112 protein-coding genes and 1 riboswitch (1 of these 113 running past the window's edge) are annotated in these 115,343 nt (G+C 37.2%); of the genes, 29 read left to right on the forward strand and 83 right to left on the reverse strand.

All coding sequences use genetic code 11. From position 1 onward, the window contains the following. Positions 1–842: 842 nt before the first annotated feature. From cysS to folE, 3 genes are all read right to left on the reverse strand, one after another. Entirely contained in the window at positions 843–2,309 is a 1,467-nt protein-coding gene (gene cysS / locus J2Y40_RS17620) for a cysteine--tRNA ligase (RefSeq protein ID WP_153397754.1), read from the reverse strand. A 121-nt stretch (positions 2,310–2,430) separates the two neighbouring features. Continuing rightward, positions 2,431–2,862, reverse strand: a complete 432-nt coding sequence (locus tag J2Y40_RS17625; protein WP_310000455.1) for a DinB family protein — start codon at positions 2,860–2,862, stop codon at positions 2,431–2,433. 2 nt (positions 2,863–2,864) lie between these two features. Then, entirely contained in the window at positions 2,865–3,533 is a 669-nt protein-coding gene (folE, locus tag J2Y40_RS17630) for a GTP cyclohydrolase I FolE (RefSeq protein ID WP_062700950.1), read from the reverse strand. A 99-nt stretch (positions 3,534–3,632) separates the two neighbouring features. Here folE and J2Y40_RS17635 point away from each other — a divergent pair, with 99 nt between their 5' ends. Then, positions 3,633–4,787, forward strand: coding sequence for a hypothetical protein (locus J2Y40_RS17635; protein ID WP_153397750.1), 1,155 nt, complete (start codon positions 3,633–3,635; stop codon positions 4,785–4,787). A gap of 51 nt (positions 4,788–4,838) precedes the next feature. On the opposite strand, the gene metF is transcribed toward J2Y40_RS17635, so the two are convergent. The 7 genes from metF to J2Y40_RS17670 form a co-directional block, all read right to left on the reverse strand. Further along, positions 4,839–5,798: a methylenetetrahydrofolate reductase [NAD(P)H] gene (metF, locus tag J2Y40_RS17640; RefSeq protein ID WP_310000459.1), complete on the reverse strand. Its 960-nt coding sequence runs from the start codon at positions 5,796–5,798 to the stop codon at positions 4,839–4,841. 63 nt (positions 5,799–5,861) lie between these two features. Then, a complete protein-coding gene (metH, locus tag J2Y40_RS17645; RefSeq protein WP_310000462.1) occupies positions 5,862–8,519 on the reverse strand; it encodes a methionine synthase in 2,658 nt (885 codons plus the stop codon). Between the two features lie 6 nt (positions 8,520–8,525). After that, positions 8,526–9,617, reverse strand: a complete 1,092-nt coding sequence (locus J2Y40_RS17650) for a fatty acid desaturase (protein WP_310000465.1) — start codon at positions 9,615–9,617, stop codon at positions 8,526–8,528. A gap of 84 nt (positions 9,618–9,701) precedes the next feature. Next, complete coding sequence (locus tag J2Y40_RS17655; RefSeq protein WP_310000468.1) at positions 9,702–10,712, reverse strand: homocysteine S-methyltransferase family protein; 1,011 nt, start codon at positions 10,710–10,712, stop codon at positions 9,702–9,704. A 78-nt stretch (positions 10,713–10,790) separates the two neighbouring features. Further along, positions 10,791–11,951, reverse strand: coding sequence for an O-succinylhomoserine sulfhydrylase (locus J2Y40_RS17660; protein WP_310000471.1), 1,161 nt, complete (start codon positions 11,949–11,951; stop codon positions 10,791–10,793). Positions 11,952–12,100: 149 nt separating this feature from the next. Then, a complete protein-coding gene (locus J2Y40_RS17665) occupies positions 12,101–13,639 on the reverse strand; it encodes an ACT domain-containing protein (protein ID WP_153397739.1) in 1,539 nt (512 codons plus the stop codon). A 4-nt stretch (positions 13,640–13,643) separates the two neighbouring features. Then, positions 13,644–14,582, reverse strand: coding sequence for an alpha/beta fold hydrolase (locus J2Y40_RS17670; protein WP_310000475.1), 939 nt, complete (start codon positions 14,580–14,582; stop codon positions 13,644–13,646). Positions 14,583–14,640: 58 nt separating this feature from the next. Next, a riboswitch (SAM riboswitch) is annotated at positions 14,641–14,748 on the reverse strand. A 190-nt stretch (positions 14,749–14,938) separates the two neighbouring features. Between J2Y40_RS17670 and J2Y40_RS17675 the strand changes: the two genes are divergently transcribed. After that, positions 14,939–17,554, forward strand: a complete 2,616-nt coding sequence (locus J2Y40_RS17675; protein ID WP_153397735.1) for an MGH1-like glycoside hydrolase domain-containing protein — start codon at positions 14,939–14,941, stop codon at positions 17,552–17,554. A gap of 79 nt (positions 17,555–17,633) precedes the next feature. Here the strand turns inward: J2Y40_RS17675 and J2Y40_RS17680 are convergent, their stop codons facing one another. The 7 genes from J2Y40_RS17680 to J2Y40_RS17710 form a co-directional block, all read right to left on the reverse strand. Then, entirely contained in the window at positions 17,634–18,053 is a 420-nt protein-coding gene (locus J2Y40_RS17680) for an OsmC family protein (RefSeq protein ID WP_153397733.1), read from the reverse strand. A gap of 31 nt (positions 18,054–18,084) precedes the next feature. Then, positions 18,085–19,407, reverse strand: a complete 1,323-nt coding sequence (locus J2Y40_RS17685; protein WP_153397731.1) for a DUF58 domain-containing protein — start codon at positions 19,405–19,407, stop codon at positions 18,085–18,087. Between the two features lie 42 nt (positions 19,408–19,449). After that, complete coding sequence (locus J2Y40_RS17690; protein ID WP_153397729.1) at positions 19,450–20,481, reverse strand: MoxR family ATPase; 1,032 nt, start codon at positions 20,479–20,481, stop codon at positions 19,450–19,452. Between the two features lie 120 nt (positions 20,482–20,601). Beyond that, positions 20,602–21,759 carry a DUF4350 domain-containing protein gene (locus J2Y40_RS17695; RefSeq protein ID WP_310000478.1) on the reverse strand — a complete coding sequence of 386 codons (1,158 nt, stop codon included), beginning with the start codon at positions 21,757–21,759 and terminating at the stop codon, positions 20,602–20,604. 15 nt (positions 21,760–21,774) lie between these two features. Continuing rightward, positions 21,775–22,575 (reverse strand): DUF4129 domain-containing protein, encoded by an 801-nt coding sequence (locus tag J2Y40_RS17700; protein ID WP_310000481.1) that lies wholly within the window; start codon positions 22,573–22,575, stop codon positions 21,775–21,777. Continuing rightward, the gene (locus tag J2Y40_RS17705; RefSeq protein WP_153397724.1) at positions 22,568–23,533 is read right to left on the reverse strand and encodes a DUF4013 domain-containing protein; all 966 of its coding nucleotides are present in this window, start codon (positions 23,531–23,533) and stop codon (positions 22,568–22,570) included. The genes J2Y40_RS17700 and J2Y40_RS17705 overlap by 8 nt, the downstream gene beginning before the upstream one ends. Then, the gene (locus J2Y40_RS17710) at positions 23,517–24,500 is read right to left on the reverse strand and encodes a stage II sporulation protein M (protein ID WP_310000485.1); all 984 of its coding nucleotides are present in this window, start codon (positions 24,498–24,500) and stop codon (positions 23,517–23,519) included. The genes J2Y40_RS17705 and J2Y40_RS17710 overlap by 17 nt, the downstream gene beginning before the upstream one ends. Positions 24,501–24,528: 28 nt before the next feature. On the opposite strand from J2Y40_RS17710, the gene J2Y40_RS17715 reads away from it, so the two are divergent. Both J2Y40_RS17715 and J2Y40_RS17720 read left to right on the forward strand, forming a co-directional pair. Further along, positions 24,529–25,278, forward strand: coding sequence for an RDD family protein (locus tag J2Y40_RS17715; protein WP_153397720.1), 750 nt, complete (start codon positions 24,529–24,531; stop codon positions 25,276–25,278). Positions 25,279–25,382: 104 nt separating this feature from the next. After that, positions 25,383–25,673 (forward strand): GNAT family N-acetyltransferase, encoded by a 291-nt coding sequence (locus J2Y40_RS17720; protein ID WP_310000487.1) that lies wholly within the window; start codon positions 25,383–25,385, stop codon positions 25,671–25,673. A gap of 37 nt (positions 25,674–25,710) precedes the next feature. Here J2Y40_RS17720 and J2Y40_RS17725 read toward each other — a convergent pair whose 3' ends face one another. The 6 genes from J2Y40_RS17725 to smpB all read right to left on the reverse strand — a co-directional run bounded on the left by J2Y40_RS17725 (position 25,711) and on the right by smpB (position 31,284). After that, a complete protein-coding gene (locus tag J2Y40_RS17725; RefSeq protein WP_310000489.1) occupies positions 25,711–26,316 on the reverse strand; it encodes a TetR/AcrR family transcriptional regulator in 606 nt (201 codons plus the stop codon). A 161-nt stretch (positions 26,317–26,477) separates the two neighbouring features. Continuing rightward, positions 26,478–27,455 carry a glycosyltransferase family protein gene (locus J2Y40_RS17730; protein WP_153397714.1) on the reverse strand — a complete coding sequence of 326 codons (978 nt, stop codon included), beginning with the start codon at positions 27,453–27,455 and terminating at the stop codon, positions 26,478–26,480. Then, positions 27,456–28,280 carry a UDP-2,3-diacylglucosamine diphosphatase gene (locus J2Y40_RS17735; protein ID WP_153397712.1) on the reverse strand — a complete coding sequence of 275 codons (825 nt, stop codon included), beginning with the start codon at positions 28,278–28,280 and terminating at the stop codon, positions 27,456–27,458. It abuts the gene before it with no gap. A gap of 139 nt (positions 28,281–28,419) precedes the next feature. Then, on the reverse strand, positions 28,420–29,160 hold the full coding sequence (locus tag J2Y40_RS17740; RefSeq protein ID WP_153397711.1) for a YebC/PmpR family DNA-binding transcriptional regulator: 741 nt from the start codon (positions 29,158–29,160) through the stop codon (positions 28,420–28,422). A 94-nt stretch (positions 29,161–29,254) separates the two neighbouring features. Continuing rightward, a complete protein-coding gene (locus J2Y40_RS17745) occupies positions 29,255–30,748 on the reverse strand; it encodes an OmpA family protein (protein WP_153397709.1) in 1,494 nt (497 codons plus the stop codon). Between the two features lie 77 nt (positions 30,749–30,825). Continuing rightward, on the reverse strand, positions 30,826–31,284 hold the full coding sequence (gene smpB / locus J2Y40_RS17750) for an SsrA-binding protein SmpB (RefSeq protein ID WP_153399965.1): 459 nt from the start codon (positions 31,282–31,284) through the stop codon (positions 30,826–30,828). Positions 31,285–31,405: 121 nt separating this feature from the next. Between smpB and J2Y40_RS17755 the strand changes: the two genes are divergently transcribed. Beyond that, the gene (locus J2Y40_RS17755) at positions 31,406–33,028 is read left to right on the forward strand and encodes an ATP-binding cassette domain-containing protein (RefSeq protein ID WP_310000496.1); all 1,623 of its coding nucleotides are present in this window, start codon (positions 31,406–31,408) and stop codon (positions 33,026–33,028) included. A 72-nt stretch (positions 33,029–33,100) separates the two neighbouring features. Here the strand turns inward: J2Y40_RS17755 and J2Y40_RS17760 are convergent, their stop codons facing one another. Further along, a complete protein-coding gene (locus J2Y40_RS17760; protein ID WP_310000498.1) occupies positions 33,101–34,816 on the reverse strand; it encodes a T9SS type A sorting domain-containing protein in 1,716 nt (571 codons plus the stop codon). Between the two features lie 192 nt (positions 34,817–35,008). Next, positions 35,009–35,821 (reverse strand): M48 family metallopeptidase, encoded by an 813-nt coding sequence (locus J2Y40_RS17765; RefSeq protein WP_153397703.1) that lies wholly within the window; start codon positions 35,819–35,821, stop codon positions 35,009–35,011. 107 nt (positions 35,822–35,928) lie between these two features. On the opposite strand from J2Y40_RS17765, the gene recJ reads away from it, so the two are divergent. The 6 genes from recJ to J2Y40_RS17795 all read left to right on the forward strand — a co-directional run bounded on the left by recJ (position 35,929) and on the right by J2Y40_RS17795 (position 44,839). Continuing rightward, a complete protein-coding gene (gene recJ, locus J2Y40_RS17770; RefSeq protein ID WP_153397701.1) occupies positions 35,929–37,641 on the forward strand; it encodes a single-stranded-DNA-specific exonuclease RecJ in 1,713 nt (570 codons plus the stop codon). A 79-nt stretch (positions 37,642–37,720) separates the two neighbouring features. Beyond that, positions 37,721–38,305, forward strand: coding sequence for a nicotinate (nicotinamide) nucleotide adenylyltransferase (gene nadD, locus J2Y40_RS17775; protein ID WP_310000502.1), 585 nt, complete (start codon positions 37,721–37,723; stop codon positions 38,303–38,305). A gap of 79 nt (positions 38,306–38,384) precedes the next feature. Further along, a complete protein-coding gene (locus tag J2Y40_RS17780) occupies positions 38,385–38,729 on the forward strand; it encodes a DUF3817 domain-containing protein (protein WP_153397697.1) in 345 nt (114 codons plus the stop codon). A gap of 459 nt (positions 38,730–39,188) precedes the next feature. Next, positions 39,189–41,444, forward strand: coding sequence for an outer membrane beta-barrel family protein (locus tag J2Y40_RS17785; RefSeq protein WP_153397695.1), 2,256 nt, complete (start codon positions 39,189–39,191; stop codon positions 41,442–41,444). A 46-nt stretch (positions 41,445–41,490) separates the two neighbouring features. Further along, positions 41,491–43,797 carry an outer membrane beta-barrel family protein gene (locus J2Y40_RS17790; protein WP_310000504.1) on the forward strand — a complete coding sequence of 769 codons (2,307 nt, stop codon included), beginning with the start codon at positions 41,491–41,493 and terminating at the stop codon, positions 43,795–43,797. Between the two features lie 181 nt (positions 43,798–43,978). Then, positions 43,979–44,839, forward strand: a complete 861-nt coding sequence (locus J2Y40_RS17795) for an alpha/beta hydrolase (RefSeq protein ID WP_310000506.1) — start codon at positions 43,979–43,981, stop codon at positions 44,837–44,839. 82 nt (positions 44,840–44,921) lie between these two features. On the opposite strand, the gene J2Y40_RS17800 is transcribed toward J2Y40_RS17795, so the two are convergent. From J2Y40_RS17800 to J2Y40_RS17815, 4 genes are all read right to left on the reverse strand, one after another. Next, positions 44,922–46,676 (reverse strand): discoidin domain-containing protein, encoded by a 1,755-nt coding sequence (locus tag J2Y40_RS17800; protein ID WP_310000507.1) that lies wholly within the window; start codon positions 46,674–46,676, stop codon positions 44,922–44,924. A gap of 139 nt (positions 46,677–46,815) precedes the next feature. After that, complete coding sequence (ctlX, locus tag J2Y40_RS17805; protein WP_153397687.1) at positions 46,816–47,739, reverse strand: citrulline utilization hydrolase CtlX; 924 nt, start codon at positions 47,737–47,739, stop codon at positions 46,816–46,818. Between the two features lie 3 nt (positions 47,740–47,742). Further along, positions 47,743–49,050 (reverse strand): hypothetical protein, encoded by a 1,308-nt coding sequence (locus J2Y40_RS17810; protein ID WP_153397686.1) that lies wholly within the window; start codon positions 49,048–49,050, stop codon positions 47,743–47,745. A gap of 30 nt (positions 49,051–49,080) precedes the next feature. Further along, complete coding sequence (locus tag J2Y40_RS17815) at positions 49,081–49,995, reverse strand: dimethylarginine dimethylaminohydrolase family protein (protein WP_153397684.1); 915 nt, start codon at positions 49,993–49,995, stop codon at positions 49,081–49,083. 288 nt (positions 49,996–50,283) lie between these two features. On the opposite strand from J2Y40_RS17815, the gene J2Y40_RS17820 reads away from it, so the two are divergent. The 3 genes from J2Y40_RS17820 to J2Y40_RS17830 all read left to right on the forward strand — a co-directional run bounded on the left by J2Y40_RS17820 (position 50,284) and on the right by J2Y40_RS17830 (position 51,859). Then, complete coding sequence (locus J2Y40_RS17820) at positions 50,284–50,781, forward strand: hypothetical protein (protein WP_153397682.1); 498 nt, start codon at positions 50,284–50,286, stop codon at positions 50,779–50,781. Between the two features lie 157 nt (positions 50,782–50,938). After that, a complete protein-coding gene (locus J2Y40_RS17825) occupies positions 50,939–51,430 on the forward strand; it encodes a hypothetical protein (protein ID WP_310000513.1) in 492 nt (163 codons plus the stop codon). A 261-nt stretch (positions 51,431–51,691) separates the two neighbouring features. After that, positions 51,692–51,859, forward strand: a complete 168-nt coding sequence (locus J2Y40_RS17830) for a hypothetical protein (RefSeq protein ID WP_153397679.1) — start codon at positions 51,692–51,694, stop codon at positions 51,857–51,859. Between the two features lie 38 nt (positions 51,860–51,897). Here J2Y40_RS17830 and J2Y40_RS17835 read toward each other — a convergent pair whose 3' ends face one another. The 9 genes from J2Y40_RS17835 to J2Y40_RS17875 all read right to left on the reverse strand — a co-directional run bounded on the left by J2Y40_RS17835 (position 51,898) and on the right by J2Y40_RS17875 (position 63,006). Then, positions 51,898–54,063, reverse strand: coding sequence for an outer membrane beta-barrel family protein (locus J2Y40_RS17835; RefSeq protein ID WP_310000518.1), 2,166 nt, complete (start codon positions 54,061–54,063; stop codon positions 51,898–51,900). Between the two features lie 80 nt (positions 54,064–54,143). Continuing rightward, entirely contained in the window at positions 54,144–55,202 is a 1,059-nt protein-coding gene (locus J2Y40_RS17840) for an AraC family transcriptional regulator (RefSeq protein WP_153397674.1), read from the reverse strand. 312 nt (positions 55,203–55,514) lie between these two features. Next, entirely contained in the window at positions 55,515–56,801 is a 1,287-nt protein-coding gene (locus J2Y40_RS17845; RefSeq protein WP_153397672.1) for a citrate synthase, read from the reverse strand. Between the two features lie 81 nt (positions 56,802–56,882). Next, a complete protein-coding gene (gene eno / locus J2Y40_RS17850) occupies positions 56,883–58,175 on the reverse strand; it encodes a phosphopyruvate hydratase (protein ID WP_310000522.1) in 1,293 nt (430 codons plus the stop codon). A 200-nt stretch (positions 58,176–58,375) separates the two neighbouring features. Beyond that, positions 58,376–59,410, reverse strand: coding sequence for a YEATS-associated helix-containing protein (locus J2Y40_RS17855; protein WP_310000524.1), 1,035 nt, complete (start codon positions 59,408–59,410; stop codon positions 58,376–58,378). 187 nt (positions 59,411–59,597) lie between these two features. Beyond that, positions 59,598–60,203, reverse strand: a complete 606-nt coding sequence (locus J2Y40_RS17860; protein ID WP_310000527.1) for a hypothetical protein — start codon at positions 60,201–60,203, stop codon at positions 59,598–59,600. Positions 60,204–60,227: 24 nt separating this feature from the next. Next, positions 60,228–61,022 carry a histidine kinase gene (locus J2Y40_RS17865; protein WP_310000530.1) on the reverse strand — a complete coding sequence of 265 codons (795 nt, stop codon included), beginning with the start codon at positions 61,020–61,022 and terminating at the stop codon, positions 60,228–60,230. 628 nt (positions 61,023–61,650) lie between these two features. Then, a complete protein-coding gene (locus J2Y40_RS17870; protein ID WP_310000532.1) occupies positions 61,651–62,367 on the reverse strand; it encodes a hypothetical protein in 717 nt (238 codons plus the stop codon). A 6-nt stretch (positions 62,368–62,373) separates the two neighbouring features. Then, the gene (locus tag J2Y40_RS17875; protein WP_153397660.1) at positions 62,374–63,006 is read right to left on the reverse strand and encodes a response regulator transcription factor; all 633 of its coding nucleotides are present in this window, start codon (positions 63,004–63,006) and stop codon (positions 62,374–62,376) included. A 181-nt stretch (positions 63,007–63,187) separates the two neighbouring features. On the opposite strand from J2Y40_RS17875, the gene J2Y40_RS17880 reads away from it, so the two are divergent. Next, positions 63,188–63,622, forward strand: coding sequence for a hypothetical protein (locus J2Y40_RS17880; protein ID WP_310000536.1), 435 nt, complete (start codon positions 63,188–63,190; stop codon positions 63,620–63,622). 56 nt (positions 63,623–63,678) lie between these two features. Here the strand turns inward: J2Y40_RS17880 and J2Y40_RS17885 are convergent, their stop codons facing one another. From J2Y40_RS17885 to J2Y40_RS18030, 30 genes are all read right to left on the reverse strand, one after another. Next, positions 63,679–64,503, reverse strand: a complete 825-nt coding sequence (locus J2Y40_RS17885; RefSeq protein WP_153397656.1) for an N-acetylmuramoyl-L-alanine amidase — start codon at positions 64,501–64,503, stop codon at positions 63,679–63,681. Positions 64,504–64,808: 305 nt separating this feature from the next. Beyond that, positions 64,809–65,330 carry a 50S ribosomal protein L17 gene (gene rplQ / locus J2Y40_RS17890; RefSeq protein ID WP_068940268.1) on the reverse strand — a complete coding sequence of 174 codons (522 nt, stop codon included), beginning with the start codon at positions 65,328–65,330 and terminating at the stop codon, positions 64,809–64,811. A gap of 6 nt (positions 65,331–65,336) precedes the next feature. Next, positions 65,337–66,332: a DNA-directed RNA polymerase subunit alpha gene (locus J2Y40_RS17895; RefSeq protein WP_045491108.1), complete on the reverse strand. Its 996-nt coding sequence runs from the start codon at positions 66,330–66,332 to the stop codon at positions 65,337–65,339. A 33-nt stretch (positions 66,333–66,365) separates the two neighbouring features. Beyond that, a complete protein-coding gene (rpsD, locus tag J2Y40_RS17900; protein ID WP_062700853.1) occupies positions 66,366–66,974 on the reverse strand; it encodes a 30S ribosomal protein S4 in 609 nt (202 codons plus the stop codon). A 19-nt stretch (positions 66,975–66,993) separates the two neighbouring features. Next, positions 66,994–67,383 (reverse strand): 30S ribosomal protein S11, encoded by a 390-nt coding sequence (gene rpsK / locus J2Y40_RS17905; protein ID WP_153397654.1) that lies wholly within the window; start codon positions 67,381–67,383, stop codon positions 66,994–66,996. A 12-nt stretch (positions 67,384–67,395) separates the two neighbouring features. Further along, entirely contained in the window at positions 67,396–67,773 is a 378-nt protein-coding gene (gene rpsM / locus J2Y40_RS17910) for a 30S ribosomal protein S13 (protein ID WP_002983260.1), read from the reverse strand. A gap of 9 nt (positions 67,774–67,782) precedes the next feature. Next, positions 67,783–67,899, reverse strand: a complete 117-nt coding sequence (gene rpmJ / locus J2Y40_RS17915) for a 50S ribosomal protein L36 (protein WP_007839480.1) — start codon at positions 67,897–67,899, stop codon at positions 67,783–67,785. A 114-nt stretch (positions 67,900–68,013) separates the two neighbouring features. After that, a complete protein-coding gene (infA, locus tag J2Y40_RS17920; RefSeq protein WP_034684855.1) occupies positions 68,014–68,229 on the reverse strand; it encodes a translation initiation factor IF-1 in 216 nt (71 codons plus the stop codon). Between the two features lie 3 nt (positions 68,230–68,232). Next, positions 68,233–69,612, reverse strand: coding sequence for a preprotein translocase subunit SecY (secY, locus tag J2Y40_RS17925; protein ID WP_153397652.1), 1,380 nt, complete (start codon positions 69,610–69,612; stop codon positions 68,233–68,235). 9 nt (positions 69,613–69,621) lie between these two features. Beyond that, entirely contained in the window at positions 69,622–70,071 is a 450-nt protein-coding gene (rplO, locus tag J2Y40_RS17930; protein WP_153397650.1) for a 50S ribosomal protein L15, read from the reverse strand. A 19-nt stretch (positions 70,072–70,090) separates the two neighbouring features. Continuing rightward, positions 70,091–70,267 (reverse strand): 50S ribosomal protein L30, encoded by a 177-nt coding sequence (gene rpmD, locus J2Y40_RS17935; protein ID WP_029297759.1) that lies wholly within the window; start codon positions 70,265–70,267, stop codon positions 70,091–70,093. Between the two features lie 11 nt (positions 70,268–70,278). Further along, positions 70,279–70,800: a 30S ribosomal protein S5 gene (gene rpsE, locus J2Y40_RS17940; RefSeq protein WP_034703137.1), complete on the reverse strand. Its 522-nt coding sequence runs from the start codon at positions 70,798–70,800 to the stop codon at positions 70,279–70,281. A 20-nt stretch (positions 70,801–70,820) separates the two neighbouring features. Continuing rightward, complete coding sequence (gene rplR / locus J2Y40_RS17945; protein WP_027371711.1) at positions 70,821–71,174, reverse strand: 50S ribosomal protein L18; 354 nt, start codon at positions 71,172–71,174, stop codon at positions 70,821–70,823. Between the two features lie 15 nt (positions 71,175–71,189). Next, on the reverse strand, positions 71,190–71,735 hold the full coding sequence (gene rplF, locus J2Y40_RS17950) for a 50S ribosomal protein L6 (RefSeq protein ID WP_153397648.1): 546 nt from the start codon (positions 71,733–71,735) through the stop codon (positions 71,190–71,192). A gap of 17 nt (positions 71,736–71,752) precedes the next feature. Next, entirely contained in the window at positions 71,753–72,151 is a 399-nt protein-coding gene (gene rpsH / locus J2Y40_RS17955; protein ID WP_153397646.1) for a 30S ribosomal protein S8, read from the reverse strand. 146 nt (positions 72,152–72,297) lie between these two features. Continuing rightward, positions 72,298–72,567: a 30S ribosomal protein S14 gene (gene rpsN / locus J2Y40_RS17960; protein WP_002983233.1), complete on the reverse strand. Its 270-nt coding sequence runs from the start codon at positions 72,565–72,567 to the stop codon at positions 72,298–72,300. Between the two features lie 3 nt (positions 72,568–72,570). Continuing rightward, on the reverse strand, positions 72,571–73,122 hold the full coding sequence (gene rplE, locus J2Y40_RS17965; protein ID WP_062700841.1) for a 50S ribosomal protein L5: 552 nt from the start codon (positions 73,120–73,122) through the stop codon (positions 72,571–72,573). A gap of 13 nt (positions 73,123–73,135) precedes the next feature. After that, the gene (gene rplX, locus J2Y40_RS17970) at positions 73,136–73,462 is read right to left on the reverse strand and encodes a 50S ribosomal protein L24 (RefSeq protein ID WP_047427597.1); all 327 of its coding nucleotides are present in this window, start codon (positions 73,460–73,462) and stop codon (positions 73,136–73,138) included. Positions 73,463–73,483: 21 nt separating this feature from the next. Next, positions 73,484–73,852 (reverse strand): 50S ribosomal protein L14, encoded by a 369-nt coding sequence (rplN, locus tag J2Y40_RS17975; protein ID WP_007839504.1) that lies wholly within the window; start codon positions 73,850–73,852, stop codon positions 73,484–73,486. A 2-nt stretch (positions 73,853–73,854) separates the two neighbouring features. Next, entirely contained in the window at positions 73,855–74,109 is a 255-nt protein-coding gene (gene rpsQ, locus J2Y40_RS17980; RefSeq protein ID WP_042720938.1) for a 30S ribosomal protein S17, read from the reverse strand. 12 nt (positions 74,110–74,121) lie between these two features. Beyond that, the gene (gene rpmC / locus J2Y40_RS17985; protein WP_062700837.1) at positions 74,122–74,307 is read right to left on the reverse strand and encodes a 50S ribosomal protein L29; all 186 of its coding nucleotides are present in this window, start codon (positions 74,305–74,307) and stop codon (positions 74,122–74,124) included. A gap of 12 nt (positions 74,308–74,319) precedes the next feature. After that, positions 74,320–74,745 carry a 50S ribosomal protein L16 gene (gene rplP, locus J2Y40_RS17990; RefSeq protein ID WP_062700835.1) on the reverse strand — a complete coding sequence of 142 codons (426 nt, stop codon included), beginning with the start codon at positions 74,743–74,745 and terminating at the stop codon, positions 74,320–74,322. Between the two features lie 98 nt (positions 74,746–74,843). Beyond that, on the reverse strand, positions 74,844–75,593 hold the full coding sequence (rpsC, locus tag J2Y40_RS17995; RefSeq protein ID WP_153397644.1) for a 30S ribosomal protein S3: 750 nt from the start codon (positions 75,591–75,593) through the stop codon (positions 74,844–74,846). A gap of 7 nt (positions 75,594–75,600) precedes the next feature. Then, positions 75,601–75,999 (reverse strand): 50S ribosomal protein L22, encoded by a 399-nt coding sequence (rplV, locus tag J2Y40_RS18000; RefSeq protein WP_002983214.1) that lies wholly within the window; start codon positions 75,997–75,999, stop codon positions 75,601–75,603. A 2-nt stretch (positions 76,000–76,001) separates the two neighbouring features. Continuing rightward, complete coding sequence (gene rpsS, locus J2Y40_RS18005; RefSeq protein ID WP_002983209.1) at positions 76,002–76,280, reverse strand: 30S ribosomal protein S19; 279 nt, start codon at positions 76,278–76,280, stop codon at positions 76,002–76,004. Between the two features lie 2 nt (positions 76,281–76,282). Further along, positions 76,283–77,104 carry a 50S ribosomal protein L2 gene (gene rplB / locus J2Y40_RS18010; protein ID WP_062700831.1) on the reverse strand — a complete coding sequence of 274 codons (822 nt, stop codon included), beginning with the start codon at positions 77,102–77,104 and terminating at the stop codon, positions 76,283–76,285. A 22-nt stretch (positions 77,105–77,126) separates the two neighbouring features. Beyond that, positions 77,127–77,417: a 50S ribosomal protein L23 gene (rplW, locus tag J2Y40_RS18015; RefSeq protein ID WP_153397642.1), complete on the reverse strand. Its 291-nt coding sequence runs from the start codon at positions 77,415–77,417 to the stop codon at positions 77,127–77,129. Between the two features lie 3 nt (positions 77,418–77,420). Further along, positions 77,421–78,050, reverse strand: coding sequence for a 50S ribosomal protein L4 (gene rplD / locus J2Y40_RS18020; protein ID WP_153397640.1), 630 nt, complete (start codon positions 78,048–78,050; stop codon positions 77,421–77,423). Then, positions 78,041–78,667, reverse strand: coding sequence for a 50S ribosomal protein L3 (rplC, locus tag J2Y40_RS18025; protein ID WP_034678007.1), 627 nt, complete (start codon positions 78,665–78,667; stop codon positions 78,041–78,043). Before rplC ends, rplD begins: the two co-directional genes overlap by 10 nt. A 471-nt stretch (positions 78,668–79,138) precedes the next feature. Next, positions 79,139–79,903, reverse strand: a complete 765-nt coding sequence (locus J2Y40_RS18030) for a DeoR/GlpR family DNA-binding transcription regulator (protein WP_310000556.1) — start codon at positions 79,901–79,903, stop codon at positions 79,139–79,141. A 117-nt stretch (positions 79,904–80,020) separates the two neighbouring features. On the opposite strand from J2Y40_RS18030, the gene J2Y40_RS18035 reads away from it, so the two are divergent. From J2Y40_RS18035 to J2Y40_RS18065, 7 genes are all read left to right on the forward strand, one after another. After that, on the forward strand, positions 80,021–81,619 hold the full coding sequence (locus J2Y40_RS18035) for a glycerol-3-phosphate dehydrogenase/oxidase (RefSeq protein ID WP_310000558.1): 1,599 nt from the start codon (positions 80,021–80,023) through the stop codon (positions 81,617–81,619). A gap of 10 nt (positions 81,620–81,629) precedes the next feature. After that, positions 81,630–83,126: a glycerol kinase GlpK gene (gene glpK / locus J2Y40_RS18040; protein WP_310000560.1), complete on the forward strand. Its 1,497-nt coding sequence runs from the start codon at positions 81,630–81,632 to the stop codon at positions 83,124–83,126. Positions 83,127–83,151: 25 nt separating this feature from the next. Beyond that, a complete protein-coding gene (locus J2Y40_RS18045; protein ID WP_310000563.1) occupies positions 83,152–83,883 on the forward strand; it encodes an MIP/aquaporin family protein in 732 nt (243 codons plus the stop codon). A gap of 18 nt (positions 83,884–83,901) precedes the next feature. After that, entirely contained in the window at positions 83,902–84,702 is an 801-nt protein-coding gene (locus J2Y40_RS18050) for a hypothetical protein (RefSeq protein WP_310000565.1), read from the forward strand. A 207-nt stretch (positions 84,703–84,909) separates the two neighbouring features. Beyond that, the gene (locus J2Y40_RS18055; RefSeq protein WP_153397628.1) at positions 84,910–86,076 is read left to right on the forward strand and encodes a T9SS type A sorting domain-containing protein; all 1,167 of its coding nucleotides are present in this window, start codon (positions 84,910–84,912) and stop codon (positions 86,074–86,076) included. An 82-nt stretch (positions 86,077–86,158) separates the two neighbouring features. Beyond that, positions 86,159–87,130 carry a hypothetical protein gene (locus J2Y40_RS18060; RefSeq protein ID WP_153397626.1) on the forward strand — a complete coding sequence of 324 codons (972 nt, stop codon included), beginning with the start codon at positions 86,159–86,161 and terminating at the stop codon, positions 87,128–87,130. A gap of 76 nt (positions 87,131–87,206) precedes the next feature. Then, positions 87,207–89,930: a hypothetical protein gene (locus tag J2Y40_RS18065; protein WP_153397624.1), complete on the forward strand. Its 2,724-nt coding sequence runs from the start codon at positions 87,207–87,209 to the stop codon at positions 89,928–89,930. A gap of 92 nt (positions 89,931–90,022) precedes the next feature. Here J2Y40_RS18065 and J2Y40_RS18070 read toward each other — a convergent pair whose 3' ends face one another. The 10 genes from J2Y40_RS18070 to J2Y40_RS18115 all read right to left on the reverse strand — a co-directional run bounded on the left by J2Y40_RS18070 (position 90,023) and on the right by J2Y40_RS18115 (position 101,250). Next, a complete protein-coding gene (locus J2Y40_RS18070; protein WP_153397622.1) occupies positions 90,023–90,523 on the reverse strand; it encodes a low affinity iron permease family protein in 501 nt (166 codons plus the stop codon). A 291-nt stretch (positions 90,524–90,814) separates the two neighbouring features. Beyond that, positions 90,815–92,008 carry a PepSY domain-containing protein gene (locus tag J2Y40_RS18075; protein WP_153397620.1) on the reverse strand — a complete coding sequence of 398 codons (1,194 nt, stop codon included), beginning with the start codon at positions 92,006–92,008 and terminating at the stop codon, positions 90,815–90,817. Between the two features lie 182 nt (positions 92,009–92,190). Next, positions 92,191–92,808 (reverse strand): hypothetical protein, encoded by a 618-nt coding sequence (locus tag J2Y40_RS18080; RefSeq protein ID WP_153397618.1) that lies wholly within the window; start codon positions 92,806–92,808, stop codon positions 92,191–92,193. Positions 92,809–92,825: 17 nt separating this feature from the next. After that, a complete protein-coding gene (locus J2Y40_RS18085; protein WP_310000568.1) occupies positions 92,826–95,045 on the reverse strand; it encodes a TonB-dependent siderophore receptor in 2,220 nt (739 codons plus the stop codon). 141 nt (positions 95,046–95,186) lie between these two features. Next, entirely contained in the window at positions 95,187–96,014 is an 828-nt protein-coding gene (locus J2Y40_RS18090) for a GLPGLI family protein (protein WP_310000570.1), read from the reverse strand. Positions 96,015–96,149: 135 nt separating this feature from the next. After that, positions 96,150–96,455, reverse strand: coding sequence for a 30S ribosomal protein S10 (rpsJ, locus tag J2Y40_RS18095; protein WP_002661363.1), 306 nt, complete (start codon positions 96,453–96,455; stop codon positions 96,150–96,152). A 16-nt stretch (positions 96,456–96,471) separates the two neighbouring features. Then, positions 96,472–98,589, reverse strand: a complete 2,118-nt coding sequence (gene fusA / locus J2Y40_RS18100; RefSeq protein ID WP_153397612.1) for an elongation factor G — start codon at positions 98,587–98,589, stop codon at positions 96,472–96,474. A gap of 6 nt (positions 98,590–98,595) precedes the next feature. After that, positions 98,596–99,072: a 30S ribosomal protein S7 gene (gene rpsG / locus J2Y40_RS18105; RefSeq protein WP_034677991.1), complete on the reverse strand. Its 477-nt coding sequence runs from the start codon at positions 99,070–99,072 to the stop codon at positions 98,596–98,598. Between the two features lie 23 nt (positions 99,073–99,095). After that, positions 99,096–99,509, reverse strand: coding sequence for a 30S ribosomal protein S12 (gene rpsL / locus J2Y40_RS18110; RefSeq protein ID WP_002983146.1), 414 nt, complete (start codon positions 99,507–99,509; stop codon positions 99,096–99,098). A gap of 109 nt (positions 99,510–99,618) precedes the next feature. Then, the gene (locus J2Y40_RS18115) at positions 99,619–101,250 is read right to left on the reverse strand and encodes a hypothetical protein (protein WP_310000573.1); all 1,632 of its coding nucleotides are present in this window, start codon (positions 101,248–101,250) and stop codon (positions 99,619–99,621) included. 172 nt (positions 101,251–101,422) lie between these two features. Between J2Y40_RS18115 and J2Y40_RS18120 the strand changes: the two genes are divergently transcribed. The 6 genes from J2Y40_RS18120 to J2Y40_RS18145 all read left to right on the forward strand — a co-directional run bounded on the left by J2Y40_RS18120 (position 101,423) and on the right by J2Y40_RS18145 (position 106,176). Beyond that, positions 101,423–101,899 carry a Dps family protein gene (locus J2Y40_RS18120; RefSeq protein WP_310000574.1) on the forward strand — a complete coding sequence of 159 codons (477 nt, stop codon included), beginning with the start codon at positions 101,423–101,425 and terminating at the stop codon, positions 101,897–101,899. 92 nt (positions 101,900–101,991) lie between these two features. Continuing rightward, a complete protein-coding gene (gene pncB / locus J2Y40_RS18125) occupies positions 101,992–103,170 on the forward strand; it encodes a nicotinate phosphoribosyltransferase (protein WP_153397606.1) in 1,179 nt (392 codons plus the stop codon). Positions 103,171–103,237: 67 nt separating this feature from the next. After that, positions 103,238–103,708 carry a YciI family protein gene (locus J2Y40_RS18130; protein ID WP_310000577.1) on the forward strand — a complete coding sequence of 157 codons (471 nt, stop codon included), beginning with the start codon at positions 103,238–103,240 and terminating at the stop codon, positions 103,706–103,708. A 52-nt stretch (positions 103,709–103,760) separates the two neighbouring features. Next, positions 103,761–104,912 carry an alpha/beta hydrolase-fold protein gene (locus tag J2Y40_RS18135; RefSeq protein WP_310000579.1) on the forward strand — a complete coding sequence of 384 codons (1,152 nt, stop codon included), beginning with the start codon at positions 103,761–103,763 and terminating at the stop codon, positions 104,910–104,912. A gap of 156 nt (positions 104,913–105,068) precedes the next feature. Next, positions 105,069–105,320: a hypothetical protein gene (locus J2Y40_RS18140; RefSeq protein WP_153397600.1), complete on the forward strand. Its 252-nt coding sequence runs from the start codon at positions 105,069–105,071 to the stop codon at positions 105,318–105,320. 100 nt (positions 105,321–105,420) lie between these two features. Continuing rightward, complete coding sequence (locus J2Y40_RS18145) at positions 105,421–106,176, forward strand: DUF5995 family protein (protein ID WP_310000581.1); 756 nt, start codon at positions 105,421–105,423, stop codon at positions 106,174–106,176. Positions 106,177–106,237: 61 nt separating this feature from the next. On the opposite strand, the gene J2Y40_RS18150 is transcribed toward J2Y40_RS18145, so the two are convergent. The 5 genes from J2Y40_RS18150 to J2Y40_RS18170 form a co-directional block, all read right to left on the reverse strand. After that, a complete protein-coding gene (locus J2Y40_RS18150) occupies positions 106,238–109,336 on the reverse strand; it encodes a CusA/CzcA family heavy metal efflux RND transporter (RefSeq protein WP_310000583.1) in 3,099 nt (1,032 codons plus the stop codon). After that, entirely contained in the window at positions 109,336–110,451 is a 1,116-nt protein-coding gene (locus J2Y40_RS18155) for an efflux RND transporter periplasmic adaptor subunit (protein ID WP_310000585.1), read from the reverse strand. The genes J2Y40_RS18150 and J2Y40_RS18155 overlap by 1 nt, the downstream gene beginning before the upstream one ends. Before the next feature lie 9 nt (positions 110,452–110,460). Then, a complete protein-coding gene (locus J2Y40_RS18160) occupies positions 110,461–111,735 on the reverse strand; it encodes a TolC family protein (protein WP_310000588.1) in 1,275 nt (424 codons plus the stop codon). A gap of 480 nt (positions 111,736–112,215) precedes the next feature. Continuing rightward, a complete protein-coding gene (locus J2Y40_RS18165; RefSeq protein ID WP_153397591.1) occupies positions 112,216–113,577 on the reverse strand; it encodes a sensor histidine kinase KdpD in 1,362 nt (453 codons plus the stop codon). 2 nt (positions 113,578–113,579) lie between these two features. Then, complete coding sequence (locus tag J2Y40_RS18170) at positions 113,580–114,254, reverse strand: response regulator transcription factor (protein WP_153397589.1); 675 nt, start codon at positions 114,252–114,254, stop codon at positions 113,580–113,582. 135 nt (positions 114,255–114,389) lie between these two features. Between J2Y40_RS18170 and rmuC the strand changes: the two genes are divergently transcribed. Then, positions 114,390–115,343: the 5' portion of a DNA recombination protein RmuC gene (gene rmuC, locus J2Y40_RS18175; protein WP_310000591.1), read on the forward strand. It continues 552 nt past the right edge of the window; only the first 954 of its 1,506 coding nucleotides appear in the window; it begins with the start codon at positions 114,390–114,392; its stop codon lies beyond the right edge, outside the window.

Consider the following 115,343-nt stretch of genomic DNA (forward strand, 5'->3'; position numbering starts at 1 on the left):
ATTCTTCTGCGCTTACTGATAATCTCTCGTTTTCAGTGCGGCAAAGATAACAACTTATACTGTCATAAAACAAACTTACTTAACATAAAATTCATATAATATTTATATTGTGGATAAGTATACCTTTTAAAATGCTTGTTTCATGCGTGTTAGGAGATATACAGAGTTATTAACAATGGCGGATTTGTTTTTACGATGCTTTGGAAAGAGGCTTTTGGGCATAGTTAGACGCCGGAAATGCTGCTTTATATATAATAGGCATTTTAATACTAGCGGGTTCAAAAATACGATTAGATAGGTTTGGGCTAAAGACGCATTGGAGGGATTGTTTTTAGGGGAAGAGGTTAAAACCCGTTCCTAGTGAATAGGGAAGACATGTACACACGATTTATTAAGAGGAGATTGGCAAGCCTCTTCCCCAGAGTCTATATATAATAGAGATATATTGGGGACAATGGGCGTTTTTTAATGGAAGAATCCGAAAGAGGGATTGGAATGAGTATCATTAAATAATTGGGAGAAAGAATTCTTTCATGAATAATCATCATAAAAGGTACACCTCACTAGCCCCGATAGCAGCGGTTACCCCGCAACATGCACTGGAAAGACGCTGGAAATGCCGCAGAAAGTAAAGCCTGAGGAGTAGAAGCGAATAGCGGGAAACAGCTTCTGATTAATTGGAGAATAAAAAGTTTCAGTATAATGGATAAGGCACCTCATCTGAAAATGGTATGGAGGATAAGTTATATATGATTGATCCTCAAAAAAACATTCCGTAAGAATCCTGATGATTAACTTATCTGGATTCCTACGGAATTATATTGATTGAAATTTTATTGTTTTTAATTCAGAACGTAAGTTGTTCCGTCTCTTCCGTCTTTTAATTCTATTCCTTCGGCAAGCAGCTTATCTCTGATCTGATCTGAGAGTTCGAAATTTTTTGATCTTCTGGCCTGATTTCTGAGCTCTATTAGAACTTTTAAAGTCTGATCCAGCTTTTCATAGTTATTTTCTTCTACTGCCTGAAGCCCTAATACGTCAAAAACAAAAGCATTCAGAGTGGATTTCAAATCTTCAAGATCTGCAGATGAAATGGTTTCTTTCTCGTCTTTCAGGGCGAAGATGTACTTCACTGCTTCGAATAGATGCGCAATGAGAACCGGAGAGTTGAAGTCATCGGTAAGTGCATCGTAAGCTTTATTTTTCCAATCCTGAAGGCTGAATCCTGACTGTTTCCCGTCATCCGGAGTAATGGAGTTTACTACTTTAAGGGCCTCCATCAATCTGATGAATCCTTTTTCACTGGCAATCATTGCGTCATTGGAAATATCCAGCACACTTCTGTAATGTGCCTGCAGGAAGCAGAAACGGACAATTGACGGGTGGAAAGGTTTTTCAAAGAAGTCATTTTCTCCTGTCACCAATTGCATCGGAAGGATGTAGTTTCCTGTGGATTTGCTCATACGCTGGGAATTCATCGTCAGCATATTGGCATGCATCCAATAATTTACCGGAGCAGCATCATTGCAGGCTTTTCCTTGAGCAATTTCACATTCATGGTGTGGGAATTTCAAATCCATTCCGCCTCCGTGGATGTCGAAAGTTTCGCCCAGATATTTTGTACTCATTGCGGTACATTCAAGGTGCCATCCCGGAAATCCTTCACCCCAGGGAGAGTTCCATCTCATGATGTGAGCAGGAGAAGCTTTTTTCCAAAGTGCAAAATCCTGTGGATTCTTCTTCTCCCCTTGTCCGTCAAGGTCACGGGTATTCGCAAAAAGTTCTTCTATATTACGCTTTGAAAGTTCGCCATAGTTTAATCCTCTTCTGTTGTATTCTAATACATCGAAGTAAACGGAGCCATTACTTTCGTAAGCGAAGCCTCTTTCTATTAATTTTTGTGTAAGCTCAATCTGTTCTACAATATGACCGGTAGCTGTAGGCTCAATATTTGGTGGAAGCAGGTTGAACATATCTAAAACTTTATGGAAATCTACTGTATATTTCTGTACGATCTCCATTGGTTCCAGCTTTTCAAGGCGGGTCTGCTTTACGAATCTGTCGTTTTCTACGTTTCCGTCATCGGTAAGGTGACCGGCATCGGTAATATTTCTTACATATCTTACTTTGTACCCTAAATGTGTCAGGGTACGGTAGATAAAATCAAAGGAAAGGAAAGTTCTTACATTTCCCAAATGTACATTGCTGTACACGGTAGGACCGCAGACATACATTCCTACGTTTCCTTCTAAAATTGGTTTGAATATTTCTTTTTCCGCTGTAAGCGAGTTGTATATTTTTAGTTGCATTTATTTTTTAATTAAAAGATTTAATGATTAAGATTCAAAAATTAGTCAAAATAATTCTATCCACAACAAATAATTGTTGTGATGAAAATTTTATCTGCGACTTTTTTAAATTTTATCATATTTAAATTGCTTTTAAATGATACTTCAGGTGATCAATATAATCCTGAATAATATATTCCAGCGTGAAAACCTGCGGAGTTGTTTTGGTTGTATCACAGGTTCTTTTCAAAGCTTCATCCGGAATGTTTTCTACGGTGTGAACAATCTGCCAGTTCAGAAACTTCCAAAGGCTGATGATCTCATCCGTCGGAATATTCTGATAGTTTTGTGCTTTTACCCAAAAATCCTGATCATAAACAATATTATCATTCTCTTTATATTGAGTTACCACAAATCTTCTGATATTCGTTAATGCACTATCACAAAGATGGCCTAAAATTTCTTTTTTCGACCATTTTTCAGGTGAAATTTTATGAGACCATTCTTCTTCGGAGATATTTTTGAATCTCAGAAGTTCTGATTCTACAATATTTTTAAGAATCTGATAGTCCATTATTAATAATCTAATTTGGCATGACTTCCCACATAGTGCAGGAATTCCTGCCTTGTAATAGGGTTCGTTCTGAAAATACCACTTAATTCTGCGGTAATGGTAGAGCTCGCCGTATCTTTTATTCCTCTACAGTTTACACACAGGTGTTTTGCATCGATGATACATGCTACATCTTTTGTGCCAAGTGCTTCTTTGAGCGCATCCACGATCTGCATGGTAAGTCTTTCCTGTACCTGAGGTCTTTTTGCATAATAATCCACAATTCTGTTGATCTTCGAAAGACCAATTACTTCACCATTTGAGATGTAAGCAACATGGGCTCTTCCGATGATCGGCAAAAAATGGTGTTCACAGAAAGAATATACGGTAATATCCTTTTCCACCAGCATCTGACGGTATTTATATTTATTGGAGAATGTAGAAATTCCCGGTTTATTTTCGGGAAGAAGTCCTCCAAAAATTTCGTTTACATACATCTTGGCCACACGTTTCGGGGAATCTTTTAATGAATCATCTGTCATATCCATTCCCAAAGTTTCCATGATCTCTCCAAAAAGCTGTGTTATTTTTTCTATTTTTTCCTCTGGCGATTTATCAAAAGCATCTTTCCTTATAGGCGTATGTTCTTTTCCAGTGAAAATATCATCGTCGTTATCAGTAAAATCAACCATTTTTATTTAATTTGCACAAAAATACGGATAATATTTATTCGTCTATTTTAAATTAAACGAAAAACATCATCTTTCATCTCCTACTTTCTATCCAGGCCTATGATTATTGTTGAAGAAGTACAGAACCCAACTCAGAAAAAGGAATTTTTAGAATTCCCATCCAGACTTTATCAGCATGATAAAAACTATATCAGACCTTTAGATAAAACCATCAATGAAATTTTTGATCCTGAAAAAAACAGGTTCTTCAACAACGGTGAATGTACTCGTTTTCTATTCAAAAACAAGCAGTCTGAAACGTTAGGAAAAGTTGCAGTTTTCATCCATCATGATTATGAGCAGAAACAGCCGACGGGCGGAATTGGTTTTTTTGACTGTATGAATGATCAACAGACCGCTGATTTTATTTTTGACCACTGTAAAAAATGGCTTCAGGAAAGAGGTATGGAAGCGATGGACGGACCGATTAATTTCGGTGAACGGGATAAGTTCTGGGGACTTTTAGTTGAGGGATTCCATGAACCGCTGTATGGGATGAATTATCATCTTCCTTATTATAAAGATTTGTTTGAAAACTATGGTTTTAAGGTTTATTTTGAACAGCTTTGTTTTTCACGGCCTATTTTCTCTGAGGTTCCGAGGGTTTTTACGGTTATGCATACCAAACACAGCCGAAATCCGGAAATTTCTTCCCAACCTTTGAAAAAGAACAATCTCCCAAAATTTGCAAAAGATTTTACAGAAATTTACAATCGTGCCTGGGCCTGCCACGGCGAAGGGAAACAGATAGAGGAAGCAAAAGTTCTGAAAATGTTCAAGACCATGAAGCCTGCCATTAATGAACATATTTCATGGTTTGTTTATGAAAATGAAAAGCCTATTGCCATGTGGATGAATATTCCGGATGTCAATCAATGGTTTAAACATCTTCACGGCAGATTTGGTATTATAGAAAAGCTTAAATTTTTATGGATGAAGAAATTCAGAAAAAACGAGAAGATGGTAGGCCTTGTTTTCGGAGTTGTTCCTGAGTGGCAAAAAAAAGGGATTGACGGCTATATGATCTGGGAAGGGACACAGCATCTGCGGAAGCATACGGATTTTAAAACCACAGAACTGCAATGGATCGGGGATTTTAATCCTAAAATGATCAAAATTGCAGAAAGCCTTAATACAACAGTGACCAGAAAACTGGCTACTTACCGGTATTTATTTGACCGTAATCAGGAGTTTGAGAGACATCCTTATCTTTAAAATAAAAACCCTGCCGTTGAACAGCAGGGTACCTTTCATTTTGATACTTTATTAGAATAGCTCACCGGCTACTTTTTTAATGTTATCACTTTTTCCCATTGAGTAAAAGTGTAGTACAGGAACTCCGAAATCCAGCAGTTCCCGGCATTGGGTAATCGCCCACTCTACCCCGATCTGTTTTACGGCTTCATTGTTTTTAGCATTTTCCACTTCACTGATCAATTCTTCAGGAAGATCGATCTTGAAAACCTGAGGGAGTATTTTTAAATGTTTTTTTGTGGCAATAGGCTTGATTCCCGGAATGATAGGAACCGTGATTCCCATTTCTCTTGCTTTCTGTACAAATTCAATGAATTTTTTATTATCAAAGAACATCTGGGTTACGATATAATCGGCTCCGGCATCTACTTTTTGCTTCAGCCATTTCAGATCATAATTCATGGAAGGAGCTTCCATATGTTTTTCAGGATACCCGGCTACTCCTATGCAGAATTTATTAAGTTCATCGCAAACTGTATCTTCGTTATGAAGATATTTCCCTCTTCCCAGGTCATTGATCTGGTGAACAAGATCCATTGCACTGGCATGTCCTCCCTGAGTAGGTTCGAAATATTGATGTCCTTTCATTGCATCTCCTCTTAATGCCATAACGTTATCAATACCCAAATACATACAATCTACCAGCAGATATTCTGTTTCTTCTTTGGTAAATCCTCCGCACAGCAGATGGGGAACGGTATCTACGTTATATTTATGCTGAATAGCGGCACAGATTCCCAAAGTTCCCGGACGCATTCTTGTGATACGGCGTTCCATAAGCCCATTTCCTTTATCAAGATAGATATACTCTTCTCTGGAAGTCGTTACATCAATGAATGGCGGCTTGAATTCCATTAAAGGATCTATATTGGTATAGAGATCTTCAATTCCTATTCCTTTTTGGGGCGGAACAACTTCCAGGGAGAATAAAGTTTTTCCATTTGCGTTTTTTATATGATCTGTTATCTTCATTTCTTGTCAGTTATTTTTTTGCTGTTACAGGCTGGCTTTTATCGTTTTTAACCAACCATAATTTTAAGCTAAATTGGGAGACAGCCATTTTCCTGCTTCTTCAATGCTACATCCTCTTCTCCTGGCATAGTCTTTCAGCTGATCTTCTGTAATTTTTCCAAGACCGAAATATTTGGCATGCGGGCTTCCGAAATAATACCCTGATACGGACGCCGTAGGAAACATTGCTAAACTTTCGGTAAGGAAAACACCTGTATTTTCTTCCACTTTTAAAAGATCCCAGATGGTTTTCTTTTCCAGATGGTCAGGACAGGCTGGATATCCCGGAGCAGGGCGGATTCCTTTATATTTTTCGGCAATCAGATCTTCATTGCTCAGATCTTCCTGATTGGCGTATCCCCAATATTCTGTTCTTACTTTTTTGTGTAAAAATTCAGCATAGGCTTCTGCAAATCTGTCAGCAAGGGCTTTTACCATGATGGCATTATAATCATCATTAGCTTTTTCATATTCAGAGGCAAGTTCATCCGTTCCGAAGCCTGTTGTTACGCAGAAAGCTCCTACATAATCTGTTTTACCGGAATTCTGTGGTGCAATAAAATCACTTAATGCTAAATATTCTTTTCCTTTTGATCTCTGAGCCTGCTGTCTAAGGCTTAAGAATCTTGCCTGTTCTTTATTATGTTCATCGAAAACAATAATGTCATCCGTTTCATTGGAATTGGCTTTAAAAACTCCAAAAACGGCTTTTGCCTGCAGAAGTTTCTCATCAAGAATCCTCTTGAGAATGACCTGTGCATCTTTAAATAATTCTTTGGCCTGAACTCCTACTACCTCATCTTCTAAAATATTGGGGTATTTACCATGTAGATCCCAGCTTCTGAAGAACGGCGACCAGTCGACAAACGGAAGAAGCTCATTAAGGTCCTGATTTTCTATAACGGTTACTCCTAAATTATTCGGTGTAAAGATGTCTTCGTTTTTCCAGTCTATGGTAAAATTGTTTTCGCGGGCTTCTTCAATTGAAACGTAGTCTTTATCTACCTGTCTGTTCAGGAATTTTTCTCTGAAATCTGAATAGTCATTTTTTAAATCTGAAACGTATTCTTTATTTCTGTCTCCTAAAAGAGAACTTACCACGTTCACTGCTCTGGAAGCATCATTTACGTGAACGACTGCATTTTTATATTTTAAATCAATTTTCACTGCGGTATGTGCTTTTGAAGTGGTAGCACCACCAATCAATAAAGGAAAATCAAGATTTTGTCTTTCCAATTCTGAGGCGATGTATACCATTTCATCAAGGCTTGGCGTAATTAATCCGCTTAATCCGATTACATCTACTTTTTCTGCAATCGCTGTCTGGATGATCTTTTCGGCAGGTACCATTACTCCGAGATCTACAATTTCATAGTTATTACATCCCAATACCACACTCACAATATTTTTTCCGATATCGTGAACGTCTCCTTTTACTGTAGCCATCAGAATTTTACCGTTAGCAGGTCTTGAACCGTCTTTTTCAGCTTCAATAAAAGGCTGCAGATAAGCAACGGCTTTTTTCATTACCCTTGCTGATTTTACGACTTGGGGAAGAAACATTTTTCCGCTTCCGAAGAGATCACCCACAACTCCCATTCCCGTCATCAGATTGATTTCGATAACATGGAGTGGTTTTGCAGCCTGCTGTCTGGCTTCTTCTACATCTTCTTCAATGAAGCGGTCGATTCCTTTAACCAAAGCATGGGTAATTCTGTCCTGCAATGGGTTATTCCTCCATTCAAGATCTTCTGTTTTTTCTTTTTTTACTGATTTATGTTTTTCAGAATAATCCAGAAGTCTTTCTGTGGCATCATCTCTTCTGTCGAGGATCACATCTTCTACAAGCTCCAGCAGCTCTTTATTGATCTCATCATATACTTCCAGCATGGCAGGATTTACGATACCGATATTCATTCCCGCCTGAATTGCATGATAAAGGAACACGGAATGCATCGCCTCTCTTACGGTATCATTTCCACGAAAGGAGAAGGAAACATTACTCACCCCCCCGCTTACCGAAGCATAAGGAAGGTTCTGTCTTACCCATCTTGTGGCTTCAATAAAATCGAGTGCATTCTTTCGGTGTTCATCCATTCCGGTGGCTACCGGGAAAATATTCAAGTCGAAAATAATATCTTCTGCGGGAAAATTTACCTGATTGACAAGAATATCATAAGACCTTTTTGAAATTTCAATTCTACGTTCGAAATTATCTGCCTGCCCTACCTCATCAAATGCCATTACAATAACTGCTGCACCGTATCTTTTAACTGCCTTCGCCTGTTTGATGAATTCTTCTTCTCCTCCTTTGAGACTGATGGAGTTCACCACACATTTTCCCTGAGCTACCTGAAGTCCGGCTTCAAGGATTTCCCATTTGGAAGAATCTACCATGATTGGTATTCTTGCAATATCAGGTTCTGAAGCAATCAGATTAAGGAATTTGATCATGGAGGCTTTTCCATCAAGTAATCCGTCATCGAAATTCACATCCAGAATCTGTGCCCCTCCTTCTACCTGATGGCGGGCAATATCGAGTGCTTCAGAGAATTTCTCCTCTTTGATCAGTCTTAAAAATTTTTTGGATCCGGCAACATTAGTCCTTTCACCTACATTGATGAAGTTGCTTTCCGGTGTTATGATAAGAGGCTCAAGGCCTGATAATCTTAAATATTTCATTAATTTTTATTCTTCTAAAATATAGTAGGCATTGTTTGCATTCTGTTTCAGCAGATCTACATGTTTGCCTAAAGCTTTAAAAATCGGAAACCTTTTATAGGCCAGATCATGTTCTTTTGCAAATACCTCGATCTCTTCCGTAATTTCATTATAGTACATATAACTGTAATTCGGAAAGAGGTGGTGGGCAACATGGAAGTTAAAGTTTCCCAGTACATTTCTTACCAGCCAGTTATTTTCCCGCAAGTCATTCGTTACTTCCATCTGATGACGAAGCCAGCTGAACGGAAGTCCATTTTTCTGATCCAGTTTCGGAAAGGCATTATCCGGAAGTGGGTGCAGAGGCAGGAGAACAAACAGTGCAAAAATACTTGCCGCAATCACTTGCAGAAACCATGCTCCCAAGGCCAAACCGATTGGTACTTTAAAGAACACAACCGGAACCACAATCTGATAAAAGAAGTAAAACAGTTTATAGCTCACCATTTTTACCTTCTCTATCACCGGAATGGTTCCCTGTGTTTTCAGAATGACTCTTTCTTTATCAAAAAAGTCTCTGAAATCCCGGATAAACATCCAGTTGAACAGATAAAGCGGATATACCAGAAAGAAAAATCTGTGTTGGTATTTCTGAACACCTTTAGCTTTGATCCATGGAACAATCAGCAACAAACCGCTCTGTTCTATATCTGTATCCCATCCGTCCACATTCGGATAGGCATGATGGCTTGCGATATGTCTTTTTTTCCAGATGTAGGAATTGGCTCCTACAAAATCAAAAATCTGCAATACCAAAGCATTCAACCTTTTGCTTTTATAAATATTATTATGGGCAGCTTCATGAATTAAATTCAAATAAATCAGAACCAGGGAAAATCCCATTAAAACAAAACTGGAAATATAAACCCAACGTGAATCTGTATGAAACATGGCAAAAAAATACAACCCAAAGTAGATCAAAGGCAGGATCACTGCTTTGATCTTAATATAAATATCCCGGTTTTCAGGAATGGCTTCTACTCTTTGGTTCACTTTCTTTCTCAGCTCATTAAACAATTTGACATCGTCTGAATCTTTTAAGTAACTCGGCTTTTCCATTATTTTTAAATTTTGTGGTTTATTTAAAGATAATATTTATAACCTAGTCTTCATTCGCTGTTTTAATTAAAAAAATCTATTAAATCAGACAAATTTCTTCAATTTTCTTGGCGGATATTCTGCCACTAAATCTGCAATTGCTTTGATGTGATCGGGAGTTGTTCCGCAGCATCCTCCTATAATATTAATCAATCCTTTTTCTGTATATTCTTTGATCTGTCTGGCCATATCTTCCGGAGTTTCATCATATTTTCCGAAAGCATTAGGAAGCCCGGCATTCGGATAAGCAGAGATATAGAACTCTGAATTATGGGCCAGTGTTTCCAGATAAGGCGTCAGCTGATCTGCTCCTAATGCACAATTGAATCCTACGCTTAACAAGTTCAGGTGTGATACTGAGATCAGGAAAGCTTCAGCAGTCTGGCCGCTTAGCGTTCTTCCTGAAGCATCTGTAATTGTTCCTGAAATCATGATCGGAATTTTGATGTTTCTTTCGTCCTGAATTTCATCAATTGCAAACAGAGCAGCTTTTGCATTCAGGGTATCAAAAATAGTTTCTACCAGCAGAATATCTGAGCCTCCATCCAGCAAAGCTTCACATTGCTGTTTGTATGCTACTCTGAGTTCTTCAAAGGTAATAGCTCTGTATCCGGGATCATTAACATCGGGACTTAAACTTGCCGTTCTGTTCGTAGGTCCTATTGAACCTGCAACAAATCTTGTTTTATCAGGGTTCTGAGCTGTAAATTCATCACATACTTTTCTGGCAATTTTTGCAGATTCATAATTCAGATCATATACCAGATCTTCCATATGATAATCTGCCATCGCAATTGTTGTTCCGGAGAATGTATTGGTTTCGATAATATCGGCTCCTGCTTCCAGATATTTTCTGTGCACCTCTTCAATGGCTTGCGGCTGTGTAAGGGAAAGGAGGTCATTATTTCCCTTTACAGGATGCTCCCAGTCTTTGAAGCGTTCACCGCGGTAGTCTTCTTCTTCGAACTTATATCGTTGAAGCATGGTTCCCATGGCTCCGTCGAGAATTAATATTCTTTCGGATAAGGCTTTATATAATTGTTCTGAATTTTTCATATTTCTTTGATAGAAAATAGGACTGCGTCCTATTCTTTGTTAAATCGCCCCTTTGGGGCTCTTCTTATTGATTAATCATTAGTCTAATGCCTGTTTCAGATCTGCAATGATGTCATCTACATATTCCAAGCCTACTGAACAGCGTACAAGACCTGCGGTGATTCCTACTTCATTTCGTTCTTCATCCGTCAATTTGGAGTGGGTTGTTGATGCAGGGTGTGTTACGATCGTTCTTGTATCACCAAGGTTAGCGGAAAGTGAACACATTTTTATCTTATCCAGGAAGTTTCTTCCCCCCTCAATTCCTCCTTTGATCTCAAAGGCTACGATATTTCCTCCCAACTTCATTTGCTTTTTTGCCACTTCATAACTTGGATGAGACTGCAGGAACGGATATTTTACCAATTCTACATTAGGATGACTTTCTAAGAATTCTGCCACTTTCAAAGCATTTTCACAATGTTTTTCTACACGGATGGCCAATGTTTCCAAGCTTTTTGACAATACCCAAGCGTTGAAAGGGGACATTGCCGGTCCTGTGTTTCTTGCAAAAAGATAGATTTCTCTGATAAGGTCTTCCTTTCCTACTGCCACACCTCCTAATACTCTACCCTGTCCGTCGATCAGCTTTGTTGCAGAATGTACAACAATATCGGCACCATATTTCACAGGCTGCTGAAGGTAAGGTGTTGCAAAACAGTTGTCTACAATAAATATCAGGTTATGCTTTTTCGCGATCTTTCCAAAAAATTCAAGATCCAGAATTTCAATAGCCGGATTGGTAGGTGTTTCCAGATATAAAATCTTTGTATTAGGCTGAATGTACTGTTCTACATTTCCGGCATCTTCTGCTTTAAAATAGGTGGTTTCAATATTCCATTTCGGGAAATACTTTGTAAAAAGTGTATGAGTAGATCCGAAAACAGACTGACAGCTTACGATATGATCTCCTGCATTCAGCAAAGCCGCAAATGTAGAATAGATTGCAGCCATTCCTGTTGCAAATGCATATCCTGCTTCTGCTCCTTCCATTTTAGCAATTTTTTCTGTGAATTCGCTTACGTTAGGGTTTGAAAAACGACTGTACAGATTTTTAGGTTTTTCTTCAGCAAAACTCGCTCTCATATCCTCCGCATCCTGAAAAATAAAGCTGGAGGTAAGATATAACGGTGTGGAATGTTCATCAAACTGAGACCTTTCTGTTTGGGTTCTTATTGCTGATGTTTCGAAATTTTCCATATAGTTTTAATTTTGATAATACGGCACAGGGGGCTATATTATTTGATTTTGTTTAATACGTTTGTTGATTGATGCGTTTTGTTTGATAGTTTGATAGGACTGCGTTCTATCCTGGGTTAAATCGTCCCTTTGGGACTTTGACAATCAATCTATTTTGTTTCGCTTACTCTTAAAATATCTCCGAAGACGCCTCTTGCAGTTACCTGTGCTCCGGCTCCGGCTCCCATGATCACGATAGGGTTTTCACCGTAGCTTTCTGTATAGATCTCAAAGATGGAATCTGAGCCTTTCAACTGTCCTAAGGCTGAAGTTGCAGGAACGGAAATTAATTTTACATCCAATTCACCTTTTTCTTTCTGTAAATCACCGTGTAAGTCACCAACATATCTCAACACATGGCCAGGTTCCTGATTTTCTTTGATTTTCTGATATTCTTCATCCAGCTCTTCCAGTCTTGAAAGGAATTCTGTTTTTGAAACTGAAAGTAAATTTTCAGGAACCAGATTTTGAATGTTGATATCTCCAAACTCGTTAATTAAATCTAATTCTCTTGACAGTATTAATAATTTTCTTGCCACATCATTTCCAGATAGATCTTCTCTTGGGTCCGGTTCTGTATATCCTTTTTCCAGAGCTTCGTTGATGATTGTGGAAAATTTATCATCTCTCAAAGAAAAGTTATTGAAAACATAGCTCAATGTTCCGGAGAATACGCCTTTTATTCTGGTGATATTCTCTCCTGAAAGGTGAAGAAGTTTAATGGTATCAATCAATGGGAGGCCAGCTCCTACATTGGTTTCATACAGATAACGTCTGTTATTTTTACTTAATGTATATCTTAGTTTACGGTATTCTTCGATTGGAAGAGTGTTAAATATTTTATTGGAAGAAACCAGATCAAATCCGTTTTCAGCCAAAGCATGATAATTTTTTACGAAGTCTTTGCTGGCAGTATTATCTACTACGATCAGGTTTTCCAGTTGATTTTCATTGGAGAAATTGATGAGTTCCTGAACGTTTGACGGATGCTCTGCTGTCAAAACCTCATCTGTCCAGTTGGCATCAAAACCCTTTTTATTGAAAGCTATTTTCTTTGAATTGGCTACTGCTACAACTTTAAGGTCTATTTTTTTACGTCTTTTAATTTCTTCTGCAGATTCCAGGACCTGTTCTATCAGGGTTTTTCCAACGTTGCCATGACCAATAATTGCCAGATGAACGGTCTTTGGTTTTTTGAAGATTTCAGATTCTATGATGTTTTTGGTTTTTTCATCCTGTGAAGAAGTTACTACAATGTTTACCCTGTTCTCACCGGCAACCTGATTTAACAGCAATGGGAAGACATTATTTCTTGCCAGTTCTGCAAAAACCTTATTGAAGTCTTCTGCTACAAAACCAATGACAGAGACATTATTGATACTATAGATCTGTGAAACTTTTCCTGATTTTCTTTCTGCTTCAAATTCATCAATGAGACATGACACTGCTTTTTCTGCATCATTTTCATGAACCAAAATAGAGATTCCGTTTTCTATTGCTTGCTGAGAAATCACCCCTACACTGATTCGCGCTAAAGTCAGCGCTTTAAAAATTCGTCCATCAATTCCTATTTCTCCCAAGAAATCTTCTCCTTCAAATTTGATAATTGATCTGTTCTTTAAAAATTTTATTTCGTTAGCATTTTTCATTTCTCTATAAAATGTTTTTTATGATATTGTTTAATTGTTGATATTCCATTAGGAAGGCATCATGCCCGTGTATAGATTGGATCTCGTGATAAGAAATATTCTCTTTTTTTTCTTTTAAGTTTTCAAAACACGTCCGAATTTCGGAAGCAGGAAAGAATAAGTCTGTATCTACGGAGATCATGTGCATTCGTGCCTGTATCTTATCCAGTGCTGTATCATCAGCATTAATATTCATCAGTAAATGATTCATCAGCCTGTACGCTTTTAAACTAAATCTTTCGTTTAGAGCATTGCCGTGATATATTAACCAGTCTTCTGATTGTAAACATTGTTTCTCCTGATTATACTGGTTTTGAAATCTATTGTTTAATGACTGCGGAGTTCTGTAGCACAACATGGCATGAATTCTTGCTTTCTGTAAAGGCTCATCCTGACTATTCAGTAAGAATTTTTGAACCAGACATTGTGCATGCAGCCAATCATGAGTTCTGTAATCACAGGCTATAGGAATGAATATTTCCGCCAGTTCAGGCTGCTTGGTAAGCATTTCCCAGGCAATTCCTCCTCCAAGGGAGCCTCCGATAATGGCGTATAGGTTTTTAATATGTAAAGCCTCCAGCCCTTTCAGGAATATATTGGCTATATCTGATGGGGTGAAGTCTTCATAGTCTTCAATTAAAAAATCATCATATCCGTTTCCGGGAATATTGAAGCACAGAACAGTGTATTTATTGGTATCAACAACCTGATTTTCTCCTACCAGCTGCTTCCACCAGCCTTTTTCACCGGACGCATTTGAATTTCCGGTAAGGGCATGATTGATGAGAATAATTGGGGCTGTAAACAGGTCTTTCCCGAAGATCTGGTAGGTCAACGGGATATGATATTCCTTTTGGGAATGTGTATGATACGAAAGATTAATATAGTTTAGTTCTGTTTTCAATTCTATTATTTTAATACAATTGAAAATGCCACAGGAAATGGCTGAAAAGAACTTCAGTAAGTTATCTGTCCAAAATAATTCTGGTAGAACGTAGCACCTTCTTTGCTTGCACAAAGGGTTGCTAAGGTTTCATAGGGTCTAATCCCTCAACCTTTCTTGATAACATTTTCAATATTTGAATGAACGAATGGTGCAAAGGTAGTTCTTTTCTTTTAAATATTTCAAAAAATTTTATTTAATATTAAAAAAGCCTGTAAAGAGAAGAGTTTCAAGGATATGTTAAGGATTGTTCAGACGAAAAAAATTGGAATTACTTTTCAAAAAAACTACCTTCGTATTGAAAAAAATGATGAGATATGACTGTTGAAAAGGAAAGATTACAAAATATACAATGGAAAAACTGGGGGCCTTATGTGAGTAACCGGCAATGGGGAAATGTACGTGAAGACTACAGTCCGAACGGAAATGCCTGGAACTTTACCAACCACGACAATGCCGAAAGCTATGCGTACCGATGGGGAGAGGAAGGGATTGCAGGAATCTCTGATGTAAAGCAGCTTTTCTGTTTTGCTTTTTCATTCTGGAATAAGAAAGATAAGATTGTTAAGGAACGTTTTTTCGGACTGAGCAATCCTCAGGGGAATCACGGAGAGGATATTAAAGAAATTTTTTATTATCTGGACAATACACCTACTCACAGTTATATGAAGATGGTGTATAAGTATCCTATCAATGCGTTTCCATATGATGAACTTGTTGCTGAAAACGGAAGACGCAGCAAAAAGGAACCGGAATATGAAATTTTTGATACGGGAATCTTCAATAATGATGAGTATTTTGATATTTTCATTGAATACTGTAAAGCCGATCACAACAATATTCTTGCGAGGGTAACGGTTTGTAACAGAAGCCAGCATGATGCCCCGATTGTTGTAATGCCTACAGTCTGGTTCAGAAATAACTGGAAATGGGGTTATAATACCTATAAAGGGCAGGTGCATGCTTCTCATGATGGAAGTATTGATATTGCCCATGATAGCATTTCGATCAAAAAGCTTTATTCAAGAAATGCGGATGTACAGAGTGTTTTCTGTAATAATGAAACCAACAATTCCAAACTGTATGGTACTCCTCATGCTGAAAACTCCTATTTCAAAGATGGCATCAATGATTTTGTTATCTATGGAAGTGCTACTGTAAATCCGGAAAAAAGAGGAACTAAAGCTTCTTTTTTGATTGATGAGATCATCGGAGCGGGACAATCTAAAATTTTTGATTTCAGATTATGTCCTGAGGAAACGGATGAGCCTTTTGAACAGTTTGATGAAATCTTCAATACCAGAATCGGCGAAACGAATGATTTTTATAACGAAGTTCAGAGTGACACAACCGATGAAGATGAAAGAAATGTTCAGAGACAGGCTTTTGCAGGGCTTTTATGGAATAAACAGTTTTATCATTACAATATCGGCAAATGGCTGAAAGGTGATCCCAATTTTGATGCACCCAGAAACTTCAATGATTATGTGAGGAACACGGAGTGGAACCACCTTCACAATAAGGATATTATTTCAATGCCTGATAAATGGGAATATCCGTGGTATGCAACCTGGGACCTGGCTTTTCACTGTGTTCCGTTTTCTATTATTGACGCTGAATTTGCAAAAGGACAGCTTCTTCTGCTTACGAAAGAATGGTATATGCATCCGAACGGACAGCTTCCTGCCTATGAATGGAATATGAGTGATGTAAATCCTCCGGTACATGCATGGTCTTGTTTCAGGGTTTTTAAAATTGATGAAAAACAGAATGGCAAACCCGATCTTTTATTTCTTGAAAAGGTATTCCAAAAGCTGCTTCTTAATTTTACCTGGTGGGTAAACCGGAAGGATAAAAGCGGTAATAATATTTTTGGCGGCGGCTTCTTAGGATTGGATAACATTGGAGCATTCGACAGAAATATGGAACTGAAAGACGGGCAGCATCTTGAACAGGCTGACGGAACAAGCTGGATGGCCATGTACGCCCTGAATATGATGCGGATTGCTATGGAACTTGCCCAATATTATCAAGTTTATGAGGATATGGCGATCAAGTTTTTTGAACATTACTTGTATATCGCAGAAGCTATGGAGAACCTTGGTGATGGCAAGGAAGGCCTGTGGAATGAGGAAGACGGCTTTTTCTATGATGTGCTTCAGCTTGGTAACGGGGAAAGTGTTTCATTACGATTAAGAAGTATTGTAGGATTGATTCCTTTGTTTGCGGTGGAGATTGTTGATCACAGACTGTTAGAAAAGATGCCTAATTTCCGAAGCAGAATGGAATGGATCTTAAAAAACAAACCGGAACTCACCAAACTGGTTTCGCACTGGGATGAGGAAGGACACGGCAGAAAGCATCTGATGAGTATTCTGCGCAAGAACAGACTGACAAAAGTTTTAACCAGAATGCTTGATGAGAAAGAGTTTCTAAGTACCTATGGAATCAGAGCTATGTCTAAAGTCTATGAGGAAAATCCGTTTGTATTTTCTGTTCATGGGTCTGAAAATGTGGTGTATTATACTCCGGCAGAAAGTGACAGCCGAATGTTTGGAGGCAACAGTAATTGGAGAGGACCAATCTGGTTCCCTATCAACTTCCTGATTGTGGAAAGTTTACAGCGTTTTCATTTTTATTATGGAAACAGCTTAAAAGTGGAACTTCCTACCGGAAGCGGCGATAAGAGGAATCTGGATGAAGTGGCACAAAATATCAGCCACAGACTCTGTTCTATATTCTTAAAGGACGAAAACGGACAGCGTGCTTTCAATGGCGGAAACGCCAAGTTCAATTATGATGAACATTTTAAAGACTATATTACCTTTTTTGAATATTTCCACGGAGATAACGGACGGGGTGTGGGCGCCTCTCATCAAACGGGGTGGACTGCCACGGTGGCTAAACTGCTTAAGCCAAGACTTACTTTTTAATGGGTAATCAGGAATAGGTGATGAGGAATAAAAAAAAGCCGGATAGATTGTCCGGCTTTTCTGTATTTAGAATATTAGATTATATTTTTTCTCCGTTCACAAAAACCTCATATCCGATTTCTACATTCGGCTCCAGAGTTTTTGATACGGAACAGTATTTTTCAAAGGACAGTTGTGCTGCTTTTAAAGCTTTTTTAGGATCTATATTTCCTTCCAAAAGAAATTTTACTTTAATTGCTTTGAATGGTTTCGCATCTTCTACGGGAACTCTTTCTCCTTCTACTTCGGCCTGAAATCCTGTGATTTCCTGACGCTGTTTTTTCAGGATAGATACCACATCAATACCACTGCATCCTGCCACAGCCATCAAAACGCTTTCCATTGGAGAAACTCCTTTGGCTCCGGGTTGTGAAGTATTGTCCAGAAGGATAGAATTTCCCTGGGAGTTGGTGCATTCAAATAGAAAGTCGTCGTTTATTCTGTTGAGTGTTATTTTCATTGTTGCTTGTTGCTTGTTGCTTGTTGCAAAGTTATAAAATTCCTCTCGCTTTTATCTCCAGGTATTTATTGATAACGTCAATATTTAAATTTTCAGGAAGGGTATATACGGTATAGATTCCATATTTCCGTAATTCCTGGATGATCAGTTTTTTTTCAAATTCAAATTTTTCAGCAATTACCTCATCATAGATCTCCTGCATACTTTCAGGATTTTTATGGATTAGGGTCTGCAGCTCTGAGTTTTTGAAGAAGACAACAACCAACAAGTGATTTTTTGCAATTCCTCGAAGATATTTCAACTGGCGGTTCAGTCCGTCCAATGTTTCAAAATTGGTAAAAAGCAGTACAAGACTTCTCTGGTTCAGAGAATATTTTACATCCTGGTAAAGACGGTTGAAGTCGCTTTCAAAAAAATCTGTTTTGATGTTATAAAGCGCTTCGGAGATTTTTCTTAACTGTCCTGATTTATTTTCTGCAGCCACTTTATTTTCCGTTTTTTTTGAAAAGGTCATCATCCCGGCACGGTCTCCTTTCTTCAGAATAATATGAGATAATGCCATTGCAGCATTGATAGAATAATCAAGCAGACTCAATCCATTGAAAGGCATTTTCATTGTTCTTCCTTTATCAATCAGTATAAAGATCCGCTGTGATTTTTCATCCTGAAACTGATTGACCATTAGTCTGTTTGTTTTGGAGGTGGCTTTCCAGTTGATGGTTCTGATATCATCACCGGGAACATATTCTTTGATCTGCTCAAATTCCATGGTGTGCCCCAGTTTTCTGATTTTTTTGATACCTCCCAGCATAAATTCACTTTGTAACGCCATCAGTTCATATTTTCTGAGATGTACAAAAGATGGATAAGAAGGCAGCATAGCATCTTTCTGGAAATTAAATCTTTTAGCGGCCAATCCTAAAGGTGAAGAAACATACACATTCAGGCTTCCAAAATGATATTCTCCTCTTTCTTTAGGTTCCAGGCTGTATTGGAAATAAGTGTTTCTTCCGGAATCGATTGTTTTCAGAATTAAAAAGTCTCTTTTCTGAAACTGAAAAGGAATTTCGTCAATGATTTTGGTTGTGATCTTAAAACCATAGTTGTTTTTAATATCAATTTTGATGAAGTTTTCATCCCCGTTTGATAATTTTTCCGGAAGTATTCTTTGTGCCTGCAGACCGTTTTTCTGATTAAACAACAACAGATAATCTACCATGACCGCAAGGAAGCAGACTACCAGTGCAATATGGCCAATGATCATCATAAACGGAAAGAAAAATGCCAGGACATACAGGATCCCCACTCCAATGAGCGCAAAGAAAAATCGTGTATTGATGTATAGGTTTTTCATTAATTAGGTTGTAGGCTGCAGGTTTTAGATTTTAAATGATCCCTATCTAGGTATTTCTATTCCTTCTAAAATCTGACGGATAATTTCATCTGCAGTAAGGCCTTCCATTTCTCTTTCCGGAGAAACGATCACTCTGTGTCTCAGTACAGCATAACTTGCTTCTTTAATATCTTCCGGGGTTACAAAATCTCTTCCTCTTAATGCGGCAAAGGCTTTTGAGGCGGTAAGCAAAGCAAGAGAAGCTCTCGGAGAGGCACCAAGATACAGGAACTGGTTTTCTCTGGTATTGATGATGATTTTAGCAATATATTCCATCAGTTGGGCTTCTACAATAATCTCTTTTACGAGATGCTGGTAATTTTTCAGCTGTTCAGCGGTAATTACACGGTTAACACCTTCCGTTTTATCTTCTTTTTTGCTTTCGTGCTGGTTCTTAATGATGGCAATCTCCTGCTCCAGGTTAGGATAGCCAACATTGATTTTGAAGAGGAAACGGTCCAATTGGGCTTCAGGAAGCCTGTAGGTTCCTTCATGTTCAATCGGGTTTTGGGTAGCAACAACAAGGAAAGGTTCATCCATGATGTAGCGGGTTCCATCCATTGTGATCTGTCTTTCTTCCATTACCTCAAATAATGCAGCCTGAGTTTTCGCCGGAGAACGGTTGATCTCGTCAATTAATATAAAGTTGGAGAAGATGGGTCCTTTTTTAAATTCAAATTCAGAGTTCTTTACGCTGAAAACTGAAGTTCCCAAAATATCGGAAGGCATCAGATCCGGAGTAAACTGAATTCTGCTGAAGCCTACATCTATGGTCCTTGCCAATAATTTTGCCGTGATGGTCTTTGCTACTCCCGGCACGCCTTCTATCAGTACGTGCCCGTTGGATAAAAGTGCAGCCAAAAGGTGTTCAATCATGTTTTCCTGCCCTACAATGACTTTACCGATTTCAGCTTTTACTTTATCAATACTTGCACGCAGCTCAATCATGTCTATCCTGGACTGAAACTGGTCTTCGCTTTTATTAAGATTGATAGAGCTTTTATTTTCTATGTTTTCGTTATCAAAATTTTCCATATTTTATATTTTTTATGACAGATGATAGGACTGCGTTCTATCCTGGGTTAAATCATCCCGTTGGGACTTTTTTCTAATTCAGCAATGATTAAAACTGTCATACATTATTAATCCATTTTATTATTTCAATATTTCATCAAGGAGTTTATTCATCCTTGCAAGATCTTCTTTCATTACACTGGCGTATGGGTCCTGTGCTTTTCGGATAAGAGTGATTGCCTCCTCAATCATTTCTATGCTTTTTCCAGTTTTCAATTGCAGTTTCTTGGCAAATTCCATATCCAGATTTTGGGTATCTATCAGTAAGTCCATTCTTACTTTATTCAGAAAATACTGGGATTTTTTGGCCATCATATCATGAAAGTCTCCTTCCTGAAGATAGAGATTCCCTATGCTTTTCACAAAATCTACGGAAGTATTTCTCAATGGCTCCATCACAGGTACTATCCGCTGTTTTCTTTTTGCGTTGAAAAAAATAAACAATACCAATCCTCCCAAAAATACCCACCATGCATATTTAAGAGCAGGATTGGATAAAACAACTCTCATGAAGAAGCGTGATACTTTTGTATTTCCATCTACAAACCAAAGCGTTTCTTTATCCTGAAGATATGAAAAGACATCCTGTGCATATTTGCTATTTCCTGGTTTTAAAAGATAGTAATTGGTAAGAAATAATGGTTCACAATGCACATAAATGGTTCCTTTTCCAAATTTGGTTTTTATAAAATTGACCTGATCTGTATTCTCTTTTTCAACAGTTTTTCCCAGAATTTCTATCTGGGGCTTGATATATGAGAATCCTCTTCCCGACGGGAATTTATCTAAGTGAATGAAATCATTCTGGTATTTTTTGTCCGTTAACTTCAGTACATTTTCTTCTGCGAAAGAAATATCGGAGTCGTAGTACCCTATACTATCCGAAATCTCTTTAGGCATACGGCTTACAATCAGCATTGCATCAGATCCTTTTGAGACCTGATCCAGAATTTTATTCCATGATTCTTTATCAATCTCATGTTCGATGACCACAATATTGTGAGCTTTTCCTTTATGGCTGTTGTAATAGTCATAAGGTGTCTGATCAATCTTTTTCAGTTTTCCTTTAAATAAATCTTTAGCCTCATTATTAAAAACAAACAGTCCGAATGGAGATTTTTCATTGATATCAAAATTTTTCCGCCAGTCTGTTGTTTCTTTTTTATTGACTTCAAGCAATGCCAGAATAATCATCACAATGATGAATATGACAGCATATATTTTGAAGGTTTTGTTCATGATTAATTCGTTTAGTTACGGTTTAAATGCCTGGTATTGATCTTTAAATTTCAGATAGCTCCGTTCATCGATATTGAATTCTCCATACCAGACATTATCAAAGATGTAAGAGAGTTCGGAAAATTCGGCTTTCAGATGAAGGGCTTTTAGTTCGGCTGTATAATCTTTATTTGTTTTTTCGGGATTCCAGTTGATCAGCTTTTTATCGCTTAATTTTTTGAGGGTCAGTAAAAACTGGTAACGAACCGCTGAACGGTAGTCTCTTTCTCTTTCAAAGCGGGCAATACTTTCGGGAAAGTTAATCTCATGGATATTTTCATGAAGCTCTTCGGCCTCAATATCTAACTTTTTATTTTTTCTGCCAAAGAAGAAATTCCCTTCTTTCCCCATCAGATATTTAATGATAAAATAAAGCAGAAATCCTACAAGAATAATGGCAAACAGCCGGATAAAAATATCAGTAGCTTTAGCTGATTTACTAAAAACAGTTTCCCCAAATATGCTCTCAAGGATTTTACCTATTTTCCTCATCAGTTTCTGAAAGAAAGACTCCCGTGGTTTAGATACGGAATAATCAAATTCGTTTCCTTTATATCTCGACGGAATATTTTCTTTGAACTTTCTTGCGTAGACTGTATTTTCTGAAACCGGCTTCAGGATCAGGACGGAATCCGCACGCAGCATATTATGGTAATGTCCTGTATCAACAGAGTCTCCCATATATTCTTCCACCACAGTTGCTGATCCGTCGTCATCCTGTGCGTAAACGGAACCTATGGAGAAAAAGAGTAATAAAAAAATAAGCAGTTTATTCATTGAGACCAATTGTATCTATTTCTGCCAGTTCAACTTTCTGATGAAGATCTGTTCTGCTGTCGTAATACATCAAACCTGCATTTACATACATCAGGTTCGAAAGAAAAAGAGAAAGAAGTGTTGATAATCCATATAATACAAAGACAAGAATTCCTATGAACCCGTCTGCAAAAGGGTTTTCTTCAAAGTTTCCGTCCGGAGCAGTGGTAAGTAATGATCCATACAGAAAAAAGACAGGTACAAAGGTAAATATTATCATTACAGCATACATAATGATAAACATGATCAATGTTGCTCCCCAATATTTCCAGTAAGGTGATTTCTCATTTCCATTCGGATAAGAAAATTGCGCTCTTACGGAATAGCTCAAGCTCTCTAAAAAGCCTCTATCAGCATTAAAGTAATCATACATCAGGAATGAGGTTACATTGAATGCAGTGGGATAAACAAGTAATATCAGGAAAAGCCCGATAAAAATAATCAGCAATACATAAGAAAAGCCCATTACAATCATCAGCACCGGTAATACAATAAAGGTCATGCCAATACACATCTTAAAGATCCGGCCTGCATTTCTTTTAAAATCTCCTAAAATCTCATCTGTTTTTACCTTTTGGGCACCTTCTGCAATTCTTTTCATATAAAAGACGGGAAACAGATAATTGATAACGGCCAATAGAGCAAAAAGAAGAAATACTAATACTCCTGCAACAATCAGCATTCCTGAATTTTCTGCAAAATATCTTTCAAAATAATACGTTTCTCCACTTAGATTGGAACCCATTATCTGTCCGAAGATTTCTCTGAATCCAAAAATAATGACAGCAACTGCCAAAATCAGCAGCAATCCATTGATCAGAAAATAATTCTTGAAATAATTCTTACCATACAGCTTGAAAAAATTAAAGCTGTCACTGATAAAACTTCCAAATTCTCTTTTTTTATAAAACTGTATCATTGATCTGATTATTAGTTTGTTTATGCACTATTGAAGGATATACAAAATAGTAAAATCCTATAATAGCCAGTGAACTGAAAATGATAACAAGATTCATTGCCAGTGGCATTTTTAAAGCGTGTCTCGTTACATAACCTTCTATAATTCCGGCACAGATTGTAAATGGAACGGTACTCAGAAATATTTTAAATGAATCTTGAAAACCTCTTTTAAAAGAATTGAATCTTGAAAATGTTCTCGGAAAAAGAATACTTGCTCCAAGAATCAACCCGCACATGGCTTCCACCACCATGGCAAAGATCTCAAAAACCCCGTGAAGCCAGATTCCTCTTGCGCTGTCTTTCAACGCTCCATAATCATAGAAAAAATACTGAAATGACCCCAGCATTACACTATTGGAAAGAAGGGCGAATAGAGTTCCTATCCCTCCGGTGATTCCGTAAATATATAATTTTGCCCCTACTCCAATGTTATTAAAAATAATTCCGATAGTACTTCCCCACGTAGATCCGCTTTGATATACTCCTACAGCATTTCCTTTTTTAATATTTTCTATGGTTTCATTCACATAACTTTCTCCAAGAATAATATTGGCAAAGTCTTTATCATAGACTGCAGAAAGTACTCCTATAGAGGTAAAGAAGATAAAAAACAGAAAAGCATACATCAGATACCTCCTGTATTGATAAACCAGCAAAGGAACTTCTGTTTTGAAAAAATAAACCAGCCGGTTTTCCTCTACTCTTTTGGTTTTATAAATTTTTTGGAATATCTGAGAAGACAGATGATTCAGATAAACGGTTGTATTGCTTTTGGGATAATAAGTCTGTGCAAAAGAAAGATCATTGATCAGGTTGATATACAATGAAGACAGGTCATCCGGATTTTTTTTAATTTTCCCTTGAATAACCTGTTCAATTCCCAACCATTTTTCTTTATTTTGTTTAATGAAATAAACCTCTCTCATAATTGTATAGGCTAAAATAATAAAAATTATGTCTCAAATTGCGATAAATACCTCACAAAATGTAAATATTAATTTCAATATTGCCAGTGTTGGGGAAAGAATGCTTGCATTTATCATTGATCTGCTGATCAAGGTAGCCTACGTTATTTTTGTATTCTACCTTTTCTTTAATATTCTGGATCTGGGATATCTTTTGAGAGGACTTGACCAATGGTCTGTTATGGCGGTTTATATTGTGATCACCTTTCCGGTTTATATTTATCCGGTTGTTTTAGAAAGTCTGATGGAAGGACAGACTCCCGGTAAAAAACTCATGAAAATCAGAGTGGTAAAGATTGACGGATACCAGGCCAGCTTTGGTGATTATATGATCCGGTGGGTTTTCAGATTGATTGACACCTCATTTGTAGGATCAATAGGGGTAATCTCTATGATTGTTTCTAAAAATAACCAACGATTGGGCGACATCGCTTCCGGTACAGCTGTAATTTCTTTAAAAAACAATATTACTATTTCTCATACCATCTTAGAAAATATCCATCAGGATTATGTTCCTTCGTTTCCGCAGGTTATTGCTTTAACCGACAATGATATGAGGATCATCAAAGACAATTATACCAAAGCGCTCAAAGTGGATGACCGGCAGATTATCAGCAAGCTTTCCGATAAGATTAAAAGCATTCTAAAACTCGAGATAGATCCAGCTAAAATGACTGAAAGACAGTTCATCAGCGTGGTTATTAAAGATTATAACTATTATACAGGGAAGGACAATTAGCAGGTGAATGGTTAATTAATATTGGATCAGTTATTCATATTATCTATCATTCATCATTTTACAAACGGCGTATTTTTTGTATTTTTAATCACAAAGTTTAGATTATGACATTTGAAAACAACAGATCGGGCAACGGAGGTCTTCTTACCCTGAACAATGAGATAAAAGAGGTGGGAAGACTTACCTATACCATTTTTCCTGAAGAAAATAAACTTATTATTTCTTTTGTACTGGTTCATCCGGAATTTGAAGGCAGAGGTATGGGAAAATATCTTGTAGAGGAAGCTATAAAATTTGCCAGAGAAAATAAATGGAATGTCTATCCTCATTGTTCTTATGCAAGATCTGTTATGATAAGGATGAGCGATGTGGAAGATATATTCTTAAAGAACTAAAGAGGTTTCTATAAATTACACAAAAGAAAAGGATGAATTAATTTTCTTTATGGGCCCAATCAAGAATTTGTTTAACAGCACCCATAATTTCCTGCTGCCCTTCTTGCTGCTTAAGATCAATTCCCCGAAAAGTACTTTCGTTCGTATGAGAATGTATGGTGAGATAATAGATACCGCCCATTAAAATGGCTTCTATTGCTCTGAAGTTTCCTTCTTTATTTCCAACCACTTTTTCGATCTGCTTTTCCCTTTTCTGAGACTGATCTTTCAGTATCGGAAGTTCTTTACTCAATTCCCAGGCAATAACTCCACGCATTTCTCCGTCATTCATCAAACATTCAAATTGTTTTTCCAGAAATCGACAGGACGTATTGGTCTTTGTATGATTATTTTGGCTGAATAGTTTTCCCCAGAAATTGCGTTTTTTAAAATACTCTTCTGCCAATCCATTTAAGTCTCCGAAATATTCATAAATCAGCTTTTTATCGCAGCCTGCAATCTTTGCAATCTTCACAAGATTAACAGATGAAAACCCTTCTTCTTTTATAATCTCTCCAAGAGCGTTAATCAGCTTGCCTTTTGTTACTTCCTTATTTCTAATAGGCCCCTCTACCTCTTTTCTAGTTTTTTTAATTTTTCTCATCCCTTCGTTTTATCTGCAATTTGCATTTTTTTATTTATTTAAATGAAAATTGATAAAACATACTAAACTTTTCAAATTAATATTAAAGAAATAGTAATATAATAGGTAATGATATTTTTTATTTAAACACAAATAAGAATAATTGAGAATAACATTTTGTGCTATTTTTTAAAAGTCAGCACTTCATTCACGAGGATTTCTTCAATATCATCAGGATAACTTACTTTTAAGTGATGATCTGAAGCCACCCATTTCATAATTTCCTGAAAATTCAGCACTTTAGAATTCGGGATTCCCATGAGATCCAGAGCAGCCGCATTGCATTCTTGCTCGTATTGATTGTGAATAGGAATAACAAACAGCTTTTTATCCATAAAAAGTGCTTCCGCAGGAGTTTCGAAGCCTGCATTGCATAAAATCCCCTCACAGCTTTCAAAATATTTCAGATACTGCACTTCGTCAATAGGGAAAACTTCAACATTTTTTACTTTAACCTGGGCTTTGCTGTATTTTGAAAATACCTTCCACTCTACCGGAATCTGCTTTAAGACTTTAATAATATTTTCGTCTGCAAAACTGGGAAGATAAACCAGATAATATCCTTTTTTTTCAGGATTTAAATTTCTGATCTTGTTCCTGATTACCGGTTTTTTGATTTGAGGGTGATACCTCTCAAAATGAAAACCTATTTTCTTTTCACTGGGAACATAGTACTTCAAAATCAGTTCTCCTAAAAAATCTCTCTTTTGGGGTTTGGGTGTTTCCGAAAAACTCATGGAAGCCTGGTGGCTAAGTTCAATCATCGGAAGCTTCCTCATTTTACAAGCCCAGCCTGTTAGAGGTTCGTAATCATTAATAATAAGATCGTACTGCGAAAGTTCAAGTTCCCTGATTGTTTTTACTGCTTTTAAGAAATGATTTTCAGTAAATGTTTTACGGTAGGATAATCCGCCGGTTTTGTTATAGAGAAGGGAAATCCCTTGATGTTGGAAGTTAATATCAAAGCCTGCCTTTAACTGTGATTGGTGGCCACTGATTAAAGTATCCACCGAAGCATATTTTTTGAGAATAGGAATAATCTCCTGTGCTCTGGCCATATGTCCGTTTCCGGTTCCCTGAAATGCATACAGAATTTTCATCTAGGTAAAATTGGTTACTATTTTCAGAAGCTCAGAACTATCCATATCCGGGATTTCTTCAGCCTCGTCATCTTTAAGCAGATGTTTATTCTCATCATAATAAAAAATCTTCCATTCTTTATTATCATATTCCAGTGCGGATAAATTTTCGATCCAGTCTCCGGAATTCAAATAGGTACAGGATCCTTTTTTAGTGATCACTTCGCGTATCTGAGGCTGATGAATGTGGCCACATATCACATAGTCATAATGATTATCAATAGCCAGTTCAGAAGCAGTCAACTCGAAATCTCCGATGTATTTTACCGCTTTTTTCACGTTATTTTTGATTTTTTTTGAAAATGAATATTTTTCTCTGCCCATTTTCTCCAGAAACCAATTAACGGCATTGTTGACCATGATCAAAAGATCGTATCCTTTGCCGCCAAGTTTGGCAATCCACTTGGAATGCTGAACGGAAGCATCGAAAACATCTCCATGAAAAATCCAGGTCTTTTTTTTGTCCATATTCAGGCAAATCTTATTGCAGACCTTAAGGTTCCCCAATTCAAAATCGGTAAACTTACGGAACATTTCATCATGATTTCCTGTGATATAATAAACATCTGTGTTTTTAGTAGCCAATGAAAGGATCTTCCTGATCACTTTCAAATGAGGTTTAGGGAAGTAAGACTTTTTGAACTGCCAGATATCAATAATATCCCCATTTAAAACTAAAGTTTTAGGCTGGATAGAATTAAGATACCTCAACAATTCTTTAGCCTTACATCCATAAGTTCCCAAATGAACATCCGATATAACAACTAATTCTACGTTTCTTTTCATCCGTATATTTTCAGCTTTTTTAATTTGGCCGGATGGAACGTCTTCATATTCTTATTGAATAGAAACAGAGCAGACGTTTCATAATTTTATACAAAGAAACTAATTGAAAGTTAACTGTATATGAATGCTATATTATTTTTTACAATGAGTCCATCAGCTCTTCTGTAATTTCCATATTATGATACACGTTCTGTACATCATCATCCTCCTCAAAACGCTCCAGCATTTTCATATTGGCTTTGAACTGGTCTGCATTAACCTCTTTTGTATTATTAGGAATTCTCTGAAGTTCCGCGCTCTTTGCTTCAATCCCCAATTCGTCTAATTTGTGAGACAGGGAACCAAAATCCTCGAAAGCTGTTGTAATCATTACTTCTTCTTCATCCTTTTCAACATCTTCTGCTCCACCGTCAATCATTTCCATTTCAAAATCATCCCAATCCATTTTAATCTGAGCCAGATCAATGGTAAAAATACCTTTTCTGTCGAAAATAAATGCCAATTCGCCATTCTTACCAAGATTTCCGTCAAACTTATTAAAAACAGCTCTTACGTTCGCTACGGTTCTTGTTGGATTATTTGTAGTACATTCTACGAAAAATGCTACACCTCCTTGCCCGTATCCTTCGTATGTGATCTCTTCATAGCTTTCTGCATCAGCACCGCTTGCCTTTTTGATTGCTCTTTCCACATTATCTTTCGGCATGTTGGCACCTTTTGCATTCTGGATGCATCTTCTTAAAGCCGGATTTGCCTCAGGGTCTGATCCTCCCGCCTTTACAGCCAGGGCAATATCTTTTCCTATTTTAGAGAATGTTTTAGCCATTTTATCCCATCTGGCCATTTTAGAAGCTTTTCTATATTCAAATGCTCTTCCCATTTTTATTTTTAAATTTTCAACAAAATTAATTAAAAGTGAACAAAAAAAAAATACCCCCAAAAAATTGGAGGTATTTATTATTTAGAAAAATTAATTATTTTTTCTTTTTAGCCGGAGCTTTTTTCTTAGCTGGAGCTTTTTTAACAGCCTTTTTAACTGGCTTAGCTACAGTAATGTCATTTTTCTTGTAAGTTTCCCAGTCAGCACCAGAGATAGCTCTTACGATAACTTTTCTGTCTTTCTGTCTTACAGCATCAGATGCAGTAGCAGGCTCAACAGCTTCTTGAGAACCGATACCTACAGACTTAAGTGTGTTAGGGTTGATTCCTCTAGATTCTAAAGCAGCAACTACAGCAGCAGCTCTTTGCTTAGATAGGTTCAAGTTGTAAGAAGCAGAACCTTTCTTATCAGTCATACCAACTACTAAGAAGTTAGTTTCTTCTGCATCTTTAATGATCTTAGCAGCTGTATCTAACTTACCGCTAGATTCTGGTCTGATCGTAGCTTTGTTGAAGTCGAACAAGATATCTTTCAATGTCTCGTTAACAACTGTTACGTCTGGTTTTTTCGGTGGAGGAGGACATCCGTTGTATTCTGGAACACCAGGTACTGTAGGACAAGCGTCATCTTTATCTAAGATACCGTCATTATCCTGATCTGGCCAAGGACAACCACTGTTTTCAGCAGGACCTGCTACTGAAGGACAAGCATCATCTTTGTCGATAACACCGTCACCATCTGTATCTGGCCAAGGACAACCGTTGTTTTCAACCGGACCAGCTACTTCTGGACACTGATCGTCTTTATCTGGAACTCCGTCACCATCTGTATCAGGACATCCCTGGAATTCTGGTAAACCTGGAGTATCTGGACAAAGGTCATCTTTATCTAGGATACCATCTTTATCTCTGTCTCTGTTTCCGAATCTGAATAAGATAGATGCGGAAGCTTGCCAGAAGTTAGCAACTGTAGATTTATCACCTGGAGTTGACACGTAATCTCCCTGAACACCAAGACCGAAGTTCTTAGTTACCCAGAAGTTAACACCAGCACCTGTAGCAACTGTAAAGTGGTTTGCTTTACCGTTTTCGTTACCACCATCTCCGTTAGAAACAGATTCTCCTTTGTAGTCGTTTCTTGGGAATGTAAGTGAAGTATAGTCATGTCTTAGGTAGTTTGCACCAACTCTTAAGTATGGGTCAAACCAAGACTCTTCATTCCATAAAAGACCAGCTGCCTTAGCTTGGAAACCAAGACCTGTCATTAGGAAAAATTCTTTCCCCATGCCGAATCTCTTATTGTCTACATTACCTACGGTAGTCTGCCAGTCAATAACTAAACCTTTACCGATGTTTCTAGCAACTGTTAATTTAGATAATGGAGGTGTAATAGAGAAATTGTTCAAATTGAACATTCTCTTCGTTAGATTATTAGCAGCGAACGTATTACCGAATTTGTTCTGTACTGCCTTGTGGTTCTCTCCATGAGCACCAACTCCGATTAACCACGGATTGTTGGTAGTCTGAGCAAAGACAGTAGAGGCAACAGTAAGCGCCAATGCTGAAATTCCTAATTTTAGATTTTTCATAGAATTAAATGATTAAATAATTGATAATGCAAAATAAATATAATTTTTCTTTATATACAAAGTTTTTTAAATGATTTTTAACTTTTCTTTAATATTCTGTCCAGGTTTCGTTTATTTTCTCTATCTTTTATCGCTTCCCTTTTATCAAAGAGTTTTTTCCCTCTGCCAAGCGCTATCAGCACCTTTGCTTTCCCCTTATCTGTGATATATAATTTCAAAGGTATAATTGTGTTCCCGGCATCCTTTAACTTTTTTTCAAGTTTAAGTAATTCTTTTTTGTGCAACAGCAATTTCCGTTCCCTTTTTGTCTTATGATTGTAAAAAGTGCCCAATTTATACTCATCAATCATCATGTTGATGATGTACAATTCCCCATCAATAAACTGACAGAAGGATTCTGTGATAGATGCTTTGGAAGAACGTAAAGATTTTATTTCGGTACCCGTCAAAACCATGCCTGCTTCAAATTCTTCAAGAATTTCATATTCAAAGCGGGCTCTTCTATTTAATATATTGACTGTTTTTTCAATCTTCATCATTTTAAAATTTCGTTAATGAAATATATAAAAAATACCTCATAATTAAAAACTTGACTATTATATTATTACAAAATACCCAAATTCTTTTTGTATTTTTGCGCCAAATTTACAAAACTATATGTTAACAGTATCTAACTTATCTTTACAATTCGGGAAAAGAGTTCTTTTTGACGAGGTAAATATTATGTTTACCAAAGGAAACTGCTACGGGATTATCGGAGCAAACGGAGCAGGAAAGTCTACATTCCTTAAAATATTAACAGGAAAGCAGGATCCTACAACAGGACATGTATCTCTGGAACCAGGGAAAAGAATGTCTGTACTTGAGCAGGATCACTTTGCTTATGATCAATATACTGTTCTTGAGGCTGTTTTGAGAGGAAATAAGAAATTATTTGAGATAAAAGAAGAGATGGACGCTTTGTATGCTAAAGAAGACTTCTCTGATGAAGACGGTATCAAAGCTGGGGAATTAGGTGTAGTCTATGATGAAATGGGCGGATGGACGGCTGAATCTGATGCACAGACCATGCTTTCCAATGTGGGAATCAAAGATGATATGCACTGGCAGATGATGAGCGAACTTGAAAATAAAGACAAAGTAAAAGTTCTTTTGGCACAAGCCCTTTTCGGAAACCCTGATGTACTGATCCTGGATGAGCCTACGAATGACTTGGATATCGATACGATTTCATGGTTAGAAGATTTCCTTGCTGACTATGAAAACACAGTAATTGTAGTATCTCACGACCGTCACTTCTTAGATACGGTTTGTACGCACATTGGTGACTTAGATTATGCTAAGCTTAACCTTTATACGGGTAACTACTCTTTCTGGTATCAGGCTTCTCAATTAGCAACAAGACAAAGAGCTCAGGCTAACAAAAAAGCGGAAGAAAAGAAAAAAGAACTTCAGGATTTCATTGCCAGATTCAGTTCCAACGTTGCAAAAGCAAAACAGGCTACTGCAAGAAAGAAAATGATTGACAAGCTGAACATTGATGATATTAAACCTTCTTCAAGAAGATATCCTGCCATTATTTTCGAAATGGAAAGAGAAGCAGGAGATCAGATCTTAGATGTAAAAGGTCTTGAAAAAACAAAAGACGGAGAGCTTCTGTTCTCTAATATTGACCTGAACCTTAAAAAAGGAGATAAGGTTGCTGTTCTTTCTAAAAACTCATTGGCTATTACCGAATTTTTCGAAATTCTGGCTGGAAACGTTGAAGCTGATAAAGGAGCTGTAGCATGGGGAGTAACAACTAATCAGTCTCACATGCCTTTGGACAATACTAATTTCTTCCAGGAAGACCTTAGTTTAGTTGACTGGTTAAGACAATTCACCAAAAACGATGAAGAGCGTCACGAGGAATTTGTAAGAGGTTTCTTAGGAAGAATGCTTTTCTCCGGTGATGAGGCTCTGAAATCATGTAAAGTTCTTTCCGGAGGTGAAAAAATGAGATGTATGTTCAGTAGAATGATGCTTCAGAAAGCCAACATCCTTCTTCTTGATGAACCTACCAACCACTTAGACCTTGAAAGTATTACAACGTTGAACAACTCTTTGTCTAACTTTAAAGGAAACATTCTTCTAGCGTCTCATGACCACGAAATGCTTCAGACAGTCTGTAACAGAATCATTGAACTGACTCCTTCAGGAATCATCGACAGAGAAATGACTTACGACGAATATCTTTCAGACAAGAAAGTAAAAGAATTAAGAGAAAGAATGTATTCTTAAAATAATACATTCAGATACATATTAAAAAGCCCCTTTCAGGACCTGAAAGGGGCTTTTTAATATATATAGACCTTAGTTTTTAAGAATCTTTTTAATCCAACTTCCTTTTTCTGTATTGATTTTTAAATAGTACACTCCAGAAGGGTTACTTTCAATATTCATCTTTACATTTTTAGAATTATTGATTTGTTTCTGAATAATTCTTCCCTGTGCATCATATAGTTCTATTGAATGAATAGTAGAAAAAGCTTCTATTACCATTTCTCTTTTTACAGGAATTGGATATATTCTGACAGCATCATCATTCGCTGCTCTGGATACATTTTCATCATTAGCTAAAACGGCATTACAATTCGTGTTGATTACACAATTGGTATAAGCATATTCATCAACAAGAGATTGTACATTTGCTACCTGACTGTCATCACAGCATATATACTGCAGGTTGGGATTATCGGAAAAATCTGTTATTTCATTCTTGCCATTTTTTATCAACAATGAAGTAAGTAAATTATTGCCACAATATAATTCCTGAAGATCGGTCTGCCCTCTTAAATCCAGACTGGTAAGTTTATTTCTGCTGCAATCCAGGGTAAGTAAATTTGTACAGCCTTGAATATTTAGATTGGATATCTGATGATTAGCACAGCGTAATTCTTCTAAACTTGCAATTCCCTGTAAATTTAGAGATGTTAGATTACCCGGATCATTGGTACTTGGAAAAAAAGGTGAAACATAACTAATTTCAAGATGTTTTAGGCTTTGTAAACCACTGTCTGATAAGTCTAAAGCAGTATCCCGAAACCGAAGGGCCTTAATTGTATTCAGTTTTATATCGTTATGTACTGAAAGACTAATCAGATTCCGAACATCTATTGTTTCTAAATTTACACAGCTATTTAGTGATAATGACACTTCTCCATAATTAGAAATAAAATGAATCAGTCCCGGGCAATTATCTGAAATAATATGAGCAGAAATAGGTGAGCCCTGTCCCACAAAATAGTTTACTAAATTAGGACAGTTACTGGAATTAATGTTTATAGTAGGATTATAATTAAACTGTAATGGATCTGCCGAATTTAACGTTATCGTATGCAGCAATTCACATCCGGAGACATCAACATTCGCTAAACTGGTATTTATAATTGACAAGCTCAATAAATTATCATGACCGCTCAAATCTAATGTTAAACCTGATATTAAATCTATAAAATCTATTAGTTCCAAGTGCTTCAAATTACTTAGACCTTCAATAGAGTTCATGGTCGATGAAGGCATGGAGAAACCGTTGACCGATAGATTTTCAATAACCGGAGTATTATTGAGTGCAGTGAGAGTAATCCCATAAATTCTCACATTTTTCAGCAGCATACAGTCGCTCAGAGTGATGTTTCCAGGGTCATAATTTTCGAATTCAACATCCAAGTTTTGTAAAGAATTGAGACCCGAAATGGTAAAAGAATTACTGGGTACGTTCCAATAATCTATTTTTATACTCTTGAGGTTAGTAAATGATAAAATTCCGTCATAGTCATGAATGGGAATATCTGTATACGGATCAATAATCTCTATCTCTCCTACCTGCAGTGCCTCACTTAACTGGATTTCTCCATCGTGGTTAGCATCTATGGAAAAATAATTTCCGGACAGATTCTTAGCAATTGAGTTAGTCGGAGAAGAAGTTAATAACTTTGCTTTAAAATTGACATCAGGAATATGTACAACCTGAGCTCTGGTTCCTAGTGCAACCACCAGGAAAATAAGAAATAATAATTTTGTTTTCATTTTTATGTTTTTAATTTCAACTAACTTAGATATTCCGATCAATACCCATTATCCTAAATAATAAGTATCATCGTTACTTCAGTAAGTGTTAGTCTATGGTATATAGGAATTCGTAAAAAAATATCCTGGTTACCATTATAAAAATACCCTCTAAAGGTATTGAGGGTATTTTTTATTTATTAGTTAAATAAATTATTTAGTCAGTTTTGTTTTAGGAATGGATACAGTTCCCGGATCTTTCCACAACCCGTCTTTTTCTGCTCTTTTCTTGATCGCCTGGGCTCTTTTTTCACTATCTGGGTGAGAATTAAACATTTTCTCAAAACCGCTCTGTGTGCTTCCTTCTGAAAGAAGTGCCAGTTTTTTAAATGCAGAATAGGCCCCCACAACATTATAGTTATTAGCTTTCATAAAGTCATAAGAGTACGTATCGGCTTCTGATTCCTGCTTTTTGCTGTGAGAAGCATCAAGAAACGCATTAGCCATTTGTCCTATCTGGCTGTCATTTAGTGTGGCTACCGCACCTGAAGCAGATGAAGCGGCATCCAATGCTGCAGCTTTCATATAGGCAGCTTTTATAGCATCTTTAGTATCCTGATTCTTTACGTGACCGATCTCGTGACCAATCACCGCAAGGATCTCATCATCTGTCATAATATCCATTAAAGAAGAGAACACACGCACACTCCCGTCTGCACAAGCGAACGCGTTGATATCTTTCACTTTATAAACTTTATAATTCAGATTAAGTCCGTCCTGTGATTTGTGCTTTCCGAAAAGCTTGTTCAATCGAACGGTGTAAGGGTCTTTAGGACCTGCAACAGGATTGTTTTTGTCCATCCATTCTACAGACTCCTTTGAAAGTTTAACAGCATCTTCATTAGTAAAAGTAAGTGCTTTTGCTCCTTTGGAAACGATTCCCGCTGCTTTCCCAAGATTGATTTTCTGTGCTGAGACCGAATGCATTGCCCCTAAAATCATAAGGCAGATTGTAATTTTTTTCATAATCATTTAATTTGGACTGCGAAGATAGATATTTTTTAACAACCCTGAAGACAAAACTTCATTTACAATCATTTCAGAATGCTATTTTTTTTCCTTAGTTTTGTGAAATGAGTCAAAAATGGATTTATAAGCCTGAACCCGATGAGGAAGTTGTGGACAGACTAAGTTCGTCACTTGGTTTTGGTACTTTTGAATCTAAACTTCTCGTTCTAAGAGGAATTGACAATTATCAAAAGGCCAGAGAATTTTTCAAACCCAACCTTAACGATATTCACAATCCTTTTTTAATGGCCGATATGCAAAAAGCTGTAGAGCGTATTGCCAATGCCATTGAAAACGGAGAAAAAATACTGGTATACGGAGATTATGATGTAGACGGAACTACAGCTGTAGCCCTGATGTACCTTTACCTCAGCAAAATTGTTGAGAAAAAATACCTGGATTATTATATTCCCGACAGGAATTCTGAAGGGTATGGAATTTCTACCGAAGGTATTGATTTTGCTAAAGAAAATGGCTTTTCACTGATTATTGCTTTAGACTGTGGTATCAAAGCCATTGATATGGTGAAATATGCCAAAGGTCTTGGAATTGACTTCATTATCTGTGACCACCACCTTCCCGGAGAGGAAATTCCGAACGCTGTGGCTGTTTTGGATCCGAAGAGAAGTGACTGCCGGTATCCCTTCAAAGAGCTTTCAGGATGCGGTGTAGGTTTTAAACTATGCCAGGGTCTGAATACTATTTATAAAATTCCGGAAGCTGAATTATTCGAGCTTACCGATTTGCTGGCGATTTCTATTGCCGCAGATATTGTTTCTATGACCGGTGAGAACAGAGTGCTTGCCAAAATGGGATTAAAGATTCTAAGAAAAACCAGAAATATGGGATTAAGATTATTAATTCCTGAAGATAAACTTTCGCATTTTGAAATTTCAAATATTGTTTTTGAAATTGCCCCTAAAATTAATGCGGCAGGAAGAATTTCTCATGGTAAAGCCGCTGTGGAACTTATGGTCTCTGATAATCTGAAACATGCTAACCAGATTGTGAGCGACATCATGAACCTCAACGATGAAAGGCGTGAACTGGACATGAATTCCACACTTTCCGCTCTTAACCAGATTATTGAATCCCAGCAGGAAACAAAACACACCACCATTGTTTATCATCCTGAATGGAATAAAGGCGTGATTGGAATTGTAGCTTCAAGACTGATTGAAACCTATTATAAACCAACATTGGTATTTACAGACGGAAATAACGGAGAAATGGTGGCCTCTGCAAGATCTGTTTCAGACTTTGACGTTCACGAAGCTCTTGATATGTGTTCTGAATATTTCCTGAAATTCGGAGGACATCATGCTGCTGCCGGACTTTCCATGGAGAAAGAAAAATTTGATGCATTTAAAGAAAAATTTGAACGTATTGTTTCGGAAAAAATTCAGGACCATCAGAAAGAACCTTCTATCTCAATAGATACTGAAATTAAAGTTGATGAAATCAACAGGGATTTTATCAATTTTCATAGAAAACTGGCTCCTTTCGGACCTCACAATATGAAACCTATCTTTACACTGACCAACCAAAAACTTTCCGGTTATGTGAAAACGATGGGTAAAGACAACAATCACCTTAAATTCTATATCAAGCAGGAAGCTACGGGAAGAAATATAGAATGTGTAGGCTTTAAACTCGGGCAGTTTGCTGAAGATTTTAAAACCAGAAACTTTGATCTGGCATTTACGTTGGAGGAAAATCACTGGAAAGGAAATGTTACTCATTATCTCAACATAAAAGATGTCAAATTCAGGGATTGAGAGATAGGGACTAGGATTTAGATTACAAAACGTCAAACTCCTAAGTCCTAACTCCTGCAACCTAACCCCTCATTACAAAATGAAAAAAGTCGGTTTATTTTTCGGTTCTTTTAATCCCATCCATATCGGGCATCTTATCCTGGCGAATTACATACTGGAAAATTCGGATATGGATGAATTGTGGTTTGTGGTAAGTCCGCAAAACCCGTTCAAGGATAAAAAATCTTTACTGAAAGACCATAACAGACTGGATATGGTACAGCTTGCGGTAAAGAACTACCCGAAAATGAGGGCTTCCAATGTAGAATTTTCACTTCCGAAGCCGAGTTATACCATTGACACGCTTACCTATCTTCATGAAAAATATCCTGAGTATTCTTTCAGCCTGATCATGGGGGAGGATAACCTGGAAGGTCTTCATAAGTGGAAAAATTCTGATATTCTGATCCAGAACCATCATATTATTGTTTATCCGCGTGTTTTTGAAGGAGAGAAAAAAGATTCTGAATACCTGCAGCATGAGAATATCTCAATGATTCAGGCACCTGTAATAGAACTTTCTGCAACAGAGATCCGAAATATGATCAAAGATGGTAAAAATATACGTCCAATGCTTCCACCGGAAGTATTCGAATATTTGGACGGAAGCAGTTTTTATAAGTAATTTTGCCATTCACGAAATAAGAGGCAAAAACCATAGCGTAATGGACTGGCTGCCACTTTCATCATTTATAACGTAAAGTATGGAGTTCATCGAAAAATATTTCTCAAAGTATCCCGAAGAAAAGATCATCAAATGGTTTAAACAGATCTGCCTGGCAGAGGCTATTACCTGTTTTCTTCTTTACGGGGTGGCGATGATCTGGAAAAGATATGATGATGAGGGTCTTCTGGCTACTATTTTCATTATCATCATTGGAAATATTCACGGTTTATTTTTTACGCTTTATCTTTTATTCTGTATTCCTGCCAGAAGAATTTTCAAATGGGATGATGAGGATTTTGTTTTTGCTCTCTTAGCTGCTTTTTTTCCTTTTGCTACGGTTTGGGTAGATAAATCCTTAGCAAAAAAAGACCGCGAACAATAATCCGCTGGCTAGGCCGTCACAGCTAAGCCAGAAAAATTCTTTTTTATCCCCAAAACTAAAATAACCGGAATCTGAAGAAGTTAGTCATTCTCTTATTTTTGTAACAGAATAGTTTCCAATTTATCGACAACTCATTTTCACTTTAAAAAGGCAATACAATGCAGCATTGTATTGGAAATTTCACGTTCTGTAACTTAAATAAAATTAACTTTTTTTCAAAAAATTATAGAAATTTATTATCCTGATGTAACATTTCATTTCATTTAATTGTCTAATAGTATAGAAATTCGAAGTATTTAATTTTCTAACAATAATTTTTAGTAACTGAAAATCAATTGATTAAAAAATAAATCAACACATTTTAAGTACTTTGTATTGCATGATACTAAATTTATTATATATCTTTGTAATGTTAAATAACTAATCATACAAGCTATTAACACTTAAAAAATAATGATCATGAAAACTCAAATTCTTATTGCCGCCCTATTTTTCAGTGGATTTGCCGCTGCCCAGCAGTCTAAAGACACTGTGAAAGTAAAAAACATTGAAGCTGTCAATATCAAGAAGCAGGTTTTCAAAAAACAGAGCGACCGTTTTATTTATGATGTAGCATCCTCTCCTATTGCTAAAGGAACGAATTCTTTTAATCTTCTTAAGCAAACACCTATGCTTTCCAGCATCGATGGGAAATCGTTAAAGATCATGGGAAAATCTGATGTGGTCATTTATATCAACAACAAAAAAACGAATATGGACTCCCAAGCATTGATTGAGATGCTTAAAGGAACGCCTTCAGAAGATATTCAAAAGATTGAGGTGATTACGGTACCCGGCAGTGAATTCCAGGTAGAATCTAATGAAGGAGTGATTAACATCGTAATGAAGAAAAAGAAAAGTGATGGTTACAACGGAACAATGAAGATGAATAATGAGCAGGGGTATTATAATAATCCTTCGGCCGGAGCTTCTTTTAATATGAGAAAAGGTAAAATATCGCTCAATTCCAATTTCAACATGGGAAGCTGGACAGACAGGGAGAGATACACACTATCCAATGGTGACGCTACTTTCAGAAATGAATCTTACGGTGCTAATGATGATCCTAATAAATATTACGGAGGCAATATCAATATTGATTATGAAATTAATCCAAAGCAAAGTTTAGGTTTCACTTATAACATGCGATACAATAAGAGTTTCAACTCTATTCTTGATGTTACGAATCTGCAGAACGGGGTTCTTCGTAACAGAACGGTTAATCATGAGGATGCCCAGACGAGAAATCATTCTTTCAATTTAAATTATGAAATAAAAACAGACAGCATCGGAAGTAAGTTTACCTCTAACCTTTCTTATTTATGGTTCAACAGGGATAAAATGAGTACGAACGAAAGTTTTCCTTTAAGTAATGTGAAAGGAAACGAATATTCAGCGCTTCAGCAGTCTGTTCCGCAGATCATCAATAATTTCGCCGGGAATATTGATTATCTAAAAAAAACAGCTGCCGGAAATACCTGGCTGATGGGAATCAGTTATAATCATACCAATACGGATAATGATACGAGACAGGACGATATTATCCAGGGCAAGCCTGTAATGGATGTTGACCAAACCAATCATTTCATCTATAAGGAAAGAATTCTCGGCGCTTATATTACGTATGAAAGAAAACTGAACGAGAAGCTATCCGGGAAAATAGGAACGCGCTTTGAAATGACCCGAAGCAGCGGAGATATTCTGGGAAAAGACAGCTTTGACAGAAATTACAATAATCTCCTTCCTTATCTGAACATCAATTATGCGATCAATTCAGATCATAATATCAGCTATACTTTTTCCAGCAGAATTAAGAGACCTCGTTTCTGGGAACTGAATCCTTCAAGAACGTATTTTACGCCTAATAATTATACGCAGAATAATCCGTTCATTCAGGCATCCAAGCATTATAACCAGGAGATCAGTTATATGTTTAAGAATGCTTTTTATGCCAACCTAAGCTTCAGCTATGTACAGGATGCATCCAACCAGATGCCTTTACAGGGAACGATAACGGGACCAAAAAAAGATGAAGAAGGAAATATCATTCTTGATGAAAACGGGGATCCAGTTATAGAAACTACCAGATTCCTGCGCTACATCAGAACCAATTACGGCAACAACAAGCAGCTTGGTCTGACCTTAGGTATGAATAAGCCTTGGTTTAAAGAGATCTGGACAACCAATTACTCTGTAAATTTTGGCTACAGCATGTATAGCGGTACTATAACGAAAGATCCTACTTCTGTTCCTGCTGCCGGATATACCGAAGTGCTTGAACCTTATGTGATTGATATTAAAAACTTCAATATGTCTGCCAATATCAATAATACGATCCGGCTATCGTCGAAAAAAGACTGGTTTTTAGGGATCAACTACTATTACGGCAGCAAAGTAAAGATTGAAAGTGGAACTTTGGGAACAAGACAGAGTTTTGACATCAGCCTGAAAAAGATCATTGGTGAATGGACTGTAGTAGCGGAAGTTTATGACCTGTTCAACCAGAATTATAACAAAATAAACGGCATCCAGCCTAACGGAAGCTATAATAATGTAATCAATTTCGGGTATTCGCGACTTCTGAATCTCGGGGTTACCTATAATTTCGGAAACCAGAAACTGAAAAAAGCCAGAGAGATGAAATCAGCCAACGATGCTGTGAAATCAAGAACTTAAAACTATCCTGAAAATTTAACTCAACCACACCTCAAATACTAAAGACATGAAAAAGATCATCATATTAGCAGCAGCCATATCGGGAAGCATTGTTTTGGCCCAGGAAAAGAAATCCGATACGGTAAAGACCAAATCGATAGAAGGAATTACTCTTACCAAACAGGTATTCAAAAAGCAGAGTGACCGCTTTGTATATGATGTGGCAGCTTCTCCTGTTGCCAAAGGGAATACTACTTTCGACCTTCTGAAGCAGACGCCTCTTTTATCTTCTACGGATGATAAAACATTGAAGATCGCCGGTAAAAATAACGCGCTGATCTACATCAACGGAAGAAAAACCAATATGGATGCTGAATCCCTGGTTCAGTTCCTGAAAAATACGCCCGCAGAAAACATTCAGAAAATTGAAGTGATTACCGTTCCGGGAAGTGAATACCAGGTGGAATCATCAGACGGAATCATCAATATTGTTCTGAAGAAAAAAATGAGCGACGGCACCAACGGAAATATGAGGATGTCCAATACCCAGAATAAATTCAATAACAGCCAGGCAAGCTTCTCTGTAAATTACAGAAAGGACAAACTGGGAATCAGTGCCAATCTGAACGGTGGAGAAAATATCCAGCCTCAAAGCTACATTTTAAGGAATGGAACAGATCTGCTGAAAAATGAATCTGTTGGGAATATTGATGATCCGAATAAAAATCTTGGCGGCTATTTAAATATCGATTATCAGCTGAATGAAAAGAACAATTTAGCCTTATCATGGAACTCATGGGCTAACAAAAGCTATGATTCTACGATTGATTTATTTAATACATTGACACAGCCTGATGATCATGGAAATATAATAACCAGCTACACCAGAACAAAAAACAAAGAAAATTCCCGAAATTATAATAATTCGGTTAACCTTAACTATGAATTAAAAATTGACTCTCTTGGAAGTAAATTAAATGTAAATGCAGCTTATCTTATTTATAAAAGATTTCAGCTGTCCAATAACAATACCATGCTTCCCGGTAAAAATAACTGGGCTGATTTTTCAAGAACCGGTAAAACCATCGTTCAGGATATCCCACAGATCATCAACAACTTCTCAGGAACTGTTGATTATATTCAGAAGTTTAAAAATGACTTTACCTTTTCCGCGGGAGGAAATTTTAATAAAACAAAAACCGACAACAACACTAAAAATTTAACCTATGATTATGTTTACGACAGTAACGGAGATCTGGAAAAAGTAACGACAACTCCTGAACTCAATCATTTTATTTATGATGAAAATATTTACGGACTTTATTTAACTTTTGAGAAGAAATTCTCTGATAAATTTTCCGGAAAAATAGGTGCTAGATATGAAATCACCAACAGCCTGGGAACGGCAGACAGCCCTTACCATCAGGTAGAATCACAAAGACATCAGGTTATTGAAAGAAATTATAATAATTTTTTACCTTATTTAAGCTTCAATTATGCGATCAATGATAAAAACAATATATCGTATGCCTTCTCCAGCAGAATGAGAAGACCAAGTTTCTGGGAGCTGAATCCGGTAAGAAATTATATCACGGAATATAATTATACGCAAAACAATCCGTTTGTAAAAGCTTCATCCACTTACAATCAGGAACTGACCTACATGTATAAAAATTCTTATTTCCTGATTCTTAATCATTCTTACTTTAAAGACCAGATCACACAGGTTCCTTTACAGGGGTACACCAAATCTGTTGACGGGAAAATAAGTGACCAGAGCGTACTTCGATACATCAGAACCAATTTTGGGGATAAGCAGGAGATGTCTGCCATGGTTGGCGTTCAGAAGACCTTCTTTAAACAATATCTAACTCTGAACTTCAACGCAGGAATTCAGCATAATATCAATAACGGTTCTCTGGCCGGAGATCCAACAACCGGTGAAACATTTGTAGATAAAGAAGGAAAGCCGCTGGTATATACCAATACTGTAAAGTCAACAAGTTTAATTGTTACGAGTAATAATACGCTCCGTTTAGATAAAAAGAAGACCTGGTTTCTGGGCGTGAATTATTTCTTTGTGGATAAGCAGCAGATTGAACTCGGAATGCTGAAAAACCTGATGAGCCTGGATCTGAGCATCAAGAAAAACTGGAACGACTGGACCTTTGCTGTGAACCTTAATGATGTTTTAAGAACCAATATTATAGAAATTGAAGATTACCAGCCTAACGGAAACTACAATTACATCAGAAACGACCAGTACAAAAGAGGGGTAACGGTAAGTCTTACCTATAACTTCGGAAACCAGAAGGTAAAAAAAGTAAGAGACATTGAAGGGGCATCGGATGCCATCAAGAGCAGAACAAGATAAGAGTTATCTTTCTTCATATTTAATTATTTTGTGGTGTGACCGCCGGAAAGGCCGGCGGTTTTTTTAAGGATTCATAATCAACTCAATTATATTTTTTACAGACTGAACTCCAGCGGGCTTCGCCCGCTGGAGTTTTTATAAAACAGAAACAAATATCAAAGTCTTTTTTATCTTTATCCATATGAAAAAGAATTTCAAAGTTACTCTCCTTTGTTTATTAGCATTTTTTCTCTGGACCGGATGTAAAGAGAAAAAGGTTACGCTTGGCAAAGGTGCAGATTTCAATAAAGAGCAGAATATTCACTACGGAGATGATCCGGAAAAGATCATGGACCTTTATATTCCTGAAAAGAAATCTACAAAAGAAAGAGAGGTGTTCATCATTATTCACGGTGGGGGCTGGCGTGCCGGAGATAAGTCTCAGCTTACTTTTTTTACTCTTTCCCTGATGCAGAAGTTTCCGGATCATATTTTTGTGAATATGAATTACAGACTTGCTTCACAAGAGCGATATGCCCTACCCAATCAAATTTCTGATATTAAAGATGTTGCGGTATTTTTAGAGAAAAAGCTCAGGTACAATCCTAAGCTTATTCTTCTCGGGAATAGTGCCGGCGGGCATTTATCGATGCTGTACGCCTACCAGACGGATATCCAGAAAAAAGTGAAAGCGGTGATTAATATTGTTGGTCCGACAGCCCTTTCGGATCCAGGGTTTAAAAAGTATCAGGAATATTCATTTGTAGAAAGAAGACTTGTTGATCCAAGGGTTCCAAAACCGGGAATCTCCCGCATAGCTTATGCCAGCCCTGTTCATTGGATTGATTCTGCCTCTGCACCTACATTGTCATACTACGGAAATACAGACCATGTTGTTCCTTTGAGCCAAAAGAGGATTTTGGATTCTGTGTTAAGTAAACATCATGTAAGACATGAATCCTATGAATTTAACGGCGGACATCTGGATTGGGATAAAGCGCCTAATAATGTATTCCTGATTAATGCCATTGATCAATTTTTGAAACAGCCGGAGAAAAAATAAACGTTCTGAGGTTTCAGAACGTTTATTTATTTTTAACGGCCGCAAAGGAGTTCAAACTTTTTAGTGATCTCAGCATTCCACTTTATTCAGATTTTACAATTTCTGTTCTGTCAGAAACACCGTTGGCATTAAAAGCTTCAATCTGGAAATAATAGGCATCTGTTCTGTCGGCACCCGTAAAGAAATATTCATTTTTTCCGTATACCATGATGCTTCCGTATAATTTATCCGGAGATTTCCCCCAATAGATCACGTAGCCATCTGCATCAGGGTTCTGCTGCCATTTCATCCAGATGCTTCTTCTTTCCCCATATTTTTTAGGATCTGCTCTTAGCGGAACAAATCCGTCTACCTTCTTCGGTCTTTCACCTGCTCCTTTTCCGAATACCCTGAAACCACTCAGAGCAAACTTTCCGGTCGGCATTTTCAGATTTTCCATTTTAAGGAATCTTGCTTTTGCAGGTTTTTCCAGTTCAATGTAATCATGAGGGACATCTTTCATATTTTTACTTTTATCCACAATTACATTCCATTTCTTACCGTCATTGGACCCGTAGATTTTGTATTGGTGCATTTTTCCTAAGGTTTTACCCATAAACTCTACATCCTGGTCGGCATAGTTGATCTGAATCGCATTAATGGTAGAAACCTCACCCAAATCGGTCTGGAACCATTCTCCTGAATTTCCGGTTTTTGCGCTCCAGTAGGTTTTAATGTCTTCATCTACGGCAAAATTCGGTTGGTATCCTCCCAAAACTGATGAAACCTGAACGGGTTTATTGTAATTCAGCAGCATCCATCCTGCAAAAAGTCCTTTTGTAAAGTCTTTGCCCTGGGCATATTGCGGAAGATAGGTTGGATAATCTCCGTAGGCTGTATTGGTATACATCACATCATCTTTATCAAAACCTGCAGGCCAGATTCCCAGTCTTCGTTCAAAATTATTTTTAGTGGAAATAAAGATGGTTGAAACATGCCACCAGTTTTTATAATTGTCTTCAAAAGTGGCGCCATGTCCGGCTCCTCTTGCAAAACCTCCGGGTTTATAGGAAAACGGATTGTGCTGCTGGTACTCAAATCCTTCCAACGGATTTTTGCTGACGTAAACTCCATCGGAATATCCACTGAATTCTGTAGCCGGAGCACCGTACTGCATATAGTATTTTCCGTTATGCTTTGTCATCCAGGCACCTTCCACGAAAGGCTGCAAGAAAACGTTATCATTATATTCCCCGAATCTTTCCCAGCCATGGTCTTCAGGTTTTAATTTAATGATTGGCTTTACGAAACCTTCGGACTGAAGGTTTTTTACCTTTACTTCTGTTCCCAGTAAAGGCCATTCATTGCTGGATCCCCAGTACAGATAAAGCTTATTTTTATCTTCATCATAATGAAATGCGGGATCCCATGCTCCTACTTTTAAAGTATCCACTGCTATTTTCCAGTCATCTTTGGTAGGATTTGTACTTTTCCAGATGGGGAAATCCTGTTCCCAGGTGGAGCCGTACACATAAAGGGTATCTTTCATGGCCCAAACTGCCGGTGCGTTAAGGTCGTGAGTGTATTTGTTATCTCTGAGGAATTTCCTTTTGACAAATTTCCAGTCCAGCATATCATCACTGTACCAGTATCCTTCCTGGTTGGTGGAGAAAAGGAATAATTTATTTTTAAAATTAACGATCACCGGATCGGCTGTTGCCCTGTGTTTTCCCTGTTTTGAAAAGACTTCAAAAGGAGTATATCCATAATCGATATTGATTGGATTACAGAAGGTCTTCTGCTGCCCTCCCACAAAAATTCCGAGAAGAATTGCTAATGATAAAAAATATTGTCTCATTTTCAGATTTTAAACATTCAGGACAAAGTTAATTAACTTTTTTTGGTTTCCCATTCTAAAACTTACTTAGGCAGAATCTGTTCCATAAAAAACTTCCGGACTGAAACCAGCCCGGAAGTGTATTGTTTGTTGAAATTCATTATTTTTTTGGAAGGAAAACCTCAGCCAGCATACATCTGGCACTTCCTCCTCCGTTTACTTCAATGGTATTCAGATCTGAATAAATAATTTCACAGTACTTTTCTATGGCAGCGACCTGATCTGTGTTTAAAGACTGATAAGCTGTCTGGCTCATAACCAGAAACTTTTCTCCATCCTTATTCTGAACCTGAAGCATATTTCCTGCAAACTGCTGCATCTGATCTTCAGAAATTTCGATGATCTCTTTTCCTGAATTTTTGATGGTTTCAATTACTTTTTCTCTTTCCAGTTCATCATCAATACAGTCAAGGCAGATGACCACAAATTTGTCAGCTACACACATCATTACGTTGGTGTGGTAAATAGGAAGCCTTTCTGAACCTACAGTCTGATAAGAATGGAAAACAACCGGAGAGAATCCGTATTTTGAACAGAACTCCCTAAACAGCTTTTCATCAAGCCTTAAAGAAACTGAGCCGTAAGCGATTTTATTATCATGATCAAAGATCATACTTCCTGTTCCTTCCAGAAAATGCCCTTGTGTTTCTGAAAACGACCAGTCATCGATTTCTGCTACTTCAAAACCCTGGTTTTCGATACTTTCAATAATATCTTCTCTTCGTTCTACTCTTCTATTGGAAGCGAACATCGGGTATAAAACCACTTTCCCGTCTTTATGGAAGCTTACCCAGTTATTCGGGAAAATAGAATCTGGTGTATGAGGATCCAGTGTATCTTTAATGGTGATTACATTAATTCCTTTTCCTCTCAGTTTGCCGACAAAAGTATTGAATTCTGCCAAAGCCTTTGATTGAATATCAGAACCTGTCTGTTCTACCTGAAAATAATTGTTTTTTGCAGTTTCTGCATTGTAACCGAAAGCAATCGGTTCTATCATTAATACGGTATCTGTTGTTTGCATTTTTTATTCTTGTTTACTAAAAATATTTAAAATAATTGAAAATTCATCCGGGTGTTCAAAGAATCTTCTGATAAAGGTCTTTCCATTTCCATCTGTTATTTCAACGGTATAATCTTCCCTGCAGATAAACTCTGTCAGAAATTTATAGAACCCCGGAGATAAAGAAGTATTGTTTCCTAAGTAATCTTCCTTCTTTACCGATTCGTCTGATCTCATTTTATTATAAAAAATCTCCATTTCGTTCGAAAGAACATCAAAAAAATCAAGTTGATCTGAAGCACGGCGGCTGACTTCTTTTGAAAATAAAACAGAAGGTGAAAAAATTGCATTTTCTGCCATCCGGCTTTCCAATCTCTTATAAGGTATACCTCCACCGCATCCCCGCATTCTGATTATCTCATTTTTAATCTTCCTTTTATTTCTGATTAATTTTCCATCAATCAGATCATAATATTTTTTTAATGGATATTTACTTTTTAATCTCCCATTAGCCTGCGTAGTTCTTATTTCCCAGAGAACATATCTTTCATCATCTGCTGTATAATAGATATATTTATTCTTTACATGATCCGGAATAAAAAGCTCTTCGTTGTATAGCAAGTCATTATGCTTTACTACTTTGCTTTCTATTTTACCCCGAAAGTAAGTTTCGATGTAGATGGAATCCTGACTCTTGGTAATGCTGTCTCTCTCTTTATTGCGTATAAAATGATAGCCATTCAGTCTATTGGGAGACACATAATAAGAAGAATCTATTTCAAAGCCTCCTTCACGAGGCATTTTTCTTACAATTGTTCCATTTTGATAAGATCTGTAATACCCTCCTTCATAAAGATTTTCATTAAAGCTCATTAATGAATCTTTTGAATTGAAAACAAAACGTTTCTTATAAAACTCATTCTTCCCGGTTTTTATATCCAGAAAATTCCTTTCATAATTAATATTTTTCGGATGATTGAGATCCGGCCGGTAATTTTTTAAAATATCTATTCCGTATCCATTTTTGTATTCCCTTTCTATCGATTGTATCATTCCGTTATCCGAATATGAAACTCTATACTCTGTATTTTTAGAAAGTATACGGGATAACCTATTCTGCTTGTCATAAATGAGCCAGGAGGTTCCGGTAGTATTTGAGGTAATGATTTCATTTTTATCGGCCAGTATCTCAATTCTGTTGATGGCTTCTCCGTTTTTCTTTAAAACAGCAGTCTTAATATTATACTGTCTGTATGCTTTAAGATCTCCGGAATAGATCTTCTTCCAGTCAAAAAGCTGTGCATCAACTTTCATAACCGAGAGAAAAATCATCAATATTGAAAATAACCTAACCAAAGTGCATTACTCTCTTACTAATGGCATGGTAGAACATCTCAGCAATCCGCCCATTTTAGAAATTTCTCTGTAAGGAATTTCTTCTACGGTCATTCCCCATTCATTTCTCAGATGGTTGTTCATTCTTGTGAATGCTTTGTCTGAAACCACTACTTCCGGAGAAATGGAGAAAATATTCGGAAACATTTCAAACATTTCTTCGTCGTTAAGATGGAAACAGTTTTCTTCTCCGAAAATATCTATGATTAAACGGTAATCACTTTCATCCACAAACCCGTTCTTGTAGATCAGGCATTTGTCTTCTCCAACAGGATTGAATGTACAATCCAGGTGAAGGATTCCTTCAAACGGAATTTTATCGTTTTTCTTCAGTTCAAGATCAATGATTCTTTTCTTCGGAAAATATTCTTTTAAAATTTCAATGGCGTATTCGTTGGTTCTCGCTGTTTTATAATTTCTGTAATCTTCGCTGAAGCAAGTACCAATAAAAAGGAAATCATTCCAAACGATTACATCACCTCCTTCAATATGGGCTGTTTCCGGAAGGTTGATAATTTTTCTCCAGGCTACTTTTTCAAAAACATTTTTATAGGCTTCCTGTTCGTCTGCTCTGTCTGCAATCACATTGGAAATGATCATTTTGTCATCAATCACGAAAGCCACATCTCTTGAAAAGACCTGATTGTAATCTTTGATGATACTTGGACGGAGCACTTCTACATCATACTTCTTCAGCACTGCTTCAAAAGCATTCATTTCATTGATAATATCCTCTTCTTTAGGATAAATGTTGTGTTCAATGGAGTAATATGACTTGGCATCATAGCTCTCCGCAAGGGTGGGAACTGCTCCCATTGAATTAGGCTGGCCCAGCACTACTGACTTCAGCCTTCCCGTTTCGTTTTTAATATTTAGTCTCATAAAGATTTATGCAATACTACAAATATAAGTAAAGGTCTCTATCTGGAAAACTTTTGAATTGCTTAATCCTTATAATTTTATCCAATATTCCGATTACTCTAAAGAAGGTTTTATTTACAGTTATTTTATCCGCAGAATACACTATATACAGAAATTACCACCATGCAATTCTCACTTACAATTTGGGTTTACGCGCTTATCCCTAAAGTGTGCGCACTTACTTGATATAACTAGCTTTACTTCCCGGTTACAACTACATTAGCAGTATTAATTTTAAATCTTATTATTATGAAAAAGACCCTTACTCTTTTTTTAACTGTTTTATTAACAGTAGTATCAGTAACCAGTTTGTCTGCACAAAATTCGTTTAGTGTTAAATATGTTGGAGAGGCAGGCATTAACACTTTTCCGCCTAACTCTATAAAAGTAGAAGCAGATTATGATCGTCACAACTACATTATTAACCCTCCTAACAGTTCTTCCCAGACAACTCATGTTGTTGCAAGCAAACATATTGCTAACGGGGCAACGGCAGCTTACCTTATCGCTCCAACTCCCCATCCGACTACAGCTCAGATGTTTGATCTGTATCATTTAAAAGTGACATGGAATTCTCTTCAGAATGGGTTTCCCATTTCAAGGGTGTTTACCTTCAATGATGCACAGATATTATCTGCCAATAATGGTAATGAAATAGATTTAACAATAGTAGGGGCCAGAATACGTCTGAAAGCAATTCATTCAGACCTCCATGTTACCTATCAGATCACTCTCCTAACCTATTAAGCAGACTGATTAGTATTTAAAGATAAATTCAATAATACCTACAGTTTGGGTTAATATGTTTATAACTGAATGCCAGGCAATTATATAACCTATTTTATTTCCCAATTACAACCACATTAGCAATATCAAAATTTTATAACCTTAAATTTTATTTATTATGAAAAAAACTCTTACTGTTTTTTTAACCGCCTTATTAACATTGGTATCAATAACCGGTTTATTCGCCCAAAATTCTTTTAGTGTCAAATACGTTGGAGAGGCAGGCGGAATCAACCCTACGCCAATATCTATAAAAGTAGAAGCAGATTATGATCGTCATAATCACATTATTACCCCTCCTAACAGTTCTACTCAGACAACCCCTGTTCTTGAAAGCAAGCATATTGCCAACGGGGGAACGGTTGCTTATCTTTCTGCTCCGAGCCCGAGCCCGAATACAGGCCAAACCTTTGAGCGCTTTCATTTAAAGGTAATATGGAATGATGGTACAGGTCCTTTTTCATTTGTGGCTCCCTTCACTAATGCACACATATTAGCTGCCAATAGCGGGACTGAAACAGAGGTAATCTCAGGAGGTAGAAAATTTCGTCTAAAAGCAATCTACTCAGGTACCCATGTTCTTTATCAGATCACCCTTAAACAATTTTAAGCGGGCTGACTATTATTATCATTCCTATACTAATCAATATTCATTACGAAAAATAAACTCTGTTTTTGCAAACAGGGTTTATTTTTTAATATTTTCAATGAAAAACCGCCCTACTAATCTATCTACAACTGACTATTTTTCATCTATATACAGATTGAAAAAAATGACAACACCTTAATTTAAATTCATAAATTAGTGATATAATTCTAAAAAAGAGTTATCATTTTAAAACTTAATTATTAACATCAAAAGAACAAAATCATGAACAAGAAAAATCCGGTGCTGAAAAACGCACAGAAATTAGGAAGAGAGCAACAGAAATCCGTTATGGGAGGAGCCATTCCACCAGGAAACAGAAGATGCTGTGAATGGGATGATGTCACAGGAAAATGCTATATCTGGACTTGCGACAGATGTATGTGTCCATAAGATATCAAAAAACCTGCTTTTTCAAGCAGGTTTTATTTTTATCTGGCTCTGCTTTCATCTTCAACTCTTGGAATTTCTTGACTCTTATATTTTGAACTTCCAAAATTATAGCTCACAGACAACAAGAATCGGCTGCTATCCCACCAATGGGTTAAACGGTTATCCATGATTTGTTTATGCCGGAACTCCAAATGTTGTTCATAAGAATCAAAAATATTATTGTAACCAATCTTAGTATTCAATGTATTATCGAACCATGCCTTTTGTATAGACAAATCAACCGTATATCGCGGTTTTATGATGTAGAGACTATTCCCGGTCCTCGATTCATAATTGGCAAACAAATTAACCGTATACCTTTTGGGAAGAGTGAAAACCTGATTCAACCTGATTTCATAATTGTAAATGTTTAATGCAAAGACATTCTCAAGATAAGGCCTGAATTCGTAATTATAATATCCTGCAATTTGTCCTGTCATATTCCACCAACGGGTCACTTTTACCGGCAAACTTGTTTCCAGCACTGCAAAATCTCTGTAAGGAAGATTAGTTCCTAAATATTCCAACACATTGGTTGTTGGATTATAAAGCGGATAGCGGGTCATCACATCCTTTTCTCTACCCACCGTAAGATTCGTTATCCAATTCTTATAACGATAGGCAGCCTTAATCTGGCTGGTAAATGAGGGCTGCAAATATGGATTTCCGATCCAGTAATTCAGAGGGCTGTAATAAAATCTGAATGGATTCAACTGTGAAAAAATGGGTCTTGTTATCTTCCTGCTGTAAGAAAGGGAAAGTTCACTGGATTTATTGAAATTATAATTCAGACTTAAGGATGGCAGCCATTCAAGATAGTTTCTTGAAACGATGGAATCACTGATGACCGCATTGGAAATACTCTCCGTATTTTCAAATCTGATACCGGCATTCATCGAAAGCTTTCCAAATTTTTGTCTGTACGCCAAATAACCTGCTATTATTTTCTCCTTGTAAGAAAAAATATTGCTTCTTTCAGGATCGAATCTGAATTGGTTATTTACTGATAAAGTATCATACCTGTTGTTATTGTTTGTATTGGAATAGCTATACTTAAACCCTGCCTCAACATCTGCATTTCCAATTTTCTGCGAAATATCAACCTGCCCCGTGTACATATCAATCTTATTGAACAAATCCGATTTCCAGTAGGATAAAAGTGTTGATGAAGCCTTATCCCTATTAAGGAAATCATCCTTCTGCCAGTTCTTCACAGAAAGATAGTTCCCAAGAAAATTCATTTTGAATCCCTTATGCTGAAAGGAATAATCAAGTGTCATCCCATAATTATCCTGTGAATAGTCCATAGGGTTTTCACTTTCCGTATTAAAGACCTGATAGGTTTCACTTTTATCCATTGTATACAAGGAACCGCGGCGGACACGATCATTCTTCCGGAAATTTCCCCTTAGATTTATCCCTACTCTATTTTCATCATTGAGTTTGATATCTGCTCCTGTTTGTACCGCATACACACTTCCTTCGTCCTCCTGATAGGTATCTGTTCTCATGATGTTCGTATTGGCCAGATATTGAAGTGCGTTATATCGATAGGTGGATATCCCATTATTATAGCCTAGCTGAAGATGATAGATCACTTTATCTGCATTATAGGAAAGGTTTAATGAATTCTCCTTATAATTGAACTTATTGACGTATATATTCCCATTATAATTTCCTCTCCATCCGAGGTTTATATTCTTTTTCAACCTGATATCAATGATGCCTTTAAATTCCGCATCATATTTTGCAGAAGGGTTGGTATTCACTTCAATGAGTTCCACCATTTCGGGTGATAAGCTTCTTAGATAAGATTGTAATTCCTGATTGGTCATTACAACAGGTTTTCCATCCACAAAAATTGCGGGAGCAACCCTGCCACCTATGAATATTCCACCTTCCTGATCCACCGTAACTCCAGGAGTTTTCTTCAATACATCAAGAAGGTTAAGGGAAGTCTTGAATTCTTTATTCCCGGATATGGGCACTATCCTGTTTCCCTCACTCAATCTGGTATTACGTGATGAAGGCTGGATGACCACTTCTGAAATATGGTTTGTTTTTGTAGGATTAAGAGAATCCTGTGATCTTCTTTGAGGGGTTTGCGCCTTACAGAAAAGTGACAGAAATAAGGTAAGCAAAAGAAACCGTAATTTGATTAACATAAATTCTAAATTTTATGAAATCAAAAGTAGGTGGCCCCGTTAAATTTGAGGTTTTGAAGTTGAAATTCAGCAGTACGAAATTATAAATTTGAACTCTGAAGTTCTGACTCCACAGGCATTTGCGACTGCTTATATAGCATGGGAGTAGTATTTTTTATTTTTTTGAAAGTAGAGAAAAATGTTGACTTGGAATTGAATCCCACCTCATATCCAATCTCCTCTATCTTGAGATAAGACCCGTTTTCTATCTTTTCACAAGCCTCATTGATTCGATATTCATTGATATAGATTGAAAAGCTTTTACCCAAATTGTCATTCAATAATTGAGAGAGCTGGTGAGCGGACATATTCATTTCCATGGCCAGATCACCCAATTTCAAGTTAGGGTTTTTATACAATTCCCCTGAACTCATCAATCTTTCCAACCTGGAAGTAAAACTGTCTGCCAGCTCTCCTGATATCTTTTTATTGGAATATTTATTAATTTCCTTTACAGGTTCGTGATTGTATTTCTTATTGAAGAGGATCAAAAAGTTCGCATAGAACACGAACGAAAATACAAGACTTCCTCCTGCACAGTAAATTTGAACCCAGCCAGTGGAAATCAACTGATAGGCTAAGAAGATGATCACATTACTGATGAGTACAGGAAAAACGAATTTACCGGAGCTTTTTGCATTTCCTTTTGAGAAAACATAGAACTGATATGCAGCAAGGAAAACGAAGATAAACCAAACTGTATAAATAAAGGTTCCGAAATAATGATCCCAGGTAATGGGAAAGGCTAAATACAACAACCCTACGATCCCTAAAACAAGAGTCATTATACCAAAAGAAGTGCTGCATTTCCTGAAATCAAATGTTTGTTGATAGGAAGATCTGACATAATAATACAAAGCCGGACCTGTAAAGAACAAGGCGGCCAATCCTAAATGGGGAATGATTCTAGGCCAGTCCGGATAAAAATAAATACAAACAGAAATCCCAACCCTTATACTCAGCATCAAAAGCAGAAGGCCAAGGAAAAAATCCGGGATGTATTTCAGTTTTTTGACAAACAACAGATAAATGCCCAGCAAAAGCCCATTGAAAGCTCCTACTGCACTGAAGAAAAATAGCATCTGCTGTCCAAAGGTCATTATCAATTAGTTTTTTTATTATAATATCACAAAAAAGAGCACCTAATTCTCATCATTTCGTTTTCATCGAAACTCATATTCAGTGAGAGTAAATTTAATAAATTATTGAATTCAATTTCATTGACATACAAATTTTCTATGAAAGAATTCCGTATATATCATTTTAGACCGATAGAAACGGTTATCCACAATAGACCAGAGAGTTTAAAAATATTGGCTTGATAAGTATGAGTGGATAACGGGAAAAACGGTCTGGCATGAACACAAAAAATCCCAAGGTTTACTTGGGATTTTGTATAATAGAAACAAATATTATCTGTTTGAAATATCTACATAGTTTCTTTGTTGAGCACCTTGGTAAACCTGTCTTGGTCTTCCGATTGGGTCTCCTTTTAATCTCATTTCTTTCCATTGAGAGATCCATCCCGGAAGTCTTCCTAATGCAAACATTACAGTAAACATTTCTGTAGGAATTCCTAATGCTCTGTAGATAATTCCTGAATAGAAATCTACGTTTGGATATAGTTTTCTTTCTACGAAGTACTCATCTTCAAGAGCTACTTTTTCTAACTGCATTGCAATATCAAGAGCTTTATCCTGAATTCCTAATGCGTTAAGGATATCGTCAGCAGCTTTTTTAATAATTTTCGCTCTTGGGTCAAAGTTTTTGTAAACTCTGTGTCCGAAGCCCATCAAACGGAAGCTATCATTCTTATCTTTTGCTTTTGCTACCCATTTGTTAACATCTCCACCATCTTTTTCGATAAGCTCAAGCATTTCGATTACAGCCTGGTTTGCCCCACCGTGAAGTGGTCCCCAAAGTGCAGAAACCCCTGCAGAGATAGATGCAAAAAGACCTGTATGAGCAGAACCTACCATTCTTACTGTAGAAGTAGAACAGTTTTGTTCGTGATCTGCGTGAAGGATTAATAATTTATCAAGAGCTCCAGCTACAACCGGATCGATTTCGAATTCTTCGTTAGGTAATCTGAAAGCCATTTTGTAGAAGTTCTCTACGTAGTTAAGGCTGTTATCTCCATGGTTAAGCGGTAAACCTAAAGTTTTTCTGTAAGTCCACGCACAAAGGTGAGAGAATTTAGCGATCATCAGCTCAGCAGCGTGATCCATTTCTTCTTTAGAGTTTACGTTAACGGCTTTCGGGTTGAATGCAGTTAAAGCGGAAGTTAAAGAAGATAAAACTCCCATAGGGTGAGCAGAACGAGGGAAAGCATCGATGATTTTTTTCATCTCCTCTGCTACGAAGTTATATTTTTTGATGTTGTTTTCGAAAGAAGTAAACTGACCAGCAGTTGGTAATTCACCGTGTAATAAAAGGTACATTACTTCTGTGAAGTTAGATTTTTCAGCAATCTGTTCGATTGGATAACCTCTGTAGAATAATTCTCCTTTATCTCCATCAAGGTAAGTGATGTCGCTAATTGTAGCTCCTGTATTTTTGTACCCTAAATCCAGAGTAATCAAACCTGTCTGGTCTCTTAATTTTGAAATATCAATCCCTCTGTCCCCGATAGTGCTATCCACGATGGGATATTCATATGAATTACCTGCGTAATTCAATATTACTTTGTTGTCTGACATTATTTATTTTTTTTTAAATATACTACTTTCCATAAAATACGGCAAACAAAAATTATCGCTTGCCGTTATTTATAAATTCAATTATCTTTTTATTTTAAATGCTTCTAAACCTGGGAAAATTGCAGTATCGCCCAATGCTTCTTCAATTCTTAAAAGCTGGTTGTATTTCGCCATTCTGTCTGATCTTGAAGCTGAACCTGTTTTGATTTGTCCGCAATTCATAGCTACTGCAAGATCTGCAATGGTAGAGTCTTCAGTTTCTCCTGACCTGTGAGACATTACGGAAGTGAATTTGTTATTCTGAGCCATTTGCACGGCAGCCATTGTTTCAGAAAGAGAACCAATCTGGTTTACTTTTACAAGGATTGAATTCGCAATACCTTCTTTTACTCCTCTTGACAATCTTTCAACATTCGTTACGAATAAATCATCTCCTACAAGCTGTACTCTGTCTCCGATTTTATCGGTAAGCATTTTCCATCCTTCCCAGTCATTTTCCTGCATACCATCTTCAATAGAAATGATTGGGTATTTAGCAGCCAGTTCAGCAAGGTAAGAAACCTGCTCACTGCTTGAGAACTGAGCAGCATCTGCTGTCTGGAATTTTCTGTAATCATAAATTCCGTCTTTGTAGAATTCTGAAGCAGCACAGTCTAATGCCAGCATAATATCGTCACCAGGCTTATATCCTGCTTTTTCGATAGCCTGAAGCAGTGTATCCAAAGCATCTTCAGTTCCTTTGAAGGTAGGAGCAAAACCTCCTTCGTCACCTACCGCTGTAGACAGCCCTCTTGAATGAAGAATCGATTTCAGGTTGTGGAAAATTTCAGTTCCTTTTCTCAATGCATGAGAGAAAGAATCTGCTTTTACCGGCATGATCATAAATTCCTGGAATGCGATAGGCGCATCTGAGTGCGAACCACCGTTGATAACATTCATCATAGGAACCGGAAGTGTATTGGCGTTTACTCCTCCAACATATTTATATAAAGGCATTCCCAGTTCAGCAGCTGCAGCTCTTGCAACCGCTAAAGAAACTCCTAAAATTGCATTCGCACCTAGATTTCCTTTATTGGCAGTTCCGTCAAGATCAATCATGATCTTATCGATAAAATTCTGCTCAAAAACAGGCTGCCCGATAAGGTTTTCTGCAATTACCTCTCTTACATTTTCAACGGCTTTCAGAACTCCTTTCCCCATGTATTCCGAACCTCCGTCACGTAATTCTACGGCTTCGTGTTCACCGGTAGAAGCTCCTGAAGGAACTGCAGCACGCCCCATGGCACCGCTTTCCGTAAATACATCTACTTCAATGGTAGGATTACCTCTGGAATCCAGAATTTGTCTCGCTTCTATGAAAGAAATTGCACTCATTTTTTATTTTTTATAGTTCCTACAAATTTAATCATTTTTTGAATTTTTCGAGGTACTCAGAAAGTATTTTATCGATCATATCCAAGTTAAATTTTAGTTAATTTTAATATTATGTTAATCAAACAGTTCAAAAGAATAAAAACGCTCTAATATTGCGGAATATTGGAGCGTTTACAGGTTTAAATAGATAGGTTGTGGTTTCATCTGTTCCTGAAGCTTTCCGGAAAGTTTTTCAGCTCTGCGATATCAAGCTCCAAAAGGGTATCTCCGTTATCCAGAATGGCTCCTATGGTAAATGCTCCGTAAGAAGGAATCTTATATTCCACTTCTTCTTTCCCGTAACCTTCAAGATGGATGATGGATCTGGCGAAAGAGTTGTGCAGGAACAGATAAACGTCACTGGTTAATTCTCCTTCATCGGCAGAAACTTTAATAGTCAGGTTGAGAAATCCCGGTATAATGTATGAATCATAATCTACACTAAGTGTCTTCCCGTTAACATTGTTCTTCCCACCAAATCGTCCTTTCTGCGGATCGTTGGCATGAGTAATCGGTGGAAGCTGGGAAAGTAACATTTTACTTTGTTCTCCCGTACTGATACCGCTTTTAAGGACGCTGGCCTGTGATGCCATCTGAAGCTGAAGAGGCTCGCTTACTTTGTAATTATTTTCGGCAATTACTGATTCTTTCTTCAGATCTTTGATTTCTTTATTCTGCTCATTAATCGTAGTTTCTGCCTGCTTGATATACTCTTTAGAAATTACCCGAGACATCAGAAGATCAATAAATCTCATACCGGCACACGCAGCAAGAAGGCAATAAGCCGTCCAGATCAGATAATCGGAAGCTAAAGAATTCTTTTCTTCAGAAGTGCTTTTAGATTGGTCCTGCTTTGCTGTTATGGGTTCTTTAATCTGAGGTTTAGACTGCAGAGAATCTGATTTTGACATTACATGAGCGACCGGTTTTGCTTTAATACTGGCTGGCGATTTCTGTTCCGATTGTGAATTCTTATCATGAAGCCGAATTCCATCCAGAAGTTTACTTTCTGCAAATTTGAGAAATAAAGGAACGAGAATGGTGGCTGCAATTCCAAAAAGGATACACACACCTGCTGATCTCAACCTGGCTGCTGATTCACTTCCAGTCTGTTTATTGGCATCTGAATAAAAATTAACAATGCCTCCTAAAATGCCTGTTACAAGCATAATACCTAAGATACAATATAATTCCATAATTTTGATTTTTTAAATTAATTCAGGAAGGGAGTCCCATGCTTTAGTTTGGGTTACTCAAATTTCCTTCTAAAAAGGGTCCATGTCAATTACACAAAAGGGTGACTCTAAAAACAAAAAAGCATCATTTCATAGAAGTGATGCTATTGTTGTAGTTTTAATTATGATTATTGAATTCCGGAAAATATTAACATCCGGGGGGGCATAATCCATTTCTGTCAAACCATTCCTCTATGTCCCAGCTATTATTGGGTTTTATATTGATGACATAGGTAAGCTGCTGAAAATATTTTAATTCATATTCATCTCCCATATCAAAAAGAGTGACCAATGCAGGCAATAAAGTGATCTGAGCATCATTCATAAAAAGATCTTTAGGGAGAAAAATTTTTCTTGTATTTCTTTTTTTCAATTCCTGAGTTGCTTTAGAGATAAAATGATCTAATATCACAGAACTATTTTTTTCGAAATCATTCTTATAAGTATTATACTCGTCGTTCTGTATTTCTCTTGGAGCAGCTACATTGAATAAATTATATCTTATTTCCGATTCTCTATCCAAACTCACTAAGAGTTCCAACTCTCCTTTGATTTCGGATAGTTCTACAATAAGTTCTTCGCATTGTTCCTGTGATTGAATAAATTTAAGACACTCCGGAGATAGAGAAAAATGTTTATTGAGTTTTTCATTCCGGGCTAAATCTGATTCTAAAAATCCATTTCTCATTTTTGTCATCAGCTCTGTGCTTATTTTATGATTATTCAAATCATTCAATACAGCTTGTGTTTCCATGTTATTTGTTTTTAGGTTTTATATTTAAATATATAATAAAATTTTGAAAATCAGATGGGTTCCTGATTCGGAGGTGATCATCCGGCACTCTCCTTCCTGTTCCTGCATTCTGCGTTTCATATTCCGGAGGCCGTTTCCTTCAGCATGTTCTTCCAGGATTCCTTTTCCATTATCTTTAATATTCATCAGGAAAACGTTTTTATTCTGAAAAAAGGAAATTTTCAAGGTATCTGCTTGGCTGTGTTTATATGCATTATTCACCGCTTCTTTCAGACATAAGAATAAATTACGTCTTAGTTCAGTAGAAATCGGGGTTTCAGTGATGACGTCTATACTTTCTGTCCAAAGTTTTATTTTGGTTCTTTTCAGAAAGCCATCAGCATACTGCACGGCATAATCTATAAAGTTCCCCAGCGTATCATTTCCTGAATTTAAGCTCCACAGCATTTCCCGCATGGAGAGGTTCATCTCTTCTGAGGTTTTCAGAAGCTCATTGATATCGTTCTGCAGATCTTCATCCTCTGCTTTCTGTTTGAGGAATTCGGCCTGGAGTTTCAATGCTGAGATTCCTGCTCCAAGGTCGTCATGCATATCGTGGGAGATCCGTTCCCGTTCTTTTTCTATGGATTTCTGTTTTTCGAGTTCTTTTTGGAGGAGCTGGTTTTCGTATTCAGCCTGTTGAAGTTGTTTTTCTTTGAGATTTAATAATTGACGTCTATTATAAGTTACAATCACAAAAACGATGAAACTCACCAACAATAATGATACTACTATTGTGACAATATATGTAGTTTTAATAGGATTATCAAAATACAACATTTCTTTTATTTTTATTATACTTTAACAATAAGTAAAAAAACAAACAATAAGTAATAATGTTTATAACACCAAAGAAATTTCTTACTCCGTCCATAAATAGCTTATCTGTATTCTGAAAATAGAACCTTGGAACTATTCTTAATAAAAAAATTACACACCATAAAAGCATCGCAGTACCATACCAAAAAAATGGAAGATCTTGAATTTTTTTATCCGAGCTTGAACTGCTTTCAATTATTTTATAAAATCCAAACAGACATACAAAAATGGTGTAAAAACAACTTATCAGCCCCCAGGAATCTTCGTAATTTTTTTTTGACCAGTTCGCTATATTTAAAAATAGAAAAACTAAACATAGGACAGTTAACACTAGTATTTTTCTCTCCTTGGAAAATTGCAGCACAAAATATAAATAGGTAAAAAGTATAGTAGTTAAATCAGAAAAAAAATAAATTCCCGTGATATCAGTTTTAAAAAATTTTGCAAAAAGTAAAACGCTGAAATCTATTAAAAATATCAACGTTAAATAAATATAAAGATAATCATTATTGATACCCTTAATCTTTTGTGCCAGTGAAAATACCACACAGCAAAAAAAAATAAAAAAGTATATATAAAGTATCATAAATTATGGATATAATGAACCTCTATTACCATACATCGTATTTCCTGAAGCATCTTTATATTCACTTGTAAGACTTGCCTTATCTGTATTATCTATACATGGATAAAGTTTTAATATGCCGTAGACATCTTTTATTTTAGCTAATTCATCCCTTGTTAAAATAGTATGACGCTTATTAGGCAATCGCTTTATTTCATTTTCGTATCTTACAATAAATTTCTTACTCAGATCCAATAAACTTTCACTGTCTGCCAGCTGTAGGTTTTTGTTATTGATTATGTATTGATGATCTCCATTTTTTAAAGTAAAATTTTCACCTATTGGTTCGCTGGTAAATTTTAATATAAGATTTCTTTGTCCTGAGCCATCTAAGATAAAATATATATCAAGATACTTTTTAGAACTCTTATATTTTTTCAGCAAAGCATTAAATGAAGACCCATTAATTTCAAATACTTTTGCTTCTAAATCAGTTCCATCAAATATCTTATTATATTTTCCTTTAATTTCCTCATGTTCAGATGGCTTTATATCTTGAAATACAGAATCACGCTTAGCAATACTTATTGAATCGAATGAATTATTCTTTACAGTATCCTTTGTTATGGATAAAGTTTCATTTAATTGAGAAGCATTTTCTCCACTATCAGATAGTTTTTTGTTACAAGATAATATCAACACCGAAGTGAAAAGTAATATCAATAAATTTTTTGCTTTCATAATCTTTTAGTTTTTAAATTGGTTAAATTTATTAATGGCTTCTACCTTATTGCTGACATGCAGCTTCCTGTAGATGTTTCCTACGTGTTTTTTTACGGTGTCTGTGCTGATGCATTTTTTATCAGCAATCTCTTTATACAAAAGTCCCTGTGAAAGAAGTTCCAGCACTTCTTTTTCTCTTGCAGTAAGCTCTTCAAAATCTTTTATCTCGGGACGTTTTCTCTCAAAATGGCTGAGTACTTTGCGGGCAATGGAAAAACTCATGGGGGCACCACCGTTGTAGACATCCCGGATTGAGGAAAGGATCTTGTCCATGCTTTCTCCTTTAATCAGGTAGCCCATTGCACCAGCTTTAAGGGAATTGAAGATCTTTTCATCATCTTCAAAACTGGTACACATGATAAACTGGGTATTCGGCATATCCTTTTTCAGTTTCTCAATAATTTCGATGCCGAGCATATCCTGAAGCTGGATATCCATCATCACGACATCCGGGGAAATATCGGAGAGATTTTTCAGGGCTTCGCTTCCATCGAAAAACTGGGCGACAACTTTCATATCATCCTGGTAATTGATGACCTTCTTCAACGCATTGTTGTAGTTTTTTTCGTCTTCTACTATGGCTATGGAAATGCTCATTGTTTTTTTGTTTAAGACAAATTTCTGAAGAAAACAGAGCGGAATCAATTACACTTTTGTGTAATTTTAAGGCTTGAATTCATGGCTGTTGGTTTACTTTTTGTTTCTATTAAATTTAATCAATTTTTGATTACCATTCTAAAACAATTTATACCCAACCCATTAAAAAAAATAAAATATCATGAAAAAAGGGCTTTTAATAGCAGTTTCAGCAGCTGCATTATCATTAGTTGGCTGTAAAAAAAGTGAAAGCGGAAACAAGAGCATCATCAAAACCGACAGCTCTGAAACAGTAATCACTGACAACAACGGGAAAATTGATTCGGTAACGCAGAGTTCTTCTACAACTGAAGTAAACGGTCAGAAAACAGAAAAAACAGATTTCGTTTATAAAGCAACAGACGGAACACTGGTAAAAGTTGTATTCAAGAATGATCCTAAGGAAAATACGGTGGCCATTACCAGCAATAAGAAAACATTCACCCTTCCTAAAACAGAAACAAAAGATGGTGAAACCGTCTATAAAAAAGACGATATGACAGCCAGGGTAAAAGGAGACAGCCTTCACCTTGAACAAGGCAATAATGTGATCGAACTGAAGAGAACCAAGATATAGAAACAGCAAAGTCCCTCAATGAAAATTGGGGGACTTTTATTTATGGTGTATGTAAGTTATATTTTCTTCAACAGATCACTGTTGATCCAGCCGTATACAGGTTCTTCTCCGTTTACCGGTTTCAGTAAAACATAGACATAGAACCAGCCCAGCTTGCTTTTGATAAATTCTACCTGAGTTCCTTTTTTAAGCTTCATGATTGAATCAAACTCAGTTCCGGCTCCTTTTCTTATATTAACCTGATCTGCCGTCACCTGATAAATGTCCGCAGTGTCATCCTCTCTTCCTAACAATTTTGCCCTAAAGCTTTCCATTGGAAATACAGGTCCGGGATCATTTTTCCTGAAAGGCGCAATATCATCATGTCCCAGAATATCTTTAATGTTATAAGTCTCCATCAGTAGTTTGCAAACCCGGAAACAGGAATCGATCTGCTTCTCTGTAAAATTATGCCAATAGGAATCATTCTCTTCATGCTTATGTTTTTCTCTGACCACAAATTCTTTTGGATATTCCTTTCCAAACCATGCATAGAATCTGTCATTCACATTGGTAAGCCTTCCGGGATTATCCAGTTCTATTCCTATAGAGAAATCGTTAAATCCTGAACGGTCTGCCCATCGGCTTTTTCCGGCATGCCATGCTTTTCTGTTAAAGTCTACCATTTGGGTAATCTTCCCTTCCCTGTCTATGACAAGATGAGCAGAAGCTTTAGCTGCAGGATCTTTGAACCAGCTTACGGAACTCTCTGCACTTCTTCCAGCAGTAAAATGAATAATGATATATTCCGGAACAATATTTCCTTCCTTATTGGGAGTATCTGTAAAACTGATGCTCTCTCCTGAAACTGTTTTTGATAATTTGTCTTTTAAAACTTTCATGATCGGTATTTTTAGAAACTCAAATTTCTTTTATTTTAAAATATCAGTCAATTACACTTTAGGGGTATTCTTCCTCCTCAAATAATTACGAGATAAAAATCAAAGTCAGCCGATTTTTTATTAGCCACGAGGTTAAACAAGGATAAATAATGATGAACGTTTTTAACAAAATTTTCGTTTATCTTATTTATTTCAGGTTTGCTAGAGATATATTTATGCTTTTTAGTCAACCTTTTTAGAGTGGGACAAACCAACAAAAAAACCATCCGGAATCGGATGGTTTTTCATTGATATCTGAATGAATATTATTCTTCAGTTTTTTCTTCAGTAGTATCAGCTTTAGCTTCTTCTACTTTCTCTTCTACTGCAGGAGCATCAGCTACTACAGCTTCTGCTTTTTTAGGTGCAGCAGTTGATCTTCTGCTTCTTCTTGTAGCTTTTTTCTCTTCAGCATTAGGGTTGTAAAGCTCGTTGAAATCTACCAATTCGATAAGAGCCATATCAGCAGCATCACCTGGTCTGAAACCTGTCTTAATGATTCTTGTATAACCACCGTTTCTTTCAGCGATTTTAGGAGCTACAGTTCTGAATAATTCAGCAACCGCAAATTTATTTTGAAGGTAAGAGAATACTACTCTTCTGTTGTGTGTAGTATCTTCTTTTGCTTTTGTTAATAGAGGCTCAACATATACTCTTAAAGCTTTAGCTTTAGCTACAGTAGTGTTGATTCTTTTATGCTCAATTAGAGAACAAGCCATATTAGAAAGTAAAGCACTTCTGTGAGAAGCTGTTCTTCCTAAGTGATTGAATTTTTTACCGTGTCTCATTATTAATTATTTATCAGCGTCTAACTTATATTTTGCAACGTCGAAACCGAAGTTAAGACCTTTTGAATGCACTAATTCTTCTAGTTCTGTCAAAGATTTTTTACCAAAATTTCTGAATTTCATCAAATCAGACTTACTGTAAGAAACCAGTTCTCCAAGAGTTTCTACTTCAGCTGCTTTCAGACAGTTAAGGGCTCTTACGGAAAGATCCATATCTGCTAATTTAGACTTAAGAAGTTGTCTTGTATGAAGCGTTTCTTCATCGTATTGGATAGACGCTTTTACGGCTTCAGTTTCAAGCGTGATTCTCTCATCAGAGAACAGCATGAAGTGATAAATTAATATCTTAGAAGCTTCAGTTAAAGCATTCTGAGGGCTGATAGACCCGTCAGTTTCTATATCTAATACAAGTTTTTCGTAGTCTGTTTTTTGCTCTACACGATAATTTTCAATGCTGTATTGTACTTTCTTAATCGGCGTGAAAATAGAATCAATAGCAATAGTACCTACTGGTGCATTGTTTGATTTATTTTGTTCAGAAGGAACATACCCTCTACCTTTTTCAATATTGAAAGTAATTTCGAAAGTTACATCAGTATTTAGGTTGCAGATCACAAGATCCGGGTTCAGCACCTCAAATCCGTTGATAGACTTTCCTAAATCCCCAGCAGTAATAACCGTTTGACCTGAAACTTTAGCAACCACCTGCTCGTTAGCCTGGCCTTCTGCTGAAGCTTTTAATCTAACCTGCTTAAGGTTAAGAATAATTTCAGTAACGTCTTCGATTACTCCTGGAATAGTTGAAAATTCGTGCTCTACACCTTCTATTTTGATAGATGAAATAGCGTATCCTTCCAGAGAAGAAAGCAACACTCTTCTCAAAGCATTACCGATTGTAAGCCCGAAACCTGGTTCTAAAGGTCTGAATTCAAATTGACCTTTAAATTCATCAGAGTTAAGTAAAATTACTTTATCGGGTTTTATGAATTGTAAAATTGCCATATTATTGGGTTGAGCAAAAATTTGATTAAAAAATTATTTAGAGTAAAGTTCGACGATAAGGTTCTCCTTGATGTCTTCCGGAATCTGGATTCTTTCAGGAGCAGAAATGAAGGTACCTTCTTTCTTCTCATCGTTGAATTGTAACCACTCATAATTTGCTTTAGAAGCTAATGCATCTGTAACAACTTCAAGAGATTTAGATTTTTCTCTTACAGCGATTACATCACCAGCTTTTACCAAATACGAAGGGATGTTAAGAATTTCTCCGTTCACAGTGATGTGTCTGTGAGAAACTAATTGTCTAGCAGCAGATCTTGTTTTAGCAAAACCTAATCTGTATACTACGTTATCCAGTCTAGATTCGCAAAGTTGTAATAGAACTTCCCCTGTTACTCCTTTACTTCTGTGTGCTTTTTCAAATAAGTTAGCAAACTGTCTTTCTAAAATACCGTAAGTATATTTAGCTTTTTGTTTTTCAGCTAGCTGAACTGCATATTCTGATTTTTTAGCACCTCTTCTCTTGTTAGGACCGTGTTGTCCTGGCGGTTGGTTTTTTCTTTTTTCGAAGTTTTTGTCATCTCCGTAGATTGCAGCACCAAACTTTCTAGCAATCTTAGTTTTAGGTCCAATATATCTTGCCATAATGGGTAAATTCTAAAAATTAAACTCTTCTTCTTTTCGGTGGTCTACATCCATTGTGTGGCATAGGAGTCACATCAACGATTTCACTAACTTCAATTCCTGAATTGTGGATCGTTCTGATTGCAGATTCTCTACCTGCACCAGGACCTTTCACAAACACCTTAACTCTTCTTAACCCAGCTTCGTGAGCAACATTAGAGCAATTTTCTGCTGCCATTTGAGCAGCAAATGGAGTATTCTTTTTAGAACCTCTGAAACCCATTTTACCGGCAGATGCCCAAGAGATAACTTCTCCGTTTTTATTTGTTAAAGAAATGATGATGTTATTGAAAGAAGCTTGAATATGCGCTTCACCAATAGCTTCAACTTTTACTTTTCTTTTTTTAACTACTTTAGATTGTTTTGCCATAATTCCTAACGATTATTTACTTGCCTTTTTCTTGTTAGCAACAGTTTTTCTCTTTCCTTTACGGGTTCTAGAGTTATTTTTCGTTCTCTGGCCTCTTAAAGGTAGTCCTAGTCTGTGACGTATTCCTCGTTGGCATCCTATGTCCATCAATCTCTTGATGTTCAATTGCACTTCAGATCTCAATTCTCCTTCAACTTTTACGTTTTCAGAGATATAGGTTCTGATTGCAGCCAATTCATCGTCATTCCATTCGTTGACTTTCTTGTCTTCGCTGATACCGGCAGCTTTAAGGATTTCGGAAGAAGTACTTCTTCCAACTCCGTAGATGTAAGTTAAACCGATAACACCTCTTTTGTTTTTTGGTAAATCAATACCTGCAATTCTCGCCATAATTTAATGTTAGCCTTGTCTTTGTTTAAATTTTGGGTTCTTTTTGTTGATTACAAACAGTACACCTTTTCTGCGTACGATTTTGCAGTCAGCACTTCTTTTTTTAATTGATGCTCTAACTTTCATTTGATAGTATTTATTTTTACTAATGTTAAATGGAATCTTGCGATTTCATTTCTGATAGTATTTATTTTTCAACAAGAGCCAAATGGAATAAATATTCCATTTGGCATTTGTTTTTTAATATCTAAATGTGATTCTCCCTTTCGTTAAATCATAGGGAGACATTTCTAGTTTTACCTTGTCTCCAGGTAAAAGTTTAATATAATGCATTCTCATTTTACCAGAGATATGAGCAATAAGGATATGCCCATTTTCCAGCTCTACACGGAACTGGGCGTTCGAAAGAGCTTCCGTTATAACGCCGTCTTGTTCAATATGTTTTTGTTTTGCCATAAATTAATATCCAGTCGTTCTTGACAATTTAGACTGCATTAAGCCATCATAGTGATGGTTCAGCAGATATGTATTAATCTGTTGAACAGTATCTAAAATTACTCCCACCATAATCAATAGTGACGTTCCCCCGAAAAATAGGGCAAACGCATCTGTCTGAACAAAGCTTCCATGCACAATTGCCGGAAGGACTGCAAAGATAGATAAAAAAATTGCACCTGGCAAGGTAATTTTTGATAAAATATCATCTAAATAATCAGCTGTTTCTTTACCGGGTCTTACTTTCGGTACTAAACCTCCATTTCTCTTCAAATCATCAGCCATCTGGTTTACCGGAATTGTAATCGCAGTATAGAAAAATGAGAAGATAATAATTAATAGCGCAAACAATACGTTGTACTGCCAGCTAAAAACATTCTTGAAACCTGCAAGAAAAGTATTGGACTCATCGAATTTTGTTAATAATCCTGGTACGAACATCAATGCCTGAGCAAAGATAATCGGCATTACACCAGCAGCATTTACTTTCAATGGGATCCATTGTCTTGCTCCCTGCATTAGATTTCTGTTTACACCTCCTCTTGCTTGAGCTCTGCTTACATACTGAATTGGAATTTTTCTAACAGCTACCGATAGGATTACTGCTAAAAGAACAACCAACATCCAGAATAATACTTCAATAAGGATCATGATAGATCCCATTCCTCCTTTTCCGTTCTGCACGGCCATTTCCTGTACGAATGCTTCAGGTAATCTTGAAAGGATCCCCACCATAATAAGGATAGAGATACCGTTTCCGATACCTTTGTCGGTGATTTTCTCACCCAACCACATTGCGAATACCGAACCGGCAACCAGGATAACAATACTTGGTAACCAGAACATGATAGAATTTGGCTCTACAAAATATGCAGACTGGAATTGAGCATACGGTAAGAATAATTGAGTAATTGAGGTTAAATAAGAAGGAGCCTGTACTAAACAAACACCAATAGTTAACCATCTTGTAATCTGATTCAATGTATTTCTACCTGACTCTCCATCTTTCTGAAGCTTCTGAAGATAAGGAATAGCCATCCCCATCAACTGAACAATAATAGAAGCAGAAATATAAGGCATGATACCCAACGCCATTACGGAAGCGTGGCTGAAAGCTCCCCCCGTAAACGACGAAAGCAAGCCAAGGAGACCTGCTCCTTGCTTGTTACCGCCTTGATTTTTATAATGCTCTAAGAGATCTCCCACTTCTGCAAGGTTAATTGCGGGAAGTGAGATATAAGATGCGAATCTATACACAAGGATAATACCTAACGTAAAGAGAATTTTTTCTCTTAGTTCCTTTAGGCTCCAAATATTTTTAAGTGTTTGTATAAATTCTTTCATTAGTAAGTATTATAAGGTAATTGCTTTTCCACCTGCCTTAGCAATAAGCTCTTCAGCAGATTTAGTGAACTTGTCAGCAGAGATTGAAACCGCAGATTTCAATTCTCCTCTACCCATAATTTTCACTAATTCGTTTTTAGAAACTAAACCGTTTTCTACTAAAACTTCTTTCGTGATATCTCCAGTGATGGATTTGTTCTCGATTAATGTTTGGATAGTATCAAGGTTAATTCCTCTAAACTCTTTTCTGTTAATGTTTTTGAAACCGAATTTAGGTAATCTTCTTTGTAAAGGCATCTGTCCACCTTCGAAACCGATTTTCTGAGAATAACCAGCTCTTGCTTTCTGTCCTTTATGTCCTTTTGTAGATGTACCTCCTTTTCCAGTACCCTGACCTCTACCAATTCTTTTTGAATTGAAAGTAGATCCTGCAGCTGGTTTTATGTTGTTTAAATTCATTTTAAAATTATTTTAAAAATTATTTTTGAACTTCAAGTAAATGACTAACTGCAGCTATCATTCCTAAGATAGAAGGAGTAGCTTCGTGTTCTACAACTTGGTGAAGTTTCTTTAATCCTAATGCTTCAAGCGTTCTCTTTTGGGTTTTTGTTCTTCCAATAGCGCTTCTTACTTGCTTTACTTTGATTGTTGCCATTGTTTTAATTATTAACCGTTAAACACTTTACTTAGAGAAACTCCTCTCATTCTAGCAATCTCTTCAGGTCTTCTGATATCCAATAACGCTTTGAAAGTAGCTTTCACCACGTTGTGAGGGTTAGAAGATCCTTTAGATTTTGAAAGGATATCGTGAATACCAGCAGATTCCAATACCGCTCTTACCGCACCACCGGCGATAAGTCCTGTACCGTGAGAAGCAGGTCTTAAGAAGATATCTGCTCCACCGTATCTTGCTGTAGTTTGGTGAGGAATAGTGTGGTTCATTACAGGAACTTTCACAAGGTTTTTCTTAGCATCTTCAACAGCTTTAGCAATTGCAGAAGCTACTTCTTTAGATTTTCCTAAACCGTGACCGATTACTCCGTCTTCATTACCTACTACAACGATAGCAGAAAATCCGAAAGCTCTACCTCCTTTGGTTACTTTTGTTACTCTGTTAACAGCTACGAGACGATCTTTTAATTCTAATCCTCCCGGTTTTACTCTTTCTATATTATCTAGTCCTAACATATTTTCCGAAATTTTTATGATTAGAATTTAAGTCCTCCTTCTCTCGCACCATCAGCTAGAGCTTTTACTCTACCGTGGTATACGAAACCGTTTCTGTCAAATACAATACTTTCAATTCCTGCAGCGATTGCTTTAGCAGCGATAGCTTTACCTACAGCAGCAGAAACTTCAGTCTTGGTTCCTTTAGCGTCTACACCTTTTTCTCTTGAAGAAGCTGATGCTAGAGTTGTACCATTTTTATCATCGATTAACTGAGCGTAAATTTCCTTATTACTTTTGTATACAGATAATCTTGGCAATTCAGAAGAACCAGAGATTTTCCCTCTTACTCTTCTTTTGATTCTTATTCTTTTTTCTAATTTACTTAATGCCATAATACTTATAATTTATTAAGCAGATTTACCAGCTTTACGTCTAACAATTTCCCCTACGAATCTTACACCTTTTCCTTTGTATGGCTCAGGCTTTCTGAAAGAACGGATCTTTGCAGTAACCATTCCTAGAAGTTGCTTGTCATGAGACGCTAAAGTAATAATTGGGTTTTTACCTTTTTCAGTCAATGTATCTAATTTTACTTCGCTAGGAAGTTCTAATACGATACCGTGAGAGAATCCTAAAGCTAACTCAAGTTTTTGACCTGTGTGAGATGCTCTGTATCCTACCCCTACTAGTTCTAGTTTCTTTTCGAAACCTTGTGCAACACCAACAATCATGTTGTTGATCAACGCTCTGTATAAACCGTGAAGCGCTTTGTGTTGTTTAGAATCAGATGGTCTGTTTACATTAAGTTCACCATCTTTCTGTTCTAAAGTAATTCCTGCCGTAAGTTCCTGAGAAAGTTCTCCTTTAGGTCCTTTTACTGTTACAGTACCGTTATTTTCAGTTACTGTAACTCCAGCTGGAATTGTTATAATTGCTTTACCAATTCTTGACATTTTCCTCTGATTAAAAATTAATAAACATAGCAGATTACTTCACCGCCTACTTTTTCTTCTCTAGCTTTCTTATCAGTCATTACTCCTTTAGAAGTAGAGATGATAGCTATACCCAAACCGTTTAGTACTCTTGGAAGTTCATCAGAACCTTTGTACTGTCTTAAACCTGGTCTTGAAGCTCTCTGAATAGACTTAATAGCAGGTTTGTTGGTTTGTTTATCGTACTTTAAAGCGATTTTGATCGAACCTTGAACAGCGTTATCTTCAAACTTAAAGTTTAAGATATACCCTTGATCAAATAAGATCTTAGTAATCTCCTTTTTGATTTTCGATGCAGGAATTTCCACCACTTTGTGGCCTGCGCTTTGTGCGTTCCTTACTCTTGTTAGGAAATCTGAAATTGGATCTGTTACCATTTTTCTTTTATAAATTATTGGTTAAAGAACAATCAGTTTTGAAAAGACTTGAAGAGTAAAATATCAGACTTCAGAAATCTTCGGTCTGATATTTTTTATCTTTAGTATCTTGACAACTTAATTGTCCCGATTTTAATTAGTAATTATTACCAACTGGCTTTTCTTACTCCTGGGATAAGACCGTTGTTTGCCATTTCTCTGAAAGTTACTCTGGAAATTCCGAACGTTCTCATGTATCCTCTTGGTCTACCTGTTAGTTTACATCTGTTGTGTAATCTTACAGGAGAAGCATTTTTAGGTAATTTCTGAAGTCCTTCATAATCACCAGCTTCTTTAAGAGCTTGTCTTTTAGCAGCGTATTTAGCAACTAGTGCTTCTCTTTTGCGCTCACGCGCTTTCATTGATTCTTTAGCCATTTCTTAGTTCTTTTTAAATGGTAAACCGAAGTGAGTTAATAATGCTTTAGCTTCTTTATCAGTTTTCGCAGTAGTAACGAAAGTGATGTCCATCCCCTGGATTTTTTTCACTTTGTCGATTGCGATTTCTGGGAAGATAATTTGCTCAGTAATACCTAAGTTGTAATTACCTCTACCATCGAAACCATCTGCTTTAATACCAGAGAAATCTCTGATACGTGGCAAAGCAGAAGAAGTAAGTCTGTCTAAGAACTCATACATTCTCTGAGCTCTTAATGTTACTTTAGCTCCTACAGGCATACCTTTTCTCAACTTGAAAGCAGCTTCGTCTTTCTTAGAGATAGTTCCTACTGCTTTCTGGCCAGTAATCATCGTTAATTCTTCTACAGCATAATCAATGATTTTTTTATCTGCAGTAGCATCACCTAAACCTTGTGAAATAACGATTTTCTCTAATTTAGGTACTTGCATGATTGACTTGTACCCAAATTCTTCCATCATTGCAGGAACAATTTTCTCTTGATATATTTTTTTGGGTCTTGCTATAAATTCCATGTGTTAATTTAAATTATAAAGTTTCACCCGTTTTTTTGTTGATTCTTACTTTCTTATCTCCTTCGATTTTGTAACCGATTTTGATAGCTTTTCCGTCTTTACCAACTAAAGCTACGTTTGAGATATGAATAGAAGCTTCTTTTTCAGTAATTCCACCTTGAGGGTTAGAGGCTGAAGGCTTAACGTGTTTTTTAACGATGTTAAGACCTGCAACGATTACTCTTGGATCTCTTCCTTCTTTTTTGATCACTTCAATAACTTCACCAGTCTTACCTTTGATATCTTTCTTACCAGTAGTAATGATTACGTTATCTCCTCTTTTTATTTTTAACTTTGACATTTTGTTTAAAAATTTTAAAAATTAAAGTACTTCAGGAGCTAATGAAATGATTTTCATATATTCTTTGTCTCTCAACTCACGAGCAACCGGTCCGAAAACACGTGTTCCTCTCATTTCTCCTGCTGCGTTTAGTAATACACAAGCATTGTCTTCGAATTTGATGTATGAACCATCTTTTCTTCTAACCGCTTTTTTAGTTCTTACTACTACAGCTTTAGATACCTGACCTTTTTTAGCGTTTCCTGATGGTGTAGAATCCTTGATAGTAACAACGATTTTATCACCAACTGAAGCATATCTTCTTCTGGTTCCTCCCAGAACTCTGATAACTAGTACTTCTTTTGCACCTGTATTATCAGCAACTTTTAATCTTGATTCTGTTTGTAACATTATTACTTAGCTTTTTCAATGATTCTTACTAATCTCCATCTTTTGTTCTTGCTCAAAGGTCTAGTTTCCTGGATAAGAACTGTATCACCTTCTGTGCATTCGTTGTTCTCGTCGTGTGCAGTATATTTTTTCGTTTTCAAAACGAATTTACCGTACATCGGGTGCTTTACTCTTGTAGTTTCACTAACAACAATGGTTTTTTCCATTTTATTGCTGGAAACCACTCCGATTCTTTCTTTTCTTAAATTTCTATCCATTGTAAAATGAAATTATTGTTTGTTAGTTAACTCAGTATTTAGTCTTGCGATTGTTCTTCTCAAATCTTTGATTTGAATAGGATTTTCAATTGGGCTGATCTTGTGAGCCAATTTCAGTTTTGAATATTGTGCTTTCAGTTCAGCAAGTTTCGCTTGAATATCCCCTGCGCTTAAATTTTTAATATCAGCTTGTTTCATTGTATTCAAAGATTATAGAGGTTTAACAAAATCGTTAGCAACTACGAATTTAGTAACTACCGGTAATTTCTGTGCAGCAAGTCTAAGAGCTTCTTTCGCAACTTCGTAAGGAACACCTCCTACTTCGAACATAATTTTACCTGGTTTTACTACAGCTACCCAATATTCAACGGCACCTTTACCTTTACCCATACGTACTTCCGCTGGTTTCTTAGTAATAGGCTTATCCGGGAAAATTTTGATCCATAACTGACCTTCTCTCTTCATATATCTTGTCGCAGCGATACGCGCAGCTTCAATCTGTCTTGCAGTGATCCAAGCTCCTTCAATAGCTTTGATTCCAAAAGTTCCGTAAGCAAGTTGACTACCTCTCTGGGCATTCCCCTTCATCTTCATCTTGTGAACTCTACGGAATTTGGTTCTTTTTGGTTGTAACATAATTTCTAAATTTTAGATTTTAGATTTTAGATTTTAGATTTTTTTTAATTTTAAAAAAGTAACGGTAATTTAAAATTCAAAATTTCTAATCTAAAATTTTAATTATTATTGTTATTGTTGTTGTTTTTTCTAGGTCTTCTGTTATCTCTGTCTCCACCTCTGTTTCCTCCTCCTGCAGGACCTCCTTTTTTCTGTTGTCCCACTAGTGGAGAAAGTTCTCTTTTACCATAAACTTCTCCTTTCATGATCCAAACTTTTACTCCTAGTCTACCGTAAGTAGTGTGAGCTTCAGCCCAGTGATAATCAATATCAGCTCTGAAAGTAGACAATGGAATTCTTCCTTCTTTGAAAGATTCGCTTCTTGCCATTTCAGCACCGTTCAATCTACCAGAGATCTGAACTTTGATACCTTCAGCACCCATTCTCATAGTACTTGCCATAGCCATTTTAACAGCTCTTCTGTAAGAGATTCTGTTTTCAATCTGCTTAGAAATACTATCAGCAACTAATACTGCATCTAGTTCAGGTCTTTTGATTTCGAAGATGTTGATTTGAATATCCTTACCTGTAAGTTTCTTCAATTCTTCTTTCAATTTATCAACTTCCTGACCTCCTTTACCGATGATAAGTCCCGGTCTAGCAGTAGTAATTGTAACTGTTACTAATTTTAGTGTTCTTTCAATATAGATTTTTGAAATACCACCTTTAGATAATCTAGCCTCAAGGTATCTTCTGATTTTGTAGTCTTCCGCGATTCTGTCTCCATAATCGTTTCCACCAAACCAGTTAGAATCCCATCCTCTGATGATACCTAATCTATTACCAATTGGATTTGTCTTCTGTCCCATACCTTGATTAATTTTCTTTATTACCTAAGATTAATGTAACGTGGTTAGATCTTTTTCTGATTCTATACCCTCTACCTTGTGGAGCTGGTCTTAGTCTCTTCAATTGTCTTGCACTATCCACGAAGATTTCTTTAACGATAAGGTTTGCTTCTTCAATATCCGCACCTTCGTTTTTCACCTGCCAGTTTGCCATAGCAGAAAGAAGTAATTTTTCTAACTTGTTAGAAGCATCCTTCTTAGAATATTTTAGGATATAAAGTGCTTTGTCTACCTGCTCTCCTCTAATGATATCAGCAACTAATCTCATTTTTCTTGGAGAAGACGGGCAATTATTTAGTGAAGCTTTTACAACGTCTTTGTTAGCTTCTTTTCTTGCGATTGAACTATCTTGTTTTCTTGATCCCATGATTATCTGCTTCCTTTGTTTTTGTTACCACCATGACCTCTGAAAGATCTTGTTGGAGAAAATTCGCCTAACTTGTGACCAACCATATTTTCTGTAACATATACAGGGATAAAAGATTTCCCGTTGTGTACAGCAATAGTTTGTCCTACGAAGTCCGGAGAGATCATCGATGCTCTAGACCAAGTTTTGATAACTGTCTTCTTACCAGACTCTATATTTGCCTGAACCTTCTTATCTAAAGTATGATGAATGAATGGTCCTTTTTTAAGTGATCTTGCCATAATTATTTTCTTTTAGATACGATGTAACGGTTAGACACTTTGTTTTTCTTTCTAGTTTTGTAACCTTTAGCTGGCTTACCGTTTCTAGATCTTGGGTGACCTCCTGAAGAACGTCCTTCACCACCACCCATCGGGTGATCTACTGGGTTCATTACAACCGCTCTTGTTCTTGGTCTTCTACCTAACCATCTGCTTCTACCTGCTTTACCAGATACAGTTAACTGGTGGTCTGAGTTGGAAACTGAACCAATCATTGCGATACACTCAGTAAGGATCATTCTTGATTCTCCTGAAGGCAATTTAATGATTGCATATTTACCGTCTCTTGAAGTTAATTGAGCTGAAGAACCAGCACTTCTTGCTAAAATAGCACCTTGTCCAGGCTTCATTTCGATACAAGAAATTACAGTACCCAATGGAATGTTTTTCAATTTCATTGCGTTACCTACGTTTGGTTCAACGTTTTCACCAGCAATAACTTTCTGGTCAACTTTGATACCGTTTGGAGCGATGATATATCTCTTCTCTCCGTCTGCGTATTCAACTAGAGCGATGAAAGCAGTTCTGTTTGGATCGTATTCTACAGTTTTTACCGTTCCTTCAACATCAAATTTATTTCTCTTGAAGTCAATAATTCTGTATTTCTTTTTGTGTCCACCTCCGGTGTAACGCATGGTCATTTTACCTGTTTGGTTACGTCCACCTGACTTTTTAATACCAACTGTAAGAGATTTCTCTGGCTTATTGGTAGTAATTTCCTCAAAATTGTTTACAACTCTGAATCTCTGTCCCGGGGTGATAGGTTTTAATTTTCTAACAGACATTACTATTATTTATAATTAATAATTAATTTACAGCAAAAATATCGATAACCTCACCTTCAGCAAGTTTGATTACCGCTTTTTTCAATTTGTTTGTCTTTCCTACTTGAAGACCTTTTTTAGTGTACTTTGAAGAAACCTTCGGAGCATAAATCATTGTGTTAACGTCTGCTACTTTTACACCGTAAGCTGCTTCAACAGCCTTTTTGATCTCGATTTTATTCGCCTTAGGGCTAACTAAGAAAGAATAAGAACCTCTTAAATCTGTAAGGTAATTAGCCTTTTCTGAAATAACTGGTTTAATAATAACTGACATGATTTATTTCTTTAAATTTTCCTGGAATTTTTCAACTGCACCTTCGAAGAATACAACTTCACCTGCGTTTACTAAGTCATAAGAACTTACTTCGTTGAAGTTCATTACTTTAGCTTTAGGTAAGTTTCTTGAAGACAAATATACATTCTTGTTAGCTTCAGGAAGGATAAATAAAGCTTTCTTATCGTTCAATGCCAAAGCATTTAATACGTTGATGAAATCTTTAGTTTTAGGAGCGTTCAAGCTCATATCTTCCAGAACTCTGATGCTGTTGTCTCTCATTTTCTGAGATAGAACAGATTTTTTCGCTAATCTCTTAAGAGCTTTGTTCAATTTGAATCTATAGTCTCTTGGTTTTGGTCCAAATACTCTACCTCCACCTCTGAATACTGGAGATTTAATATCACCATATCTAGCAGATCCTGATCCTTTTTGCTTCTTAAGCTTTTTAGTAGAAGCAGTAATTTCGCTTCTTTCTTTTGCTTTATGAGTCCCTTGTCTTTGTGCAGCAAGGTACTGTTTAACTTCTAAGTAAACCGCGTGCTGATTTGGCTCAATTCCGAATACTGATTCGTCTAGAGTTACTTTTCTTCCGGTCTCTTTTCCTGATGTATTTAATACTACTAGTTCCATTTTCTGATAATTACATAAGAATTTTTAGCTCCCGGAACAGCACCTTTTACTACTAAAAGATTTTGTTCTTGATCCACTTTTAATACTTGAAGGTTTTGTACAGTTACCTGCTTACCTCCCATTCTACCCGCCATTCTCATTCCTTTGAATACTCTCGAAGGATCCGATCCAGCACCGATAGAACCTGGAGCTCTAAGTCTGTTGTGCTGACCATGAGTAGCTTGCATTACACCTCCAAATCCGTGTCTTTTAACAACACCTTGGAAACCTTTACCTTTTGAAGTTCCTGTTACGTCAACATATTCTCCTTCAGAGAATAAATCAACTTTTACTTCTTCTCCTACTTTCACTTCATCAACGAATTCTCTGTAGAATTCTACTAATTTAGCTTTAGGAGCAGAACCAGCCTTTTTGAAATGACCAGCTAACGCTTTACCTACGTTCTTCTCACTCTTGTCATCGAAACCCAATTGAACTGACTTGTAGCCGTCCTTTTCTATGGTTCTGACCTGTAAAACCGAGCATGGACCAGCTTGAATAACTGTACAAGGAATGTTTTTCCCTTCTTCGTTAAACAAAGATGTCATACCGATTTTTTTACCAATAATACCTGACATTGTTTATATTATAATAAAATTTATCCTTTATTTATCCCCATTTTTCGGAAGTCTAAAGTAATTTCTAATTCTGATATAGGCATACTACGCTCCTAAAATGAGTGTGCAAATTTATGAATAATTTTATAACTGACAAATATTTACAGCAAAATATTTTGATTTTTAATCAATTAGATGATTTTGAAAAAACTCAGGTGAAATTTCCGCCCGGATTATTTGGAATTTTAAAAAAGAAATCAGAAAGAAGACTATTCTAACCTGAGCTTGAGCCAAGGAAGTTGGCTGGAAGCTGGAAGAAAGAGGCAGGAAGTTACTTTTTGTTATAGGTATTGATAGCCACTATAAAATTTTAATATCATAAAAAGAGTAAAGCAGATAAACAGTTATCCTTAATAACCTTTATAACTCCCCTCTTCCATCTCACAGCTTCAAATCTTCATTAACCAGATACTCTCTTATTCCGAACTGAGGTTATTTTATGATTACAGTAACGCCTACTTCTTCCAGCCCGGCCTTATCCTCCGCAGAAATACCATCGTCTGTGATTAAATAATCTACTTTATCCAGAGAGGCTATTTTACCAAAACCTTTTTTGTTCAGCTTTGTGGAATCTGCAAGAATAATTACCTGATCTGCACAATCTATCATCACCTGATTCAGATGAGCTTCTGCAGCATTCGAAGTACTGATTCCGAAATCAAGATCAATTCCGTCCACTCCGAGAAAAAGTTTATTGCAGGAAAACTGTTTTAAGATTCCTTCAGAAATTGAACCCACAATTGAAGTGGAGCTTTTCCGAACTTCCCCACCCAGCTGGATAATATTAATTTCAGGATTATTACACAGTTCAAGCGCTACCCTGAGCGAAGAAGTAAGAACGGTAAGTCTTCCGAAATTCCCAAGCATCCGGGCAAGATAATGCATGGTAGTTCCTGAAGCCAATATAATACAGTCATTTTCCTGAATAAGTTCTACGGCAGCTTTTACAATTCCCTGTTTGGCTTCTACATTAATGTTCTCCTTTTCATTCACATTTCTTTCATAAGCATACCTTACATGTTTGCTGGCACCTCCATGATTACGGAAAAGCAGCCCTAAACTTTCGAGATAGTTCAGATCCTTTCGGACCGTAACTGAAGAAACATTGAACTTTTCGCACAGATCCTGTACCAGCACATGGCCTTTCTCATCCAGCTCTTTTAGTATTTCATCATGCCTTGGTATTAACTTTTCCATTCTTATTGTTTCATCAAAAATACCATTTTTTTTTCGAAAGTGTTAAAATTTCATTTATTTTGTTTTGGTTTCGTTTTTAATTTATAAATTTGAAAACGAAACATAAACGAAACATTTATGAAACGAAATGAAGAAATCAGTAAACTAGCCAGTGTTCAGGAATGGGATTTCATTGTCATCGGAGGTGGAGCCAGTGGTCTAGGCTCAGCACTGGATGCAGCAAGCAGAGGATTTAAAACCCTCCTTCTTGAATCCCACGATTTTGCAAAAGCAACCTCAAGCCGCAGTACCAAACTGGTACACGGAGGTGTAAGATATCTGGCACAGGGGGATATAGGATTGGTAAAAGAGGCATTAAAAGAAAGAGGACTTTTGGCCCAAAATGCAGCCCATGTCGTAAAAAATCAGTCCTTCATTATTCCCAACTATACATGGTGGGGAGGCATCTATTATAAAATAGGGCTTTCCATTTATGATTTTCTCGCCGGAAAACTAAGCTTAGGAAAAACAAAATACATCAACAAATCGAAAACGATTGAAAAACTTCCAACCATTGAGCAGCATGGTCTGGCCAGCGGAGTAGTTTATCAGGACGGACAGTTTGATGATGCGAGACTTGCCATTAACCTGACACAAACCATCATAGAAAAAGGAGGAAGCGCTGTTAACTATATGAAAGTAACCGGCCTTCTGAAGAATGATTTCGGAAAAATATCCGGTGTTATGGCTGAAGACCAGTTTTCTCAGAAAAAATATGAACTTCGTGCAAAGGCAGTGATCAACGCAACAGGGGTATTCACGAATGAGATTCTGAATATGAATAATCCAAAACATGGAAAATACGTTGTACCAAGCCAGGGAATCCATCTTGTTCTGGATAAATCATTCCTGAAAAGTGATGATGCCATTATGATCCCCAAAACATCAGACGGAAGAGTTCTTTTTGTTGTTCCGTGGCATGACCGTGCTCTTGTAGGAACAACAGACACCTTACTGGAAAATCCAAGCTTTGAGCCTCACGCCCTGGAATCAGAAATTAATTTCGTTTTAGAAACCGCAAGACAATACCTGTCAAAGAAGCCAACCCGCGAAGATGTAAAATCTGTATTTGCAGGACTAAGACCCCTTGCAGCACCAAAAGAAGGAGGCAAAAGCACAAAAGAAGTCTCCAGAAGTCACAAGGTTATTGCCTCGGACACAGGATTAGTTTCCATCATTGGAGGAAAATGGACCACCTACCGGAAAATGGCCGAAGATACTGTTGATAAATCTGTAGAAATTTTACAGTTGAAAGCAGGGCCTTCGCAGACAGAACATATGTCTATTCATGGCAACATCCAAGCTGAACTGGTTGACCGCAGCAGCCATCTGTATGTATATGGATCTGATATTCCTGCTATAAAAGCATTACAAAACAGCAATCCCAGGTTTGCACAGAAGATCCATCCGGATCATGCCTTCACTATCGCGGAAGCGGTATGGGCCATAAGACATGAAATGGCAGAAACCATTGAAGATATTCTCGCCAGAAGAGTACGTCTTCTGTTTTTAGATGCAAGAGCAGCCATAGACAGCGCACAATCCATTGCACAGCTCATCGCCGAAGAAAAAGGATATTCTGAAGAATGGATTCAGCAGCACACAGAAGAATTTATTGATTTAGCAAAAGGATATCTGCTAACCCCTTATTCTCCTCAAACATTCAACAAAAACTAAACAATCCGGTATGAAAGAAAAACTGATTCTCGCTTTAGATCAGGGAACAACCTCTTCCAGAGCAATTCTATTCAATCACAGTGGAGCTATAGAATATATATCCCAGAAAAATTTTGAACAAATATTTCCCACCCCGGGCTGGGTGGAACATGACCCCAATGAAATCTGGTCTTCTCAAATTTCTGTAGCCGCGGAAATCATTGCCAAAGCCGGAATTTCCGGACTGGAAGTTGCCGCCATAGGAATTACCAATCAGAGAGAAACTACTGTAGTATGGGATAAGGAAACCGGTGAGCCTGTTTATAACGCCATTGTATGGCAGGACAGGAGAACCTCCAAATATTGCGATGAACTGAAAGAACAGGGACACGCCGAAATCATCAAAGAGAAAACCGGCCTTGTACTGGATGCTTATTTTTCAGCTACCAAATTAAAATGGATTCTGGACAATGTAGAAGGTGCAAGAGAAAAAGCCACAGCAGGCCAATTATGCTTCGGAACAGTTGACACCTGGCTGGTATGGAAGCTTACCCGTGGGAAAATGTTCATCACTGATGTATCTAATGCCAGCAGAACCATGCTTCTGAATATTCACACCCTGGAATGGGATGAAGAACTTTTGGAATTATTTGACATTCCAAAATCTATTCTTCCCGAAGTAAAGCAGAGCAGTGAAATTTACGGAGAAACAGCAACCACTCTATTCTCCACCAAAATTCCGATTGCAGGAATTGCAGGAGACCAGCAGGCCGCTTTATTCGGACAGATGTGCATCACTCCCGGGATGGTTAAGAACACTTATGGAACAGGATGCTTCTTATTGATGAATACCGGAAAAGAAGCGGTATCCTCTAAAAATAATCTGCTGACCACTGTTGCCTGGAAAATCAATAATGAAGTTAACTACGCTCTTGAAGGAAGTGTATTTGTAGGCGGAGCAGCTATTCAATGGCTGAGAGACGGTCTTAAACTTATTCACTCTTCAGACGAAGTGAATGGCTTGGCCGCAAATGTTGAAGATAACGGAGGCGTTTATTTCGTTCCGGCTCTTACAGGATTGGGGGCTCCTTATTGGGATCAATACGCAAGAGGAACTATTGTAGGCATTACCCGCGGAACCACTGACGGACATATTGCCAGAGCTACCCTTGAAGGAATAGCATTTCAGGTATATGATATTGTAAAATCTATGGAAGCAGATTCCGGAAGAGCCAGCCTTGAACTGAGAGTAGATGGTGGAGCTTCAGCAAGTGATCTTCTGATGCAAATCCAGTCTGATCTTTTCGGATTTAAAATTACCAGACCCAAAACACTGGAAACGACTGCCCTTGGCGCTGCTTATCTGGCTGGTCTTGCCGTAGGATACTGGAAAGATATTGATGAAATTCAGGCCCAATGGATTGTGGATAAAGATTTCCATCCGCAACTTGAAAAGGAAAAGGCAGATAAAATGATCCATACCTGGAGCAAAGCTGTATCGCGAGCACAAAACTGGATTGAAGATTAATCCCATTGAAAACAAAATTAAAACTATGACTCCATTTGTAGCAGAAATCATCGGGACCATGCTGATGATACTTTTAGGAAACGGCGTAGTAGCCAACGTTGTTTTGAAAGATACCAAAGGAAACAATTCCGGATGGATCGTAATTACCACTGCTTGGGCTTTAGCCGTTTTTGTTGGTGTAACAGTTGCCGGACCAGTCAGCGGAGCACATCTGAACCCAGCTGTAACTTTAGGTTTAGCTTTTGCAGGAAAATTCTCATGGGATCTGGTTCCCTCCTATATTGCCGGAGAAATGATCGGCGCAATGCTGGGAGCTTTTCTGGTTTGGCTGTTTAATAAAGATCATTTTGCCATTACAGAAGATGAAGATGCAAAATTGGCCTGTTTCAGTACAGGTCCCGCCATCAGGAAACCTGTTTCAAACATAATCAGTGAAATTATCGGAACTTTTGTTTTGGTCTTTGTTATTTTCCATTTCGCAGATCCAAGCGTTACTTTAAACAATGATCCTACCGCAAAAATAGGATTAGGAAGTATGGGAGCACTCCCTGTAACTTTATTAGTCTGGGCAATTGGACTGTCTTTGGGAGGAACAACCGGATACGCCATCAATCCGGCAAGAGACCTTGGACCAAGAATCATGCACGCCATTCTTCCGGTAAAAGGAAGCAGTGATTGGAGCTATGCCTGGATTCCTATTGCAGGGCCAATCATCGGAGCAATTCTAGCCGCTTTATTGTATGGAGCGTTAAGATAACCACAGATCGTTTACACAATGAAAAAACTCTTTTATATAGGCCTGGCTTTACTAGGCACAGGGAATCTTTTTGCCCAGGAAGACACGGAAAACAAGAAAGAAAGCCGGTTAGATTTCACTGTAAACATTCAGAATAACCATTTATGGCGAGGGCTGATCATTACAGATAAACCCGTTGTTATGGGAAACCTTTCCTATGCTTTAGATGCTGAAAAGAAATGGAAGGTCGGAATATGGGGAGCTTCCGCATTGGCTGATGACAAAGACAATACCCATTATAAAGAAATTAATTATTACGTTCAATATTCAGACGGACGCTTTTATATCGGACTTTGGGATCTCTACAACTCAAGGAATATCAACACTGCTGTTGCAGCAGATGATATTTTCAGTTACTCCCGAAGAAGAACCGCTCACATCATTGATCTGAGAACCAATTATACTTTCGGACCTTCTTTTCCTTTAAATGTAGAAGCAGACCTTATGCTTTACGGAGGGGCTAATGCCGGAGAAGTTGTTCTGAAAGATGACGGAAGCTATGACAGAAACAAATACTCCACCTATGTTCAGGTCAGCTACCCGGTAATTTCCGGCGGGAAGGTCACTCTGGATGCTTTTGTTGGAGGAGGATTTGCCCTAAATGACAAACATTTTCTATATGGAAACGGCAAGAACAGCTTTGACATTGTCAACGTAGGCGTAAAAGCAGGCAAAACCATTAAGATTACCGATCATTACAGTCTTCCGGTTTCTATGATGGCGATGTGGAATCCGTCTAACAAATTCGCAAGAATTCAACTGGCAGCAACTGTTTTTTAATCTCAAAAGAAAACGGAATTAATTATATAAAGACCATTTCACTCCGAAGTGGTCTTTTATTATTTAAAGAATATTAAAGGTAAAACGCATTTATTGAATTTTTTGAAGCAGTTGTTAGGACAACATGCGCACTTATTAGCTATAAGCTGTATCTGATTCAGTATTTAAATAAATTAGTAAAACATTAACCATAAAATACTTATTATCATGAAAAGAAATCTATTAAACATTAAAAATATTATTGCCGGGGCAATGATATTATCCGCCGGAGTAATGAATGCTCAACAATGGGAGATCACAGGAAATTCAGGCATCACCAGTACGAATTATGCAGGAACAACTGACCATAGCTATTTCTATTTAAGAACCGGCGGTGCCCTTTCTAATCCAGGGCAAGCTTTTTTGACGAGCCCCGGATCTTTTGTTGTAGACGCAGTAAACTACTCTAACGGAGTAAAAGCTAAGGGTAGTATTATTACCGGATCGCAAAACATGCTTGGCCCCAATGCCAACAGCTCTCTAGTAGGCGGCTGGGGAAACAGCTTACAAACAGCCGGAGGTGCAAATCTTGTCGCAGGACAGAGCAATACCGTATTAAATGATGCATCAAAATCAATAGCCCTGGGATGGAACAATACGGTCCGGGCTTCCAATCAGTTTGCCGTTGGAGTTGGGGTGGATCTAACCTCTGAATATTCCGGGGGATTCGGAGTGGATCTTATTGCAACAGGAAACCGTTCTTTTGTTATCGGATCAGGAACACATGCTTCCACGAAACTAACCAACTCGATTCCATTTTCAATTATGTTTGGGCTTTCTAAAAACTCAACAATGCTGATTAAAGATCAGCAGGTCGGCGTCCGTACAACGGCTCCAACGGCTAATTTTCATACGGTAGGAACTGTTCGGCTACAGGATCTTCCCAACGGATCCGGTAATGCTTTGGTAGTAGATGCTGACGGAAATGTTATGGTAGCTTCTACCGCTTTAGCAAAGCAGGCTAATGGCCCAACCGTAACTGAACTGCAAAACCAGATTGATGATCTCAAGCTGCAGGTTGATGAATTAAAAAGCCTACTACTAAAACAATCCGGAATAAAAGATATTTCATCGGGTAACAGCGCCAGACTGTATCAGAATGTGCCTAATCCTACAAAAGGAGAAACCAACATTAAATATTATATTCCCAATGGCAGTAAAAACAATACTATAGAAATTTATTCAGTATCCGGACAATTGATAAAATCTCTTCCCATAAGAGAAACTGGTGAAGGGAACATTGCAGTAAACAATTTAAAATCAGGAATGTATTTATACAAGCTATCTGTTGACGGTAAAACTATTGATACGAAAAAAATGCTTATTCAGGATTAATTCTTTGAACGTTGATAGACTAAGATGCTGTCTCCATAGTGAGACAGCATCTTTTTTTATTATATTTTCTTACTTTTAGGATATGAAAAAAATCTTCATCTTCTTTTTATTATTCATCTTATTCTCATGCAGTAAAAAGCAGCCTCATCCTTACACATTTTATTACTGGAAAACCCATCTGAAGCTGGATCAGGAAGAAAAAAAGACATTAGATAAAGCTCAATCACCTTTTCTCTATACCCGTTTTTTTGATGTTGATAAAGTTGGAGGAAAATTTCAGCCGGTGGCCGTCATTACAAAAGACAACAGTTTCCAAACCGACAAAAAAATCGTTCCTGTAGTTTTCATTACCAATCAATCAATGCTGCATATTTCCGCAGAAGAGATTACATTTCTTGCGGAAAGTATACATCAAATGATTAAAAAGAAAGCCGGCGAGTATCAGCTCAAAATCAATAATGAAATCCAGATTGACTGCGACTGGACTGCCGGAACACGGGATGATTATTTTAAATTTTTAAAGGAACTGAAAAGAATCTCCGGAAAGGAAATCACCTGCACCCTCCGGCTTCATCAGGTAAAGGACAAAAAGAACACCGGAATACCTCCCGTAGATAAAGTTTACCTGATGTGCTACTCTACCTCTTCACCGTTGGAAAATTCAGATAAGAACTCCATTCTGGATGTGGTTACTCTAAAAAATTATCTTTCAAAGCTTGAAGATTATCCTATAAAAAAAATCGAGGTGGCACTTCCTGTTTATTCCTGGGGAATCGTTACCAACCATCTTGGTAAGCACCGCCTGATTAACGCCCTGTCTCAAAAGGATCTGGAAAATCCCCATTTCAAAAAAATATCAGATAATGAAGTTGAGATTATGAAAGACGGATTTTATTTCAGAAACTATTTAAACAAAGGCTTCAAAATAAAGATTGAGGAAATTTCCGAGGAACAACTTCAAGAGGCTATCCATTTTCTGGAGAAAAAAATACCTGATTTTACTATCATTTATTATCAATTAGATGGTAAATTTGTAGCGGGTAGGAATTTTTAATCCTCTCCAACTGTTACAGATATTTTCTGAAAACAAAAAAATTATTCATGACAACACTAAAAACACCTGAATTTATATGAAAAAGTATATTCTTTCACTGGCAGTACTGTCTCTTTTCTATACGAAATCGGAAGCCTGCGCATGGTCGGATCCGGATTATGATTACTTTAATCTTTTTACCCAAAGTATTATTAAGGACAAATCCTATCTTCCGTTTCTGCATAATTATTCCAGCCGGTTTTATACCGGATACAATGCCGCTCTGATTCCTGATGACAATCTGAACACCTGGAAAAAGTTCTTCAATAATCAGCTGAACTATGCTGAAACGCAAAACCTGGTATATAAGATCAGCATGAACGATCTGAATGCTTTAAAAAACGGAAACCCAGCCAACCCTCTCCTGCAGAAATTGGGGACAGGGTTTTACCAGAAGTACCGTGAAGGGATTGACTACCTGATTGAGGCCAAATATCTGGAACCTTATATGAGCATCAATTATGTTGAAAGTGAGAATTCATTCTATTACGGCGGAAGCGATAATAAAGAGAACGCTACTTCTCTCGACTACCCTAAAACCATTGCAGCTTTAACATCTTTATATAATTCGGTAAAAAATCCTGAGATCAAACAGCGTTACGGTTATCAGCTGGTCCGTTTCAACCATTATACAAGAAATTATGATGCAGCAGTGCAGGCTTTCAAAACCTATGTAGAACCGATCAAACTGAAAGGTGCAGTCTATTTTATGGCTCTTGATCAGCTGGCCGGAGCCCAAAGAGGCCTTGAAATGAACAGTGATGCCAACTGGAATTTCTTTCAGGTTTTTATGAACACGAAAGACCGTAAGGAATCTTCTTTTGTTTCGATGAAGCTTTCGGATACCGCTTCTTTCAGTAATATCATGAAAAGAGCGAATACGAATGAAGAAAAGAATATGGCTTATTTCCTTTTAGGCTATGAAGATTTCAACAATCCGATTCCTATTATGGAAAAGATGTATGAGATCAACCCTGACTCTGAGATTCTGAAGGTCATGGCTGTAAGAAGCATCAATGAGCTGGAAAGAAGTTATCTTCCAACTTATTATTACTCTTCAGATGCCTCAACGAGCCCTGCTGTTTCCAGAGGAAAAACCGATGGCAATACCAATTCAAAAGAGGCTAATACAGGAACAACAGCCCCTGAAGTGAAGGAAGTGAAACTTTCTTTCTGGCAGAAAATTGTACGGTTCTTTAAAAATTTATTCGGCGGTTCCAAATCTGATAAAACAGGAAATGCAAAAGCAGACCAAAGCGATGATGAATTACTGAACAACCCCAACAGAATTCCTTTTTATACAACAGGTTACGGATATGATGACGCCGCCAAAAACTATTTGGATGAGCTGGAAAAATTCACTTCAAAAACCAAAGAAAAGTCTAAAGATGAGTATTGGCAGATTGCAGATGCCTATCTTAAGTTTTTAAAGAAAGATTATAAAGAGAGTACGGAAATCCTGAATGACATTAAGACAACCAATCCTGAATACCTGGAGCAGATCAAGAGAATGAAAGTTCTTAACGATATTGTTGCCCAGCCTAAAATTGATGCCGCTTACGAAGATCATCTGATGAAAGATTACGCAGAGTATTTTGTGGAAAAAGAAGTGAAAAAGGATACCGCCAATACCGATTATGATTATTACGGCGAAGCACCTTCCACCGCATCATTCCTTAAAGATGTTCTTGCCAACAGGTATTTCCTTCAGGGAGAGGACGGAAAGTCATATTTAATGAACAATAAGCTTTCTGATCTTCAGTACAACCCAAACTCAAGTCTGGTAAAAAGCGTTGAAGACTTTTACAGAAAGTCGAATAAAACCCAGTTTGAACAGCAGATCATCGCCAAAAACATGGATAGTGTAGGAAATATTGATGCTTTCTTCAATACGATTTATGGTGACAGAGCCATGAAACTGGCTGACTTTGAAAAGGCTAAATCCTATTATGAAAAAGCGCAAAGCTTTACAGGGATCCCAAGAGAAAACTATGAATGGACAGAAAAAGACGGTCAGAAGATCACCCAGAAACAGTATGCTCCGGGTGAATACAACGGCTTTAAAAATATTTCAGATCTTGTTTTCGGACATAATGTGTGGGAAAGTTTTGGTAGTCCAGATACTGAAAGTATGAAGGCTGAAAATTATTCGGATTTCCCTTTCATCAAAAGTACCATGAATAAAGTGGAACTGGCAGATGCACTTATTCAATTGAAAAAGATAGGAGCAGGAACAGGCGAAAAGGCAGCAAAAGCAGATCAGCTGATCGGAAATTTACTTTACAATACTTCTATTCTGGGATATTACCGCCAACTGTTTGTGATGGATATTGACAACAGCAACGGAGGAAAATATGATTTCTGGAGCACAAGCAGAAAGAACCCATATCAATATTATTATAAGAACTTTACGGATACCTCTTATATTGAACCTGATAATTTTGATCTGGCTATCGGCTATTATCAAAAGGCCCTTAAGCTTTCAACGGACAAAGAGCAGAAAGCCAGAATTCTTTTCCAGATGGCGAGTGCAGAACAGGGGAAATATTACCAGTACGGGGAGAAAAATCAAGCTAATATTGATTATTCCGATCCTAAATGGTCTGAAAAAGAACAGGCTCATCAGACTGAACTGGACAATCTGAAAAACCAGAAATACAGAACCTATTTCGCTCAGCTGAAAGCCCAATATGCCGACACACAGGCTTCCAGAGACCTGATGGGAAGCTGCAGTTATTTCAGTTACTTTATGAAAAGATAGGGGAGAAAGGGGAAGCCGGAAGTTTCTTGAAGTCTGAAAGACAGAAGCAGGGCTTCGATAACCTCTTTTCTCATTGACAAATAAAAAAGGAATCAGTTTGATTCCTTTTTTTGTTGCTGTTTCTGAAGCCATTCTTCATGTTTCATTTTAAAGGCTGCATGTTTGATATTTTGATTTATCTGGGCTGCATCTATAGAATGTGAGGTATGAATATCAGCATCTTTTTTGGCAAGCTGGGCCAGGTTTTCATAAAAGCAATGAAGCTGGTCTAGTTCTTTTTCCGTCAGATCTTCAATATCTACAATTCTGTTACTCGCTTTTCCATGAGCAGCGATGAGCTCATTCAGCTTAATCTGGATCGCTTTTGAGTCTTTATTCTGAGCTTTCTGAATCAGGAAAACCATTAAAAAGGTAATGATCGTAGTTCCGGTATTGATGACAAGCTGCCAAGTTTCGGAATAATCAAAAACGGGGCCTGAAACGGCCCATGACAATACGACCAACACTGCTCCGATAAAAGCATAAGAGCTTCCTGTAAATTTGGTGGCCCAGTCTGAAAATTTTTCAAAAAAACTATGATTTTTATCGCTCATACTGTAGATTCTTTTATATATAAATGTATAAAATTAGTATGAACCGGCAATGGAATGATTTTAAGATGGGAGTTGTTTTTAGGGATGGAAGCTGGAAGAGGGAGGATGGAAGTGTAAACGGTTAAGTCTATTACAATAGTTCTTCTATTCAATAAAAATATCAGAAAACTTATGATCTGAATTTATATTTATCTCACTCAACTATTCATCATCAAAGCTGAAATTTCATATTACACACTGCTTAAACTTCCCTCTTCCAGCCTCCATCTTCCTTTCTTTCCTCCTTCCTTGTTATTTCGTTTTCTTAAACCTATGCCACCAGATCAGGAATCCGGTAATGGGAAATGAACATCCGATAAGCGATATGATGAAATATAGAATAATACTCGGAAGTCCCATAATTTCACCGGTATGGAGCGGTTTAGCCAGAGCAGTGAACTGTTTATTTAAAGGTCTGTCGGAAAATAATTCTTTTGTTTTTAAAACTCCGGTTTTATCAAAAGTAACTTCATCCGGAAGCATCATCCCTAAAAAGTTCTGCGTATTGGTTTTGATCACTACATATCTTGGATTGTCTTTATTTGGGAGTTCAATACTGGTAACTGCGGTGTATGGAAGATGCTGATCTGCCATTTTCAGGATTTTATCAATAGAAGCAGACGAAGCATCTTTGAGATTTTTCTTTTCATCCTGCTTCTGAAGCATATCTTCCAGAAGTCCTCCGAAAGGATCATCACCATTATCTTTTTCTTTTGCAATATTGTCTATTGAAGATCCTCCAAGACTTACAATGAGTCCGTTTTTCACCCAGGGATAGGTTACATACAATCCGGTAACCGCTATGAAAAACAGCATTAAAAAGGTATAAAATCCAAGAGTGTTATGTAGATCATAATTGACACGCTGAAATTTAGCTTTGAATTTTACCGTCAGCCCCTGTTTTAAAAATTTCAGTTTTTTGGGAAGCCAGAGAATCAGCCCGGAGATCAGCAGTACGCAGAACATCAAGACGGAGGCCCCTACGATCTGGCGTCCGGCATTTCCCATCATCAGGTTCCGGTGAATATCAAGTACCACTTCAAAAAAATGATTGGCCCCTGTATCTGCCTGCCCGAGAATTGTACCGGTATACTGATTGTAATAAGCACTTTTATCAAGCTGATTTTCCCGATAGGAAACTACATAACTTCTGCTTTTACTTTCAGGGATGAGCAGGGAAGTAAGTTCTTTACCGTTTTTTGATAATTCGGTCTGAATATGATCCGGGCTTCTAGCTTCCGTACCAGCTGTTATATACACTTTATCTTTATTGTAAAGATCGGTGATCTGATTTTTGAAGGCATATAAACATCCGGTAAGACACATTATAAAAACAATGATGCTTGACAAAAGTCCTAGCCATAGATGGATGAGCCACATCAGGTATTTTGTGAATGATTCATTCTTTCTCTTTTTCCGGTAAAGACTTTTAAATAATGGTTTCATAATGGTTTAACAGCAAAAACATTAAGACAGGGATGCCGTCTTAATGTTTTTTATTAAAATTTGAAATGAATGTTTTTGATTTGAGAGAGGTGGAAATGAAGATAGATGATGAAGTTTAGGCATCAGATCCCTTAATTTCATATTACTTTCGGCTTACCTCTTCCAGCTTTAAGTCTCAGAAATTACTTTCTTCCTTTGAACTGAACATCTTTTACGATTTCCTGGAATTTCGCGTAATGTTCCGGCGTTAACGCTTTCTCAATGGCAGCTTTTCTCTGGGCATCAAACTTTTCCCAGTATTCTTTAGCCAGGTCATTGTTTCCGTGGTATACATCATGAGCATCATTGAATGCTTTTTCAAAGGCATCATTAGCGGCATTCACCACTTTGAATTCTTCTTCTGAAAGCTGAGCTTCAGTTTTAATTCTTTCTAAAAGAGCATTGTCATATCTTGGCCTTTTCCTTGAATTTTCATCAACAAATTTGTTGAATTTCTCCATTTGTGGAGCCTCTAAAACTTTAGCCATTTCAAGAGACTGCTGTGCTCTGAGCTCTTCGTTCTTGATGCTTAAAGCCACTCTGTCCATATTTCCACCCTGAGCTTTGGCAGCCTGATAATTCTGCTCCTGAAGGTCCTGATATTTTTTAGTAATCTCGTCAAAACTCTTTTCCTGTTCAGCCGTAAGTTTCACTTCTGTTTTGAACTGGTTGTAATCAATTCCTTTCTTTTTGTCGCCGGAACAAGAAATAACTGCTGCTCCGATAACAAATGCGAATAATAAAGTTTTCATATTTTTCATAATAGATGATTTTTTGATTAGAATTTATAGTTGACCTGAACGGCAAAGTTTCTAGGCTGAATCTGATCGATATATCCTCCTCTGAAGTAAGAGCTATATCCTACTGCATCAAAGATATTATTGAAGAATACCCTCATACCAATACCATTTTTAAGGGTATAACCCACCTGAGCATCTACCGTAGTATATTCCGGCATATCAAAAGGTTTTTCCCCTGGCTTTACACTATTTGCATGGCCTGCAGTAAAGGTTTTTTGCGTCCATTCATCAACCGGTCTTTTACCTACATAGTAAATTCCTGCTCCTACATCAAGCCCCGTTAAAGCTCCTGTATTGAATTTATAATTTAACCAACCGTTCGCAGTATGCTTAGGTGCATTCATTGGTGCAGACCCATTAACGTAAGCCGGGCTGTCTTCATATTGAGCATCCAGATAAGCCCATCCGGACATTACCTGAAGGTTTGGTAAAATTCTACCGATAAGCTCTACTTCAACTCCTTTTCTTCTAAGGTTTCCTGCCAGACCATACATGGTCTGTTTGTCGATTACAACAGGGTTATAGTTTTCATCAAGAATTGTAAATGAAAGATGATCTGTCTTAATATCAAATAGGGTAACATTGAATCTAAGACGTTCATTAAACCAGTCTGATTTAATTCCGGCTTCCCACTGTTTAGTTGTAGAAGGACCTACTGTTCCTCCGGATAAAAGAACATTGTTAACTGTTCTCAATGATGTAGTGGTAGTATATGATCCAAAAACATTAAGGTTTTCCATAGGGAAGAACATTAATCCAAATGATGGATTCCATGCGTTACTTGTACTTTTATCAGATCCGTTTACCATGCTGTATCGGATACCGGCATGCACTTTAAAATATTTACCAAAAGACATTACATTCTGTGCCATAGCCCCAAAAGTTGGTGTTTTCACCACTCCCGGATCTTTAGACTGCTGATACAATACATTGACAGGTAAAGTATTTGAAATCCCCTGCATTACATCAAAAGAATCAAGCGGATTACCAGCATTAATAATGTTTGCTGCTGTTATAGAGTTTTTATAGGCATTAAAGGCGTAGGTCGTTACTTCACTTTCTTTCCAATCTACCCCAACCTGGAATGTATGTTTAATAAATCCGGTCTGAATATCCTGTCCTATGAAATCTGCCTGAAATACTTTATTAGCATCAATGCTTCTGCTTTTCCCAATTGTTCTGTAACGTTCTGTCCAGGGAGTATTTTTGGCATGGGCAATAGATGAAGCTTCACTGTTTACCTCTCTTTCTGCTGAAATAAAAGCTGCTCTCAGCTTCAATTTGTCAGTAAGTTTTCTTTCTGCTGTTGTAGAAAAGTTAAATGACTGAACTTTTGTAAAGTCGGTTGTATATCCTAGGAATGCTCCTTTAGGCATCTTATAAAGAGCTTCCACATTAGCGTCCGCAAGATTGATGGTTCCTCTGTCCGGTGTACGTTTATCGTGAAGATAATCCAGCTCAACAACAATTTGAGTTTTATCATCCGGACGGAAAGCGACTGATGGGTTAATGTAAATTCTTTCACCTTCTACATGAGATCTGAAAGAGTTATTATTCTGATAGGCACCATTAAATCTTACAGCAACTCTTCCCTGAGAATCTAAAACCCTCTGAACATCTACAGTCGGTCTGTAAAAATCCCAGCTTCCATATCTAAAACCGATATTACCGCTATTGATAAAGTTAGGTTTCTTTGTTACTACATTGATTACCCCTCCTGCTGATCCCAGCCCGTCACCTATTCCCTGGGTAACTGCTGCCGAACCTTTCAGAACCTGAATATTCTCAACTCCCTGCATATCGGTAATCATTCCTGCAGTACGGAAGTCAGAATCCATCTGAACTCCATTTTTTAAAACAGGAACTCCTCTATAACCTCTAATTGACATACTTTCGTTTCCTCCACCATAGCTTGAAAATAGGGTAACACCCGGTACATTTTTGGCAACATCAGTTACCGTAAGTGCTCCTAATTCTTCAATGGCCTTATGGGAAATAACAGAAATACTTTGGATCTGATCTCTGGTTTTCAAAGGGAGCCTGGTTACCGTTTCAAGTCCTGCCGGCTGTTTCTTTTTTTCACCGAACAATTCTACCTCGTCAATTTCTTTTGATTTTTTAATAGAATCATTCACTTGCTGTGCGTTTACAAAAACCCCACCCAGTACAAGCAGAGAAAAGGATACTACTTTATTCATCTGATAATTTTTGGCGAATTTAGTTATTTTTATTAATTCTAAATAAACAATTCAATCTGATATATCTCACTTTTCAGATATTTCGGCATAAAAAAGCCCTCCTGTGAAAAGGAGGGTTGTAATCGGGTATTTCTATTTTCTTTAATTCAAAGGATATTTTACGGCTTTATCAATTTCGATGGGATTGTTTTCTTTGAGCATCATTTTTCTTCTTTCATCAGACATTCCTTTTAACTGGTCCAAACTTTTGATCTGTACTCCTAAAACATAAAATGTATTGTCGGGATTGGTATTTGATTTGAATGCTTCTGCAACATCATGCAGTGGATCATTGTAGAGTTCCAGCTGCTTTTTTGCAATGATCTTCTCCGTCACAAGAAGAGGTTTCTTTCCAATAAAACTCTCCAGGAACGGGGTTTCATAAGTCTTGGGAAACTTCATACTTTTAGCCAGTTTAAAAATATAATTCCTGTTGCTGTCTTCTATTTCAAAGATGAGCCCCGGAAGCCCACGGAACTTATAGGGTCCTTCGCTTAAATTGATGTCTTTGCAGAACCAAGCGATCCATTGTCTGCCTCCAAAATTTGTGGTTGCTTTCTGCAAATTATACTGTCCGTCAACTTTTGTATCACTTAAAAGCTTCCAGTTCATTTTATCCGTTGATTTTAAAGAAAAAAAATCATTCAGCAAAATCAATGAAGTATTTTCAAAAGAATCCTTCTTCCTGATAATGGCAGGAAGATCATCATCCCATCTTGATCTTTTCTGGCCACGGATAGTATTCAGAGAATCTGTTTGAGCGTAAGAGTAAGGATAAAATTTGACATCATCAGGATTAACGTCCAGAATCATATTGGCTTTAGTAAAATCTTGTGCCAATGAATCTTTTTTATATTGAAACAGGTAAACAAAGCGATGTGTCTGTGCACTAAACAGTAAAGGAAATAAGAAGAAGAAGAGTTTTTTCACGGTAAAAGTTTGAGCCAAAAATATCGATAATTTATGAATCCCGCTAAAGATATAAGAATCTTTTTAAAAATTGGAAGCAAAAAATCCGTTCCTAAAAAGGAACGGATTCTATAATCATTGCAAAGTATGCAGTTATCACACTTTAATTTCTACATCTACACCTGAAGGAAGTTCTAATTTCATTAGAGCATCAACAGTCTTAGAAGAAGAAGAGTAGATATCCATTAGTCTCTTGTGAGCTGATAACTGGAACTGCTCTCTTGCTTTCTTGTTTACGTGCGGAGATCTCAACACTGTGAAGATTCTCTTATTCGTTGGCAATGGAATTGGTCCGTTTACAACAGCACCAGTAGCCTTTACCGTTTTTACGATTTTCTCAGCAGACTTGTCTACCAAGTTGTAATCGTAAGATTTTAGTTTTATTCTGATTCTTTGTGACATTTCTTTAATTTAAAAATTAACCTTTTGCTTTAGCGATGATATCTTCAGCAACGTTTTGTGGAGTAGCCTGGTACTTCTCTAATTCCATAGAAGATGTAGCTCTTCCTGATGAAAGTGTTCTTAGAGTTGTTACATATCCAAACATTTCAGAAAGTGGAACAGAACCTTTGATTACAATAGCTCCATTTTTCTCTTCCTGACCACTGATGGTACCTCTTCTCTTGTTAAGGTCACCAATGATGTTACCCATATATTCTTCCGGAGTTACAACTTCCAGTTTCATAATAGGCTCCATAATTACTGGCTTAGCAGCACGTCCCGCTTCTTTAAATCCTAACTTAGCAGCCATTTCAAAGGAAAGAGCATCAGAATCCACCGCGTGGAAAGATCCGTCTTTAAGAACCACTTTAATACCTTCAACTTCGAAACCAGCCAAAGGACCGTTCTTCATTGCAGCTTTAAAGCCTTTTTCAATGGCAGGAACAAATTCTCTAGGAACGTTACCACCTTTGATCTCATTGATGAATTCTAAACCAACTTTACCTTCGTCTGCAGGTCCTAGTTCAAATACAATATCAGCAAATTTACCTTTACCTCCAGATTGCTTTTTGTAAACTTCTCTGTGGCTGGCAACTTTTGTTAAGTTTTCTTTGTACTCTACCTGAGGTTGTCCTTGGTTTACTTCAACTTTGAATTCTCTTCTCATACGGTCTACAATGATATCCAAGTGAAGCTCACCCATACCAGAGATAATCGTTTGTCCAGAAGCTTCATCAGTTCTCACTGTAAACGTTGGATCTTCTTCAGCCAATTTAGCTAGAGCGTTACCCATTTTATCCTGGTCAGCTTTAGTTTTAGGCTCAACAGCGATACCAATTACCGGATCAGGGAAAACCATCGATTCAAGAACGATTGGGTTTTTCTCGTCACACATTGTATCACCAGTTTTGATAGATTTGAATCCTACCGCAGCACCAATATCACCAGCTTCAATATATTCTACTGGATTCTGCTTATTAGCGTGCATCTGATAGATTCTTGAGATTCTTTCTTTATCTCCTGAACGCGTGTTCAAGATATAAGAACCTGCATCAAGTCTTCCAGAGTATGCTCTGAAGAATGCTAATCTTCCCACGAACGGGTCAGTAGCAATCTTAAATGCTAAAGCTGCGAAAGGCTCATCTACAGATGGTTTTCTTGTGATTTCAGCGTCAGTTCTTGGATCAGTACCTTTGATATCATCTTTATCCAATGGAGAAGGCAAGTATTTACATACTGCATCCAACATAAACTGTACTCCTTTGTTCTTGAATGAAGAACCACAAGTCATTGGGATAATAGATAAATCGATAGTAGCAGCTCTCAATGCAGCATTGATTTCTTCTTCTGTAATTGAATCCGGATCTTCAAAGAATTTCTCCATCAAAGTTTCGTCATACTCAGAAACAGCTTCTACAAGTTTCTCTCTATATTCAAGAACTTCATCTTTCATGTCTTCAGGAATTGGCACTACTTCGAAAGTAGCTCCTTGTCCTGCTTCATCCCAGATGATCGCTCTGTTTTTAATTAAGTCAACAACACCTTTGAAATCTTCTTCAGCACCGATTGGTAAAACGATTGGAACCGCGTTAGATCCTAACATATCTTTAACCTGGTTTACCACGTTAAGGAAGTCAGCACCCTGTCTGTCCATTTTGTTTACGAATCCCATTCTAGCAACTTTGTAGTTGTCAGCAAGTCTCCAGTTTGTTTCAGACTGAGGCTCTACTCCATCTACTGCTGAGAATAAGAATACCAATCCATCCAATACTCTTAAAGATCTGTTTACTTCTACAGTGAAGTCAACGTGTCCCGGTGTATCGATAATGTTGAAGTGGTAAGGTTTAGTGTCTGCAACAGGTTTTCCCTGATCTGTTGGAAAGTTCCAAGAACAAGTAGTTGCAGCAGAAGTAATAGTAATCCCTCTTTCTGCTTCCTGCTCCATCCAGTCCATTGTAGAAGCACCATCGTGAACTTCTCCAATTTTATGGTTTACACCTGTATAGAATAAGATTCTTTCTGTAGTAGTAGTTTTACCAGCATCAATGTGAGCGGCAATACCAATATTTCTTGTAAATTTAAGATCTCTACTCATTTCTAATTAGAATTTAAAGTGTGAGAAAGCCTTGTTAGCTTCCGCCATTTTGTGAGTATCAGATTTCTTTTTGAAAGCAGCACCTTCTTCTCTTGAAGCAGCTACTACTTCATTAGCTAATTTCAAAGCCATAGACTTATCATTTCTCTTTTTAGAGTAGCTAATTAACCATTTCATTGCCATAGAAATTTTTCTGTCAGCTCTGATTGGCATAGGAATTTGGAAGTTAGCTCCACCTACTCTTCTAGAACGTACTTCTACGTGAGGCATTACATTTGTAAGTGCATCTTTCCAGATTTCAAGGGCAGTTTTTTCCGTTTCTCCTTTTTTAGTTTCTACGATATCTAATGCATCATAGAATATTTTGAATGCGATTGACTTCTTACCGTCAAGCATCAAGTTGTTTACGAATCTCGTTACCAATTGATCATTAAACTTTGGATCTGGTAACAACGGTCTTTTTTTCGCTTTTGTCTTTCTCATTGCTTTTGTACCTTATTTAATGATTATTTTTTCTTTCCTTTTGCAGGAGCAGCAGCTGCTTGTCCTGGTTTAGGTCTCTTAGCTCCGTACTTAGATCTTCTCTGAGTTCTTCCATTTACACCAGCGGTATCTAATGCACCTCTTACGATGTGGTAACGTACTCCCGGTAGGTCTTTCACCCTTCCGCCTCTAACCAATACTATCGAGTGCTCTTGAAGATTATGTCCTTCGCCCGGGATATAGGCATTCACTTCTTTACCGTTAGAAAGTCTTACCCTTGCTACTTTTCTAAGTGCAGAGTTAGGTTTCTTCGGTGTAGTAGTATATACTCTCGTACATACACCACGTCTTTGTGGACAAGAATCAAGGGCAGCCGATTTGCTCTTCTTGGCAAGCGTGGCTCTTCCTTTTCTTACTAATTGTTGAATAGTAGGCATTTAATTGCTTTTTATTTTAGGGTGCAAAAATAATAATTTTTTTTTAATTAACAAGCAGTTATCTGCAAATAATCTTTTTTATTAAAAATTAATTAACAGACACTTACATTTATTCGGTGATTGTGACGGTAACGTTTTTATTCCAGTTAAATTTTCTGATATTTTGTTTCAGCTGTTCCAGATTCTTTTCATTGATAGAATAAACAGATACTTCATGTCTTGCTACGGTTATCTTCTCTCCTATCTTCAGGACCGCTGCTTTTTTCCAGTGTGGAGGAACATGCCCTTGAAGCCAGCCTTCATATACTATTGCAAGATCATATTTATTCTCAAAACAATATCGGGCAAGAAAATCTTCAAACCTCTTGTCAAACTTTCCTTTGTTTTCATTAAAAGGAACGGTTTCCACCGATCCGAGTCCGGCAATATCCAGCAAATGAATATCCGTATAATAGCTTACCGCGCCAATATCATTAGCAACCACTTTAGAGCTGTTATAAAACTGATTCAGAAATTTCGCAGACTGCACCTGCTGTTCATAAATATTCTTCCCTCCGTTATTCATCACTTTATGGGCAACACTTCCTTTATATATAAGAAGTACAGCATTTGCAGCAATGAATACACTGATTATCCTTTCTTTTTTAATATAATGGGTAAAATCGAAAAACAATCCTTTAAGCTTTGGTATCAGAACCATACAGAATCCTGTAAGAATATAGGCTTCATAACGGAAAAGCCCTTTCAGATCTGCAAACATGGAGTGACAAATCATTAGCAGGGAAAATACAATCAGAAGGAAGTTATCTTCCAATACTTTTTTAAATGTTTTCGTTTTGAAATCCCTGTAAATAAAAATAAGGGACAGTAAAACAGGGAAAACACCCACTTTATAAAAACTGATATTCAGCAGAAAATTATCCAGCAGAATGACTTTAAGCTGGTACACTATATTGGAATCAAAACTCAACTTTGTTCCTTTTACAATCACGGAATTGGGGAAAAAGTAGCCGTCCTGCTGGTAGTTGAAAGCACAAAATACAGTAATAGGCATTAATCCCAACACTAAAACCAGCACCACCTCCTTCCACTTCTTTATAACAGCAAACATAACAGCCAGAATCACAAAATAGAACATACTTTCAAAACGGATCAGTCCCATCAATAAAAGGCTGAAATAAAAGCCGTATTCCGCAGCCTTGTTCTGGTCCCGCCGATAAAAGCAGAAAATATTAATTACAAAAAGGAATATCTGAAAGACGTGCTCCATTCCCGAAAGGAAATGCAGCGGAAGAACAATGAAAAATACAGTAAAGAGTACCGCTAAAACGGTTCTTTTTACCTCCTTGAGAATATCCCCATAATATATGGAAAGAAAATAAAGGATACCAATACTGAAAGCTGCATTAAAGTACAAAGGAATCTGATCATTGTCTCCAAAAATCTCAATCAGAACACTAAGCATATAGGTAAAAAGAGGCGATGAAGAAGTGGAGGAAAACTGATACCTGGTCATTCCCCAGACTTCATACAATGCAAAATTCTTCGCCATTGCAAGATGAATGTAAGCATCATCCAGAAGATATACATAATGTCCGTCTGTTTTCAGAACTGAACTGATATAGTACAGTAAAGAGACCGTAAAAAAGACAGCAAAAGACATCAGAAAGCTTCGTAATCCTATATTTCGGAATGATTTCATTTTAAAACCAGGTATAAAGTCATCAAAGATAAGCATCATGTGGTGTAAACTGATATTTAAGAAAGAAATTGTTTCTCCTTACCTCTGTATTTTTCTTTTCGGCTCATATTTCCAAACTATTTTAAAACATTTTCTTATAGTTATCATCTATTGGTAATAAGGGCTTTTCGGCACAATATTTTCTAAATTTGTTAGTATAAAAAATAAACGTATGAAAAATGCAAGCATTATCGGCCTGAAAGAAGCCGACTGTAAAAACATTTCAGAAAAATTAAACACTCTTCTAGCCAACTATTCCGTGTTCTACCAGAATACAAGAGGTTCGCACTGGAATATCAAAGGAGATCAGTTCTTTACCCTTCACCCGAAGTTTGAGGAACTTTACAACAGCCTGGTATTAAAGATTGATGAGATTGCGGAAAGGATCCTTACGCTGGGAGCAACTCCTGCTCATAATTATTCCGATTACCTTAAAGTGGCTACTATTAAAGAAAGCAAAGAAGTGACTGATGCAGCAAAAAGCGTTGAACTTATCTTAAATTCATTCAAAGTGGTTATTGATCTTCAGAGAGAGCTTCTGGATATTACGGATAAAGCAGGAGATGAAGGAACTAATTCCCAGATGAGCGACTACATCACAGAACAGGAAAAAGAAGTATGGATGTACAACTCTTATTTAGGGAAGTAACCTGCAAAAATCATCCGAATAATAAAAAATCGTCTTACATTTAGACGATTTTTATTTTTAATGATTATATTTGCGTTAAAATTACACATATTATGCACGACGTTCGATTAAACTCTATCTTAGATAACGATTTCTATAAAATAACCATGCAGAATGCGGTGGTAAAATTATTTCCGAATTCCATTGTAAAATATGAATTCATCAACAGGGGAAAACATCATTTCCCGCCGGGCTTTGATGCAGCACTGAAAGAAGCCGTCAATAAAATGGCAGAATTAAAGCTGACAAAAGACGAAAAAAAATTCATGGCAAAGACCTGCCCGTACATTGACCTTCCTTACCTCGATTTTCTGGAAGGCTACCATTATGATCCATCTGAAGTAAAGATTCATCAGGAAGGAAATGACCTCAGCGTAACCGTTGAAGGGCTATGGTACAGAACGATTCTCTGGGAAGTTCCGTTATTAGCTCTGATCAGCGAACTTCATTATGAGATGAACCACATGGAAAGGGATTCCAACGAAGAAGTGATGAGCAAAACCATTGAGAAAGCGGATTCACTGGGAAAACTTGGAGTAACTTTCGCTGAATTCGGGACGAGAAGAAGACATTCTTATAAGGTACAGAATCTGGTTATGGAAGCCCTGACACAGAAAAGAGATTCTACATTTATCGGAAGTTCAAACGTTCATTTTGCGATGAAATACGGAGTAAAACCCATCGGAACCCACGCTCATGAATGGTTTATGTTTCACGCCGCAGAATACGGATTTAAAATGGCGAATGAACTGGCTCTGGAACATTGGGTAGATGTGTACAGAGGTGATCTTGGAGTAGCACTGTCTGATACTTACACTACGGATGTATTCTTCCAGCAATTTGACAAGAAATTTGCAAAACTGTTTGATGGGGTACGCCACGACAGCGGTGATCCGTTGGAATTTGCAGATAAAACCATTGCCCATTATCAGAAAAACGGCATCAATCCTATGTTTAAATACATTATTTTCTCAGATGCCCTGAATCTTGAAAAAGTGGCAGAAATTACCAACTACTGCAGAGGGAAAATAGGAATCTCTTTCGGAATAGGAACGAATCTTACTAATGATGTTGGTCTAAAACCAATGAATATCGTTATGAAGCTAATCGGCGTTCAGGCTCCGAACCAGGAATGGATTCCTACGGTAAAACTGTCTGATGAGCACGGAAAATACACCGGAGATCCTAAAATGATTGAGCTGGCTAAAGAATTTTTAAGAATAAAAGATTAGAACTTAGATATTAGATTTCAGACATAAGATGCCAGATTTCAGCTATTCACATTATAATTAAACATCTATGAAATTAAAATTTTTTATAACCCTTAGTATTTTGATGACTACCTTATCCTTCGCTCAGGAGAAGAATAAAGAAAAAGTAAAATTCAATCAGGAATTGGCAACTTCTTTAGGCGCGGACCAATACGGGATGAAGGCCTATACCATTGTTATGCTGACCACGGGAACCGCTAAAATTGAAGACAAAGCCAAAATGGGAGAACTGATGAAAGGACACATGGGAAATATCACCAGACTTGCCGATGAGGGAAAGATTATTGTAGCGGGACCTTTTTTAGAAAAGAATAAAGAAAACTACCGCGGTATGTTTATTTTCAATACAAAGTCTAAAGAAGAAGCCGAACAATGGGTAAAAACAGATCCCGCAGTACAGGCCGGTGTTTTTGGTTATGAGATTTTTCCATGGTATGGATCTGCGGCCCTGCCTTTATACCTGAAGCATCATAAGGAAATCTCGAAGGAAAATCCATAAGAATCCAAGATTCATCAATATGGGCTTCATCTAATATTTAAATTAAACCGACATGCCAAAAAGATTTGCCTTACTTTTTATTTTACTTACGACAACCTTATTTGCACAAAACTATGAAAGATATAAAAAGCTGAAAGACACCACCATCCACTCTAAAAATCTTGGGTTTGGAAAAAAAATTTCTGTAACCGTTCCGGTAGAGTGGCAAAATGGAATAAAAAACAATTTCCCATTAATTATTGTATTCGACAGGCAAAACAAAAGAAGTCATAATTATATCATCAATACCATTGATTATCTTACAAGTAATGAACAGATGCCATCATCTGTAATAATCAGCGTGGAATCTGAACAACGTTACCGCTATAATGAAACACAGTACAAAACCTCTGATCCAAGCGGACTTGCCCTTGAAAATGAAAAATTCATTTTTGAGGAACTTATCCCTCTTGCCGAAAAAGAGTACAAGGCTTCAAAATTCAGGATATTAATTGGTCATTCAAGATATGGCTATTTCACAACTTCCCTTTTTAGTACAAGGATCAATGATTTGAACGGTGTAATTTCCATGAGTCCTTTTTTCTTTCAGAAAAATATTGATTTAACGGATTCAATAAGCAAAATGAACAGTCTTTCATATACATCCAAAAAATATTATCGCTTCGGAATTGGTAACGATTATCCTGAAGATTTTGCTAAGATGGATTCTGTTATAAAAAAGAATATTCCTAATCCTTTTTTAGATATTAAAGGGTATCGCTTTAAAGCAGCTGATCACAATGCAACGCCTGGTTTATTAATAAATACTGCACTTTATGATCTATTTGAAGAATGGTCTGCTATTCAGGCAGAATATTCATCCACTAGGCAAAAAGATTTAAGTATTAAAAAATCTCTTGAGCAAAAAATAGTATCCAGCTACGGAACCAAACTCAATTTTTCAATTGGAGTCTTAAATGGTAAGGGATGGTTTTTTTATAATGAAAAACAATACGACAAAGCCATTCAAGCCTGGCAAATATTGTTGGATACTTACCCCAATTTCTCACAAGGTTTTTTATATATCATAAAAGCTCAAATTCAACTAAAACAGAACTATCTTCAAACAGTTGAAAAATTTAAGACTTCTTTGGTGAATTCTGAACTGTATACAGAAAAAGAAAAGCAGGAATTAGAAACAGAATTACAGGAAATAACAAAATAACATCAACTAACATGGGTTTTCTTATTTGGAAAAAATAGCCTTTTGCCTCTTAAAAGCATCAAAAAAATATATTATATAACACAATTGTGATTTATTTTAACTATATTAGATGTTCATTTTCAACACCATACAAAACAACCTCATAAAAATGATCTCATGAAAAAAATGAACGTATCTAAACTTTCGAGAACTGAACTGAAAGAAATATCCGGAGGCGGAGGGTATTTATATCCTATATTGTGTAACGGCGGATGCCACGGTGAAGCCATGATCAGATGTCCTGACGGATCAACCACCATGACTGATTATATATGCGTCAACGGAAGATGTGAAGTCAATACCGGATACTGTAAGCCACGGGTTCTGGAGCCTATCGGAACTATTGATCCACTACCTCTGTTTCCATAGAATTTTATTAAAACCAATATAGAAAGCGATCCCAACGGATGGCTTTTTTACTTTCTGTATTTATCTTTTTCATTATCTTTAATCGGATAAAAACCACACCATGAAAACCATTGAAGAAGTTCTGAAAAAACTGGATGAAATTATCATCTGGTGCAAGGAAAATCAAAGTCCTGCCGGATATTTTGCCTGCACCTACCGGGCTATGACCGCACAGGTTCTAAAAGGCATCCAACAGAAAAAGTTTGAAGACGGTCCAAGGATGACTCTTCTTGACATTGCTTTCGCCCAAAGGTATCTGGAGGCTTGCGAAAGCTACAGGAAAGGAAAGAAATGTACCAATGCCTGGTATACTGCATTTGAAGCGTCTAAAAACAAAAATCTTTTAATTTTACAGCATATTTTTCTGGGGATGAATGCCCATATCAATCTGGATCTCGGGATTTCTGCGGCTTCCATTATGCCCTACCGGAAAATCAATCCTTTGAAGAAAGATTTTGACACCATCAATATAATTATCGCTTCCATTAACCAGAACGTTCAGGATTCTTTAAATAAAATATGTTATCCCGTAGATCTTATTGATAAACTATCTAATGGAAAAGATAATGCAGTTCTGGATTTCGCCATTTCAAAAGCAAGAGAAACTTCCTGGGCAACCGCTGTGGTAACCTGCAATACGCCGCTGTTCCTTAGAGAATCGGTGATTAATATTGTAGATTATGCTGCGGCAAAGGTAGCCTCACAGATTTTAAATCCTAAGATTCTTACTCCGGCTCTTCTAAAGGAGCTTAAAAAATGTGAAAGCAGTGATATTGTTAAAAATATTGAAATCCTGGAATCCACAAAAAAGGGATAAAATAAAAAGGCCGGAATCTTCCTCACGGATTCCGGCCAAAGAATGAACAAAATAAAAGAAACTATAGGGTTTCCTTATGCTTTTTACGATAAGCGTAATGAAAAATAATCGGCAGTATGGTAAAGGATAATAACATACAGATGATCAAACCACCTACAATCATAATGGCTAACGGTTTCTGAATTTCTGATCCCATCCCGTTAGACATGGCTGCCGGCAACAATCCCATCGATCCCATTAAAGCGATCATCACTACCGGACGGATTCTGCTCTGTACTCCCTGGGCAATGGATTCTTTAAGAGACATTCTGTTTTGCAGATTTTCTTTCATCACCCCAATCAGAACGATACCGTCAATGGTAGCTACTCCAAAAAGAATAATAAAACCAATTCCCGCAGAGATTCCGAAAATAGTTCCGGTAAACCAGAGCGATAAAAATCCTCCGATAAATGCAAATGCCAGGGTTATGGAAGAAATCAGCGTATCTTTTACATTTCCAAAATTGAAATACAACAGCATCAGAATAAGAACCAAAGAAATAGGAACAACCATTGCCAGCTGTTTTGCAGCTCTTTCCTTACTTTCAAATTCTCCGGCCCACGTCATTTTATGACTTTTCGGAAGCTTCACTTCTTTTTCAACTTTAGCCTTCGCTTCTTTGATTGTACTTCCCAGATCACGGCCTTCAATGTTAAATCCTACCCCGATATACCGGCTGTTTCCTTCACGGTAAATAAATGACGGCCCAGTATGATAATCAATCGTTGCGATTTCTTTCAGCGGGACTTTTTTATTATCCTGGGTTGGAATCAGGATATCGCCCATTTTTTCCGGAGTATCGCGGTATTGCTTTTCAAATCTCAGCATGACATCAAACATTCTCTCGTTTTCATAGAACTTGGTGGCAGCCTGCCCTCCAATTGTCATTTCGATAACGGCTTGTGCATCTGCTGTAGAAACTCCGTATTTGGCCATCTTGGAATCATGAAGCTGAATTCTGAGTTCCGGAAGCCCAATATTTTTAAAAACATTGACATCTGAAATTCCGGGAACCGTTCTGATGGAGTTGGCCACCTGATTAGCATAATTTTCAAGCTGAAATAAATCATTCCCAAAAATCTTGATCACCAGCGGAGCTTTCACGCCTGCCACATATTCTTCCACATTATCCTGAATCGGCTGACTGAAACCAAAGTTGATTCCAGGATATTTTTCAAGAGAAATTCTCATTTGTTCCAGCAGCTCCTCTTTGGATATTTTTTTCTTCCATTCGTTTTCCCGTTTCAGCTGGATATTAAATTCAATATTAAAGAAACCTGTAGGATCTGTTCCGTCATTCGGGCGCCCGGTCTGGGTCATGATGAATTTTACTTCATCATATTTCATCAAAGCTTCCTTCATCTCTTTGGTAAGTCGTACTGATTCATCCAGATTAACACTGTTGGGAAGGGTAGCACGAACGTAGATGGCTCCTTCATTCAGTTTCGGTAAGAATTCGGAACCGTAATTGGAAAATCTCCATCCGCAAATTGCCAGTAAAGCTACAAATCCAATGATAAATCCTTTTTTGTGACGGTCACTGAACTCATAAATCCTGTAGATATTCACTCTGAAGAATCTTGAAATAAAGTTTTCCTTTTCTTCTATATTTTTCGTCAGCAAAAGCTTACACATTGCCGGAACATACGTCAGACTCAAAATCAATGATCCTAACAATGCATATCCTAATGTAAATGCCAGTGGAGAGAACATTTTTCCTTCTACTTTTTGGAAGGAGAAAATCGGCATCAGAGCCACAATAAGGATCAGTAATGCAAAGAAAATGTAACTGGCCACACTTCCTGCGCTTCTTTTAATGATTCCAAGTTTTGAAATTTTATTAAACCGCCGGAGACCAATTTTCTTAGCTTTATGTTCGAGGGCTACAAAGACATGTTCCACAATAACCAGCGTTCCTTCCAGCAGCAATCCGAAATCCAATGCTCCCATGGAGATAAGGTTAGCCGGAAGTCCCTGAATTCTCAGCATAATAATAGCAAATAGGAAAGCAAGAGGGATCACCGAAGCTACAATAAATGTCGTTCTCCAGTTGTACAGGAATATAAAGACAATAATGGAAACCAGGATCACTCCTTCAATCAGGTTTTTGGAAACAGTATGAACAGTTGTATTCACCAATTCTGTACGGTCAATGATCGGCTCAATCTGAACATCTCCGGGAAGTTCCCCTCCGTTCAGCTGTTCTATTCTTTCTTTCAGTTTTGCAATCACTTCACTCGGGTTTTCGCCACGAAGCATGATCACAATTCCTTCTACCACATCATTCTCTTTGTTGTATCCTACCTGTCCTAACCTTGGTTTGGCAGACACCTTAACTTCAGCAACATGTTTTACCAAAATGGGTGTAGAACCTTTTACCTCAATCTGAATGTTTTCAATATCCTCTTTACTTTCTAAAAGACCGATCCCCCGCACTACATAAGCCTGATCTCCTTTCGATACTACATCTCCACCTACATTAATATTACTTTTCGAGACGGCTTCATACACATCCAGAGGGGAAAGGTCATAATTATGCAGTTCCGTAGGATTGATCTTTATCTCGTAAGTTTTTTCTTCTCCTCCAAAACTCACCACATCAGCCACCCCGGGCACCGCCAATAATTCTCTTTCGATCACCCAGTCCTGGATAGCAGTAACTTCTTTGATAGGCAGCTTACTTTTGATGATGTACCGATAAATTTCTCCCGTAGCTCCGGATGGAGGTTCTATACTATATTCTGCTCCGCCGGGAAGCTGTACATTCCCTAATTTATTGGAAGCATACTGCTGGGCATAAAAGTCGTCAACATGATCATCAAAAATCACGGTAACAACCGATAACCCGAACAAAGAAATAGATCTTACTGATGTTTTATTCGGGATCGCATTCATTTCCTTGGAAATCGGCAGAGTGACGAATTTTTCTATTTCTTCGGCACTTCTTCCCGGCCATTGGGTGATCACTCTTACTCTGGTATTGGTAACATCCGGAAATGCTTCAATCGGGGTATGGATATAGGAATAAATTCCTCCGGCCAGCAGCAGGAAAGTTCCCAAAAGAACAATCAGTGAGTTTTTTAAGGAGAAGGAAACTATATTCTGTACAAATTTTCGCATTATTTCCCGGCTTTGTTTAGTTGATTTTTCAGACTCTCATAAATCAGCAGTCCATTGGATGCGATGATGGTTTCGCCCGGTTTCAGATTTCCTTCCACATAAATATACTGGCTGTTGGATGCGACTTCTGTCACAGGTCTGATTTCCAGCTCACAGTCTTTTTTATACACCACAACATAACTTTGATTATTGTCAAAGATTAAGGCTTTAACAGGAATAGCCAATGCGCTTTTATTTTGTGAATGAATAGGTAAAACTATATCCGCGGACATTCCCGGTCTGAGCTTCATTCCATTATTATCCATGATAATTTTCGCCTTCAGTACTCTTTCATTTTCGTTGAAAACCTGTGAAATCGTATTGATCTTTCCTGAAAAACTTTCATCCGGGTACGCCAACGTTCTCACCACTACCGGCTGATCTACGTATACATTTCTCATATTGGTAGCATACACATTCGCCATTACCCAGACTTTATCCAGATTGGAAATCGTAAAAAGCGGATCTCCGCCAGCGGTAACAGGCATTCCTTTGGAAACATTTTTTGAAATAACATACCCATCAGCAGGAGCTTTAATCTGAATGGTATTTCCTCCCGCCGAATACAGCTGCATATTTTTCTGAGTTTTGGAAATATTGGACTGTAAAATCGCTACTTCCGATCTTGCCTCCTGTAAATCTTTCTGGGAAGCAATATCATCTTTATACATCGCTTCTACAGAGGAAAGTTTTCTTTTGGCAACAGCCAGTTGGGCCTGTAGCGTCTGGGTATCATCCTGCATTTCATTAACAGCCGTACTTTTTATACTGGCCAGCACCTGCCCTTTTTTCACATAATCTCCCAAAGAAAAGTAAGTATCGGTAACCACTCCGTCCACAAGGCTTACAAAAGGAACGGTTTTATCTGAATTGCTTTCCACTTCCCCGGTCAGTGTAATGCTTTCCTCTATAGGACGGATTTCAGCTTTTACAAGTTGAATATCTTTTTTAAGTTCTTTGCTGATGCAGTAGCTTTTGTCTTCCTCTTTATTCTCCTGCTGATCTTTACAACCTGTAAGGGCAACTAAAGCAGATAGATAAAAAATGGCGATATATCTGGTCGTATTCATTCTCATTGGTAAATATTATAAGTCCTGTCCCACAGCATACTGCAGGTTTTCGTAGTATTGATTAAGTTCTTTTTTGGTATCCAGTATGATCATTTTATTGCTGATATAGGTATCCAGAAAGTCCATATATTCCAGCATACTGATATTTCTCAGTCGGAAGTTCTTCTCATGGCTCACTAATAAGCTATCCAGTGTAGATTCATAGGTATCATCAATCTCTTCAGAGACCTGCTGTGTCCGGAGATAATTCCTGAAAACAGAAACAATCTCATTTTCAGATTTCAAAAGATTCTTCTGAGTTTCATTTTTCATTTTCTGAATCTCCAGCCTGGCTTCCTGAATGTTTCCTTTATTTCTGTCGAAGACGGGAAGATCAACAGAAACACCCAGACCTATAAAATCTTTCATGATATTTCCGCCCCGGTCATAGCCAATGGAAACTGCTATATCCGGAGTTTTCATAGCATTCTGGATTTCCAGATTTTTTTCAGCGTGTTTTTCTTTGTTTTTAGAGATCAGAATATCCGGACGGTTTTCTTTTGCTTTTTCCAGCCACTGGGAAAGTTCCAGTTCTGAAAGTTCTTTATCCGGCATGGCAAATGGATCTGAAATGACGAGATAAGAATGGGCAGGCATCATTAATAAGGCCTTCAGTTCCGTCTGCCGGTCTTCAATTTCCTGTCTCAATGAGATCAGCTTTTTCTTGAATTCAATCTCCTGTGCTTTAAGGCGGACATATTCTGCTTTGCTGATGTTTCCTAGATTTAGCTGATTGTTATAGGACTTTGTTAATTTCTCAATAGAAGAAATCTGGCCCTGATAAATCTTCTGCTGTTCCTGATTATACAGGATCTCCGTCATTGTATTTCTTAAAGTCTTTTTAAGCTCACGCAGTACTTCCTGTAATTCATACTTCTCTCCTTCCACTTCTATTTTCTGGAGCTCAATATTTTTCCTTCTCTTTCCTGCAGTCTGAATAACCTGTTCAATTTCCGCTGAGATCTGACTGTTTTTCCCCCAGTTCCCGACAAGGGCAGGCTGTTCTTCAATATCATACGTTCTCCATAAGTTAACTTCACTGATGCTTAATTTTGGATTCGGCCAGTATTTAGCCTGAACAGCACGGGCTTCAGCCTGGGAAATCTCCAGCCTCTGAGCGATAAGATCAAGGTTTTTATCAAGAAAAACAGTTTCGGCTTCCTTTCGGGAAATGCTCACCGTATCGGAGATTTGTGCCGAAAAGAAACTGAAGCAGTGAATATACAATAGGGTAAAAATAATTTTCTTCAAGGGTCTTATTATTTAAGACCACAAAATTATCTGTGTAAGATTAGACCCAATTTCGAATGGAATTAGAATTCGGTTAGTCCAACATTAGAGTTTGATTAGAATGTTCTTTCAATATGATTAATACTCATATTTTTAAGATTCCATAGATTTAAACGGACATTATTTATATTCTCACAAATCGGGCAGATTGAGCAGATTTTTTATTGGAAAAACGCAAAAGACGCAAATATTTAAAGTATTACGCTGTTTTAAGGCGCAAGAAAATCCAGGATTTTCAGCATTTTTTTTAATCCTGTGATCATCTATTTCAAGGATCACAAGAACCAGAGGTTAGTCAGCAGCTTCATCGGATCAACGGAGTTGATTCTACACTTAGCTTCCTAAAATCAATAGTATTAATCATAAAACTTTGCGTTCCAAAAAATATAAAGAATTAATATAAATCAAATCTCCTACGGATCTTAGAATAGGCAGATGTTTTTAGGCATTTGCCGGAAACAAAAGAATAACCCGGGTTCCTACATTTACTTTAGAATCTATTTTCATCTCAATATGATGGTGGTCAAAAATACTTTTAGATAATGATAAACCAATGCCGCTGCCTTTAATATTATCCACATTTTTACCTCTGTAGAAGGTTTCGGTGATTTTAACGAGATCATCCTGCGGAATTCCTCTTCCTTCATCTTTTACTTCAATAACCAGATGATTATTCTCCTCTGATAAAATAATGACAACAGGAGCATGCTGAGAATATTTAACCGCATTTTCCACGATATTATACAAAGCCAGGTACAGCAGGGTTTCATTTCCCGGAATTTCCAACAGAGCAGGCTGGGTAACCTGAAGCTGTATGGTAATGGATGACTGCTTTTCTTTGGCTTTAGACTCCAGTTTTGCATAAATTTTCCAGACAAGCTCATCCATTCTCACCTGTTGATGGGAAGCTTCAAGTTTAGCCATTCCGGACATCAGTAAAAGATTATTGAGGATATTTTCAATCTCATAGACATTATCCAGAGATTCTTTAGCAACTTTTCTGTATTCTTCAGGGCTTCTGTCCTTTTGGGCGAACACTTCAAGGTTTCCGGAAATAGCAGCCAAAGGAGTTTTAAATTCATGGGAAACATAATTGATGAAGTTCTGCTGCAGGAGCATGCTTTCTGAAATCCGGCTTAATAATTTGTTATACGATTTAATCAGCTCTTCTATTTCATCATTGGTATTCGTAGAAGTAATGGCTGCTGAAATATTATTATAATCCACATTACTGATGCGTTCCACAACATTGGAAACCGGTTTATAAACAATTTTTGAAAGATACCTGCTCAGAAAATAAATAGCCAGCAGTCCCAGCACAAGTACGGAAAGCATAATTACAGAAAGCCTGATCATCTGAGACCGGAATGAATCGTCTGAAGATTTCACAAAAACAACAAAATTTCCCTGATTATCCGGATAAAAGATTCCCGAATAAAAGCTGTTGTCAGCCATAAACTGCACGCCTTTATTATTTCTGGCAGTCTGTAAATGCCGGGATTTGATATTCTGATCATTCAGATTATGCCCGAAGGTAACTTCGTTATTATCATTATAAACCGCTACTCTGTTATTCTGAATAAGATGATTATATTCTTTTTTGATCTGTGCGTGTCTGTCTTTCGGCAGCTCATCCTTTTCAAGGTAATAAATCGCAGAAATAAGTGCTGTATTCCTAAGCTTTTCAAAATAAAAGATCTTCGTACTGTCGTAATAGGCAAAAAATATCACCACAAATGTGACAATAGAAACGATGCCGAAAGAAAGGCTTGAAATAAGGGTAAACCGGTTTCTGAGGGTCATTTTCAGTCTTTAATTAAATATCCTGTTCCTTTTACGGTGTGGATAATTTTCTGATCGGTCTCATCAATTTTATTGCGGACATAAGAAATATAAACATCCACTATATTCGTTGCATTATCGAAATCAATTCCCCACACATTATGGAGAATCTGCGTTCTGCTCAGCACTTTGTTTTTATTTTCCATCAGGAATGTAAAGAGCTTATATTCTGTAGGAGACAGTTCAATTTCCTTATCATTCTGGGTTACTTTATGCAGATCTGTATCAATAACAACACTGCCGCATGACAAAAGCTGGTTTTCCTTCTGATAACTCAGTTTATTTCTTCTGGTTAATGCTTTAATTCTTGAAATAAGCTCATCAAAATGAAAAGGTTTGGATAAGTAATCATCAGCACCCAGATCCAGCATTTTAATTTTATCATCCGGACTGTTCAATGCGCTTAACACGAGAATCGGAGTATAATTTCCCTTAAACCGAATCATCTGGGTAAGCTGTATCCCATCCAGCCCGGGAAGCATAATATCCATCAGTATAATGTCAAAATCATAAGTAGTAAGAACTTCTCTTGCTTTTTCCCCGGAATCTGCAAGGGTGATATGGTATCCCGCTTCCGAAAGTCCTTTTATAAGAAAATTACTAATTCTCTGATCATCTTCTACCAATAAAATATTCATGTGTTTCTGAAATTTCCCATAAATATAACCATTCTGGCTTTAGAACAAAAATCAGAAATAAAACCAAACCCATTTTAAAGCTCTGTGCATTCATCTCCAACATCCGCCCTTTTTTCATAATTTTGAAAAATGGAGATGACCTATTTAATTATCGGATGTATTACCGGCGGCCTGCTGGGTGCCTTGATTTTATATTTTGTTTTGAAATCATCATCGGTTTCTAGAACTTCCTATGACGAGCTAAATAATTTATATATTAAAAGCACTGCTGATTTTACTAATGCTCTTCAGAAGATCAAGGAACTGAACGAAGAAAATGCTAAAGAAAAAGAACAGCATCTGCTCAACCAGGATCTGCTGAATGACCTTAAAAATGAATTTGCCAGACTCTCCGCAGAACATACTTCACTAAATACCCAATTTCTGGAACTAAAACAGCTTAACATCAGGCAAACATCTCATATAGAAACATTGGCCATTGAAAAGCAGGACATTTTTGCTAAAAATGCAGAGCTTACAGCCAAAAATGAAGGCCTTCAGCAATTATTGGAAACCCAAAAGGAAGAGATTATAAAAATTCAGGAAGAATCTAAACTACAGTTTGAAAATCTGGCCAATAAGATTTTAGAAGAAAAGACAGAAAAATTTACAACACTTAATCAAAATAACCTAAAAAACATTCTTGAACCTTTTCAGGAAAAAATAGCGGATTTAAAGAACAAAGTTAATGAAGCCTATGAAAAAGAAAATAAAGAACGTTTTTCTCTGGCTGAAAAAGTAAAAGAGCTTGCAGAACTTAACCAGCAGATCTCTGATGATGCCAAAAAATTAACCCGTGCTTTGAAAGGTGAAAGCAAAACCCAAGGGAATTGGGGTGAAATGATTCTGGAAAGTATTCTTGAAAAATCAGGGTTGGTGAAAGGAAGGGAATATTTTCTGGAACATGAGCTGCGCGATGAAGACAATAATGCTCTCTTTTCTGAGTTTTCCGGAAAAAAAATGCGTCCTGATGCTGTTGTAAAATATCCCGACGAAAGAAATGTAATCATTGACTCCAAAGTATCTCTGACCGCTTTCACAGATCTTGTT

This window comes from Chryseobacterium sp. 2987, from assembly GCF_031456375.1.
GTDB lineage: Bacteria > Bacteroidota > Bacteroidia > Flavobacteriales > Weeksellaceae > Chryseobacterium > Chryseobacterium vaccae.

Coding starts and splice junctions, on each gene's coding strand:
- J2Y40_RS17830 (WP_153397679.1), top strand. CDS start 51,692: ATGAACAAGAAAAATCCGGTGCTGAAAAACGCACAGAAATTAGGAAGA.
- J2Y40_RS18170 (WP_153397589.1), bottom strand. CDS start 114,254: ATGAATATTTTATTGGTAGAAGATGATCAGAGAATTAGTAATTTTCTT.
- rplB (WP_062700831.1), bottom strand. CDS start 77,104: ATGTCTGTTAGAAAATTAAAACCTATCACCCCGGGACAGAGATTCAGA.
- rplR (WP_027371711.1), bottom strand. CDS start 71,174: ATGGCATTAAGTAAATTAGAAAAAAGAATAAGAATCAAAAGAAGAGTA.
- J2Y40_RS17665 (WP_153397739.1), bottom strand. CDS start 13,639: ATGAAAAATGCTAACGAAATAAAATTTTTAAAGAACAGATCAATTATC.
- J2Y40_RS17635 (WP_153397750.1), top strand. CDS start 3,633: ATGATTATTGTTGAAGAAGTACAGAACCCAACTCAGAAAAAGGAATTT.
- J2Y40_RS18085 (WP_310000568.1), bottom strand. CDS start 95,045: ATGAATAAAGTAGTATCCTTTTCTCTGCTTGTACTGGGTGGGGTTTTT.
- J2Y40_RS17780 (WP_153397697.1), top strand. CDS start 38,385: ATGGAGTTCATCGAAAAATATTTCTCAAAGTATCCCGAAGAAAAGATC.
- J2Y40_RS17825 (WP_310000513.1), top strand. CDS start 50,939: ATGAAAAAAACTCTTACTGTTTTTTTAACCGCCTTATTAACATTGGTA.
- nadD (WP_310000502.1), top strand. CDS start 37,721: ATGAAAAAAGTCGGTTTATTTTTCGGTTCTTTTAATCCCATCCATATC.
- rplE (WP_062700841.1), bottom strand. CDS start 73,122: ATGGAATTTATAGCAAGACCCAAAAAAATATATCAAGAGAAAATTGTT.
- J2Y40_RS17730 (WP_153397714.1), bottom strand. CDS start 27,455: ATGAAAATTCTGTATGCATTTCAGGGAACCGGAAACGGACATATGGCC.
- J2Y40_RS17845 (WP_153397672.1), bottom strand. CDS start 56,801: ATGTCAGACAACAAAGTAATATTGAATTACGCAGGTAATTCATATGAA.
- J2Y40_RS17685 (WP_153397731.1), bottom strand. CDS start 19,407: ATGAAAAACCTATACATCAATACACGATTTTTCTTTGCGCTCATTGGA.
- J2Y40_RS17715 (WP_153397720.1), top strand. CDS start 24,529: ATGTCTCAAATTGCGATAAATACCTCACAAAATGTAAATATTAATTTC.
- rpsM (WP_002983260.1), bottom strand. CDS start 67,773: ATGGCGAGAATTGCAGGTATTGATTTACCAAAAAACAAAAGAGGTGTT.
- J2Y40_RS17725 (WP_310000489.1), bottom strand. CDS start 26,316: ATGAGAAAAATTAAAAAAACTAGAAAAGAGGTAGAGGGGCCTATTAGA.
- glpK (WP_310000560.1), top strand. CDS start 81,630: ATGAAAGAAAAACTGATTCTCGCTTTAGATCAGGGAACAACCTCTTCC.
- J2Y40_RS18070 (WP_153397622.1), bottom strand. CDS start 90,523: ATGAGCGATAAAAATCATAGTTTTTTTGAAAAATTTTCAGACTGGGCC.
- J2Y40_RS17795 (WP_310000506.1), top strand. CDS start 43,979: ATGAAAAAGAATTTCAAAGTTACTCTCCTTTGTTTATTAGCATTTTTT.
- J2Y40_RS17705 (WP_153397724.1), bottom strand. CDS start 23,533: ATGATACAGTTTTATAAAAAAAGAGAATTTGGAAGTTTTATCAGTGAC.
- J2Y40_RS18115 (WP_310000573.1), bottom strand. CDS start 101,250: ATGATGCTTATCTTTGATGACTTTATACCTGGTTTTAAAATGAAATCA.
- rplP (WP_062700835.1), bottom strand. CDS start 74,745: ATGTTACAACCAAAAAGAACCAAATTCCGTAGAGTTCACAAGATGAAG.
- J2Y40_RS17735 (WP_153397712.1), bottom strand. CDS start 28,280: ATGAAAAGAAACGTAGAATTAGTTGTTATATCGGATGTTCATTTGGGA.
- J2Y40_RS17785 (WP_153397695.1), top strand. CDS start 39,189: ATGAAAACTCAAATTCTTATTGCCGCCCTATTTTTCAGTGGATTTGCC.
- J2Y40_RS17760 (WP_310000498.1), bottom strand. CDS start 34,816: ATGAAAACAAAATTATTATTTCTTATTTTCCTGGTGGTTGCACTAGGA.
- metF (WP_310000459.1), bottom strand. CDS start 5,798: ATGAAGATAACAGATCATATAAAAAACGCAAATGGAAAAACTTTATTC.
- J2Y40_RS18120 (WP_310000574.1), top strand. CDS start 101,423: ATGAAAAATGCAAGCATTATCGGCCTGAAAGAAGCCGACTGTAAAAAC.
- J2Y40_RS17895 (WP_045491108.1), bottom strand. CDS start 66,332: ATGGCAATTTTACAATTCATAAAACCCGATAAAGTAATTTTACTTAAC.
- J2Y40_RS17800 (WP_310000507.1), bottom strand. CDS start 46,676: ATGAGACAATATTTTTTATCATTAGCAATTCTTCTCGGAATTTTTGTG.
- rplX (WP_047427597.1), bottom strand. CDS start 73,462: ATGTCAAAGTTAAAAATAAAAAGAGGAGATAACGTAATCATTACTACT.
- J2Y40_RS17675 (WP_153397735.1), top strand. CDS start 14,939: ATGACTGTTGAAAAGGAAAGATTACAAAATATACAATGGAAAAACTGG.
- J2Y40_RS18075 (WP_153397620.1), bottom strand. CDS start 92,008: ATGAAACCATTATTTAAAAGTCTTTACCGGAAAAAGAGAAAGAATGAA.
- J2Y40_RS17700 (WP_310000481.1), bottom strand. CDS start 22,575: ATGAATAAACTGCTTATTTTTTTATTACTCTTTTTCTCCATAGGTTCC.
- J2Y40_RS17625 (WP_310000455.1), bottom strand. CDS start 2,862: ATGGACTATCAGATTCTTAAAAATATTGTAGAATCAGAACTTCTGAGA.
- J2Y40_RS18065 (WP_153397624.1), top strand. CDS start 87,207: ATGAAAAAGTATATTCTTTCACTGGCAGTACTGTCTCTTTTCTATACG.
- secY (WP_153397652.1), bottom strand. CDS start 69,612: ATGAAAGAATTTATACAAACACTTAAAAATATTTGGAGCCTAAAGGAA.
- J2Y40_RS17820 (WP_153397682.1), top strand. CDS start 50,284: ATGAAAAAGACCCTTACTCTTTTTTTAACTGTTTTATTAACAGTAGTA.
- rpmJ (WP_007839480.1), bottom strand. CDS start 67,899: ATGAAAGTTAGAGCATCAATTAAAAAAAGAAGTGCTGACTGCAAAATC.
- J2Y40_RS18060 (WP_153397626.1), top strand. CDS start 86,159: ATGAAAAAAATCTTCATCTTCTTTTTATTATTCATCTTATTCTCATGC.
- rpmD (WP_029297759.1), bottom strand. CDS start 70,267: ATGGCAACAATCAAAGTAAAGCAAGTAAGAAGCGCTATTGGAAGAACA.
- rplD (WP_153397640.1), bottom strand. CDS start 78,050: ATGGAACTAGTAGTATTAAATACATCAGGAAAAGAGACCGGAAGAAAA.
- J2Y40_RS17765 (WP_153397703.1), bottom strand. CDS start 35,821: ATGAAAAAAATTACAATCTGCCTTATGATTTTAGGGGCAATGCATTCG.
- rpsG (WP_034677991.1), bottom strand. CDS start 99,072: ATGAGAAAGACAAAAGCGAAAAAAAGACCGTTGTTACCAGATCCAAAG.
- J2Y40_RS18035 (WP_310000558.1), top strand. CDS start 80,021: ATGAAACGAAATGAAGAAATCAGTAAACTAGCCAGTGTTCAGGAATGG.
- rpsK (WP_153397654.1), bottom strand. CDS start 67,383: ATGGCAAAACAATCTAAAGTAGTTAAAAAAAGAAAAGTAAAAGTTGAA.
- rplO (WP_153397650.1), bottom strand. CDS start 70,071: ATGAATTTAAACAACATAAAACCAGCTGCAGGATCTACTTTCAATTCA.
- pncB (WP_153397606.1), top strand. CDS start 101,992: ATGCACGACGTTCGATTAAACTCTATCTTAGATAACGATTTCTATAAA.
- rpsQ (WP_042720938.1), bottom strand. CDS start 74,109: ATGGATAGAAATTTAAGAAAAGAAAGAATCGGAGTGGTTTCCAGCAAT.
- J2Y40_RS17650 (WP_310000465.1), bottom strand. CDS start 9,617: ATGGAAAAGCCGAGTTACTTAAAAGATTCAGACGATGTCAAATTGTTT.
- rpsL (WP_002983146.1), bottom strand. CDS start 99,509: ATGCCTACTATTCAACAATTAGTAAGAAAAGGAAGAGCCACGCTTGCC.
- J2Y40_RS17835 (WP_310000518.1), bottom strand. CDS start 54,063: ATGTTAATCAAATTACGGTTTCTTTTGCTTACCTTATTTCTGTCACTT.
- rpmC (WP_062700837.1), bottom strand. CDS start 74,307: ATGAAACAAGCTGATATTAAAAATTTAAGCGCAGGGGATATTCAAGCG.
- J2Y40_RS17720 (WP_310000487.1), top strand. CDS start 25,383: ATGACATTTGAAAACAACAGATCGGGCAACGGAGGTCTTCTTACCCTG.
- infA (WP_034684855.1), bottom strand. CDS start 68,229: ATGGCAAAACAAAAACATATTGAACAAGACGGCGTTATAACGGAAGCT.
- J2Y40_RS17810 (WP_153397686.1), bottom strand. CDS start 49,050: ATGATTTTTCTCTCGGTTATGAAAGTTGATGCACAGCTTTTTGACTGG.
- J2Y40_RS17880 (WP_310000536.1), top strand. CDS start 63,188: ATGAAAAAAGGGCTTTTAATAGCAGTTTCAGCAGCTGCATTATCATTA.
- folE (WP_062700950.1), bottom strand. CDS start 3,533: ATGGTTGATTTTACTGATAACGACGATGATATTTTCACTGGAAAAGAA.
- rplW (WP_153397642.1), bottom strand. CDS start 77,417: ATGTCAGTTATTATTAAACCAGTTATTTCAGAAAAGGCTAATTACCTT.
- smpB (WP_153399965.1), bottom strand. CDS start 31,284: ATGAAGATTGAAAAAACAGTCAATATATTAAATAGAAGAGCCCGCTTT.
- cysS (WP_153397754.1), bottom strand. CDS start 2,309: ATGCAACTAAAAATATACAACTCGCTTACAGCGGAAAAAGAAATATTC.
- rpsE (WP_034703137.1), bottom strand. CDS start 70,800: ATGTTAGGACTAGATAATATAGAAAGAGTAAAACCGGGAGGATTAGAA.
- J2Y40_RS17840 (WP_153397674.1), bottom strand. CDS start 55,202: ATGACCTTTGGACAGCAGATGCTATTTTTCTTCAGTGCAGTAGGAGCT.
- J2Y40_RS18030 (WP_310000556.1), bottom strand. CDS start 79,903: ATGGAAAAGTTAATACCAAGGCATGATGAAATACTAAAAGAGCTGGAT.
- J2Y40_RS17695 (WP_310000478.1), bottom strand. CDS start 21,759: ATGAACAAAACCTTCAAAATATATGCTGTCATATTCATCATTGTGATG.
- J2Y40_RS17885 (WP_153397656.1), bottom strand. CDS start 64,503: ATGAAAGTTTTAAAAGACAAATTATCAAAAACAGTTTCAGGAGAGAGC.
- J2Y40_RS18155 (WP_310000585.1), bottom strand. CDS start 110,451: ATGAGAATGAATACGACCAGATATATCGCCATTTTTTATCTATCTGCT.
- rpsC (WP_153397644.1), bottom strand. CDS start 75,593: ATGGGACAGAAGACAAATCCAATTGGTAATAGATTAGGTATCATCAGA.
- J2Y40_RS17690 (WP_153397729.1), bottom strand. CDS start 20,481: ATGGAAAATTTTGATAACGAAAACATAGAAAATAAAAGCTCTATCAAT.
- J2Y40_RS17860 (WP_310000527.1), bottom strand. CDS start 60,203: ATGGAAACACAAGCTGTATTGAATGATTTGAATAATCATAAAATAAGC.
- rplV (WP_002983214.1), bottom strand. CDS start 75,999: ATGGGATCAAGAAAACAAGATAGTTCAATCGCAAGAAAAGAAGCTAAC.
- fusA (WP_153397612.1), bottom strand. CDS start 98,589: ATGAGTAGAGATCTTAAATTTACAAGAAATATTGGTATTGCCGCTCAC.
- J2Y40_RS17655 (WP_310000468.1), bottom strand. CDS start 10,712: ATGAAAAATTCAGAACAATTATATAAAGCCTTATCCGAAAGAATATTA.
- J2Y40_RS18140 (WP_153397600.1), top strand. CDS start 105,069: ATGAAAAAAATGAACGTATCTAAACTTTCGAGAACTGAACTGAAAGAA.
- J2Y40_RS17740 (WP_153397711.1), bottom strand. CDS start 29,160: ATGGGAAGAGCATTTGAATATAGAAAAGCTTCTAAAATGGCCAGATGG.
- eno (WP_310000522.1), bottom strand. CDS start 58,175: ATGAGTGCAATTTCTTTCATAGAAGCGAGACAAATTCTGGATTCCAGA.
- J2Y40_RS18150 (WP_310000583.1), bottom strand. CDS start 109,336: ATGCGAAAATTTGTACAGAATATAGTTTCCTTCTCCTTAAAAAACTCA.
- rpsJ (WP_002661363.1), bottom strand. CDS start 96,455: ATGTCACAAAGAATCAGAATAAAACTAAAATCTTACGATTACAACTTG.
- J2Y40_RS17710 (WP_310000485.1), bottom strand. CDS start 24,500: ATGAGAGAGGTTTATTTCATTAAACAAAATAAAGAAAAATGGTTGGGA.
- rplN (WP_007839504.1), bottom strand. CDS start 73,852: ATGTTACAAACAGAATCAAGATTAAAAGTTGCTGATAATACAGGTGCA.
- J2Y40_RS17870 (WP_310000532.1), bottom strand. CDS start 62,367: ATGAAAGCAAAAAATTTATTGATATTACTTTTCACTTCGGTGTTGATA.
- J2Y40_RS17755 (WP_310000496.1), top strand. CDS start 31,406: ATGTTAACAGTATCTAACTTATCTTTACAATTCGGGAAAAGAGTTCTT.
- recJ (WP_153397701.1), top strand. CDS start 35,929: ATGAGTCAAAAATGGATTTATAAGCCTGAACCCGATGAGGAAGTTGTG.
- J2Y40_RS17745 (WP_153397709.1), bottom strand. CDS start 30,748: ATGAAAAATCTAAAATTAGGAATTTCAGCATTGGCGCTTACTGTTGCC.
- J2Y40_RS18080 (WP_153397618.1), bottom strand. CDS start 92,808: ATGAAAAATATGAAAACTTTATTATTCGCATTTGTTATCGGAGCAGCA.
- J2Y40_RS18055 (WP_153397628.1), top strand. CDS start 84,910: ATGAAAAGAAATCTATTAAACATTAAAAATATTATTGCCGGGGCAATG.
- rpsD (WP_062700853.1), bottom strand. CDS start 66,974: ATGGCAAGATATATTGGACCTAAAACTAAGATTGCTAGAAAGTTTGGT.
- J2Y40_RS18135 (WP_310000579.1), top strand. CDS start 103,761: ATGCCAAAAAGATTTGCCTTACTTTTTATTTTACTTACGACAACCTTA.
- J2Y40_RS18165 (WP_153397591.1), bottom strand. CDS start 113,577: ATGACCCTCAGAAACCGGTTTACCCTTATTTCAAGCCTTTCTTTCGGC.
- J2Y40_RS17660 (WP_310000471.1), bottom strand. CDS start 11,951: ATGGAAAATTTCGAAACATCAGCAATAAGAACCCAAACAGAAAGGTCT.
- rplC (WP_034678007.1), bottom strand. CDS start 78,667: ATGTCAGGTATTATTGGTAAAAAAATCGGTATGACATCTTTGTTTAAC.
- J2Y40_RS18145 (WP_310000581.1), top strand. CDS start 105,421: ATGAAAACCATTGAAGAAGTTCTGAAAAAACTGGATGAAATTATCATC.
- J2Y40_RS17875 (WP_153397660.1), bottom strand. CDS start 63,006: ATGAGCATTTCCATAGCCATAGTAGAAGACGAAAAAAACTACAACAAT.
- J2Y40_RS18050 (WP_310000565.1), top strand. CDS start 83,902: ATGAAAAAACTCTTTTATATAGGCCTGGCTTTACTAGGCACAGGGAAT.
- J2Y40_RS18130 (WP_310000577.1), top strand. CDS start 103,238: ATGAAATTAAAATTTTTTATAACCCTTAGTATTTTGATGACTACCTTA.
- rpsN (WP_002983233.1), bottom strand. CDS start 72,567: ATGGCTAAAGAATCAATGAAAGCGCGTGAGCGCAAAAGAGAAGCACTA.
- rpsS (WP_002983209.1), bottom strand. CDS start 76,280: ATGGCAAGATCACTTAAAAAAGGACCATTCATTCATCATACTTTAGAT.
- J2Y40_RS17815 (WP_153397684.1), bottom strand. CDS start 49,995: ATGAGACTAAATATTAAAAACGAAACGGGAAGGCTGAAGTCAGTAGTG.
- J2Y40_RS17790 (WP_310000504.1), top strand. CDS start 41,491: ATGAAAAAGATCATCATATTAGCAGCAGCCATATCGGGAAGCATTGTT.
- J2Y40_RS17865 (WP_310000530.1), bottom strand. CDS start 61,022: ATGTTGTATTTTGATAATCCTATTAAAACTACATATATTGTCACAATA.
- metH (WP_310000462.1), bottom strand. CDS start 8,519: ATGAAATATTTAAGATTATCAGGCCTTGAGCCTCTTATCATAACACCG.
- rplQ (WP_068940268.1), bottom strand. CDS start 65,330: ATGAGACACGGTAAAAAATTCAATCACTTAGGAAGAACAGCTTCTCAC.
- ctlX (WP_153397687.1), bottom strand. CDS start 47,739: ATGCAAACAACAGATACCGTATTAATGATAGAACCGATTGCTTTCGGT.
- rplF (WP_153397648.1), bottom strand. CDS start 71,735: ATGTCAAGAATTGGTAAAGCAATTATAACAATTCCAGCTGGAGTTACA.
- J2Y40_RS18045 (WP_310000563.1), top strand. CDS start 83,152: ATGACTCCATTTGTAGCAGAAATCATCGGGACCATGCTGATGATACTT.
- rpsH (WP_153397646.1), bottom strand. CDS start 72,151: ATGGTAACAGATCCAATTTCAGATTTCCTAACAAGAGTAAGGAACGCA.
- J2Y40_RS17680 (WP_153397733.1), bottom strand. CDS start 18,053: ATGAAAATAACACTCAACAGAATAAACGACGACTTTCTATTTGAATGC.
- J2Y40_RS17855 (WP_310000524.1), bottom strand. CDS start 59,410: ATGGAATTATATTGTATCTTAGGTATTATGCTTGTAACAGGCATTTTA.